Origin of the sequence: Streptomyces humidus (assembly GCF_014649655.1) — a bacterium.
Taxonomy (GTDB): Bacteria; Actinomycetota; Actinomycetes; order Streptomycetales; family Streptomycetaceae; genus Streptomyces; species Streptomyces humidus.
The window spans coordinates 1-115,343 of sequence record NZ_BMTL01000021.1 but is presented as its reverse complement, the minus strand read 5'-3'; the positions used below and the strand labels follow the sequence as shown (position 1 = coordinate 115,343).

At 72.2% G+C, this 115,343-nt stretch carries 97 protein-coding genes, 2 tRNA genes and 2 pseudogenes (1 of these 101 running past the window's edge); 66 read left to right on the top strand and 35 right to left on the bottom strand.

All coding sequences use genetic code 11. The features are described 5' to 3' along the window. From IE239_RS24290 to IE239_RS24255, 8 genes are all read left to right on the top strand, one after another. Positions 1-586, top strand: the final stretch of a protein-coding gene (locus IE239_RS24290; RefSeq protein ID WP_190151493.1) for an LCP family protein. It extends 1,241 nt beyond the left edge of the window; only the last 586 of its 1,827 coding nucleotides appear in the window; the start codon falls outside the window, past its left edge; its stop codon occupies positions 584-586. A 159-nt stretch (positions 587-745) separates the two neighbouring features. Beyond that, positions 746-1,192: a ribosome silencing factor gene (gene rsfS, locus IE239_RS24285; RefSeq protein WP_069767668.1), complete on the top strand. Its 447-nt coding sequence runs from the start codon at positions 746-748 to the stop codon at positions 1,190-1,192. Continuing rightward, positions 1,189-1,863: a histidine phosphatase family protein gene (locus IE239_RS24280; protein WP_190151492.1), complete on the top strand. Its 675-nt coding sequence runs from the start codon at positions 1,189-1,191 to the stop codon at positions 1,861-1,863. The genes rsfS and IE239_RS24280 overlap by 4 nt, the downstream gene beginning before the upstream one ends. 94 nt (positions 1,864-1,957) lie before the next feature. Next, positions 1,958-2,030: transfer RNA gene (locus IE239_RS24275), tRNA-Ala, on the top strand. Positions 2,031-2,117: 87 nt separating this feature from the next. Next, positions 2,118-2,585, top strand: a complete 468-nt coding sequence (locus IE239_RS24270) for an MFS transporter (RefSeq protein WP_373308138.1) — start codon at positions 2,118-2,120, stop codon at positions 2,583-2,585. A 69-nt stretch (positions 2,586-2,654) separates the two neighbouring features. Continuing rightward, the gene (locus IE239_RS24265) at positions 2,655-2,837 is read left to right on the top strand and encodes a hypothetical protein (protein WP_190151491.1); all 183 of its coding nucleotides are present in this window, start codon (positions 2,655-2,657) and stop codon (positions 2,835-2,837) included. 3 nt (positions 2,838-2,840) lie between these two features. Further along, a complete protein-coding gene (locus tag IE239_RS24260) occupies positions 2,841-3,074 on the top strand; it encodes a hypothetical protein (protein ID WP_003976229.1) in 234 nt (77 codons plus the stop codon). Between the two features lie 163 nt (positions 3,075-3,237). Then, positions 3,238-3,310: transfer RNA gene (locus IE239_RS24255), tRNA-Ala, on the top strand. Positions 3,311-3,453: 143 nt separating this feature from the next. Here IE239_RS24255 and IE239_RS24250 read toward each other — a convergent pair. Further along, a complete protein-coding gene (locus tag IE239_RS24250; RefSeq protein WP_190151490.1) occupies positions 3,454-5,064 on the bottom strand; it encodes an NADH-quinone oxidoreductase subunit NuoF family protein in 1,611 nt (536 codons plus the stop codon). Continuing rightward, on the bottom strand, positions 5,061-6,374 hold the full coding sequence (locus IE239_RS24245) for a ferric reductase-like transmembrane domain-containing protein (RefSeq protein ID WP_190151489.1): 1,314 nt from the start codon (positions 6,372-6,374) through the stop codon (positions 5,061-5,063). Before IE239_RS24245 ends, IE239_RS24250 begins: the two co-directional genes overlap by 4 nt. Before the next feature lie 426 nt (positions 6,375-6,800). Between IE239_RS24245 and leuS the strand changes: the two genes are divergently transcribed. The 9 genes from leuS (at position 6,801) to holA (ending at position 20,118) form a co-directional block, all read left to right on the top strand. Next, positions 6,801-9,740, top strand: coding sequence for a leucine--tRNA ligase (gene leuS, locus IE239_RS24240; RefSeq protein ID WP_190151488.1), 2,940 nt, complete (start codon positions 6,801-6,803; stop codon positions 9,738-9,740). A 340-nt stretch (positions 9,741-10,080) separates the two neighbouring features. After that, on the top strand, positions 10,081-10,815 hold the full coding sequence (locus IE239_RS24235; protein ID WP_190151487.1) for a hypothetical protein: 735 nt from the start codon (positions 10,081-10,083) through the stop codon (positions 10,813-10,815). Between the two features lie 112 nt (positions 10,816-10,927). Beyond that, the gene (locus IE239_RS24230; protein ID WP_190151486.1) at positions 10,928-11,773 is read left to right on the top strand and encodes a DegV family protein; all 846 of its coding nucleotides are present in this window, start codon (positions 10,928-10,930) and stop codon (positions 11,771-11,773) included. Positions 11,774-12,078: 305 nt separating this feature from the next. After that, positions 12,079-13,170, top strand: a complete 1,092-nt coding sequence (locus tag IE239_RS42315) for a ComEA family DNA-binding protein (protein WP_373308140.1) — start codon at positions 12,079-12,081, stop codon at positions 13,168-13,170. 146 nt (positions 13,171-13,316) lie between these two features. Then, positions 13,317-16,001, top strand: coding sequence for a ComEC/Rec2 family competence protein (locus IE239_RS24215; RefSeq protein ID WP_308435416.1), 2,685 nt, complete (start codon positions 13,317-13,319; stop codon positions 15,999-16,001). 541 nt (positions 16,002-16,542) lie between these two features. Next, positions 16,543-17,409, top strand: coding sequence for an arylamine N-acetyltransferase family protein (locus IE239_RS24210; RefSeq protein WP_190151549.1), 867 nt, complete (start codon positions 16,543-16,545; stop codon positions 17,407-17,409). Between the two features lie 147 nt (positions 17,410-17,556). Next, positions 17,557-18,447 carry a YceI family protein gene (locus tag IE239_RS24205; protein WP_190151483.1) on the top strand — a complete coding sequence of 297 codons (891 nt, stop codon included), beginning with the start codon at positions 17,557-17,559 and terminating at the stop codon, positions 18,445-18,447. A 116-nt stretch (positions 18,448-18,563) separates the two neighbouring features. Further along, positions 18,564-18,809 (top strand): hypothetical protein, encoded by a 246-nt coding sequence (locus IE239_RS24200; protein ID WP_190151482.1) that lies wholly within the window; start codon positions 18,564-18,566, stop codon positions 18,807-18,809. A gap of 319 nt (positions 18,810-19,128) precedes the next feature. Beyond that, positions 19,129-20,118 (top strand): DNA polymerase III subunit delta, encoded by a 990-nt coding sequence (gene holA / locus IE239_RS24195; protein WP_190151481.1) that lies wholly within the window; start codon positions 19,129-19,131, stop codon positions 20,116-20,118. 80 nt (positions 20,119-20,198) lie between these two features. Here holA and IE239_RS24190 read toward each other — a convergent pair whose 3' ends face one another. Together IE239_RS24190 and rpsT are read right to left on the bottom strand one after the other, a co-directional pair. After that, positions 20,199-20,723 carry a P-loop nucleotide/nucleoside kinase family protein gene (locus tag IE239_RS24190; RefSeq protein WP_190151480.1) on the bottom strand — a complete coding sequence of 175 codons (525 nt, stop codon included), beginning with the start codon at positions 20,721-20,723 and terminating at the stop codon, positions 20,199-20,201. Between the two features lie 419 nt (positions 20,724-21,142). Beyond that, entirely contained in the window at positions 21,143-21,409 is a 267-nt protein-coding gene (gene rpsT, locus IE239_RS24185; protein ID WP_020127768.1) for a 30S ribosomal protein S20, read from the bottom strand. Positions 21,410-21,630: 221 nt separating this feature from the next. Here rpsT and lepA point away from each other — a divergent pair, with 221 nt between their 5' ends. The 5 genes from lepA to hemW all read left to right on the top strand — a co-directional run bounded on the left by lepA (position 21,631) and on the right by hemW (position 30,563). After that, entirely contained in the window at positions 21,631-23,499 is a 1,869-nt protein-coding gene (gene lepA / locus IE239_RS24180) for a translation elongation factor 4 (RefSeq protein WP_190151479.1), read from the top strand. A gap of 269 nt (positions 23,500-23,768) precedes the next feature. Further along, complete coding sequence (locus IE239_RS24175) at positions 23,769-25,643, top strand: AMP-dependent synthetase/ligase (protein WP_190151478.1); 1,875 nt, start codon at positions 23,769-23,771, stop codon at positions 25,641-25,643. 199 nt (positions 25,644-25,842) lie between these two features. Then, on the top strand, positions 25,843-28,014 hold the full coding sequence (locus IE239_RS24170; protein ID WP_190151477.1) for a SpoIIE family protein phosphatase: 2,172 nt from the start codon (positions 25,843-25,845) through the stop codon (positions 28,012-28,014). Positions 28,015-28,087: 73 nt separating this feature from the next. Then, on the top strand, positions 28,088-29,239 hold the full coding sequence (locus IE239_RS24165) for a Dyp-type peroxidase (RefSeq protein ID WP_229878269.1): 1,152 nt from the start codon (positions 28,088-28,090) through the stop codon (positions 29,237-29,239). Positions 29,240-29,330: 91 nt separating this feature from the next. Continuing rightward, positions 29,331-30,563, top strand: a complete 1,233-nt coding sequence (gene hemW / locus IE239_RS24160) for a radical SAM family heme chaperone HemW (RefSeq protein ID WP_190151476.1) — start codon at positions 29,331-29,333, stop codon at positions 30,561-30,563. 78 nt (positions 30,564-30,641) lie between these two features. Here the strand turns inward: hemW and IE239_RS24155 are convergent, their stop codons facing one another. Together IE239_RS24155 and IE239_RS24150 are read right to left on the bottom strand one after the other, a co-directional pair. After that, a complete protein-coding gene (locus tag IE239_RS24155; protein ID WP_229878268.1) occupies positions 30,642-31,505 on the bottom strand; it encodes a DUF3097 domain-containing protein in 864 nt (287 codons plus the stop codon). A gap of 42 nt (positions 31,506-31,547) precedes the next feature. Then, positions 31,548-32,273: an MBL fold metallo-hydrolase gene (locus tag IE239_RS24150; RefSeq protein ID WP_190151475.1), complete on the bottom strand. Its 726-nt coding sequence runs from the start codon at positions 32,271-32,273 to the stop codon at positions 31,548-31,550. A gap of 160 nt (positions 32,274-32,433) precedes the next feature. Here IE239_RS24150 and hrcA point away from each other — a divergent pair, with 160 nt between their 5' ends. From hrcA to IE239_RS24105, 10 genes and pseudogenes are all read left to right on the top strand, one after another. Beyond that, positions 32,434-33,450, top strand: a complete 1,017-nt coding sequence (gene hrcA, locus IE239_RS24145; protein WP_190151474.1) for a heat-inducible transcriptional repressor HrcA — start codon at positions 32,434-32,436, stop codon at positions 33,448-33,450. Beyond that, the gene (gene dnaJ, locus IE239_RS24140) at positions 33,451-34,587 is read left to right on the top strand and encodes a molecular chaperone DnaJ (RefSeq protein ID WP_190151473.1); all 1,137 of its coding nucleotides are present in this window, start codon (positions 33,451-33,453) and stop codon (positions 34,585-34,587) included. A gap of 88 nt (positions 34,588-34,675) precedes the next feature. Next, positions 34,676-35,809 carry a nitronate monooxygenase gene (locus tag IE239_RS24135; RefSeq protein ID WP_190151472.1) on the top strand — a complete coding sequence of 378 codons (1,134 nt, stop codon included), beginning with the start codon at positions 34,676-34,678 and terminating at the stop codon, positions 35,807-35,809. Next, positions 35,806-36,552, top strand: a complete 747-nt coding sequence (locus IE239_RS24130; RefSeq protein WP_190151471.1) for a 16S rRNA (uracil(1498)-N(3))-methyltransferase — start codon at positions 35,806-35,808, stop codon at positions 36,550-36,552. The genes IE239_RS24135 and IE239_RS24130 overlap by 4 nt, the downstream gene beginning before the upstream one ends. 36 nt (positions 36,553-36,588) lie before the next feature. Next, positions 36,589-36,672 (top strand): annotated as a pseudogene (locus IE239_RS42310) (VOC family protein); the annotation flags it as partial. 158 nt (positions 36,673-36,830) lie between these two features. Continuing rightward, positions 36,831-37,346, top strand: coding sequence for a hypothetical protein (locus tag IE239_RS24125; protein WP_190151470.1), 516 nt, complete (start codon positions 36,831-36,833; stop codon positions 37,344-37,346). 45 nt (positions 37,347-37,391) lie between these two features. Continuing rightward, the gene (locus tag IE239_RS24120) at positions 37,392-40,601 is read left to right on the top strand and encodes a S41 family peptidase (RefSeq protein WP_190151469.1); all 3,210 of its coding nucleotides are present in this window, start codon (positions 37,392-37,394) and stop codon (positions 40,599-40,601) included. 144 nt (positions 40,602-40,745) lie between these two features. Continuing rightward, positions 40,746-41,099: a histidine triad nucleotide-binding protein gene (locus IE239_RS24115; RefSeq protein WP_190151468.1), complete on the top strand. Its 354-nt coding sequence runs from the start codon at positions 40,746-40,748 to the stop codon at positions 41,097-41,099. 6 nt (positions 41,100-41,105) lie between these two features. Then, positions 41,106-42,008: pseudogene (locus IE239_RS24110) on the top strand (ribonuclease Z); the annotation flags it as partial. A gap of 118 nt (positions 42,009-42,126) precedes the next feature. Further along, positions 42,127-43,116, top strand: coding sequence for an adenosine deaminase (locus IE239_RS24105; RefSeq protein ID WP_190151466.1), 990 nt, complete (start codon positions 42,127-42,129; stop codon positions 43,114-43,116). Between the two features lie 37 nt (positions 43,117-43,153). Here IE239_RS24105 and IE239_RS24100 read toward each other — a convergent pair whose 3' ends face one another. Next, positions 43,154-43,936 (bottom strand): IclR family transcriptional regulator, encoded by a 783-nt coding sequence (locus IE239_RS24100; protein ID WP_190151465.1) that lies wholly within the window; start codon positions 43,934-43,936, stop codon positions 43,154-43,156. A gap of 220 nt (positions 43,937-44,156) precedes the next feature. Between IE239_RS24100 and IE239_RS24095 the strand changes: the two genes are divergently transcribed. The 13 genes from IE239_RS24095 to IE239_RS24035 all read left to right on the top strand — a co-directional run bounded on the left by IE239_RS24095 (position 44,157) and on the right by IE239_RS24035 (position 56,212). Then, the gene (locus IE239_RS24095; RefSeq protein WP_229878278.1) at positions 44,157-45,098 is read left to right on the top strand and encodes a 5-dehydro-4-deoxyglucarate dehydratase; all 942 of its coding nucleotides are present in this window, start codon (positions 44,157-44,159) and stop codon (positions 45,096-45,098) included. Next, entirely contained in the window at positions 45,095-46,390 is a 1,296-nt protein-coding gene (locus IE239_RS24090; protein WP_190151464.1) for a glucarate dehydratase family protein, read from the top strand. The genes IE239_RS24095 and IE239_RS24090 overlap by 4 nt, the downstream gene beginning before the upstream one ends. Before the next feature lie 167 nt (positions 46,391-46,557). Beyond that, entirely contained in the window at positions 46,558-47,715 is a 1,158-nt protein-coding gene (locus IE239_RS24085; RefSeq protein ID WP_190151463.1) for a carbohydrate kinase family protein, read from the top strand. Between the two features lie 124 nt (positions 47,716-47,839). After that, a complete protein-coding gene (locus IE239_RS24080; RefSeq protein ID WP_190151462.1) occupies positions 47,840-48,898 on the top strand; it encodes a PhoH family protein in 1,059 nt (352 codons plus the stop codon). A 13-nt stretch (positions 48,899-48,911) separates the two neighbouring features. Next, positions 48,912-49,409: an rRNA maturation RNase YbeY gene (gene ybeY, locus IE239_RS24075; protein ID WP_190151461.1), complete on the top strand. Its 498-nt coding sequence runs from the start codon at positions 48,912-48,914 to the stop codon at positions 49,407-49,409. After that, on the top strand, positions 49,406-50,713 hold the full coding sequence (locus IE239_RS24070) for a hemolysin family protein (RefSeq protein WP_190151460.1): 1,308 nt from the start codon (positions 49,406-49,408) through the stop codon (positions 50,711-50,713). Before ybeY ends, IE239_RS24070 begins: the two co-directional genes overlap by 4 nt. Then, on the top strand, positions 50,710-51,069 hold the full coding sequence (locus IE239_RS24065; protein WP_190151459.1) for an MmcQ/YjbR family DNA-binding protein: 360 nt from the start codon (positions 50,710-50,712) through the stop codon (positions 51,067-51,069). The genes IE239_RS24070 and IE239_RS24065 overlap by 4 nt, the downstream gene beginning before the upstream one ends. Positions 51,070-51,142: 73 nt before the next feature. Beyond that, positions 51,143-51,496, top strand: coding sequence for a cytidine deaminase (locus IE239_RS24060; protein WP_190151458.1), 354 nt, complete (start codon positions 51,143-51,145; stop codon positions 51,494-51,496). Positions 51,497-51,722: 226 nt separating this feature from the next. Next, on the top strand, positions 51,723-52,196 hold the full coding sequence (locus IE239_RS24055) for a hypothetical protein (RefSeq protein WP_190151457.1): 474 nt from the start codon (positions 51,723-51,725) through the stop codon (positions 52,194-52,196). Positions 52,197-52,374: 178 nt separating this feature from the next. Continuing rightward, positions 52,375-53,715 carry a beta-xylosidase gene (locus IE239_RS24050; RefSeq protein WP_190151456.1) on the top strand — a complete coding sequence of 447 codons (1,341 nt, stop codon included), beginning with the start codon at positions 52,375-52,377 and terminating at the stop codon, positions 53,713-53,715. Positions 53,716-53,818: 103 nt separating this feature from the next. Beyond that, entirely contained in the window at positions 53,819-54,841 is a 1,023-nt protein-coding gene (locus tag IE239_RS24045; RefSeq protein ID WP_190151455.1) for a WxL protein peptidoglycan domain-containing protein, read from the top strand. Between the two features lie 62 nt (positions 54,842-54,903). Then, the gene (locus IE239_RS43305; RefSeq protein ID WP_350817818.1) at positions 54,904-55,389 is read left to right on the top strand and encodes a leucine zipper domain-containing protein; all 486 of its coding nucleotides are present in this window, start codon (positions 54,904-54,906) and stop codon (positions 55,387-55,389) included. Positions 55,390-55,411: 22 nt separating this feature from the next. Then, complete coding sequence (locus IE239_RS24035; protein ID WP_190151453.1) at positions 55,412-56,212, top strand: hypothetical protein; 801 nt, start codon at positions 55,412-55,414, stop codon at positions 56,210-56,212. 73 nt (positions 56,213-56,285) lie between these two features. On the opposite strand, the gene IE239_RS24030 is transcribed toward IE239_RS24035, so the two are convergent. After that, on the bottom strand, positions 56,286-56,624 hold the full coding sequence (locus IE239_RS24030) for a P-II family nitrogen regulator (RefSeq protein ID WP_190151452.1): 339 nt from the start codon (positions 56,622-56,624) through the stop codon (positions 56,286-56,288). Next, positions 56,621-57,931 carry an ammonium transporter gene (locus IE239_RS24025; RefSeq protein ID WP_190151451.1) on the bottom strand — a complete coding sequence of 437 codons (1,311 nt, stop codon included), beginning with the start codon at positions 57,929-57,931 and terminating at the stop codon, positions 56,621-56,623. Before IE239_RS24025 ends, IE239_RS24030 begins: the two co-directional genes overlap by 4 nt. Before the next feature lie 172 nt (positions 57,932-58,103). On the opposite strand from IE239_RS24025, the gene era reads away from it, so the two are divergent. Next, entirely contained in the window at positions 58,104-59,057 is a 954-nt protein-coding gene (gene era, locus IE239_RS24020) for a GTPase Era (protein WP_190151450.1), read from the top strand. Between the two features lie 107 nt (positions 59,058-59,164). Here the strand turns inward: era and IE239_RS24015 are convergent, their stop codons facing one another. The 5 genes from IE239_RS24015 to IE239_RS23995 form a co-directional block, all read right to left on the bottom strand. Then, positions 59,165-59,821 carry a hypothetical protein gene (locus tag IE239_RS24015; protein ID WP_190151449.1) on the bottom strand — a complete coding sequence of 219 codons (657 nt, stop codon included), beginning with the start codon at positions 59,819-59,821 and terminating at the stop codon, positions 59,165-59,167. Positions 59,822-60,219: 398 nt separating this feature from the next. Then, a complete protein-coding gene (locus IE239_RS24010) occupies positions 60,220-61,479 on the bottom strand; it encodes an MFS transporter (protein WP_190151448.1) in 1,260 nt (419 codons plus the stop codon). Next, entirely contained in the window at positions 61,476-62,813 is a 1,338-nt protein-coding gene (locus tag IE239_RS24005) for a GH1 family beta-glucosidase (protein ID WP_190151447.1), read from the bottom strand. Before IE239_RS24005 ends, IE239_RS24010 begins: the two co-directional genes overlap by 4 nt. Positions 62,814-62,895: 82 nt before the next feature. Continuing rightward, positions 62,896-63,162: a protealysin inhibitor emfourin gene (locus IE239_RS24000; RefSeq protein WP_190151446.1), complete on the bottom strand. Its 267-nt coding sequence runs from the start codon at positions 63,160-63,162 to the stop codon at positions 62,896-62,898. 21 nt (positions 63,163-63,183) lie between these two features. Continuing rightward, on the bottom strand, positions 63,184-64,254 hold the full coding sequence (locus tag IE239_RS23995; protein ID WP_190151445.1) for a M4 family metallopeptidase: 1,071 nt from the start codon (positions 64,252-64,254) through the stop codon (positions 63,184-63,186). Between the two features lie 378 nt (positions 64,255-64,632). Here IE239_RS23995 and leuA point away from each other — a divergent pair, with 378 nt between their 5' ends. The 5 genes from leuA (at position 64,633) to IE239_RS23970 (ending at position 71,485) form a co-directional block, all read left to right on the top strand. Continuing rightward, positions 64,633-66,354, top strand: coding sequence for a 2-isopropylmalate synthase (gene leuA / locus IE239_RS23990; RefSeq protein ID WP_190151444.1), 1,722 nt, complete (start codon positions 64,633-64,635; stop codon positions 66,352-66,354). A 183-nt stretch (positions 66,355-66,537) separates the two neighbouring features. Beyond that, positions 66,538-67,233 carry a tellurite resistance TerB family protein gene (locus tag IE239_RS23985; RefSeq protein ID WP_190151443.1) on the top strand — a complete coding sequence of 232 codons (696 nt, stop codon included), beginning with the start codon at positions 66,538-66,540 and terminating at the stop codon, positions 67,231-67,233. A gap of 223 nt (positions 67,234-67,456) precedes the next feature. Further along, positions 67,457-69,514, top strand: a complete 2,058-nt coding sequence (locus IE239_RS23980; protein WP_190151442.1) for an MMPL family transporter — start codon at positions 67,457-67,459, stop codon at positions 69,512-69,514. Between the two features lie 55 nt (positions 69,515-69,569). After that, on the top strand, positions 69,570-70,820 hold the full coding sequence (locus IE239_RS23975; protein ID WP_373308136.1) for a sensor histidine kinase: 1,251 nt from the start codon (positions 69,570-69,572) through the stop codon (positions 70,818-70,820). Beyond that, positions 70,817-71,485, top strand: a complete 669-nt coding sequence (locus tag IE239_RS23970) for a response regulator (protein ID WP_190151441.1) — start codon at positions 70,817-70,819, stop codon at positions 71,483-71,485. Before IE239_RS23975 ends, IE239_RS23970 begins: the two co-directional genes overlap by 4 nt. Positions 71,486-71,552: 67 nt before the next feature. Here the strand turns inward: IE239_RS23970 and IE239_RS23965 are convergent, their stop codons facing one another. Both IE239_RS23965 and IE239_RS23960 read right to left on the bottom strand, forming a co-directional pair. After that, complete coding sequence (locus IE239_RS23965; RefSeq protein ID WP_308435411.1) at positions 71,553-72,467, bottom strand: hypothetical protein; 915 nt, start codon at positions 72,465-72,467, stop codon at positions 71,553-71,555. After that, positions 72,464-73,012, bottom strand: coding sequence for a SigE family RNA polymerase sigma factor (locus IE239_RS23960; protein ID WP_190151440.1), 549 nt, complete (start codon positions 73,010-73,012; stop codon positions 72,464-72,466). The genes IE239_RS23965 and IE239_RS23960 overlap by 4 nt, the downstream gene beginning before the upstream one ends. 80 nt (positions 73,013-73,092) lie before the next feature. Between IE239_RS23960 and IE239_RS23955 the strand changes: the two genes are divergently transcribed. Next, complete coding sequence (locus tag IE239_RS23955; protein ID WP_190151439.1) at positions 73,093-73,542, top strand: protein-tyrosine phosphatase family protein; 450 nt, start codon at positions 73,093-73,095, stop codon at positions 73,540-73,542. A gap of 108 nt (positions 73,543-73,650) precedes the next feature. On the opposite strand, the gene bla is transcribed toward IE239_RS23955, so the two are convergent. Next, entirely contained in the window at positions 73,651-74,550 is a 900-nt protein-coding gene (gene bla, locus IE239_RS23950) for a class A beta-lactamase (protein ID WP_190151543.1), read from the bottom strand. A 263-nt stretch (positions 74,551-74,813) separates the two neighbouring features. On the opposite strand from bla, the gene recO reads away from it, so the two are divergent. Beyond that, entirely contained in the window at positions 74,814-75,563 is a 750-nt protein-coding gene (gene recO, locus IE239_RS23945) for a DNA repair protein RecO (RefSeq protein WP_057574747.1), read from the top strand. A 16-nt stretch (positions 75,564-75,579) separates the two neighbouring features. Further along, positions 75,580-76,437, top strand: coding sequence for an isoprenyl transferase (locus IE239_RS23940; RefSeq protein WP_190151438.1), 858 nt, complete (start codon positions 75,580-75,582; stop codon positions 76,435-76,437). A gap of 427 nt (positions 76,438-76,864) precedes the next feature. Here IE239_RS23940 and IE239_RS23935 read toward each other — a convergent pair whose 3' ends face one another. Genes IE239_RS23935 through IE239_RS23920 form a run of 4 tightly spaced genes read right to left on the bottom strand, consistent with a single transcriptional unit; the run spans position 76,865 to position 79,996 of the window. After that, positions 76,865-77,284, bottom strand: coding sequence for a Fur family transcriptional regulator (locus IE239_RS23935; protein ID WP_190151437.1), 420 nt, complete (start codon positions 77,282-77,284; stop codon positions 76,865-76,867). A gap of 59 nt (positions 77,285-77,343) precedes the next feature. Further along, positions 77,344-78,246 carry a metal ABC transporter permease gene (locus tag IE239_RS23930; RefSeq protein WP_190151436.1) on the bottom strand — a complete coding sequence of 301 codons (903 nt, stop codon included), beginning with the start codon at positions 78,244-78,246 and terminating at the stop codon, positions 77,344-77,346. Continuing rightward, complete coding sequence (locus IE239_RS23925; protein ID WP_190151542.1) at positions 78,246-79,034, bottom strand: metal ABC transporter ATP-binding protein; 789 nt, start codon at positions 79,032-79,034, stop codon at positions 78,246-78,248. Before IE239_RS23925 ends, IE239_RS23930 begins: the two co-directional genes overlap by 1 nt. A 5-nt stretch (positions 79,035-79,039) precedes the next feature. Further along, entirely contained in the window at positions 79,040-79,996 is a 957-nt protein-coding gene (locus IE239_RS23920; RefSeq protein WP_190151435.1) for a metal ABC transporter substrate-binding protein, read from the bottom strand. A gap of 218 nt (positions 79,997-80,214) precedes the next feature. Between IE239_RS23920 and IE239_RS23915 the strand changes: the two genes are divergently transcribed. The 3 genes from IE239_RS23915 (at position 80,215) to IE239_RS23905 (ending at position 83,668) form a co-directional block, all read left to right on the top strand. Next, positions 80,215-81,597, top strand: coding sequence for a glycine--tRNA ligase (locus IE239_RS23915; protein ID WP_190151434.1), 1,383 nt, complete (start codon positions 80,215-80,217; stop codon positions 81,595-81,597). A gap of 429 nt (positions 81,598-82,026) precedes the next feature. Further along, positions 82,027-83,037 carry an aldo/keto reductase gene (locus IE239_RS23910; RefSeq protein WP_190151433.1) on the top strand — a complete coding sequence of 337 codons (1,011 nt, stop codon included), beginning with the start codon at positions 82,027-82,029 and terminating at the stop codon, positions 83,035-83,037. A gap of 25 nt (positions 83,038-83,062) precedes the next feature. Then, positions 83,063-83,668 carry a TetR/AcrR family transcriptional regulator gene (locus IE239_RS23905; RefSeq protein ID WP_190151432.1) on the top strand — a complete coding sequence of 202 codons (606 nt, stop codon included), beginning with the start codon at positions 83,063-83,065 and terminating at the stop codon, positions 83,666-83,668. 34 nt (positions 83,669-83,702) lie between these two features. Here the strand turns inward: IE239_RS23905 and IE239_RS23900 are convergent, their stop codons facing one another. The 3 genes from IE239_RS23900 to IE239_RS23890 all read right to left on the bottom strand — a co-directional run bounded on the left by IE239_RS23900 (position 83,703) and on the right by IE239_RS23890 (position 86,727). After that, complete coding sequence (locus IE239_RS23900; protein ID WP_190151431.1) at positions 83,703-84,845, bottom strand: serine hydrolase domain-containing protein; 1,143 nt, start codon at positions 84,843-84,845, stop codon at positions 83,703-83,705. 67 nt (positions 84,846-84,912) lie between these two features. Beyond that, positions 84,913-85,152, bottom strand: coding sequence for a hypothetical protein (locus IE239_RS23895; protein WP_190151430.1), 240 nt, complete (start codon positions 85,150-85,152; stop codon positions 84,913-84,915). A gap of 111 nt (positions 85,153-85,263) precedes the next feature. Next, positions 85,264-86,727: an MFS transporter gene (locus IE239_RS23890; RefSeq protein ID WP_373308135.1), complete on the bottom strand. Its 1,464-nt coding sequence runs from the start codon at positions 86,725-86,727 to the stop codon at positions 85,264-85,266. Between the two features lie 101 nt (positions 86,728-86,828). Here IE239_RS23890 and IE239_RS23885 point away from each other — a divergent pair, with 101 nt between their 5' ends. Together IE239_RS23885 and IE239_RS23880 are read left to right on the top strand one after the other, a co-directional pair. After that, positions 86,829-87,743 carry a helix-turn-helix transcriptional regulator gene (locus tag IE239_RS23885; protein WP_190151429.1) on the top strand — a complete coding sequence of 305 codons (915 nt, stop codon included), beginning with the start codon at positions 86,829-86,831 and terminating at the stop codon, positions 87,741-87,743. A gap of 4 nt (positions 87,744-87,747) precedes the next feature. After that, positions 87,748-88,425, top strand: a complete 678-nt coding sequence (locus IE239_RS23880; RefSeq protein WP_190151428.1) for an alpha/beta fold hydrolase — start codon at positions 87,748-87,750, stop codon at positions 88,423-88,425. A 41-nt stretch (positions 88,426-88,466) separates the two neighbouring features. On the opposite strand, the gene IE239_RS23875 is transcribed toward IE239_RS23880, so the two are convergent. Next, positions 88,467-89,912, bottom strand: coding sequence for an MFS transporter (locus tag IE239_RS23875; RefSeq protein WP_190151427.1), 1,446 nt, complete (start codon positions 89,910-89,912; stop codon positions 88,467-88,469). 151 nt (positions 89,913-90,063) lie between these two features. On the opposite strand from IE239_RS23875, the gene dusB reads away from it, so the two are divergent. After that, positions 90,064-91,206: a tRNA dihydrouridine synthase DusB gene (gene dusB / locus IE239_RS23870; RefSeq protein WP_190151426.1), complete on the top strand. Its 1,143-nt coding sequence runs from the start codon at positions 90,064-90,066 to the stop codon at positions 91,204-91,206. Between the two features lie 10 nt (positions 91,207-91,216). Here dusB and IE239_RS23865 read toward each other — a convergent pair whose 3' ends face one another. The 3 genes from IE239_RS23865 to IE239_RS23855 all read right to left on the bottom strand — a co-directional run bounded on the left by IE239_RS23865 (position 91,217) and on the right by IE239_RS23855 (position 97,372). Further along, on the bottom strand, positions 91,217-93,178 hold the full coding sequence (locus IE239_RS23865; RefSeq protein ID WP_373308139.1) for an alkaline phosphatase family protein: 1,962 nt from the start codon (positions 93,176-93,178) through the stop codon (positions 91,217-91,219). 700 nt (positions 93,179-93,878) lie between these two features. Beyond that, positions 93,879-95,828, bottom strand: coding sequence for an amylo-alpha-1,6-glucosidase (locus tag IE239_RS23860; RefSeq protein ID WP_190151425.1), 1,950 nt, complete (start codon positions 95,826-95,828; stop codon positions 93,879-93,881). Continuing rightward, entirely contained in the window at positions 95,825-97,372 is a 1,548-nt protein-coding gene (locus IE239_RS23855; RefSeq protein WP_373308134.1) for an MGH1-like glycoside hydrolase domain-containing protein, read from the bottom strand. The genes IE239_RS23860 and IE239_RS23855 overlap by 4 nt, the downstream gene beginning before the upstream one ends. Before the next feature lie 120 nt (positions 97,373-97,492). On the opposite strand from IE239_RS23855, the gene IE239_RS23850 reads away from it, so the two are divergent. After that, positions 97,493-98,779 (top strand): ROK family protein, encoded by a 1,287-nt coding sequence (locus tag IE239_RS23850; protein WP_190151424.1) that lies wholly within the window; start codon positions 97,493-97,495, stop codon positions 98,777-98,779. A 482-nt stretch (positions 98,780-99,261) separates the two neighbouring features. Then, complete coding sequence (ppdK, locus tag IE239_RS23845) at positions 99,262-102,009, top strand: pyruvate, phosphate dikinase (protein WP_373308133.1); 2,748 nt, start codon at positions 99,262-99,264, stop codon at positions 102,007-102,009. Between the two features lie 158 nt (positions 102,010-102,167). On the opposite strand, the gene IE239_RS23840 is transcribed toward ppdK, so the two are convergent. After that, positions 102,168-103,091 carry an aminoglycoside phosphotransferase family protein gene (locus IE239_RS23840; RefSeq protein WP_190151423.1) on the bottom strand — a complete coding sequence of 308 codons (924 nt, stop codon included), beginning with the start codon at positions 103,089-103,091 and terminating at the stop codon, positions 102,168-102,170. Positions 103,092-103,606: 515 nt separating this feature from the next. On the opposite strand from IE239_RS23840, the gene IE239_RS23830 reads away from it, so the two are divergent. The 4 genes from IE239_RS23830 to IE239_RS23815 all read left to right on the top strand — a co-directional run bounded on the left by IE239_RS23830 (position 103,607) and on the right by IE239_RS23815 (position 108,225). After that, a complete protein-coding gene (locus tag IE239_RS23830; RefSeq protein ID WP_229878267.1) occupies positions 103,607-104,038 on the top strand; it encodes a hypothetical protein in 432 nt (143 codons plus the stop codon). A 104-nt stretch (positions 104,039-104,142) separates the two neighbouring features. Beyond that, positions 104,143-104,787, top strand: a complete 645-nt coding sequence (locus IE239_RS23825) for an ABC transporter ATP-binding protein (protein WP_229878274.1) — start codon at positions 104,143-104,145, stop codon at positions 104,785-104,787. Between the two features lie 512 nt (positions 104,788-105,299). Next, on the top strand, positions 105,300-107,087 hold the full coding sequence (locus IE239_RS23820) for an FtsX-like permease family protein (protein WP_308435414.1): 1,788 nt from the start codon (positions 105,300-105,302) through the stop codon (positions 107,085-107,087). Positions 107,088-107,286: 199 nt separating this feature from the next. Further along, positions 107,287-108,225, top strand: a complete 939-nt coding sequence (locus IE239_RS23815; protein WP_190151420.1) for an oxidoreductase — start codon at positions 107,287-107,289, stop codon at positions 108,223-108,225. Between the two features lie 36 nt (positions 108,226-108,261). On the opposite strand, the gene nirD is transcribed toward IE239_RS23815, so the two are convergent. The 6 genes from nirD to IE239_RS23785 form a co-directional block, all read right to left on the bottom strand. Further along, complete coding sequence (gene nirD, locus IE239_RS23810) at positions 108,262-108,621, bottom strand: nitrite reductase small subunit NirD (protein WP_190151419.1); 360 nt, start codon at positions 108,619-108,621, stop codon at positions 108,262-108,264. Then, positions 108,618-111,221: a nitrite reductase large subunit NirB gene (nirB, locus tag IE239_RS23805; protein ID WP_190151418.1), complete on the bottom strand. Its 2,604-nt coding sequence runs from the start codon at positions 111,219-111,221 to the stop codon at positions 108,618-108,620. Before nirB ends, nirD begins: the two co-directional genes overlap by 4 nt. Continuing rightward, on the bottom strand, positions 111,221-112,432 hold the full coding sequence (locus tag IE239_RS23800) for an NAD(P)/FAD-dependent oxidoreductase (RefSeq protein WP_190151417.1): 1,212 nt from the start codon (positions 112,430-112,432) through the stop codon (positions 111,221-111,223). The genes nirB and IE239_RS23800 overlap by 1 nt, the downstream gene beginning before the upstream one ends. Before the next feature lie 534 nt (positions 112,433-112,966). Beyond that, positions 112,967-113,590, bottom strand: coding sequence for a class F sortase (locus IE239_RS23795; RefSeq protein ID WP_190151416.1), 624 nt, complete (start codon positions 113,588-113,590; stop codon positions 112,967-112,969). A gap of 142 nt (positions 113,591-113,732) precedes the next feature. Beyond that, on the bottom strand, positions 113,733-114,347 hold the full coding sequence (locus tag IE239_RS23790; protein ID WP_229878266.1) for a hypothetical protein: 615 nt from the start codon (positions 114,345-114,347) through the stop codon (positions 113,733-113,735). Positions 114,348-114,558: 211 nt separating this feature from the next. Further along, positions 114,559-114,990 (bottom strand): gamma-glutamylcyclotransferase family protein, encoded by a 432-nt coding sequence (locus IE239_RS23785; protein ID WP_229878265.1) that lies wholly within the window; start codon positions 114,988-114,990, stop codon positions 114,559-114,561. Between the last annotated feature and the right edge of the window lie 353 nt (positions 114,991-115,343).

The following is a 115,343-nucleotide window of genomic DNA, read 5'->3' as shown; positions in this document are numbered from 1 at the left end:
CCAGAACGCCCAGCTGAAGCGGTTCGGCCAGGTCATGCAGGGCGTGCTGCGCAAGGTGTCGTCCGACGCGCAGGCGGCGACCGTCACCGTCCAGACGCTGGCCCAGATCCTCGATCCCTCCCTCACGGACAAGGACCTGGGGGCCTTCCTCGCCCGACTCGCCGACCTCGCCAAGGGCGGCGACTACAAGACGGCCCTGCTTCCGGTCCAGAACGACGGCACGCTCAGCGCAGCGGCCGGCGCGAGCGTCGTCAAGGACGTCCTCGGCGGCACCGCGAAGAGCCCCGACAAGGACGCCGGCGTCAGCGTGTCCGTCCAGAACGCCAGCGGCGACAAGGCCGACACCGAGGACGCGCGCGTGGTCCTTCTCAACGGAGGCTTCACCTTCCTGGAGGCCGGCAGCCCGTCGGGCACCGAGGCTGCTTCCCAGGTGTTCTACGCCGACCCCGCCGAGAAGGAGAACGCCTCCGAGGTGGCCAAGACCCTGGGCCTGGACGCCGATGCCGTGAAGAAGGGCGCCGTCTCCGGGAACGCCGACGTGGCGGTCGTCCTGGGCGAGGACTACAAGCCGTCCGCGCGCGGGTGAGCCGTCCGCGCGGTCCGGGAGGCGCCCGCTTCATGCGGGCGGGAGGAGGCGCGGGGGCCGTACGGAGGCGTTCCCCACGTGATCCGCTCATCACGTGGGGTGGCGTCGGCGGTCCGTGAGACCCTTGGGGACAAGTGTCCGCCGACGGAAAGCCACGTAGTGACCGCCACCGACCGCTCCATCGAGCTCATCCAGACCGCCGCCCAGGCGGCTGCCGACAAGCTCGCGCACGACATCATCGCCTACGACGTCAGCGACGTGCTGTCGATCACGGACGCCTTCCTGCTGGCCTCCGCCCCCAACGACCGCCAGGTCAAGTCGATCGTCGACGAGATCGAGGAGCGCCTCCAGAAGGAACTCGGCGCCAAGCCGGTACGCCGTGAGGGAGACCGCGACGCCCGCTGGATCCTGCTCGACTACGTCGACATCGTCGTACACGTCCAGCACAGCGAGGAGCGTGTCTTCTACGCCCTCGAGCGGCTGTGGAAGGACTGCCCCGAGCTGGAGCTGCCCGCCGACGCCCGGGCGACCCGCGGCAAGGCCCAGGAGCACGCCAAGCTGCAGGCCGAGGAGGACGCCGACGCCGGATTCGGGGAGCTGCGGTGACTTCCCGCGCGCAGACCGCCGCGTCCCGTGAGCCGGGGCGCGGTCGCCGCGTCATCCTCTGGCGGCACGGCCAGACCGCCTGGAACGTGGAGCGCCGCTTCCAGGGCACCACGGATGTCGAGCTGACCGAGACCGGCGTGGCCCAGGCCCGCCGCGCAGCTCGGCTGCTGGCCTCCCTCCAGCCCGACGCGATCGTCGCCTCGGACCTGTCCCGGGCCGCGAAGACGGCCGCCGAACTGGCCGCGCTCACCGGCCTGGCCGTCTCCCACGACGAAGCCCTGCGCGAGACGTACGCGGGTTCCTGGCAGGGGCTGACGCACGAGGAGATCATCGCCCGCCACGGTGCGGAGTACACGGCGTGGAAGCGCGGTGAGCCGGTCCGCCGCGGCGGCGGCGAATTGGAGACCGAGGTGGCCGACCGGGCCGCCCCGGTCGTGCTGCGGCACGCCGAGAAACTGGCCGAGGACGGGACGCTCGTCGTCGTCAGCCACGGCGGCACCATCCGCACCACCATCGGCCGTCTCCTCGGCCTGGAGGCGCACAACTGGGAGAGCCTCGGCGGTCTCTCCAACTGCTGCTGGTCGGTCCTCGGCGAGGGCGCGCGCGGCTGGCGTCTGCTGGAGCACAACGCCGGAACCCTGCCCGAGCCGGTGCTCGGCGACGACGACTGAGCGGCCGTCCGGCCCGCGGGGACCGGATTTCACTTTCCGGCAGGTCGCAGGCTAAAGTTCTTCTTGTTCGCACCGCCGAGCGGGAAGAACACGAGGGGCTATAGCTCAGTTGGTAGAGCGCCTGCATGGCATGCAGGAGGTCAGGAGTTCAATTCTCCTTAGCTCCACAGATCGAACCGGCCGAGATCGGCTCACGAAGATCCCGTCCCCCAGGGGGCGGGATCTTTTGTTTCGTCTCCTTCCGCGGCGGAGTCGTGCGCCGTGCCGTCTCCTCGTCGTCCGGCGTGCAGGTCGCCTGGCGCAGGTGCCCGCGCCGCCGGCCGCCCTCGCCGACGGCGGCCGGACTCGTGCTCACCGTGCTGTCCGCGACCGGTGTGGGACCGGCCTTCAAGGGCGGTGGCCACGGGGACGGGTGGCTGTTCGTCGCGTTCGCCGGCGTGGGCGTCGGACTCGCGCTCGCCTTCAGCCCCACGCTGACCGGGGCCCTGGCGGCGGTGCGGCCCGAGGACGCGGCGGACGCCGGCGGACTGCTCGCCACGGTCACCCGGCTCGGGCAGCTGATCGGTGTGGCGGTCTTCGGCACACTGTTATTCGACCGGCTTGAGTCACTTGGGGTCCCGGGGGCGTATACCTCTGCGGAAGCGCTTCTCACATGCATGTTCGCGCTCGCTACGACAGCAGCCATCGGTGCCGTGTCCGGACTGGTACTGAGGCGTCGCTGACCGTATTGGTCCGGCCGTGGCAGAATCAAACGGCCGGAAGGGGGCGCGGCCCGACGGGAGGGAGTAGCGATGCCTGCGAGCATCCTCGGAGAGGTCGGCCACCTCTCCGAAGTGGCGTTGACACGGGACAAGGCCACCCGGCTCAACTGCCCCTCCTGCCCCTTCTGCGGTTCCGGCCATGTGGCTCTGGTGCTCGGCGACAACGGCGGGGCTTCCTACGTGTGCACGGCCTGCGGCCACAGCTGGAGCTGATCGATGGGTGCACACAGGCGAAAGTGCGACTGGTGCGGCAGCGGCACCCCGATCGTCCGTGACATGGAGCCGGTCAACCCCGACTACCAGTACTGGTGCGAGGAATGCGCCCGGGCGCTGATCATAAAAGGCGACCCGATCGAGACGTACCGGGAGCTGGAGGGTGAACCGATCTACGGGCGGCTCCTGGAGGAGCACTGCACGCTCAAGCGGTTCTATTCGTTCGTCACCGCTTGACGTCGTTCGGCGGAGATCGACGGCGTACCGAGGGCACAAAGAGAGGGAAAACGGACAGGTGGGAAACGATTTGGTGGTCCACCCCCCGTACCGGTAATGTTGGCGTCGCCGCCGGGGAGACCGGGCGACACGGTCGATACGCGGCTCAGCCGCCAGACCATGAGGGGCTATAGCTCAGTTGGTAGAGCGCCTGCATGGCATGCAGGAGGTCAGGAGTTCAATTCTCCTTAGCTCCACGGTAGATCCCGCCGGATCGGATGCGATCCGGCGGGATCTTTTTGTGTTCAGGGGCGGTGGGTGAACGCGCGAGGGGCCGCCTGTTCTCAGGCGGCCCCTCGTCATCGCGCTGTGTCGTCGTCCGACGCCGCGTGTCTCACCCTCAGCGTCCCAGGGCGCGGCGGCCGCGGCCCTGGGAGAGGACCGGGAGGTTGCGGGCGGGCGCCTGCGCGCGCGTGTCCTCCTCGATGCGCAGAGCCAGCGCCGGACAGCGACGCACCGCGCGTAGAGCCTTGGCCTCCGCGTACTGCGGCACCTTGGCCTGGGCCACGGTCGGGAAGCCGTCGGCGCCGAGCTGGAACACCTCCGGGAGGATGTCGGCGCACAGGCCGTGCCCGCGGCACAGCGTCCAGTCCACGAAGATCTTCTGGCGGCTGGAGCCGCTCTCCTCCGCCGCGGTGCCGCTCGTGATGCCCGCCGGGGCCGTGCCGGCCTCGAAGAGAGGCAGAACGCCCTCCACGGGCCGTCCGCAGCCGTTTCCGAGGACATGCGCGGCCAGGTCGTCGGTGAACGCCTTGATGGTCGACTCGAGGAACATCGCGGAGCCGTCGGGGTGCGAGCACGCCCCGCGCCGCTTGACGTTCTTGGCGACCTGCTTGAGCGCCTCCAGAGCGGCCGGGCCGCCTCCGTTGAGGATGTCCTCCATGCCGCGCGCGGCGGCCGGCAGACCGAGATAGCAGGGCCCGCACTGGCCCGCGCTCTCGTCGGCCAGCCACTGCGCCACGCGCAGCGACTCGCCCAGCGGGCAGGTCTCCTGGCTGATCGGCAGGATCGCGCCGGCGCCGAGCGCCCCGCCCACCGCATCCAGGGAGTTGCGGGAGACGATCGCCTCGTTGACCGTCGCCGCGTCGATCCACTTGCCGTGATAACCGCCGGTCAGCACGCCCTGAGGCACCGGCGGTGCGCCGGCGAGCTGAAGGACGTAACGCAGCGGAACGCCCGTGGGGACCTCGATCACCATCGGGCGTGCGACCGCGCCGGAGACCGTCAGCATGACGGTGCCGGGCTCGTCGTACAGGCCGGTGTTGCCGTAGCGCTCCGGGCCGATGCGGGCGGCGATGGCCAGCTGCGCGAACGTCTCGGCGTTGGACAGCAGGGTGGGCGCGCCGCCGACGCCGTTCTGCGACGCGCTGACCTTGCGGCCGGGCGGGATCGGCGGGCCGCCGTCGATGGAGCGGATCAGCGACGCGGCCGCTCCGGTGACCATGCGGATGGGGTTGCGCTGGACGAACGCCTTCAGGGCCGATCTACGGCCGTTGCTGAGGCCCCGCTCGGCGAGCGCGGCCTCCATGGAGCGCTGGGTGGATTCGCGGGTGACCCCCACCACGAGCGTGCGGGCACCCAACGCCTCCGCGACCAGCAGAGCGCCGTCCAGGATGAGATGCGGGGCACGGTTGATCAGCACCGTGTCCTTGCGGCAGGCCGGCTCGTCCTCGCTGCCGTTGACGACGACGACCGGCCGGACGCCGCGCTTGATCGCGGCCTCGGCGACCGAGCGCAGCTTCTTGTGGAAGGGGAAGCCCGCGCCGCCGCGGCCCTTGAGGTTGATGTTCTCGGAGAGCTTCGCGAGGGCCTCTCCGCCCAGGGGTTCGAGCGGCCCGTGCACCTTGAGGTGCATGGGCAGATCGAGTCGTTCGACAAGGTCGAAGCCCGACGTGAGCTGCGGAAGGCCGACCACGCGGACTTCTGGGACGTCGGGCAGGGCCTCGTTCACCTATAGCCTCCGGAAGGCGTGTTCCAAGGTTCGCCCGAACCCGGTGCGTCGAACGACGCGCCGGGCGATGGTTCACTGGCGGGACCGCTGTTGTACGTGTCGTTCTGGTTGTACGCGCCGTAAGCCTGATTCGTCTCACCGGTGTCGTACACGTCACGTGCCCCGTAGCCGCCGGCGCCCGAATTGCCATAGACCGGGATGTTGAATCCCGTGTCCTGGAGGGGGTCGTAGGCGGACGGCGGGGCCTCGCCGACCGGCGGCGGGGACGGTACCGGCCAGGTGCCCGAGGTGCTGCCGCCGGTGTCGGCCCGCGGGATCGCCTCCGTGGCCTGCTGCAGGTCGAACGGCATGGCCATGCGGGCCGTCTGGTCGGCCACATAGGGCTGCTGCTGACCGCGCGGGGGCGTGTTCACGGCGCGGTAGGCGGCCGCGAAGCCGTTGGCGGGCTCCGGGGTGGCCGGCGTGTCGTACAGCGGGGACGGCGGCGGAGCCATCCGCGTGGAGGTCATGGTGTCGGTCAGCGGCGACCGTCCGGAGCGGCTCTCGTAACCGGGCAGCGCGGACGATCCGGTCTCCGTCACGCGTGCGCGTGACGCCTCGAGACCGTCCATGGCGGAGCGGTCCTGCGTGCCCAGGACCGCGGTGATCCGGTCGGCGACCTTGCGCTTGAACGGGCGCGGCGCGGCGCGCAGCGCGAGGGCGGCCATGACCCCGACCAGGCAGAGCTCGTAGGAGATCATGAAGAACGGCTTGGCCGCGCGTCCGGCGAACAGGCCGTGGATGAGCGCGGCGCACAGCGCGGGGTAGGCCAGCATGTGCATGGCGCGCCAACGGGCGGCGACCTCGGCCGGTGCGGCGAACTGGTTGCGCAGCGCGCCGGTGATGCCCACGAAGATCATGAGCAGCGCGGCCAGCGAGCCGAGGCCGATGAGCCCGGCGCTGCCCTTGACGCCCAGGCTGAAGGGGATCAGTGCGGCGATCAGGACGGTGTGTTCCAGCGCCAGTTTGACCGTGATGTGCACCACGAGGAACGCGATGGAGCCCACGGCGGTCACACGGTGGATGCCCTGCGCGAGGATCCGCTGACGCGTGTTGAGGATGAGCCGGTCCTGGGCGACGAGGCCCCAGATGACCGAGCAGGTCAGGCATACCAGCGACAGGACGCCCGCACCGAAGTTGAGGAAGGCCTGCACTTGGTCGCCGCCGACCAGCACGACCACAGGTATGAGGACCAGGACGACAGCCGTCGCCAACCCGTAGACCGACCGGCCGGGCTTGGGGAGCGAGCTGTAACTAGGACGAGGGTTCATGGGGGCAACTCCGAGCAGTTTCGGGAAAGCGGTCCCGCTGCCGAACTCTAAGTGGCTCCATACCGATGGGTACGAGGTTTGAGTTATTGCGTTGTTATGAAACGACAATGCGGCTGGCGCGATGTCCTGTAGTGGCTGTTATGCGAGGTAACCATCGATCTTGGTACAGCTCCGACCCCCGTTCTCGGCTCCTCAACGTTGTCGCGACCATGCATACGTAAGTTCGTCGCGGCCTGCTCAAGGCCTGCGGTACCCTAACGCCATGCGTGCTGTACGCCTTCTGCTTAGCGAGCCGCGCTGATCAGTCCCGACCGCCGGTGAACGGACGGTTCGGAATCGGCGCGGCGTCCCCTCCTGTGCGAGGGGATTTTTCGTTTCCTGGACGACAAGCCGCTGGCAGAGACGATCGATGGAGCTTTGAGGACCATGAGCGAGACGAATCCCGCTGCCGCTGTCCCGGCAGAGGCCGCGCCGCACCGCTACACGGCTGCCATGGCCGCCGAGATCGAGGCACGCTGGCAGGACTTCTGGGACGCGGAGGGCACCTACGCGGCGCCCAACCCCGAGGGTGACCTGGCGGGTGACCCGGAGCTGGTCGCCCGGCCCAAGAAGTTCATCATGGACATGTTCCCGTACCCCTCCGGTGCGGGCCTGCACGTCGGCCACCCGCTGGGCTACATCGCGACCGACGTCTTCGCGCGCTTCCAGCGCATGACCGGCCACAACGTGCTGCACACCCTGGGCTTCGACGCCTTCGGCCTGCCCGCCGAGCAGTACGCCGTGCAGACCGGCACGCACCCGCGTGTGTCCACCGAAGCCAACATCGAGAACATGAAGGTCCAGCTGCGCCGGCTGGGCCTGGGTCACGACAAGCGCCGGTCGTTCGCCACGATCGACCCGGAGTACTACAAGTGGACCCAGTGGATCTTCCTGCAGATCTTCAACTCCTGGTACGACGCCGACGCGGACAAGGCCCGCCCGATCGCCGAACTGGTCGCCCTGTTCGAGTCCGGTGAGCGTGCCGTTCCGGGGCACACCCGCGCGTGGGGCGAGCTGACCGCCACCGAGCGCGCCGACGTCCTGAGCGAGTTCCGCCTGGCCTACGCCTCCGACGCGCCGGTCAACTGGTGCCCCGGCCTGGGCACCGTGCTGGCCAACGAGGAGGTCACCGCCGAGGGCCGCTCCGAGCGCGGCAACTTCCCCGTCTTCAAGGCCAAGCTGCGCCAGTGGAACATGCGCATCACGGCCTACGCGGACCGTCTGCTGGACGACCTGGACGCCCTGGACTGGCCCGAGGCCATCAAGCTGCAGCAGCGCAACTGGATCGGCCGCTCCGAGGGCGCCCGCGTCGACTTCCCCGTGGACGGCGAGCGGATCACCGTCTTCACCACGCGCCCGGACACCCTGTTCGGCGCCACCTACATGGTGCTGGCCCCGGAGCACCCGCTGGCCGACAAGTTCACCCCGGACGCCTGGCCCGAGGGCACCCACGACGTGTGGACCGGCGGTCACGCCACCCCGGCCGATGCCGTCGCCGCGTACCGCGCGCAGGCCGCCTCCAAGTCCGACGTCGAGCGCCAGGCCGAGGCCAAGGACAAGACCGGCGTCTTCACCGGCGTGTACGCGACCAATCCGGTCAACGGCGAGCAGGTTCCCGTCTTCATCGCCGACTACGTCCTGATGGGCTACGGAACCGGCGCGATCATGGCCGTCCCGGCACACGACACGCGTGACTTCGCGTTCGCGCGCGCCTTCGAGCTGCCGGTCACCTGCGTGGTCGAGCCGACCGACGGCCGCGGAACCGACACCTCGACCTGGGACGACGCCTTCGCCTCGTACGACGCGAAGATCGTCAACTCCTCCCACGACGACATCTCGCTGGACGGCCTGGGCGTGGCCGAGGCCAAGGCGCGCATCACGCAGTGGCTGGAGCGCGAGGGCATCGGCGAGGGCACCGTCAACTTCCGCCTGCGTGACTGGCTGTTCAGCCGGCAGCGCTACTGGGGCGAGCCCTTCCCGATCGTCTACGACGAGGACGGCGTCGCTCACCCGCTGCCCGAGTCGATGCTGCCCCTGGAGCTGCCGGAGGTCGAGGACTACTCGCCGCGCACCTTCGACCCGGACGACGCGAACACGTCCCCGGAGACGCCGCTGTCGCGCAACGAGGACTGGGTGAACGTCACCCTGGACCTGGGCGACGGCCCCAGGAAGTACCGCCGCGAGACCAACACCATGCCCAACTGGGCCGGTTCCTGCTGGTACGAGCTGCGCTACCTGGACCCGCACAACAGCGAGCAGCTGGTCGACCCCGGGATCGAGCAGTACTGGATGGGCCCGGGCGAGGGCCGGCCGCACGGTGGCGTCGACCTGTACGTGGGCGGCGCCGAGCACGCCGTGCTGCACCTGCTGTACGCGCGTTTCTGGTCCAAGGTCCTGTTCGACCTGGGGCACGTCTCCTCCGTGGAGCCGTTCCACAAGCTGTTCAACCAGGGCATGATCCAGGCCTACGTCTACCGTGACGCCCGGGGCATCGCGGTTCCCGCCGCCGAGGTGGAGGAGCGCGACGGCGCCTACTACTACCAGGGCGAGAAGGTCTCCCGGCTGCTGGGCAAGATGGGCAAGTCCCTGAAGAACGCGGTCACTCCGGACGAGATCTGCGCCGAGTACGGCGCCGACACGCTGCGCCTGTACGAGATGGCGATGGGCCCGCTGGACGTCTCGCGTCCGTGGGACACCCGCGCGGTCGTCGGCCAGTACCGGCTGCTGCAGCGGCTGTGGCGCAACGTCGTCGACGAGGCCACCGGCCAGGTGACCGTGGCCGACGTCGAGGACGCCGACATCGACGTGGACACCCTGCGGGCCCTGCACAAGGCGATCGACGGCGTGCGCCAGGACCTGGAGGGCCTGCGCTTCAACACCGCCATCGCCAAGATCACCGAGCTGAACAACCACCTGACCAAGGCGTACGGAGGCGGCGGGACCGCCGGCCCCTCGGGTGAGGGCGGTGGCGGGCGACGGCCGGGAGCGGTGCCGCGCAAGGTCGCCGAGGACCTGGTGCTGCTGGTCGCCCCGCTGGCCCCGCACATCGCCGAGGAGCTGTGGCGCCGTCTGGGTCACACCGACTCGGTGGTCCACCAGGACCTGCCGGTCGCCGATCCCGCCTACGTCGTGGACGAGAGCGTGACCTGCGTCGTGCAGATCAAGGGCAAGGTCAAGGCGCGCCTGGAGGTCTCCCCGGCCATCTCCGACGAGGAACTGGAGAAGGCCGCGCTGGCCGACGAGGCCGTCGTGGCGGCACTGGGCGGGGCCGGCATCCGCAAGGTGATCGTGCGGGCGCCGAAGCTGGTGAACATCGTTCCGGCCTGAGCCGCGTCGGCCCGGGCCTGCCGTCGCCCGGGACGCGCGTCTCGGTTCGCGGGCCGGTGCCTCGGCCCGCGGCTGTCCGGCCGGCTCGTCTGCTGGGGGCTGCTGCGTGCCGGGGCTGACCGGGGCTTGCGAGGGCTGAGGCGACCGGGGTGACGGGGGCGCCTGAGGCTTGAGGTACCTGAGTACGGGGGGTGCGGCGTCTGCGGCCGTCCCCTAGGGGGTTCATGCGGGCAGGTTCGGGGTTCTTCTGGAACTCCGGGCCTGCCCGTCTCGTTTACCGTTTGAAGTGCGGCGCGTCATCGCGGCGTGGATGTGTCCTGGCGGGTCGGAGGAGGAGCCGGTGGAAGCAGTGATCACTATCGTCGCCGTGCTCTTCGTGCTCTTCGTGACACTCGGCGTCTACGCCACGGTGAAGGTCGTCGGCGCTGCCAAGCGAGGCGTCGACCAGACCATCAACCAGGCTCGTCGCACGGTCGAGGACCACACGCTGCGGGCCAAGTCCTTCGCCCAGCTCGGCCCGGCCGGCGAGATCGCCAAGCTGCGGCTCGCACTGCGCACGTCCGTGCGGGCCACGCAGGACGCCCTGCACGCGGGCGCCGCCGAGGACGAGTCGCTCAAGGAGTCCCTCGGCCTGTTCCAGCGGCTCAGCGCGCACGGGCACGAACTGGACGCCGAACTCAAGCGCCTGGAGTCCGAGCCGGACCGCGCCACACTCGCCCAGCGGCTTCCCGCACTGCGGGAGCGCACCGAGCGCATCGTCGCGTCGGCGGACTCGCTGCGCTGGGCGGCCCGCGACCGGGCCCGCCGCTTCGCCGAGGACGATCTCGACTCCCTCAGCACCCAGATCGACCTCGAGGCCGGAGCCCTGCGGCACTGGACCACGCCGCAGTCCCCCCAGTCCTCGCGGCCGTGGCCCGAGACGCCCGCCTCAGACACGGCGACAGAAGGACAGACCTGGCCGGAGACCCCCGGTGCGCAGCCCGCGGAGGAGCCGAACCGGCCCGCCATCAGCCCTGCGGCACCGCGCCCCACCTACCCCTGGCAGAAGAAGCCGCGCCCCGAGAGCACCACCTGACACGCGCGCGTGTTTCGGCGTCGCCAGGCGTGGTATTTGATTCGGTCAAGGGCGGTCCGGCTGCGAGGGCCCGGGCTGCCGTGCGGGGCCTGCGCCAGGTAGCCTCCAGGTCATGTCCCGCCATGTCGCTATCGTCACGGATTCAACGGCCTATCTGCCGCAGCGGACGATGGAGCGCCACGGCATCACCGCGGTGCCGTTGACCGTCGTCCTCGGCGACCAGGCCCTTGAAGAGGGCAGCGAGATCTCCACCCGTTCCCTCGCCCAGGCACTGCAGAAGCGACGCCCCGTCACCACCTCGCGCCCCAGCCCTCAGGTCTTCGCCGAGACCTACCGCAAGGTCGCCGAGTCCGGGGCCACCGGCATCGTTTCCCTTCATCTGTCCGCCGAGTTGTCCGGCACCTACGACGCGGCCGTCGTCGCGGCGCGTGAGGCGTCCGTGCCGGTGCGGGTCGTGGACACCGGCATGGTCGCGATGGCGCTCGGTTTCTGCGCGCTCGCGGCCGCCGAGATCGCCGGGACGGGCGGCACGGTCGACGAGGCGGTCACCGCGGCGGAGAAACGGGCAGCCGGCACGTCCGCCTACTTCTACGTCGATACCCTCGACTATCTGCGCCGCGGCGGCCGGATCGGCGCCGCCCAGGCCCTGCTGGGTTCCGCGCTCGCCGTGAAGCCGCTGCTCCAGCTGACGGGGGGCCGCATCGACCTCCTCGAGAAGGTGCGCACGGCGTCGAGGGCGATCGCCCGCCTGGAGGAGATCGGCGCCGACCGGGCCGGAAATGCACCGGTCGACATCGCGGTGCATCATCTTGCCGCTCCCGACCGGGCGTCCGCGCTCGCAGACCGTCTGCGCTCACGCGTGCCCGGACTCGTCGACCTGCATGTCAGCGAGGTCGGAGCGGTGATCGGGGCGCATACCGGACCAGGGCTGCTGGGCGTCGTGGTCTCACCGAAGTGAGGGCCCTCCTCACCCGTCCGGGTGGTGGAGTTATCCACAACACGCTGGTCGTCCACCGGAATTGAGCATGATCATCGCGGTTCGGTGAGGTGCCGGATCCTCGTCGTATGGCACTTCGATCACGCTCACACGACACGAACGCGACCAGCGGCCCCGGCCGGTCTCCCGGTTCCGACGGCCGCTTCCCACGACGTCGTTCATCCGGCGGCGGACGGGGCGGGCGTCGCCACGACCATGCCTCGGTGGAAGAGAACCGTCGTCGGGCGGAGGCGCTGTTCGCCGAACGGGTCCGTCCGCAGCGGGACATGGCGAGGGGACAGCAGTCCGGTGGGGGTGGCGACGGTGGGGGCGGTGGAGGAAGCGGGGGTGTGAGGGCGGGTGCCGATCAGAGTGTGGGGGAGTCGGGGGCGGGACCGGGTTTCGGGCCGGGTTCGGGGCTGGGCGTGGGCTCACGCGGGAGACGGCAGGAGGAGGCGGGCGCGGACGCCCAGGTGGGGCGCGAGTGCGCAGACGGCGCATGCGGTGCGTATGCCCGTGCCCTTGCCGGTAGCGATGCCGGCGCCGATGCCGGCGCTGATACCGACACCGATACCGACGCCGGTATTGCCGTCGGTGCCGAGGGTCGTGTCCATGACGGTCCGGCTCCTCGTGGGGTGGCGGTGTGGCAGGAGCGGGCCGGGCTTGCGCTCCGGGAGCGGATGCCGGTGTGGTTGCAGACGCGCTGCGGACTGGAACGCAGGAGCGTGCTCGCGCTCACGGTGCTGTTGGCAGCCGCCGCTGTCTTCGCTGTTCAGCACTTCTGGGTCGGGCGGACCCAGACTGTCCGGGCACCGGAGGCGGTGCGTGCCGCGGCTCCGTATGACATGGGCCGGCGGAACTCGGCGACCGTGCCGCCCGGTGCCACGGGACCGCCGGGCCCTGGCGGCACAGCCGGGGCCGAGATCGTGGTGGACGTCAGCGGCAAGGTACGAAAGCCCGGGATCCATCGTCTCCCGGCAGGCTCACGCGTGGTCGACGCGTTGGTCGCGGCAGGTGGGGTGCGACCGGGCGTCGACACCGACGGTCTCAACCGCGCGCGCTTCCTCGTCGACGGAGAGCAGGTCGTGGTCGGCGGACCCGCGCCGGTCGGAGGGGCCGTGGCAGGATCGGGCGCGGCGGTGGGAGGGACGGGCTCCGGGGGCGCCGGCCCAGGAGGGGGACCTGCGGCTCCCGTCTCCCTCAACACGGCAACGGTGGATCAACTCGACACCCTGCCCGGCGTGGGGCCCGTGTTGGCGCAGCACATCGTCGACTACCGGGCACAGCACCGCGGTTTCCGCTCGGTGGACGAGCTGCGCGAGGTCAACGGCATCGGCGCGCGACGCTTCGCCGACCTGCGGAATCTCGTGCGGCCATGAGGCACGAGGACAGCGAGCACACGACGCCCCGAACCGACGGCTCCGGAACCGGAAGGCCCGCGGCGGGTGGCCCTGCGGTCAGGGGCAGGGCGGCGACCGCGGGCGTCGGAGTGCGGGCGACGCCCGGCTCCCGCACCCGTCGGACCGTGCACGCCGCCTCCGGCAAGCGACTCGGTGACGCACACCCGCGTCAGGAAGGTCCGCTGGATCTACGCCTTGTGCCCCCCGCCCTCGCGGCCTGGGTGACCGCCGTGTCGACGCTGGGCGCCTCGCCGGAACTGGTGGGCGGCCTTGTGGTCGTGTGCCTGCTGGCCGCCGGGGCCTTGCTGCTGGTGAGCCGGCGGCGCGGAGCAGACGTTGACGGGCGGCCGGGCGCCGTCCCGGGGGGAAGCAGGTCGAGGGAGCCGGCTGTAGGCACCGGAAGGGCCTGGCCCCGGGTCACCGTCGCCGCCTCGCTGCTGTGCGTGGCCGCGGCTGCCGCGTCGGCGGGGCTGCACGGGGCCGACCTGCGGAGGGGGCCGGTGCCGACGCTGGCACGGGAGTACGCGACCGTCACCGCCGAGGTGGAGATCACTTCCGATCCGCGGTCGGCCCGGCCCAGAGTCAGAGGCGACCACCTGACCCGCGACTCCGTTCTGATCGAAGCGGAGGTGCGCCGCGTCGAGGGGCCGGCCCGGACACCGGTGGCGACGCGGGCCCTGGTGCTGGTGATCGTGGACGTGGGATCGGGCCGGGACAGGTCGGGTTCGCGTAAGGGGCTCGCCGGCAGGGCGGGGTTCGCCGGTGGGACGGGGGCCGGAGGCGGGACGGCCGGGGACGGGACGGCCGTGCGCGGAGACGCGGAGCGCGGCCGGATCGGGGCTGATGGAGCAGGGGGTGCCGCTGGGAGGCCGGAGACGGCGTGGCTCGGGCTGCTGCCCTCGACCCGGGTGCGGGTGACCGGGCGGCTGGCGCTTCCGTCGGCCGCAGGGGACCGGATCGCGGCAGTCCTGCGGGTGCGCGACCATGCCGAGCCCGTGACGGTGCGGGAGCCGACGGCCGTGCAGCGGTCGGCGGGGCGGCTGAGGGCGGGGCTGCGGTCGGCTACCGACGGACTGCCGGCGGACGCGCGGGCATTGCTGCCGGGGCTGGTCGTCGGGGACACCTCGCGCATCACGCCCGAGTTGGACGAGGCCTTCAAGGACACGGATCTGGCCCACACCCTCGCCGTCTCCGGGAGCAATCTCACGATCATCCTCGCGTTGCTCCTCGGCCCGCCGGGCCTGGCCCAGCAGGTCGAGCGACGCGGGCTGGCGCCTCGGCTGGGCGTTTCTCTGCGGACTACCGCGCTGCTGGGCGGAGCGCTCACGCTCGGATTCGTCGTCGTGTGCCGTCCCGACCCCAGCGTGCTGCGTGCCGCGGCCTGCGGAGCGATCGTGCTGTTCGCCCTGGCGACCGGCCGCCGCAGATCACTCGTCCCGGCGCTGGCGACGGCGGTTCTGCTACTGGTGCTCTACGACCCCTGGCTGGCCCGGAGTTACGGGTTCCTGCTGTCCGTCCTGGCCACCGGGGCGTTGTTGATGCTGGCGCCGAGGTGGAGCGCCTCGCTGCGACGGCGCCGGGTGCCACCGCGGCTCGCGGAGGCGCTGGCAGCGGCAGGAGCCGCTCAGGCTCTGTGCGCCCCGGTCGTCGCGGTGCTGTCGGCGCGGGTGAGTCTGGTGGCGGTGCCCTGCAATCTCCTGGTGGAGTTCGCGGTCGCGCCGGCGACGGTGCTGGGCTTCGCGGTGCTGGCGACGGCGCCCGTGGCGATGCCGGTGGCCGAGGCGCTGGCCTGGCTGGCGAGTTGGCCGGCCGGGTGGATCGCGGGTGTGGCACGGGCCGGAGCGGCGCTGCCCGGCGCGGGTGTGGACTGGCCGGGGAGCTGGGGCGGAGCCCTGTTGCTCGCACTCGCCACGGCGGTCGTGGTGATGCTCGGAAGGCGCCTGCTGAGGCACCCCTGGCTGTGCGGACTCTGCGGGGCGCTGCTGCTGCTCGTGGTGGTGCAACCGCCGCCGCTGACCAGGATGCTCACGGGCTGGCCGCCGCCCGGTTGGCGACTGGCGATGTGCGACGTGGGACAGGGGGACGCGACCGTCCTCGCGGCCGGTGCGGGCGCTGGTGTGGTGGTGGACGCCGGGCCGGATCCGAAGCTGGTCGACCGGTGCCTGCGTGCGCTGGGCGTCACCCGCGTGCCGCTCGTCGTGCTCACGCACTTCCACGCCGACCATGTGACCGGGCTGCCGGGGGTGCTGCGGGGCCGGGCGGTGGGGGCGATCGAGACGACGGGGTTCGAGGAGCCCCAGGAGCAGGTGGAGTTCGTGAGGAAGGAGGCGCAGGCGCGGAACGTGCCCGTGGTGCGGGCCGTCGCCGGGGAGCGCCGAAGAGTCGGTGCTCTCGACTGGGAGGTGCTGTGGCCGCCACCGGGCCCCGCGCCGGAACCCGAGGGGCCGAACGACGCGAGCGTGACGCTGCTCGTGCGTTCGGCGGGCCTGCGGATGCTGCTGCTCGGAGATCTGGAACCCCCGGCTCAGCAGGCACTGTCGCGATCACCGGCGGCCGCGCTGGTGCGTGGAGTGGACGTGCTCAAGGTGGCGCACCATGGTTCGGCCTACCAGGACCCCGACCTCATACGAGCGGTGGCGCCACGGCTGGCGTTGATCTCGTGCGGCGAAGGCAACCCGTACGGTCACCCTGCGCCCAGTACGTTGGCGGCGCTGCGTGCGGGAGGCTCGGTCGTCATGCGGACGGACCGAGACGGAGCGGTGGCTGTCGTCGCGGATGCGGGCGGGGACATGCGGGTGGCGCAAGACTGAGGAGATGGATCCCGCACAGGCCGACCGAGAGGCTCCCGAGCCCTCCGTCCGGCGTTCCGCCGCCGCCCCGCCGTCCGTCTCCGTCGCCTCGTCCGATGCCGATGCCGATACGGATGCCGGTCACGATGCCTATGCCTCTGCCGATGACCACGCCGGGCAGTCGGAGGCACATCGGTCCGAAGCGCGTTCTGGGCTGGATGCACGACTGATCGATGCCTACCTGAAACGCCTCGGTTTCGATGTGTCCTGCCGTGCGGCCGGCCCAGGGCCCGACTCTGGCCCAGGACCCGTCTCCGGCTCCGAACCCGGCTCCGGCTCCGGCTCCGAACCCGGCTCCGAACCCGTCTCCGGCTCCGAACCCGGCTCCGGCTCCGGCTCCGAACCCGGCTCCGAACCCGGCTCCGGCTCCGAACCCGGCTCCGGCTCCGAACCCGGCTCCGGCTCCGGACCCGACGCCGGTCCGGGCCTTGGCGTCAGCCCGAGCCCCCGACCTGCCCCCGGCTCGGGCCCCGGCCCGGGTCCGACCCCCGGCTACTCAGGCATCGGTCCCGCTCCTGATCCCGGCCTCGCCCCGGATGCCGGTTCCGGTTCCGTTCATGCGCCCACTCTCGATCTGCTGCGTGAGTTGCATCTTCGGCATCTGCGGGCCGTGCCGTTCGAAAATCTGTCGGTTCATCTGGGTGAGGAGATCGTGCTGGAGGAGAGGAGGTTGGTGGAGAAGGTCGTCGAGGAACGCAGGGGAGGGTTCTGTTACGAGCTGAACGGGGCGTTCGGGGCGTTGCTCGCGGCGCTGGGGTTCGAGGTCACGCTGCTGGCCGCGCGGGTGTACGGGAAGGAGGGGCGGCTCGGTATTCCCTACGACCATCTCGCACTGCTGGTGAGGACGGCGGACGCGGGGGAGTGGCTGGCGGACGTCGGGTTCGGGGCGCACAGCCACTACCCGCTCCAGTGGGGACGGCGTGATGACCAGCCGGATCCCGGCGGGGTTTTCAGGATCGTCGAGGCTGGTCCGCATCCCGTGGCGGCGGAGAGAGGAGCCGGTTCGGCGACGGAGCGGGATCTGGACGTGGTGCTGGACGGCGCGCAGGTGTACCGACTGGAGCCGCGGCCACGGGTGTTGCGGGACTTCGTGGCGGGGGCGTGGTGGCACAGCACTTCGCCGGAGTCGCATTTCACGAGGTCGCTGATCTGCTCGCGGCTCACCGAGGACGGGGGAAGGATCACGCTCAGCGGGCGTCGGCTGAAGACGACGTCCGCCGACGGAGCGAGCCGGGAGAACGAACTGACCGGAGACGAGGAGGTTCTGCAGGCATATCGGGACCGGTTCGGCATCGGGTTGGCGCGGGTGCCGACGGTGCGCACGGCGGATGTGCGGACGGCGGCGCGCAGCCGGGGATCGCGGGGGTAGATTCCGGTCACACGGGGCTACTCGTGCGTAGTGCCGGCACATGCGCTGGTTTACCGCGATGTGGGCTCGTCTTGCCTCGAAAGCGGCAACGGTGATCGAATGCTTCTTCGGCAACAAGTGATGTCAAGTCGCGCAGAGGTGTCGTGGATGTTCGGCCGTTGGCTGGGAAACCGTACGAACCGGGTGCAGCGGATGAGTCCCCTCGCGGCGCTTCACACCCCGGAGCACGCCGGAGTGCTGAGCTGTCGGGTGCTCGATCCGGTCAACGAGCCGGTGCCGCATGCGGAGTTCGCGGTGAGCGACGCCTCGGGGCGCAAGGTCGTCAGCGGTGGCACGGACCCCTTCGGGGCGTTCATGACCACGGTGCCGGCAGGGGAGTACCGGCTCGCGGTGTCCGCCGAGGGTTACACCCCCTACCGGGCGACCGCGACCGTCGGCGAGAACGCTCTGGCCTCACTGGGCGATGTGACGCTCCAGGTGGCGCGGCCGCCGGAACTGCCGGCGCCGGGAGACTGGGAGATAGAGCCGACGCATTCGTCGATCGGGTTCACCGCGCGGCACATCGGGCTCGCCCGTATCCGCGGACGGTTCAACTCGTTCGCCGGGGCGGTGCGGATCGCCGAGCGGATGGAACAGTCGGCGATGCACGTGGTGATCGCCGCGGAGTCCATCGACACGAACGTGCGGATGAGGGACGACCATCTGCGGTCCGCGGACTTCCTGGACGTCGAACGGTTTCCGACTCTCGAGTTCTACAGCGAGCGGTTCGTGCACAAGGGCGGCAGCCGGTGGGCCGTCACCGGGGCGCTGTCGCTGCACGGGGTGACGCGGACGGTCACGCTCGAAACGGAGTACCTCGGGCTCGGCAACGGCATGAACGGCGAGGTGCGGGCTGCCTGCCGGGCACGGGCTGAGCTGCGGCGGGACGACTTCACCGTCAGTTGGCAGACGATGCTGGCGCGGGGCATCGCCGTCGTCGGGCCCAGCATCACCGTCGAGCTGGATGTGCAGATCGTCCAGCAGACGCCGACGGGTTGACCTGCGGCCCCCGGGCGGGCGGCCGCAACCGCTCCGCTCGCGGCCGGACACGGCCGCCGCGGGGTTCCCGGTACTCGGGGCGAGGCCTCGCGTGCGCATGTCGGAAGATGGGCTCTGTGAGTGATGTGAGACATGTGCTGGTGCTGCCCGATCGCGAGGCCGCGGAGGAGGTGGCCCAGGTGCTCGGGGAGCGGTTCGGAGTGAGCGAGGAGCCGCGGATCGTCCGGGACGCCCTGGCCGGGGAGGACGACGCGGAGGACGCGCAGTGGCTCGTCCTGCTGCACGACGAGGAGCGGCGCCTCGACGTCGGGGCGCTGGACGGGTTCGCGGCGGAGTGGGAGGGGTGGCGCGAGGACCCGTAGCCCCCACCCCCACCCCCACCCCCGCCGCCGGTGCCGTCTCCGCCGGTGCCGTTCGCGCGGCCTGGCCTCGCCCGCCGCGGCCCGGCGTCCAGGCAGGCTCGCCCCTGCGGCCCGGTGCCGTCCGCCGACAGGCCTGCGTTTGCCCTCTGCGGCCTCTGCGGCCTCTGCGGCCTCTGCGGCCTCTGCGGCCTCCGGCGCAGGCCTGGCCCGAGGCCTGGGGGCCCGGGACGGTCGCTTGCGGTGTCGACGGCTGTCGGTCCCGGCCGCCGCTGCTTGCGGAGTGGGTGGGTTGTCAGTGCGGCGTGGGATGCTTTCGGGGATGGCCAGGAAGACTGCGAACGACGACCCTCTCGCCCCGGTGACGCTTGCCGTGGGCCAGGAGGACCTTCTGCTCGACCGTGCCGTGCAGGAGGTGGTGGCCGCCGCCAGAGCCGCCGACGCCGACACGGACGTGCGCGATCTGAGTTCCGACCAGCTGCAGCCCGGCACCCTGGCCGAGCTGACCAGCCCGTCGCTCTTCGCGGAGCGCAAGGTCGTGGTCGTGCGCAACGCGCAGGATCTTTCCGCCGACACGATCAAGGACGTCAAGTCGTACCTCGGGGCGCCTGCCGAGGAGATCACGCTCGTGCTGCTGCACGCGGGCGGAGCCAAGGGCAAGGGGCTGCTGGACGCCGCGCGGAAGGCGGGCGCGCGGGAGGTGGCCTGCCCGAAGATGACCAAGCCGGCGGATCGGCTGGCCTTCGTCAGACAGGAGTTCCGGGCGACCGGGCGGTCGGCCACGCCCGAGGCGTGCCAGGCACTGGTCGACGCGATCGGCAGCGATCTGCGGGAACTGGCGTCAGCGGTGTCCCAGTTGGTGGCCGACGTCGAAGGGACCATCGACGAGGCCGTGGTCGGGCGGTACTACACCGGGCGGGCCGAGGCGTCGAGCTTCACCGTCGCCGACCGGGCGGTGGAGGGGCGGGCCGCCGAGGCGCTGGAGGCGCTGCGCTGGTCGCTGGCCACCGGCGTCGCGCCCGTGCTGATCACCAGCGCGCTCGCCCAGGGCGTGCGGGCCATCGGCAAGCTGTCCTCCGCGCGTGGCGGCCGCCCTGCCGACCTCGCGCGCGAGCTGGGCATGCCGCCCTGGAAGATCGACCGGGTGCGACAGCAGATGCGTGGCTGGACACCGGACGGGGTGTCCGTCGCGCTGCGGGCGGTGGCCGAGGCGGACGCCGGAGTGAAGGGCGGCGGTGACGATCCCGAGTACGCCCTGGAGAAGGCGGTGGTGACCATCGCGCGAGCCGCCCGTTCCGGCGGACGGGGCTAGCGGGCGGGCCCGTCCGGCGTTCCGGGATCGGCGTTCCTGGCACGGCTGCATCACCGGTCGGTGCCAAGGCCGGCCGGCGGTCACGCGAGCGACGGCCACCGGTCGGCGGCCCACTCCAGCCATTCCGACCACCCAGGAGGCGGACCTCCTACGTCATGTCCATGGAGTTCCGTGGCGTCGGGCTCCTCGAACAGCGTCCTCCAGTGCGAGAGCTCCGTCTCGCTCATCACGAAGGTCTGATCAGGGGTGGTCGACCGGCGATGGGCGATCCGGGCACGTTGGGTCTCATGGTCCACCGGCACGTACACGAGTTGACAGGAGGCGCCCGCAGACGTCACCAGCCAGCGGATCGCGGACCTCTCGTCACGGGACCAGCAGCCGAAATCCAGTACCACGTTCGTTCCCAGCTTCAGCGCCTCCAGCCCCAGCCAGAGCAGCCGGCCTTCCAGCACATCGCGCTTCCCGGCAGGCTGCGGATCGCCGAACAGCGGGAGCATCCACTCGTCCGGCGTCAGCCGCAGTGCGTTGTGCTCCTTGGCCAGCTGTCGAGCTCTCGTGGTCTTTCCGGCCCCGGGCAGGCCGACCGTCAGGAACAACGTCGTCACGCCCGGATCCTGTCACGAAGGCCCTCGAAGTCGGCCCACCGCGACTGCCTCGGCCGCCCGCCACCGGCCTCCGGATCCACCCTGCCTCGGCCGCCCGCCACCGGCCTCCGGATCCACCGCGACTGCCTCGGCCGCCCGCGACCGGCCTCCGGACCGACCGAGCCACGAGGGCGCCACGGCTTTTGGGCGTGACGGCGGGAGGCCTTGCGGCTGTGGCCATGAGGGGCCGGGCATGCCGAAGGCCCCGGCGCGCGCCCTGGGGAAGGGCGGGGCGCCGGGGCCTTCGACACAAGCTGTTCAAGCTGGTAGAGCCCGTACCCGCGTGGCGAACGCAGGCCGCGTACAGGCTCGGGGTGCCGGACGGGAGCGGATGAGAGGGCCCGCTCTGGTCCCCTCCGGCGGTCAGATCAGTCGGGGGTTCAGCCCTTGAGGGTCTCGACCTTGGAAGCAAGCGCCGACTTCTTGTTGGCGGCCTGGTTCTTGTGGATGACGCCCTTCGAGACGGCCTTGTCGAGCTGACGCGCCGCAGCGCGCTGGTACTCGGTGGCCTTCTCGACGTCACCCGCGGCAGCGGCCTCGCGGGCCTTGCGGATCGCGGTCTTCAGGGAGGACTTGACGGCCTTGTTGCGCAGCCGGGCCTTCTCGTTGGTCTTGATCCGCTTGATCTGGGACTTGATGTTCGCCACGAATGAGCCTTTGCAGGTTCAGGCGCGGGGCCGTGGAGGTCCCGTGCCAGGTGATTTTCTGAGGTGTGCCTCGCGCTGAGAGGGCATGAGACACAGCTGCCCAGACTACCAGTGGTGCGGCGAGCGGCCCAAACCGGTACTCGGTCGCCGCCCATGGGACCATGGAGACTACGTATCGATCCGACCCGAGGCACAAGGCGCCTCAAGAGACAGGACCCTGCGTGCCCGCGACCCCTAACAATGTGCCCGAGCCGAGCCGTACCGACCCGGCTCTGATCCGCAATTTCTGCATCATCGCGCACATCGACCACGGCAAGTCCACGCTCGCCGACCGCATGCTGCAACTGACCGGCGTGGTCGATCAGCGGCAGATGCGTGCTCAGTACCTCGACCGCATGGACATCGAGCGCGAGCGCGGCATCACGATCAAGTCCCAGGCCGTGCGCCTGCCCTGGGCCCCGAGCCAGGATCCGGACGCCACGCACATCCTCAACATGATCGACACCCCGGGGCACGTCGACTTCACGTACGAGGTCTCGCGGTCGCTCGCGGCCTGCGAGGGGACCGTCCTCCTCGTCGACGCCGCCCAGGGCATCGAGGCGCAGACTCTCGCCAACCTCTACCTGGCGATGGAGAACGAGCTCACGATCATCCCCGTGCTGAACAAGATCGACCTGCCGGCCGCGCAGCCCGAGAAGTTCGCCGAGGAGCTCGCGAACCTGGTCGGCTGCGACCCGGACGACGTGCTGCGGGTGTCCGCCAAGACCGGGCTCGGCGTCGACGCGCTGCTCGACAAGGTCGTCAAGGAGATCCCGGCGCCGGTCGGCGTCGCCGACGCCCCCGCCCGCGCGATGATCTTCGACTCGGTCTACGACTCCTACCGCGGCGTCGTGACGTACGTCCGTGTCATCGACGGCCAGCTCAACAAGCGCGAGCGCATCCGCATGATGTCGACGAACGCCACGCACGAGCTGCTGGAGATCGGCACCAACTCGCCCGAGATGCTCTCCGCGGACGGCCTCGGCGTGGGCGAGGTGGGGTATCTGATCACCGGTGTGAAGGACGTCCGCCAGTCGAAGGTCGGCGACACCATCACCACCCTGCACGGAGGGGCGACCGAGGCCCTCGGCGGCTACAAGGACCCCAAGCCGATGGTCTTCTCGGGTCTGTATCCGCTCGACGGCTCCGACTACCCCGAGCTGCGCGAGGCCCTCGACAAGCTGCAGCTCAACGACGCCGCGCTGGTCTACGAGCCGGAGACCTCGGCCGCGCTGGGCTTCGGCTTCCGCGTCGGCTTCCTCGGCCTGCTGCACCTCGACGTGATCCGCGAGCGGCTGGAGCGCGAGTTCGGCCTCGACCTCATCGCCACCGCGCCGAACGTGGTCTACCGGGTGCTCATGGAGGACGGCGCCGAGCACGTCGTCACCAACCCGAGCGAGTTCCCCGAGGGCAAGATCTCGGAGGTGTACGAGCCGGTGGTGCGCGCGACCATCCTGGCGCCGAGCGAGTTCATCGGCTCGATCATGGAGCTGTGCCAGACCCGGCGCGGTGTGCTGCTCGGCATGGACTACCTCTCCGAGGACCGCGTCGAGATCCGTTACACGCTCCCCCTCGCGGAGATCGTCTTCGACTTCTTCGACCAGCTGAAGTCCAAGACCCGCGGCTACGCCTCGCTCGACTACGAGCCCACCGGCGAGCAGACCTCCAGCCTGGTCAAGGTCGACATCCTGCTGCACGGCGACAAGGTGGACGCCTTCTCCGCGATCACCCACAAGGACGCCGCGTACGCCTACGGTGTGCGGCTGGTCGCCAAGTTGCGCGAGCTCATCCCGCGGCAGGCCTTCGAGGTGCCCATCCAGGCGGCCATCGGCTCCCGGGTCATCGCCCGCGAGACCATCCGCGCCATCCGCAAGGACGTCCTCGCCAAGTGCTACGGCGGTGACATCTCCCGGAAGCGCAAGCTGCTGGAGAAGCAGAAGGAAGGCAAGAAGCGGATGAAGATGGTGGGTTCCGTGGAGGTTCCGCAGGAGGCCTTCATCGCCGTCCTGAGCAGCGACGACAGCGCGGGATCCGGCAAGGGCAAGAAGTAGCCCTTTCGGCGCAGCGTCGTGGGGCCCGTCGTGCGTGAGCGCGGCGGGCCCCGTCGCTGTATCCAGGAGAAAGCGACGGCCCGTCCGGGAGAAAGTGACGGTCCGGAGCCCCTTACGCGCAGGCCAGTCGCCCTCTACTCTGATCCCTGCCCGGTAGTTACTCGTGAGTTAAACAACAGCCGCGGTCAGCACCGGCCGCCGTCACCAACAGCCGCGTCGAACGACGCCGCAACGAGCCAGCCGCACCGTCGCGGGTCCCGGAGGATGTCGTGAGCGACACACAGACACTGATCGAGAACCGTCCGCCGTCCGTCGCGGGCCTCTTCCTGGAGCGCGTGGCGGCCACGCCCGACGCCGAGGCCTACCGGTACCCGGTGCCGGCGGCGTCCGGCGAGGGGCCCGACGACTGGAAGGCACTGAGCTGGGCGCAGACCGCCGAGCGGGTCCACGCGATCGCGGCCGGCCTCATCGAACTGGGGTTGCGGCCCGAGCAGCGGGTGGCGCTGGCCGCCTCCACCCGGATCGAGTGGATCCTCGCCGACCTCGGCATCATGTGCGCGGGGGCGGCCACGACCACGATCTATCCGCAGACCAACGCCGAGGAGTCGGCGTTCATCCTGTCCGACTCCGAGAGCCGGGTGCTGATCGCCGAGGACGCCTCCCAGCTCGCCAAGGCGCTGGAGAAGCGTGCGGAGCTGCCCGCTCTCACCCATGTGGTCGTGATCGACCCGGCCGGTGTGGAGACCGCCGACTGGATTCTCACCCTCGACGAGCTGGAGAAGCGCGGAGCGGCCCGGCTGGAGAAGGAGCCCGGGCTGATCAAGGACCGCGTCTCCGCGATCACCTCCGACCAGCTCGCCACCCTCATCTACACCTCCGGCACCACCGGCCGTCCCAAGGGTGTGCGTCTGCCGCACGACAACTGGTCGTACATGGCGAAGGCGATCGCCGCGACCGGCCTGGTCGGCCCGGAGGACGTCCAGTACCTGTGGCTGCCGCTCGCGCACGTCTTCGGCAAGGTCCTCACCTCCGGCCAGATCGAGGTCGGTCACGTCACCGCCGTCGACGGCCGTGTCGACAAGATCATCGAGAATCTGCCGATCGTCCGTCCCACGTACATGGCGGCCGTGCCGCGCATCTTCGAGAAGGTCTACAACGGGGTCGCCGCGAAGGCCCGTGCGGGCGGCGGGGCCAAGTACAAGATCTTCCAGTGGGCCGCCGGGGTCTCCCGCGAGTACGCCAAGGCCGCGCAGGACAACTTCCGGCGCACGGGCAGCATGTCCGTCCCGTTCGGGCTGGGCGCCAAGCACAAGGTGGCCGACGCGCTCGTCTTCGCCAAGATCCGCGAGGCCTTCGGCGGCAACCTGCGCGCCTGCGTCTCGGGCTCCGCCGCCCTCGCCCCGGAGATCGGCTACTTCTTCGCCGGCGCCGGCATCCACATCCTGGAGGGCTACGGCCTGACGGAGTCCTCCGCCGCCTCCTTCGTCAACCCCGGCGAGGCCTACCGCACCGGCACGGTCGGCAAGCCGCTGCCCGGCACGGAGGTGCGCATCGCCGACGACGGCGAGATCCTGCTGCGCGGCCCCGGCATCATGGAGGGCTACCACGGGCTCCCGGAGAAGACCGCCGAGGTCCTGGAGGCCGACGGCTGGTTCCACACCGGCGACATCGGCGAGCTCTCGCCCGACGGGTACCTGCGCATCACCGACCGCAAGAAGGACCTGATCAAAACGTCCGGCGGCAAGTACATCGCGCCCGCCGAGGTCGAGGGACAGTTCAAGGCGGTGTGCCCGTACGTCTCCAACATCCTGGTGCACGGCGCCGACCGGAACTACTGCACGGCGCTCATCGCGCTGGACGAGCCCGCGATCCTCGACTGGGCCAAGGACAACGGGCTGGCCGGGAAGCCGTACGTGGAGGTCGTCGCCGCCCCCGCGACGGTCGAGCTCGTCGACGGCTACGTCAAGCAGCTCAACGAGGGTCTCCAGCGCTGGCAGACCATCAAGAAGTACCGGCTGCTGCCCCGCGACCTCGATGTCGAGCACGGCGAGATCACCCCGAGCCTGAAGCTGAAGCGGCCGGTCGTGGAGCGGGAGTACAAGCACCTCATCGACGAGATGTACGCCGGAGCGCGCGAGGCGTAGCCAGGGAGTGCGGGGCGGGGGCGGAGTCCGAACGCTCGGATTCCGCCCCTCAACCGTGCGTCATCGAACACTCCCGTACACCGGTGTGCATCCGCGCGGCAGGCTTCGGGGCCAGGACGGCCCACTTCGGTAACCCAGCGCTCATGACCGGGACCGGTCTGTCACCCTGTGGGCATCCGAACCGTCCGGGGAGCCGCGCATGGGAGCCATTCCGACGCAACGGGAGACCGTCTCCCGGGCCGGCGGCGCGCCCGCGCACGCGCCCGGGCTCCCGTGCGTCCGTGCCGCTCTGACCGGGAGCCCCCTCGCGCCCGGCGCCGCCCGTGATCTGGTCCGCGCCGCGCTGACGGAGTGGGCGGGCCCGGACCGGCCGCTGGCCGAGGAGCTCGGGGAGCGGCTCGCCCAGGACGCGGTGCTCGTCGTCAGCGAACTCGTCACCAACGCCGTCGTGCACGCGGGTACCGATGTGGAGCTGGTGTGCCGGCTGGAGGAGGAGCCCGGCCGCCCCGACGGCTGCCCCGCGGTCGTCGTCGAGGTCGGCGACCGCCACCCCTCCCGCACCCCGCGTGACGGCGTCGGCGAGACGCCGTGCGAGCTTCCGGAGTACGGCCGCGGCCTGCGTCTGGTCGCCACGCTCGCCGACGCCTGGGGGGTGACGTTCCGCAGGGGGACGAAGACGGTCTGGGCCCGCCTGTTGCAGCCCGTCGACTTCCCGGACCCCGAACCCGCCCCCGAATCCGCTCTCGCCGCCGTCCCCGCCGCCGAACCCGCCCCCGACCCCGCATCCGCCCTCGCCGCCGCCCGCGCTTGCGACCCTGTCCCCGCCTGCGCCCCCGACCCCGCCTCGGGCCTCGCTCCGGGCACTGATCCCGGCCGTGGCGGGCACGGACCCGCCCGCGGACCCGCCGGGCGCGAACCCGGTAGCCTCCCGGGCCTCGCCGCCCTCGGGCACGCTCACCCCGCCCCCGCCGCCGACCTTGCTCCCGCTGTCGCCCCCGCTGCCGCCGTCCCTGCTGCCGTTGCGGCCGCCGCGGGTCGGCCGACGGCCCTGGCTCCCGCGCCGCGGCCGGTCGTACAGGGGGACCGGGACTGGCTCAACCGCGGCGCCCTCTCCTTCCTCGCCGAGGCGTCCGACCTGCTCGCCGGACAACTCGACGAGGACCTGGTGGCGGCACTGACCGGCCAGTTGCTCGTGCCGCGGCTCGCCGACTGGTGCGCGGTGTGGCTGGAGGACGAGGTCAGCGGGCGCGCCGATTGGGCCGGCGGGCCGGGACCGCGGCTGGCCCGCGTCTGGCACGCGGGTGAGAACTGCATCGAGGAGCTGCGCCGGGCCCTGGAGAAGGACCCGCCCTGTCCGCCCGACGGCGGTCCGCGCTCCGGGCCCGAGCCGTTCCCCTGGCCCGGTGCGGCGCTCGGCCCGCACGGCGCGTCGCTCGCCTACCGGCTGATCGCCGGCGGCCGCCCGCTGGGCACGCTGGTGATCGGGCGCGCCGGTCCGGCCGTCTTCCCCGACGAGGTCACCGGGCTCGTCGAGGACCTCGGCCGCCGGGTGGCACTGGCCATCGGGGCGGCCCGTCAGTATGCCCGCCAGGCCACCATCAGCGCCGTCCTCCAGCGCGGGCTGCTGCCCGGCGCGGTCGCCGAGATCCCCGGCGTGCGCAGCGCACTCGTCTACGAGCCGCGCGAGCAGGGCGGCCCGAGCGGCGACTTCTACGACCTGTTCCCGGCGGGGGACGGCCGCTGGTGCTTCGCGGTCGGCGATGTGCAGGGCAAGGGGCCGGAGGCCGCCGTGGTCATCGGCCTGGCCCGGCCCTGGCTGCGACTGCTGGCCCGTGAGGGCTACGGCGTCGCCGACGTGCTGGACCGTCTCAACCAGTTGCTCCTCGACGACGCGACCGAGGCCGCCGACGCCGCCGCCCGGGCCTTCGTCGGGCCCGTCGTCCCGGGCGACGGCCCGCAGACCCGCTTCCTCTCCCTCCTCTACGGCGAGCTGGCCCCCTTCGAAGGCGGCGTCCGCTGCACCTTCGCCTCCGCCGGGCACCCGCTGCCGCTGGTGCTCGGGGCGGACGGCTCGGTCGCGACGGCCGGACACCCGCAGACGCTGCTGGGGGTCATCGAGGACGTCGCGTACACCTGCGACAGCCTGCGGCTGGGGCCGGGCGACACCCTGCTGTGCGTCACGGACGGCGTCACCGAGCGGCGCTCGGGCCTGCGCCAGTTCGACGACGACGCAGGCCTCGCCGCCGCGCTGGCGGGCTGCGTCGGCCTCGACGCGGACACGATCGCGCAGCGGATCCGACGCCTGGTCCACGCATTCGGCGAGCAGCCTCCCGAGGACGACCTGGCCCTGCTGGTGCTCCAGGCGGAGTAGCGGTCGCCCGGGCGGCCCCGGGCGCGGGCGGGGGAAAGCGGACGGCCGACCCGGCGGATGTATCGTCCGGTTCGTGCTGAAGGCAACGAATGTCCCCATCGATGCGCCCCCGCGCCGACGTGTCCTGATCGCCGGCGCGGGGCTCGGGCTGACCGTGACCGCGTGCAGCCGTGCGGCCGGTCCGCCGCACCGGGGCGCGCCTGGCCCCGGCGCGGGCTCCGGCTCGGGTTCCGGTTCCGGTCGTCGTGGCCTCCGCCAGGCCGGTGTGACGACGCCTCAGCAGTCCACCGCGCTGCTCCTGGCCTACGACCTCGATCCCGCCGTGCGCGGCGCGGCCGGCGCACGGGCGCTGAAGGAGGTGCTGGGGGACTGGACCGACGCGCTCGCGGAGACCCGGGAAGCCGACGGCTCCCAGGAGACCCGCCTCACCGCCACGGTCGGCGTCGGCCCTCGCCTGCCCGCCCGCCTCGGCGTGTCCGCCCCCGCGGCTCTGCGCGAGCTGCCCTCGTTCCCCGGCGACCGCCTCGACCCCGCCCGCTGCGGCGGCGACGTGCTCGTGCAGCTGTGCGCCGACGACTCCGACGTTGCCGAGGAGACCGCCGAGTCCCTCACCCGGCTGGCCGGTGAGACCCTGCGCCCGCGCTGGCGGCAGTCCGGCTTCCTGCCGCCGTCGCCCGACGGCGGCGGTACCCCGCGCGACCTGCTCGGCTTCAAGAACGGCAGCGCCAACCCGAGCCCGCAGGAGTGCGAACGCTGGGTGTGGACGGACGACGCCACCTACCTCGTCGTACGGCGCGTCCACCTACGGGTGGAGGATTTCGCGAGGCTCGCCGTGCGGCGCCAGGAGGAGATCGTCGGCCGGCGCCGCTCGACGGGCGGCCCGCTGCCCGGCGGTCCGGAGCACGCCGAGGTCGACGTCTTCGCCAAGTCCCCGAAGGGCGGGTACCTCACCCCGGCGCACTCCCACGTCGGCGTGGTCAGCCCCCTGCACGACGACGGAGCCCGGATGCTGCGCCGGGGCTACTCCTACGCCGACGGCCCCACCGACCAGGGCCTGCTGTTCCTCGCCTTCATGCGCGACCCGGCGCTGTTCACCCGGGTGCAGCGACGGATGGCGACCCGCGACGAGCTGAGCGGGTTCACCGAGACCCGGGGCTCGGCGCTGGCCTACGTCCTGCCGGGGGCCGGTCCTGGACGGCCGCTGGGCGCGGAACTGCTGGCCTGAGAGCAGGGACCCGGCCGGGCGGCCCACGCGCGGGCGCCGCGCCCAATCCCCGAAACGGGGGCCGGCGCGGGCGTGCGGGACAATGGACGACATGCCTTCCGCACTTCCCGACGGCGAGCCGGTCCCCGACGACGGCGCGCTCCCCGCGCACGCGCTCGCCGGGGCCGCCGACCGCCCCCTCGGGTTCTATCTGCACGTCCCGTACTGCGCGACCCGCTGCGGGTACTGCGACTTCAACACCTACACCGCGACCGAGCTGCGCGGCAGCGGCGGCGTCCTCGCCTCCCGGGAGAACTACGCGGACACCCTGATCGGCGAGGTCCGGCTGGCCCGCAAGGTCCTCGGCGACGACCCGCGCGAGGTCCGCACGGTCTTCGTCGGCGGCGGCACCCCGACCCTGCTGGGCGCGTCCGACCTGGTGCGGATGCTGGGCGCGATCCGCGACGAGTTCGGGCTGGCGGCGGACGCGGAGGTGACGACGGAGGCGAACCCGGAGTCCGTGGACCCGGCGTATCTGGCGACCCTGCGCGCGGGCGGCTTCAACCGGGTCTCCTTCGGCATGCAGAGCGCCCGGCAGCACGTCCTGAAGATCCTCGACCGCACCCACACGCCGGGACGTCCCGAGGCGTGTGTCGCGGAGGCTCGGGCCGCCGGCTTCGAGCACGTCAACCTCGACCTGATCTACGGCACCCCGGGCGAGTCGGACGACGACTGGCGGGCGTCCCTCGATGCGGCGCTGGGCGCGGGCCCCGACCATGTCTCGGCCTACGCCCTGATCGTCGAGGAGGGCACGCAGCTCGCCCGCCGCATCCGCCGCGGCGAGGTGCCGATGACGGACGACGACGTCCACGCGGACCGCTATCTGATCGCGGACGAGGTGATGTCGGCGGCGGGCTACGACTGGTACGAGGTCTCCAACTGGGCGACCTCGGAGGCGGGCCGCTGCCTCCACAACGAGCTGTACTGGCGCGGCGCCGACTGGTGGGGCGCCGGGCCGGGGGCGCACTCGCACGTGGGCGGGGTGCGCTGGTGGAACGTCAGGCATCCCGGGGCGTACGCGGCGGCCCTGGCGGGCGGGCGCTCGCCGGGCGCAGGACGTGAGGTGCTCTCGGAGGAGGACCGCCGGGTCGAGCGGATTCTGCTGGAGCTGCGGCTGCGGGAGGGCGCGCCGCTCGACCTGCTGCGGCCGGAGGGGCTCGCGGCGTCCCGCCGGGCGCTCGGCGAGGGCCTGCTCCGGCAGGGCGCGTACGACGAGGGGCGGGCGGCGCTGACCCTGCGCGGGCGGCTGCTGGCCGACGCGGTGGTCCGGGACCTGGTGGACTAGAAGCGTTCCCGGTGGGCCAGGGGCGCCCGCCGGCCGCAGGGGGTCACGCCGGTGCGGCTGCCCGCCGAACGCAGGGGGTCATGCCGGGGCCGTGACGAAGTCGATCAGTTCTTCCACCCGGCCCAGCAGCTCCGGCTCCAGGTCCTTGTAGGAGCCCACCTGCTTCAGGATCGCCTGCCACACCGCGCCCGTGTTCTCCGACGGCCAGCCCAGGGCCCGGCACACCCCCGTCTTCCAGTCCTGCCCGTGTGGCACGCGAGGCCAGGCCTCGATGCCCAGGGAGGCAGGCTTGACCGCCTCCCAGACGTCGATGTACGGGTGGCCGACCACCAGGGCGTGTTCGCTGGTCACCGACCGGGCGATGCGCCACTCCTTGGTGCCGGGAACGAGGTGGTCCACCAGGATTCCCAGCCGTGCGTCCGGTCCGGGGGCGAAGTCCGCGACGATGGACGGCAGGTCGTCGACGCCCTCCAGATACTCCACGACGACGCCCTCGACCCGCAGGTCGTCGCCCCACACCTTCTCGACCAGCTCGGCGTCGTGCCGGCCCTCGACGTAGATGCGTCCGGCCCTGGCGACGCGGGCGCGGGCGCCGGGGACGGCGACGGAGCCGGAGGCGGTCCGGGAGGGGCGCGACGGTCCCGAGGCCGGCCGGACGAGGGTGACCGTGCGGCCCTCCAGGAGGAAGCCTCCGGGCTCCAGCGGGAAGACCCGGTGCTTGCCGAAGCGGTCCTCCAGGGTCACCGTGCCCGCCTCGCAGCGGATCACCGCGCCGCAGAACCCGGTGCCGGGCTCCTCCACGACCAGACCGGGGTCCGCCGGGACCTCGGGGACGGGCTTCGGCTTCTTCCAGGGAGGGGTCAGGTCGGCGGAGTACGCACGAGGGCGCGGGCCCGGAGGGCCGCCGTCGGAGGGGCGGTGGCGGGAGACGGGTGGGCGCATTCGGATGACGATAGGAGAAGCTCCGGCGCCAGGGACACACGATCAGCGCGACACGCCGAAACGGGCCGCCAGCGCGTCACGCTGGGCCCGGACGAACGCGGCGTCCACCGGCGCCCCGTGGCCGGGCACGTACACCGCGTCCTCGCCGCCGAGGTCCAGGAGGCGGTCGAGGGCGGCGGGCCAGCGGCCGGGGACGGCGTCGGGTCCGGCCTGCGGTTCGCCGGACTCCTCGACCAGGTCGCCGCAGAACACCACCTCCGGTGAGCCGGCGGCCCCGGGGACGAGGACCACCAGGTCGTGGGCGGTGTGGCCGGGGCCGACGTTGGCGAGCAGGACCTGGCGGCCGTCGCCCAGGTCGAGGGTCCACTCGCCGCAGACCAGATGGCGGGGCCGGACGAGCGTGTCCACGGCCTCGGTCGCCGCCGTCTCGTCCAGACCGTTGCGCACCGCGTCCGCCCGCAGCTCCTCGCCCGGCACGGTGTCGGCGCCCACCGCGCCGAAGACCTCCGCGCCCGCGAACGCCGCCGCACCGAACACGTGATCGAAATGGGGGTGGGTGAGCGCGAGATGAGTCACACGCGCGCCGGTGAGCTCCTCGGCCTGGGCCCGCAGCCGCGCCCCCTCCGCCAGGCTGGACCCCGCGTCCACCATCAGCACCGCGCCCGCCCCGACGACCAGCCCCGCCGTGCAGTCCCAGCCCGGCAGCCGCACCCGTCCGACCCCCGCCGCGAGCCGCTCCCATCCGAGCTCTTCCCAAGTCACCGTCATACCGCGACGCTAGCTGCACAACGCCCCGGGAAGGCCGACCTTGCCCTGGGTGTACCCCACAGCCGTACACTGGGCCGGGGAACGCTGGCACTCGGATGTGAAGAGTGCCAGACGGGACGCCCGGGGGACTGGGGGACGAGATTCTTGGAGGTGCGCGCGGATGCTGAGTGAACGCAGGCTGCAGGTCCTGCGCGCCATCGTCCAGGACTACGTCGGCACCGAGGAGCCGGTGGGATCCAAGGCGCTCACCGAGCGTCACAACCTCGGCGTGTCCCCGGCGACGGTCCGCAACGACATGGCCGCCCTGGAGGACGAGGGGTACATCGCCCAGCCGCACACCAGTGCCGGGCGCATCCCCACGGACAAGGGTTACCGGCTGTTCGTCGACAAGCTGGCCGGCGTCAAGCCGATGACCGGCCCGGAGCGGCGGGCCATCCAGAACTTCCTCGACGGCGCCGTCGACCTCGACGACGTGGTGGCCCGGACGGTACGGCTGCTCGCGCAGCTCACCCGCCAGGTCGCCGTCGTGCAGTACCCGTCCCTGACCCGTTCGACCGTGCGGCACGTGGAGCTCCTCTCGCTCGCGCCCGCGCGCCTGATGCTCGTGCTGATCACGGACACCGGGCGGGTCGAGCAGCGGATGGTGGACTGCCCGGCGCCCTTCGGGGAGTCCTCGCTGGCGGATCTGCGCGCACGGCTCAACAGCCGGGTCGCGGGCCGCCGGTTCTCCGACGTGCCGCGTCTGGTGGAGGATCTGCCGGAAGCCTTCGAGGCCGAGGACCGCGGCACGGTCACGATGGTGCTCTCCACCCTGCTGGAGACGCTCGTCGAGGAGAACGAGGAGCGGTTGATGATCGGCGGCACCGCCAATCTCACCCGCTTCGGACATGACTTTCCCCTCACCATCCGGCCCGTCCTGGAGGCCCTCGAGGAGCAGGTCGTGCTCCTCAAGCTCCTTGGCGAGGCGGGGGATTCGGGCATGACCGTACGCATCGGTCACGAGATCGCCCACGAGGGGCTCAACTCCACTTCCGTGGTGTCGGTCGGTTACGGTTCGGGCGGCGAAGCAGTCGCCAAACTGGGCGTGGTCGGACCGACCCGCATGGATTACCCGGGAACGATGGGAGCGGTACGAGCGGTGGCACGGTACGTCGGACAGATCCTGGCGGAGTCGTAAGTGGCCACGGACTACTACGCCGTTCTCGGCGTGCGCCGCGATGCGTCGCAGGAAGAGATCAAGAAGGCCTTCCGGCGGCTCGCTCGCGAGCTGCACCCGGACGTCAACCCCGATCCGAAGACCCAGGAGCGGTTCAAGGAGATCAACGCCGCTTACGAGGTGCTGTCGGACCCGCAGAAGAAGCAGGTCTACGACCTCGGCGGCGATCCGCTCTCCCAGGCGGGCGGCGGTGGAGCCGGCGGCTTCGGCGCCGGCGGCTTCGGGAACTTCTCGGACATCATGGACGCGTTCTTCGGCACGGCGTCCCAGCGCGGTCCGCGCTCGCGCACCCGGCGCGGCCAGGACGCGATGATCCGGCTGGAGATCGACCTCGAGGAGGCGGCCTTCGGCACGACCAAGGACATCCAGGTCGACACGGCGATCGTCTGCACCACCTGCAGCGGCGAGGGCGCGGCGCCGGGCACCACGGCCCAGACCTGTGACATGTGCCGCGGCCGCGGTGAGGTGTCGCAGGTGACCCGGTCCTTCCTGGGCCAGGTCATGACCTCGCGGCCGTGTCCGCAGTGCCAGGGCTTCGGCACCGTCGTGCCGACCCCGTGCCCGGAGTGCGCGGGCGACGGACGGGTGCGCTCGCGTCGCACGCTGACGGTGAAGATCCCGGCCGGCGTCGACAACGGCACCCGCATCCAGCTGGCGGGCGAGGGCGAGGTCGGCCCCGGCGGCGGCCCCGCCGGCGACCTGTACGTGGAGATCCACGAGCTGCCGCACGCGCAGTTCCAGCGGCGCGGCGACGACCTGCACTGCACGGTGACCCTCCCGATGACGGCGGCGTCCCTCGGCACGAAGGTGCCGCTGGAGACGCTGGACGGCCTGGAGGAGGTCGACATCCGGCCCGGCACCCAGTCCGGCCAGTCGATCCCGCTGCACAGCCGGGGCGTCACGCATCTGCGGGGCGGCGGCCGCGGCGACCTCATCGTGCACGTCGAGGTCCAGACGCCGACGAAGCTGGACCCGGAGCAGGAACGACTGCTGCGCGAGCTGGCCAAGCTGCGCGGCGAGGAACGGCCCACGGGCCAGTTCCAGCCCGGCCAGCAGGGCCTGTTCTCGCGGCTGAAGGACGCGTTCAACGGGCGCTGAGCGGTGCCGGGGGGCAGCCCCCGGCACCCGCGCGGGCACGGGGAAGGGCCGATTCGGACTTGTTCGGAGGACGTGACAACATGCCGTCATGTCCTCCGCACTGACCGATCTCTTCCCGCACCCGATCGTGCAGGCCCCCATGGCGGGCGGTGTCTCCGTGCCCCAGCTCGCCGCCGCCGTGGCCGAGGCCGGCGGGCTCGGTTTCCTCGCGGCCGGGTACAAGACGGCCGACGGCATGTACCAGGAGATCAAGCAGCTGCGGAGCCTGACCGGCCGCCCCTTCGGCGTGAACCTCTTCATGCCGCAGCCCGAGTGCCCCGGCACCGGTCCCGGATCCTCCGGGGCGGCAGGCGCAGCGCTTCCCGCGGCGGGCGCCGTAGAGGTCTACGCCCACCAGCTCGCCGGTGAGGCCGCCTGGTACGACACCGAACTGGGCGACCCCGACAGCGGCCGCGACGACGGGTACGACGCCAAGTTCGCGGTGCTGCTCGACAACCCGGTGCCGGTCGTGTCGTTCCACTTCGGCGTCCCCGCCGCCGACGCCCTGGAGTCCCTGCGGCGCGCGGGAACGGTCACCCTGGTCACGGCGACCACCGCCGAGGAGGCCGTCGCGGTGGAGCGGGCCGGCGCGGACGCGGTGATCGTGCAGGGCGTGGAGGCCGGCGGCCACCAGGGCGCCCACCGCGACAACCCGGAGAGCGACGGCTGCGGCAACGGGCTCCTGTCCCTGATCGCCCAGGTCCGCGAGTCGGTGCGGCTGCCGATCGTCGCCGCCGGGGGTCTCATGCGCGGCAGCCAGATCGCCGCGGTCCTCGCGGCGGGCGCGAGCGCGGCCCAGCTGGGCACCGCGTTCCTCGCCACCCCCGAGTCCGGCGCGCACGCCGTGCACAAACAGGCCCTGACCAACCCCCTCTTCGTGCGCACCGAGCTGACCCGCGCCTTCTCCGGCCGCCCCGCCCGCGCCCTGGTCAACCGCTTCCTGCGCGAGCACGGCCCGTACGCGCCCGCCGCCTACCCCGAGGTCCACCACCTGACCGCGCCGTTGCGCAAGGCGGCCGCCAAGGCGGGCGACGCGCAGGGCATGGCGCTGTGGGCCGGACAGGGACACCGCATGGCCCGTGAGCTGCCCGCCGGGCAGCTCGTGGAGGTCCTCCTGGCCGAACTCGCCGACGCGCGGACAGCATTGTCGCGGTTTCCGGCCGGCGACGGAGGCCTGTCATGACCGCCCCCGTCTTCGTCGTCGACGAACTCCCGGACTCCCGAGCCGTGTTCGTGCTGGACGGCCCCGAGGGCCGGCACGCCGTCTCCGTGAAGCGGCTGCACGCCGGCGAGGAGGTCGTCCTCACCGACGGCGCCGGACGCTGGGCGCGCGGCGAGGTCGTCTCGACCGAGGGCAGGGACCGGCTGGCGCTGGCCCTGGGCGAGGTGATCGAGGAGCCCGCCGAGACGCCCCGCATCACCGTCGTCCAGGCACTGCCCAAGGGCGACCGGGGCGAGCTGGCCGTCGAGACGATGACCGAGACCGGCGTCGACGCGATCGTGCCCTGGGCGGCCTCGCGGTGCATCACGCAGTGGAAGGGCGAGCGCGGGCTGAAGGCGCTCGCCAAGTGGCGGGCCACCGCCCGCGAGGCCGGCAAGCAGTCGCGCCGGGTCCGGTTCCCCGAGATCGCCGAGGCGTCGACGACCAAGCAGGTGGCGGCACTTGTGGCGCGGGCCGACTTCGCCGCCGTCCTGCACGAGGACCGCGACTACCCCAGTCAGCCCCTGGCCGACGCCGAACTCCCCTCCTCGGGCGAGATCGTGCTGGTGGTGGGGCCCGAAGGCGGGGTGTCGCCCGAGGAGTTGGCGCTGTTCGAGTCGGCGGGCGCGAAGGCCCACCGCCTCGGCCGTAGCGTGTTGCGCACGTCGACCGCCGGAACGGCGGCGACCGCCCTGCTGCTCGGCCGCACCGGCCGCTGGTCCTGACCTTCGGGGGACGCCGCGGAGCTCGCCCGAGTCAGGCTGCTCGTCACCGACTTCGCCGCCTGTTGCCGCTTCTGCGGCGACGCCCCGGGCCTCGAGCCGCAGTCGGGCGCGGCGGAGGGGTGACGGACCGTCCACACCTGGGCGGCCGTCGCGTCCACGACGAGTTGTTCTGCGGCGGCGGTGGTCGCCCATGCCCCCACGGCAGAACCCGCGGCCCGCGCGGAACATGACCGCATACGGGCTACCGGACCGCCCGCAGAGGTGGCACGCTGCCCTCCATGGGGGCTTTGAGGCGTATTCGGCTTCTTCCGGTGGTCGCCGTGGCCGCGGTGGGCGTCGTGGCGTGCGAACCGGGCGGGCTGAGCAGCATGTCGATCGCGTACACCGCCGACGAGGCGGCGACCGCGGAGATCCAGCGGCGGGACGTCAACGTGCGCTGGCTGACCTGCACGGCACGCTACGAGGACCAGGGCGGGCCGGGGGCCGCCGCCTCGGTCGACTGCCAGGGGAAGACCGGCGACGGACGGGACGTCACCGTCACCGGAAAGGTCACCCGGGCGGTCGAGGGGGCCTGTGTGCGCGGGGATCTGACCGCCGTCGTGGGAAAGAAGCAGCTGTTCCGGGTGAGCGGGCTCGGCGACTGCCGGTCGGCGACGCCGTCGCCGGTGGCCCCGTCGCCCGCGGCCACGTCGACGGCCGGGCCGGGCGGGCCGTCGCGGCCCGGCCCCCGGCCGACGGTCACCGTGACGGTGACCGTCACCGAGACCGTGCACGCGGGCACGGTGGGGAAGTGAGCGAAACCCCTGACCAGCCGCCCCACCGGTGCCTACAGTGATGCGGTGACCCAGCCCGCGACGCCTGCCGCGTATCTCAGATTCCCGCACCTGCACGGCGAGTCGGTGGTCTTCGCCGCCGAGGACGACGTGTGGCTCGCGCCCCTCGACGGCGGCCGCGCCTGGCGGGTCAGCGCCGACAACACGCCGGTCTCCTGGCCGCGCATCTCGCCCGACGGCGCCACCGTCGCCTGGACCTCCACCCGCGACGGCGCCCCCGAGGTGCACATCGCCCCCGTCGACGGCGGTCCCTCGACCAGGCTGACGCACTGGGGAAGTGCGCAGACCCGGGTACGCGGCTGGACCCCGGACGGCCGGGTCCTCGCCGTCAGCAGCCACGACCAGGCCACCCTGCGCCGCACCTGGGCCCGCGCCGTCCCCGTCGACGGCGGACCGGCGACCACTCTGCCCTACGGGCCGGTCGGCGCCGTCGCCCACGGTCCGCACACCGTGCTGCTGTCCGCGCCGATGAGCCGCGAGGCCGCCCACTGGAAGCGCTACCGGGGCGGCACCGCGGGCAAGCTGTGGATCGACCGGGACGGCGAGGGGGAGTTCGTCCGGCTCCACGAGGACCTCGACGGCAACATCGAGTGCCCGGTGTGGGCGGGCGACCGGCTCGCGTTCCTCTCCGACCACGAGGGCACGGGGGCCCTGTACTCCTCCCTGGCCGACGGTTCCGACCTGCGGCGGCACACCCCGGCCGGCGACGGGGAGGGTTTCTACGCCCGCCAGGCCGCCGGCGACGGCACCCGCATCGTGTACATGTCCGCGGGCGTGCTGTGGCTGCTGGACGACCTCGACGGCGCCGAACCCCGCCCGCTCGACGTCCGCCTCGGCGGCCAGCGTGCCGACCGCCGGCCCCACCCGGTCGCCGCCTCCCGCTGGCTGGGCGGGGCGGCGCCCGACCACACCGCGCGCGGCAGCGTCGTGGAGGTGCGCGGGGCGGTCCACTGGGTCACCCACCGGGCCGGACCGGCCCGCGCGCTCGCCGCCGAACCCGGCGTCCGCGCCCGGCTGCCGCGCGCCTTCCGCACCGAGGGCGAGGAGTGGGCGGTCTGGGTGACGGACGCGGAGGGCGAGGACGCGCTGGAGTTCGCCCCCGCCACCGGGCAGACCCCGGGCGCCACGCCCCGCAGGCTCGCCGCCGGACGGCTCGGCCGGGTCCTGGAGCTCGCCATGGCGCCCGACGGCAGCCGGGCCGCCGTCGCCGCGCACGACGGGCGGCTGCTGCTCGTCGAGCGGGAGACCGGCGAGGTCCGGGAGGTCGACGCCAGCCCCGACGGCGAGGTGTCCGGCCTGGTCTTCTCGCCCGACTCGGCCTGGCTGGCCTGGTCGCACCCCGGCCCGCGCCCGCTCAGCCAGCTCAAGCTCGCCAACGTCACCGACCTGTCCGTCACCGAGGCCACCCCGCTGCGGTTCCGGGACTACGCGCCCGCCTTCACCCTCGACGGCCGACACCTCGCGTTCCTCTCCACCCGCGCCTTCGACCCGGTCTACGACCAGCACGCCTTCGACCTCTCCTTCGTCGCAGGCGCCCGCCCGCACCTGATCACCCTCGCGGCGACGACCCCGTCCCCCTTCGGCCCGCAGCGGCACGGCAGACCGTTCGAGACGCCCGACAAGGAGGAGACCCCCGACAGCGAGGGCGCCCCGGCCACCCGGATCGACCTTGAAGGCCTCGCGGACCGGATAGTCCCCTTCCCGGTCGAGGCCGGCCGCTACTCGGGGCTCGCCGCGGCCAAGGACGGGGTCCTGTGGCTGCGGCACCCGGTCCGCGGTGTCCTCGGCGCCTCCCGGGCCACCCCGGACGATCCCGACCCGCACACCGAGCTGGAGCGCTACGACCTGGCCCAGCAGCGCATCGAGCACCTCGCCGCCGACGCCGACGGCTTCGAGGTCAGCGGCGACGGCAAGCGGCTGCTGCTGTGGACCGACGGCAAGCTCAAGGTCGTCCCCAGCGACCGGCGCGCCTCCGGGGACGAGGACAGCGACAGCAACGTCACCGTCGACCTCGGCCGGATCCGCCGCGTCGTCGACCCCACCGCCGAGTGGCGGCAGATGTACGACGAGAACGGCCGGATCATGCGGGACAACTTCTGGCGGCCGGACCTCGGCGGCGTCGACTGGGACGGCGTCCTGGACCGCTACCGGCCCGTGCTGGAGCGGGTCGCGACCCACGACGACCTCGTCGACCTGCTCTGGGAGGTGCACGGCGAGCTCGGCACCTCGCACGCCTACGTCATGCCGTACGGCGGCCACGGCCGCGGCGCCCGGCAGGGGCTGCTGGGCGCGGACGTCTCCCGGCACGAGGACGGCAGCTGGCGCATCGACCGCGTCCTGCCGTCGGAGACCTCCGACCCCGACGCCCGCTCCCCGCTCGCCGCGCCCGGCGTCGCGGTGCGGGCCGGCGACGCGATCCTCGCCGTCGGCGGACAGCCGGTCGACCCGGTCACCGGGCCGGGGCCGCTGCTCGTCGGCGCCGCGGGCAGGGTCGTGGAGCTGACGATCTCGCCGTCCGGCGGCGGCGAGCCCCGGCACGTCGTCGTCGTGCCCGTCGCGGACGAGGAGGCGCTGCGCTACCACGCGTGGGTCTCGGACCGGCGGGCGTATGTGCACGAGGCCTCCGGCGGGCGGCTGGGATATCTGCACGTGCCCGACATGCAGGCGCCGGGATGGGCCCAGATCCACCGGGACCTGCGGGTCGAGGTGGCCCGCGAGGGGCTGATCGTGGACGTCCGGGAGAACCGGGGCGGGCACACCTCCCAGCTCGTCGTGGAGAAGCTGGCCCGCCGGATCGTCGGCTGGGACGTGCCGCGCGGCCTGCGGCCCTCCAGCTATCCGGAGGACGCGCCCCGGGGGCCCGTCGTCGCCGTCGCCAACGAGTTCTCCGGGTCCGACGGGGACATCGTCAACGCGGCGATCAAGGCGCTCGGGATCGGGCCGGTGGTGGGCACCCGCACCTGGGGCGGGACGGTCGGCATCGACAGCCGCTACCGCCTGGTCGACGGGACGCTCGTCACGCAGCCCAAGTACGCGATCTGGCTGGAGGGCCACGGGTGGGGCGTGGAGAACCACGGCGTCGATCCGGACGTCGAGGTGGTCTGCGCTCCCCAGGACCACGCGGCCGGCCGCGACGTCCAGCTGGACGAGGCGGTGTCCCTGGCCCTGGCCGCCCTCGAGTCGACGCCGGCCAAGACGCCCCCTTCGCTGCCCTGACGCCCTGACGCCCTGACGCCCTGACGCCCTGACGCCCTGACCGCCCCGCCGCCCGGCCCGGTGGGCGCGGGAACGGGCAGGCCCGGGGCAGCGGCCCCCGGATACGATGCCCCCGTACTGATCAACTGTCTGAGGAGGACCCGCATGGCAGGGGAACCGCAGGACGACTGCCTGTTCTGCAAGATCGTATCGGGAGCGATCCCCGCGACGATCGTGCGGGAGACCGAGACGACCGTCGCCTTCCGGGACATCAACCCGCAGGCGCCCACCCACGTCCTGGTGATCCCGAAGGCGCACTACCGGGACGCCGCCGCCCTGGCCGCCGGCGCGCCGGAGCTCGCCGCCGACGTCCTGCGCGAGACGCAGGCGGTCGCGGACGAGGACAAGCTGGAGAGCTACCGCGTCGTCTTCAACACCGGCGCGGGCGCCGGCCAGACCGTCTGGCACGCCCACGCGCACGTCTTCGGCGGCCGCGGCCTGCACTGGCCCCCCGGATAGGCCGTCGTGTCCGTACGCGAACTCGTGGTGCTCGGCACCGCCAGCCAGGTCCCCACCCGGCACCGCAACCACAACGGCTACTTCCTGCGCTGGGACGGCGAGGGCGTCCTCTTCGACCCGGGCGAGGGCACCCAGCGCCAGATGGCCCGCGCCGGGGTCGCCGCGCACGACGTCCACCGGATCTGCGTCACCCACTTCCACGGGGACCACTCCCTCGGCCTCGCCGGCGTCATCCAGCGGATCAACCTCGACCAGGTCCCGCATCCGGTCACCGCGCACTACCCGCGCTCCGGACAGCGCTTCTTCGACCGGCTGCGCTACTCCACCGCCTACCGCGAGACCGTCGGCATCACCGAGGCCCCCGTCGACGCGGACGGAGTCCTCGCCACCGCGTCCTCCTACCGGCTCGAAGCCGCCCTGCTCTCGCACCCCGTCGAGTCCTACGGCTACCGGCTCGTCGAGCCCGACGGCCGCCGCATGCTGCCCGAACTGCTGGCCGCGCACGGCGTGAAGGGGCCGGACGTGGGCCGGATCCAGCGGGAGGGCTCCCTCGGCGGGGTGTCGCTCGACGACGTCAGCGAGGTGCGCCGCGGACAGCGGTTCGCGTTCGTGATGGACACCCGGCTGTGCGAGGGGGTGCACGCGCTCGCTGAGGACGCCGACCTGCTCGTCATCGAGTCGACCTTCCTCGACGAGGACGAGCGGCTCGCCGTCGACCACGGGCATCTGACCGCGGGTCAGGCGGCGCGCGTGGCACGGGACGCGGGGGTGCGGCACCTGGTGCTCACCCACTTCAGCCAGCGTTACCCGGACCCGGAGGAGTTCGAGCGGCAGGCGCGGGCCGCCGGGTTCGAGGGCGAGCTGACGGTGGCCCACGACCTCCAGCGAGTGCCGGTCCCGAGTCGCCGGCACTGCGCCGCTCCGGGGGACGGCCTCCGGATCCCCGGCGCACAAGCAGGTCGGCAGGGGTGACCGGCGCGGACGTCGCAAAGCGGAATCCGAGCGGGAACGCCCGTACGATGCTTTGATGCCCCTCCCCAAAGCTGAACTGCACCTGCACATCGAAGGCACCCTGGAGCCCGAGCTGGCTTTCGAGCTCGCCGCCCGCAACGGGGTCGAACTGCCGTACACCGACACCGAAGCGCTCCGTGAGGCGTACCGGTTCGAGGATCTCCAGTCCTTCCTGAACCTGTACTACGAGCTGATGGCGGTCCTGCGCACCGAGCGGGACTTCGCGGACCTCGCCGACGCCTACCTCGCCCGGGCGGCCGCCCAGGGCGTGCGCCACGCGGAGATCTTCTTCGACCCGCAGGCGCACCTCGCGCGGGGCGTCGGCATGGGCACGGTCGTGGACGGCCTGTGGCGGGCGCTGGGCAGGAGCGAGGAGGTCCACGGCGTCTCCACCCGGCTGATCCTCTGCTTCCTGCGCGACGAGTCCGCCGAGTCGGCCCTGGAGACGCTGGACGCGGCGAAGCCCTACCTCGACCGGATCACCGGCGTCGGGCTGGACTCCGCCGAGGTCGGGCATCCGCCGGCGAAGTTCCGCGAGGTGTACGAGGCCGCCGCCGCGCTCGGCCTGCGGCGCGTCGCGCACGCCGGTGAGGAGGGGCCGCCGGAGTACATCACCGAGGCGCTGGACGTCCTCGGCGTCGAGCGCGTCGACCACGGCCTGCGGTGCATGGAGGACCCGGCGCTGGTGGAGCGGCTGGCGCGGGAGCGGATCCCGCTGACCCTGTGCCCGCTGTCCAACGTCCGGCTGCGCACCGTCGACGTCCTCGCCGAGCACCCGCTGCCGGCCATGCTCGACGCGGGACTCCTCTGCACCGTCAACTCCGACGACCCCGCCTACTTCGGCGGTTACGCCGGCGACAACTTCGACGCCGTGCGCACGAGCCTCGGGCTGAGCGAGGAGCGGCTGCGCGAGCTGGCCCGCAACTCTTTCGTCGCCTCCTTCCTGGAGGACGACGAGGAGCGCCGGGCCCGGTGTCTCGCCGAGGTGGACGCCTACACCTTCTGACGGCTTGCGGGTCGCCGGGCCCGGTGGTCGGTGCGCGCTACCGCCAGTCGGCGCCGCCGCCGGAACCGGGCGCCGCCGCCTCGATCTCGGCCCTGATCTCCCGCATCACCGCGACGATCCGCTCCTCGTGCTCCGGCGTCAGCCGGGCCACCGGCACCGAGCAGCTGATCGCGTCCTGGGCGGGGACGTCGTAGCGCAGGGCGAAGCCGAAGCCCACGATGCCGAGGACGCTCTCCTCGCGGTCCACGGAGTAGCCGCGCGCCCGCACCTCGGCGAGGTCGGCCAGCAGCGCCTCGCGGCTGGTGCGGGAGTTCGGGGTGAGCGCCTCGTAGGGGCCGTCGGGCAGCTCGCCGTCCGGCCGCCCCGCGAGCAGCGCCTTGCCGAGTGCGCCGGCGTGCGCGGGCAGCCGCCGTCCGACCCGGCTGATCGTGCGCAGGTATTCGTGGGACTCGCGCGTCGCCAGATACGCCACGCTCAGGCCGTCCAGCCGCCCCAGGTGGATCGTCTCGCCCAGCGCGTCCGACGCCTCGTCGAGAAAGGGCCGCACCAGGCGGACGCGCGGGTCGGAGTCGAGGTAGCCGGTGCCGGTCAGCAGGGCGTGGATGCCGATGCCGTAGAGGGAGCCGGTGACGTCCGTGCGGACCCAGCCCCGGCCGATCAGCGTCTGCAGCAGCGCGTACATCGAACTGCGCGGCACCCCCAGCTCGTCGGCCAGCTCCTGGAGCCGGGCCGGCCGGTCCGCGCGCGCCGCGAGCAGTTCCAGCAGCTCGACCGTGCGTGCCGCGGACTTCACCTCTCGGACGCCCCCTGTCTCCGACATGAGCCGATCGTAAGGGCCGGGGCCGCTCCATTGACGGGCGGCGTTCGCGTATCTAACCTCCATCTTCATACATGGATGACGTCTACATAGGGAGATGGACCGGGTGGGCCTCGACAGAGACGCGACGCACGGCACGGCTCGGGACGCCACAGGGGACGCCGCCACCGGGGACTCCACCGGGGGTGCGGTGGGGGACACCGTCCGGCGGCTGCGGGACGGCATGGGGCGCGGGGTGCTGTCCTTCCCGCTCACCAGCTTCCACGACGACGGCTCCCTCGACCCCGACGGCTTCCGCGCCCATGTCGCGGCCCAGATCGCCACCGCCCCCGGCGCCCTCTTCCCCGCCTGCGGCACCGGCGAGTTCTTCTCCCTCGACGAGGACGAGTACCGGCAGACCGTGACGATCGCCGTCGAGGAGGCCGCCGGCCGCCTGCCCGTCGTCGCCGGCGTCGGCTACGGCTGGGCCCAGGCCGCCCGCTTCGCCCGCATCGCCGAGCAGGCCGGCGCCGACGCCCTCCTCGTCCTGCCGCACTACCTCGTCGCCGCCCCGCAGGACGGCCTCGTCGCCCAGCTCGAGCAGATCGCCGCCCGCACCCGGCTGCCCCTCATCGCCTACCAGCGCGGTCAAGTCGCCTTCTCCGCGGCGTCCTTGAGACACATCGTCCGCATCCCGAACGTCATCGGCCTCAAGGACGGCCACAGCGACCTCGACCGACTCCAGCGGCTCACCCTCGCCGCCCCGGAGGACTTCCTGTTCTTCAACGGCGCCGCCACCGCCGAGATCCAGGCCCGCGCCTACGCCACCGTCGGCGTCCCCGCCTACTCCTCCGCCGTCCACGCCTTCGCCCCCGAGATCGCGAACGCCTTCTTCGCCGCCCTGCACGACGGCGACGGCACGGACGGCCGGGACGGCGGGGGCCGCAGGGGCGACGAAGGCGACAAGACGGTGCAACGGCTGCTGCGCGACTTCTACGTCCCCTTCGTCGAGCTCCGCGACCGCGTGCCCGGCTACGCCGTGTCCCTGGTGAAGGCGGCGGCCCGCCTGCGCGGCCGCCCCGTCGGACCGGTCCGCGCCCCGCTCACCGAGCCCTCGCCCGCCGACCTGGCCGACCTCGCGACCCTTTTGACCACCGGCCTCGACCTCGTAGGAGCCGCCCTGTGAGCCCCGACCTCACGATCACGGACGTCCGCCTGACCCCGATCCTGGTCGCCGACCCGCCCCTGCTCAACACCCAGGGCGTCCACCAGCCGTACACGCCCCGGCTGATCGTGGAGATCCGGACCGCAGACGGGATCACGGGCGTCGGCGAGACCTACGGCGACACCAAGTACCTGGAACTGGCCCGCCCCTTCGCGGCCCGGCTGACCGGCCGTCGGGTCAGTGACCTGAACGCCCTGTTCACGATCGCCGACGAGGTGTCCGTCGACGACTCCCGCACCTCCTCCCAGGTGGACGTCGGCGGGCTGCGGGGCGTCCAGACCGCAGACAAGCTGCGCCTGTCGGTCGTCTCCGCCTTCGAGGTCGCCTGCCTCGACGCCCTCGGCAAGGCGCTCGGCCTGCCCGTGCACGCGCTGCTCGGCGGCAAGGTGCGCGACGCCGTCGAGTACAGCGCCTACCTCTTCTACCGGTGGGCCGACCACCCCGAGGGCGTCCGCGCCGAGAAGGACGACTGGGGCGCCGCCCTCGACCCGGCCTCGGTCGTCGAGCAGGCCAGGCGCTTCAAGGAGCGCCACGGCTTCACCTCCTTCAAGCTCAAGGGCGGCGTCTTCCCGCCCGACGAGGAGATCGCCGCCGTCCGGGCCCTCGCCGAGGCCTTCCCCGGACACCCCCTGCGGCTCGACCCCAACGGCGCCTGGTCCGTGGACACCTCGCTGCGGGTCGCCCAGGAGATCGGCGGGCTCCTCGAGTACCTGGAGGACCCCGCCCTCGGCACCCCGGCCATGGCCGAGGTCGCCGCGCGGACCGACGTGCCGCTCGCCACCAACATGTGCGTGACCACGTTCGCCGAGATCAAGGAGGCCTTCGCCCGCGACGCCGTCCAGGTCGTCCTCTCGGACCACCACTACTGGGGCGGACTGCGCAACACCCGCGAACTGGCCGCCGTCTGCCGCACGTTCGGCGTCGGAGTCTCCATGCACTCCAACACCCACCTGGGGATCTCCCTGGCTGCGATGACCCACGTCGCCTCCACCGTCCCCGACCTCCACCACGCCTGCGACTCCCACTACCCCTGGCAGTCCGAGGACGTCCTCACCGAACGGCTCGTCTTCCGCGACGGCAAGGTCGCCGTCTCCGACGCGCCCGGCCTGGGCGTCGAACTCGACCGGGACAGGCTGGACTTCCTGCACCGGCGCTGGCAGGACGACGACGGAGCGTTGCGCGAGCGCGACGACGCGGCCGCCATGCGCGTCGCCGAACCCGGGTGGGTCACGCCGTCCGTCCCCCGCTGGTGACCCGCCGCCGCCCTTCCCGGCCGTGACCCCCTGACGCCGGGCGCGCCGTGACGTCGTGCGCCGTGGACGCCGGGCCCGAAGCCGCGGCGCCCCCGGCGTGACGCACCGCCCGTCGTCGGCGGCGTGGTGCACACTGGCCAGATCGGCACCACGTCAGGGAGCACACCGTGACCGCGTCATACGCGTCCGTCGGAGAGGGACACCGCCGCCGCACCGGCCAGAACCGCGAGGCCGCCCGGGTCGACCCCCTGGCCGCCCGGCGCGCCACCGACGATCCGCCCTGGGACGTCTACCTCACCGGGGACGTCTTCCTCGACATCGTCTTCACCGGGCTCGACTCCGCCCCGGTGCGCGGCACCGAGTCCTGGGCGCGCGGCATGGGATCGAGCCCCGGCGGCGTCGCCAACATGGCCACCGCGCTCGCCCGCCTCGGCCTGCGCACCTCCCTCGCCGCCGCCTTCGGCGACGACCACTACGGCGAGTACTGCTGGGACGCCCTCGAACACGGTGAGGGCATCGACCTCAGCGCCTCGCGCACGGTCCCCGGCTGGCACTCCCCGGTCACCGTCTCCATGGCGTACGAGGGGGAGCGCACCATGGTCTCGCACGGCCACGAACCGCCCCCCGAGGAACCGGCCCCCGAGTGCCCGCCGCACGCCCGCGCCGCCGTCGCCTCGCTCACCCCCGGCAAGCGCGCCCCCTGGATCGCCCAGGCCGCGAGCCGGGGCACCCGCGTCTTCGCCGACGTCGGCTGGGACGACACCGGCGCCTGGGACCTGGCCGGCCTCGCCGATCTGGAGCACTGCGAGGCCTTCCTGCCGAACGCGGAGGAGGCCATGCGCTACACCGGCGCCGCCTGCCCCCGCGCCGCCGCCCGCGCCCTCACCGCGTACGTGCCGCTCGCGGTCGTCACCCTCGGCGCGGAGGGCGCGTACGCGGTCGACCAGCGCACCGGCGAGTCCGCGGAGGTCCCGGCGATCGCGGTCGAGGCCCTCGATCCCACCGGCGCCGGGGACGTCTTCGTGGCCGGCTTCGTCACCGGCACCCTGGCGGACTGGCCGCTGGCCGACCGGCTCGCCTTCGCCGGCCTGACCGCCGCCCTCTCCGTGCAGGAGTTCGGCGGCTCGCTCTCCGCCCCCGGCTGGTCCGAGATCGCCGCATGGTGGCGCTGGGTCCAGTCGGTGCAGGGCCAGGACCCCGAGGCGCTGCGGCGGTACGCGTTCCTGGAGCGCCTGCTGCCGGCACTGCTCCCGGAGGCGGAGGACGCGGCCCCGTGGCCGCTGCGCAGAGCCGTTCCGACGATCGGTTTCGGCCGTTCGGCATAGTTGTCTGCGCATGACAAAACCACTACGGCGTTGTCGGCGCCCTGGCGTACCCTTGGAACCGCCAGGCCGCCCTCGTGGCAGGCGAGACGCATCCGGGAGGACGTAGAGGCCCTCGGGCCGGTCTATGACTGAGACACCTACAGCTCAGACGCCCGCGCAGGGCAAGGCGAGAGCACGGTTCACCGTTCCCGCCCAGCACCCCATGGTGACCGTGCTGGGATCCGGCGACTCCCTTCTGCGCGTGATCGAGACGGCCTTCCCGGCGGCCGACATCCACGTCCGGGGCAATGAGATCAGCGCGACGGGCGAGGCGCGGGAAGTCGCCCTCGTCCAGCGGCTGTTCGACGAGATGATGCTGGTGCTCCGCACCGGGCAGCCGATGACGGAGGACGCAGTGGAACGCTCGATCGCCATGCTGCGGGCGAGTGAGAACGGGACGAGTGACGGCCAGGAGACCCCTGCCGAGGTTCTGACGCAGAACATCCTGTCCTCGCGCGGCCGCACCATCAGACCCAAGACCCTCAACCAGAAGCGGTACGTCGACGCGATCGACAAGCACACGATCGTCTTCGGCATCGGCCCCGCGGGCACCGGCAAGACCTACCTGGCCATGGCCAAGGCGGTCCAGGCCCTGCAGTCCAAGCAGGTCAACCGCATCATCCTGACCCGTCCGGCGGTCGAGGCCGGAGAGCGCCTCGGCTTCCTGCCCGGCACCCTCTACGAGAAGATCGACCCCTACCTGCGCCCGCTGTACGACGCCCTGCACGACATGCTGGACCCGGACTCGATCCCCAAGCTGATGGCGGCGGGGACGATCGAGGTGGCCCCGCTGGCGTACATGAGGGGCCGTAGCCTCAACGATGCCTTCATCATCCTGGACGAGGCCCAGAACACGAGCCCCGAGCAGATGAAGATGTTCCTCACCCGGCTCGGCTTCGACTCGAAGATCGTGATCACGGGTGACGTGACGCAGGTCGACCTGCCGGGCGGCACCAAGTCGGGTCTGCGGCAGGTTCAGGACATCCTCGAAGGCCTCGACGACGTGTACTTCTCCCGTCTGTCGTCCCAGGACGTCGTCCGGCACAAGCTGGTCGGCCGTATCGTCGACGCGTACGAGAAGTACGACAGCGATAACGGTACGGAGAACGGCACCCACAAGGGCGGCCGCAACAAGCGGAAGTAGACAAGCCAGCACCATGTCGATCGACGTCAACAACGAGTCCGGAACCGAGGTCGACGAGCAGGCGATCCTCGACATCGCCCGCTACGCGCTCGCACGGATGCGCATCCACCCGCTCTCCGAGCTCTCGGTGATCGTCGTGGACGCCGACGCCATGGAGCAGCTGCACGTCCAGTGGATGGACCTGCCCGGCCCGACGGACGTCATGTCCTTCCCGATGGACGAGCTGCGGCCCCCGTCCAAGGACGACGACGAGCCGCCGCAGGGCCTCCTCGGCGACATCGTGCTGTGTCCCGAGGTCGCCGAGCGGCAGGGCAAGGAAGCGCCCACGGAGCACTCCATGGACGAGGAGCTCCAGCTGCTCACCGTCCACGGGGTGCTGCACCTGCTCGGATACGACCACGAGGAGCCCGACGAGAAGGCCGAGATGTTCGGTCTGCAGGCCGCCATCGTGGACGGCTGGCGTGCGGAGAAGGGCCTGACCGGGCCCTCCCCGGCCCCGACCGTCTCATGAGTCCCGCCCTCGTCGCCGGAGCGGTCGCCCTGGTCGTCGTCGCCTGGCTCGCCGCCTGCGCGGAGGCGGGCCTCGCGCGCGTCTCCAGCTTCCGCGCCGAGGAGGCCGTGCGCTCCGGTCGGCGGGGCAGCGCCAAGCTCGCGCAGATCGCCGCCGACCCGACCCGCTACCTCAACGTGGCACTGCTGGTCCGGGTGGCGTGCGAGATGGCGGCCGCGGCGCTGGTCACCTACGCGTGCCTCCGGCAGATCCACGGCACGGCCCCGGCGCTGCTCGCGGCGATCGGCGTGATGGTCCTCGTCTCGTACGTCGCGGTCGGCGTGTCCCCGCGGACCATCGGCCGCCAGCACCCGCTGAACACCGCGACGGCGGCCGCCTACGTGCTGCTGCCGCTGGCCCGGATCATGGGCCCGATCCCGTCGCTGCTGATCCTCATCGGCAACGCGCTGACCCCCGGCAAGGGCTTCCGGCGCGGCCCCTTCGCCTCCGAGGCGGAACTGCGGGCCCTGGTCGACCTCGCCGAGAAGGAGTCGCTGATCGAGGACGACGAGCGCCGCATGGTGCACTCGGTCTTCGAGCTGGGCGACACCCTCGTACGGGAGGTCATGGTCCCGCGGACCGACCTCGTCGTCATCGAGCGCTACAAGACCATCCGCCAGGCCCTCACCCTCGCCCTGCGCTCCGGGTTCTCCCGCATACCCGTGACCGGCGAGAACGAGGACGACATCGTCGGCATCGTGTATCTGAAGGACCTGGTCCGCAAGACGCACATCAGCCGCGACGCGGAGGGCGAGCTGGTGTCGACGGCCATGCGGCCCGCCGCGTTCGTCCCCGACACGAAGAACGCCGGCGACCTGCTGCGGGAGATGCAGCAGGACCGCAACCACGTCGCGGTCGTCATCGACGAGTACGGCGGAACGGCCGGCATCGTCACCATCGAGGACATCCTGGAGGAGATCGTCGGTGAGATCACCGACGAGTACGACCGCGAGCTGCCGCCCGTGGAGGAGCTCGGCGACGACCGCTACCGGGTGACCGCCCGTCTCGACATCACCGACCTGGGCGAGCTGTACGGCCTGGAGGAGTACGACGACGAGGACGTGGAGACCGTCGGCGGGCTGCTCGCCAAGGCCCTGGGCCGGGTGCCCATCGCCGGGGCCTCCTCCGAGGTCGAGCTGCCCGACGGACGCAAGCTGCGGCTGACGGCGGAGGCCGCGGCCGGCCGCCGCAACAAGATCGTGACGGTGCTGGTGGAGCCGGTGCACCCGGCGGGTCCGGCGGGGGAGGAGACGAGTCCCGAGTGAGGCCCGAGCAGCTGCGCGCCTTCTGCCTGTCGTTCAACGCGGTGACCGAGGAGTTCCCCTTCCGGCCGGAGATCTCGGTGTTCAAGGTTCTGGGCAAGATGTTCGCGCTCAGCTGGACCGGCGAGCGGCCCCTGAAGGTCAACCTCAAGTGCGACCCCGAGGACGCGGTCCGGCTGCGCGCGGACCATCCGGGCCTGATCGACCCCGGTTACCACATGAACAAACGTCACTGGAACACCGTCACGGTCGACGGCGGCCTCCCGGACCGGCTGGTCAGGGAGCTGATCGAGGACTCCTACGACCTGGTGGTGGCGGGTCTGCCGCGCGCCGAGCGGCTGCGCCTCGACCGGCCGTGACGCCGCGCCGCCCGGCAGGGGGCGACCCACCCCTCGTCCGGGCGGGCGGGCCGGTTCTTCGTATGCTCGGGGCATGACCGACAGCAACGCGCTCGACCCCGAGGACCGCAAGATCGTCACCCTGGCCCGTTCCGCGCGGGCCCGCAACGGTGTGCCGGAGGGCGCCGCCGTGCGGGACGACACGGGACGCACCTACGTCGCCGCGACGGTGGAGCTGCCGTCGCTGCGGCTGAGCGCGTTGCGGACGGCGGTGGCGATGGCGGTGGCGTCCGGCGCGCGGTCGCTGGAGGCGGCGGCGGTGGTGACGTCGTCGGAGAGCGCCGCCGAGGACGATCTCGCCGCCGTGCGCGATCTCGGCGGGCCGGGGACGCCGGTGCTGCTGGCTTCGCCCGACGGGACGGTCCGGCTGACGCTCTCCGCGGGCTGACGCTTCCCGCGGGCTGCCGCTCTCCGGGGGCTGAGGCTCTCCTCCGGGCGAGTGCCGTAAGTAGGCCGGAATTCGGCCTTGCCGTGCGCCGGTCCGTCCCGCATCAATGAGACCGTAAGTTCCGACGGACCGTCAGATCCACCCCCCACCGGCACCGGTGTCCGCACCCACCCGTCCCGTTTTCGGCCGTCCGTCTCCCCACATCCGGGAAGGAGCCGGAAACATCATGAGAGGCAAACGAATCGGTTCAGGTGCGGCACTGCTGGCCGGGGCCCTCGCGGTCACCGGGCTGGCGTTCGCGCCCTCTGCCGCCGCCGTCACGCCGACGACGGCGACCACGACCGCGAACTGCGGTCTGTTCGGCGGTGGCGCCGCCACCCTCACGGCCACCCAGAGCGGCACCGCGGCCACCCTCACTCTCTCGTCCACCGCGATCACCGCGCCGATCCCGATCGGCGCGAACAGCATCACCTCGACGCTCACCATGGCGAACTCGACCGGCGCCGCCAGAGTCTTCAGCGGCACCGTGAACCCCGCCATGCCCACCGGCGCCCCGATCGTGGTCGGGCCGCTCAACGGCACCGTGGCCGCAGGCGACAGCCTCGACTTCTACAAGGGCTCCCTGAAGATGGTCGTCTTCGGGATCACCGTCACCTGTACGGCCTCCGGGCCCCAGTTGCCAGGACCGTTCGTGTTCTGACCGACAGCTCCCGGGAACATCACCGAAGGGCCGTCAGCTTCCTCGTATCAAAAGGAAGCTGACGGTCCATCAGTTCAATCGGCCGTCTCCATTGACTTCTCGTGCGATCGGCATCTCAATGCCCCCTGTCGGCGCAGAAGAGCCGCTGCGCCCGCACTCCCCGGAGGAGGGGGCAACCATGGCTTCACCCCTGAGGTCCCGAAGTTCCCGAGGTTCCCGAAGACGGCGCTGGGCATCGCTGCTCGGGGTCACCGTGCTCGCGCTCACCACGGGCGGCGCGCTGGCGTGCCCGGCCGGAGCCGCGACCGACGTCAGCTTCCCCACGCACTGCATCCCGCCGGCGATCGCGGGCCTCCCGCCGATCGACGGCACCACCACCGCGAAGGTCACCGCGGACAACACCAGCCCCAAGGTCGGCGACACCGTCACCGTCACCTACACGGTGGTCACGCCCGCCGCCAACAACCCCACCGACCTGGCCCTGCCGGCCGACATCATGACGCCGACGGGCAAGGTCGCCCTCGGCGGCGCGCAGACCGGCAGCGTCACCGTCACCGGACCGAAGAAGAACGACCCGGTGCCCGGCAAGGGCGTCTTCCCGTCGTTCTCCATGACCGGCACCTTCACGGTCACCGCGCCCGGCGCGATCACCCTCTCGCCCGGCGACTACAACATCCACACCAGCTACATCCTGGAGCTGGACACGCCCTGCACGGTGACCGACCCGCCGGCCCCGGTGTCGGAGACGGTCACGGCGGCCGACAACCCGCCCGCCAACACCCGTGCCATCTCACTGGGTTCGGCCTCCGGCAGTCCGGGCGCGGCCGTCGCCGTCAGCGGCAGCGGCTTCACCGCGGGCGCGCCGGTGACGCTCGCAGGGCGCTCCGCGTCCGCCCAGACCGCGGACACGGCGACCGTGACCGCGGACGCCCAGGGCAGGATCTCCGGCTCGCTCGTCGTCAACGACCTCACCACGACCGGTGTGGTGGCGTACGAGGGCGGCGCCTGGAGCCCGGACCTCGGCGCCGGGCCGGTCGCGTACGTCGTGATCGACGACCATCCCGTGCCGGCGGGCAGCCAGAGGGTGACCACCACCGTCCGGGCGGGCACGCTGTCGATGTCCCAGGCCGGGGACGCCGTCCAGCTGTCCGCGGTCCAGTTCGGCCAGGGCGGGGCCTCGACCGGCGCCCTGCAGACCGTCACCGTCAAGGACTTCCGCGGCGGGCCCGCGGGCTGGTCCCTGACCGGCAAGGTCACCGACTTCAGCGGTCCCGGCGCCAAGATCGACGCCGGCAGGCTGAGCTGGACGCCCGCGTGCACGACCAAGCCCGGCAGCCCGAGCACCTGTCAGGCCGGTTCGGCGGGCACCGTCGGCGCCTCGGGGGCGACCCTGGCGTCCACGCCCGACGGCACGGCCACCGGCGGCGAGTTCACCGCCGACGCGCAACTGTCCCTCGACGTACCGGCGTTCACGCCTGCAGGCAGCTACGCCGGCGTCCTGACCCTCACGCTCACCTGAGCGTACGCATCACGTCCACCGGTGGCCGGGCGCCCGCCCCACAGGGGTCCGCACCCGCCCGTCCACCCAGCCGTCGCAGCCCGTCCGTGGGGGGTCCGCACCCATGCGCAAGCCGTACGTCCTCCTCCTCGCCTTCCTGCCTTTCCTGTCGTTCCTGCTCGGTCCGCTGTCCGCCGCGCCCGCCCGGGCCGCCGACAACGGCAGCTGGTCCGTCTACCCCGTCTCCTCGGCCGTCGCCGCGCGGCCGTACTTCTACCTCTCCGCCGACCCCGGGCGAACGATCGAGGACAAGGTCGTCGTCGCCAACAAGACGGACCGGCCCCTGACGTTCCGGCTGTACGCCGCCGACGCCTACAACACCGCGCGTGACGGCGGGTTCGCCGTGAGGTCGCTGGGCGAGCGGATGCGGGGCGTGGGCGCGTGGGCGAAGCTACCGCGCGACCGGGTCACCGTCCCCGGCCGCGGGACCGTCACCGTGCCGTTCACCCTCGAGGTGCCCGAGGGCGCCGAACCCGGCGACCATCCGGGAGCGATCGTCGCCCTCGACGAACGGGTCGACGACGGCGGCGGCTCCCTGGCGCTCGGCGTGCAGCGGGCGGTCGGCGCCCGCGTCTACCTCCAGGTCGGCGGGCCCACCCTGCCGGCCCTCGCCGTCGAGAACGTGCACATCGGCCACCACCAGCCCCTGGTCCCCGGCCTCGGCGACAGCACGGCGACGATCTCCTACACGCTGCACAACACGGGCAACGTCACCCTGGAACCGAAGGTGCGGCTGACGGCGAGCGGCCTGTTCGGCCGCACCCTCCTCACCCGCGACCTGAAGAAGATCCCCTCCCAGCTGCTGCCGGGCCAGCGCGTCCGCCTCACCGAGCGCTGGGCCGACGCCCCCCAGCTCGACCGGGCGGACGTCACCCTGACGGCGAGCGCCATCAGGACGTCGGAGTCGGCGACGGTGTCCTTCCTGGCTGTGCCGTGGCCGGCGGTGGGGACGGTGGCGGCGGTGATCGCAGCAGGAGTGTGGCTCCTGATCAGACGCCGGCGAGGGCGCCCCGAAGGGACGCGGGGAACTGCGCGACCGGCCCCCACGGACCCGCGGCCGAAACTCAGCCGAACCGCCGGAGGCTAGGTGTATTGATCACGAGCGCTGTTGACGCAGGTCGGACTTGATCGTGACGAAGGCCCCCGTGTGTGGTGGAGGTGTCGAATCTTCACCGCACGGAGGCCTTCGTGTCCCACCGTGATGCCCGGCTGACCGTTCACGGCAGGCGGCTGCTCGTCGAGCGTGTGTCCGCTCCGGCCGTCCCGTCGCCCATGTCGCCGCCGAGAGGGGCATCTCCCGTCCCACAGCCCAGGTGGATCAGGCGCCGGCGGTCCGAGGGCGAGAGCGGACTCAACGACCGTTCCAGCCGCCCCCGCAGGACACCGCACCGGACCGAGCCGCCACCGAGGCGCGTGTCCGCAGGCTGCGGCAGGACCGCGAACTCGGCCCGGCACGCATCGGACCGAGGAAGGTGGCGCGTCGACCAACTGCCCTTCACCGCCGACGCGTTGCTGTGTCACGGCTTGGCTACGCCGGTGTTCCGAAGGGAAGACGGGCGTGACCTGAGGGCTTTGGACGAGATCATAGTGATCACAGAGCGGGAGGCGGTGAGAACGCCGCTGGCTCCCTGCTGACCCGCCCCGGAAGGAACCCCCCGTGAAGAACCGTCACCTGCGCAAGGCCGGCCTCACCGCCGCCGCGATCAGCGCCGCGCTGCTGATGACCGCATGTCAGAACGGCGCCGACGACAGTTCGTCCGGCGAGAGTCCGGCGGCCAAGGCGAGCCCGGTGGACGCCACGAAGAAGGCGTCGGACTCCAAGAACTCCAAGGGTGTCAGCGGGTCGTTCAAGAACGGTGAGGTCAGTTACCTCGCTCCGGGCAAGTACATCGTGTCCGTGCCGGGCAGGGACGACCAGCAGTTCTGGGTCGCCGAGGACACCGAGGTCTACGGGGCCGGCGCGATATGCGGCGATGCAGGCTCCAAGGTGGACGCGCCGTGCACACTCGACCAGTTGGAGTCGGCCCTCAAGAAGGGTTCCGTGAAGGCCGACGTGGAGATGAAGGACGGCGTCGCGACCCTGGTGACCGAGCGCCGCGCCGCACAGCAGGACTCCGACTCCAACTCCGACAGTGGTTCCGGCTCCCGTGAGACCGTCGTCGAGGGCATCGACAAGGGCAAGGGCGTCAACGGAACCTGGTTCGGGAACGTCTCCTACCTGGCGCCGGGCAAGTACACCGTGTCCGACATGAAGGGCACCGAGCAGCAGTTCCTCGTAGCCGACGACACCAAGATCATGGGCTACGACGACATCTGCGACGCCGTGAACACCGGGCCGGGCGGCGAGGGCGGCGTCGAGTGCACCGAGGCCCAGTTGGAGGCGGCCGCCAAGAAGGGCTTCTCCGCCGAGGTCAAGATCAGCAACGGCATCGCGACCACCATCACCGACGACCACTGAGCCGCGGGGCGGCCGGTACACGCGCCGGCCGCACCGGACCTCCGGGTGACGAGCGTTGCGGGCTGTCGCGGCGCTAGAGCGCGTCCGGTCCCCGCTCGCCCGTCCGTACCCGCACGACCGTCTCGACCGGCACCGCCCACACCTTGCCGTCGCCGATCTTGCCGGTGTGCGCGGCGCGCACGATCGCGTCGATCACGGTCTCGGATTCGGCGTCCTCGACGACGACCTCGATACGGACCTTGGGCACGAGGTCGACCTGGTACTCGGCGCCCCGGTACACCTCGGTGTGCCCGCGCTGCCGGCCGTAGCCGCTGGCCTCGGTCACGGTCAGACCGTGCACGCCGAGCTCCTGAAGGGCCGTCTTGACCTCGTCGAGGCGGTAGGGCTTGACGATCGCGGTGATGAGCTTCATGCCTGGGGCTTGACCTTCTGGTGGGAGAGGACGGAGTGCGCGGAGACCGGGGCGCCATGGCCCAGGACGCCGTGATCGTATGCCGTCTCGGCGTGCACCGTAAGGTCCAGGCCGGTGTGCTCGTGGTCCTCGTCCGCCCGCAGTCCGATCACCTTGTCGAGCAGCTTGCCGATGCAGAACGTCACACCGAAGGCGTACACCGCCACGACGGCCACCGCGGCCAGCTGCCTGCCGAGCTGCGCGAGCCCGCCGCCGGACAGCAGGCCCTGCGGGCCGCCGGTCATGGTGTTCACCGCGAAGACGCCGATCAGAAGGGTGCCGATGACCCCGCCGACCAGGTGCACGCCGACCACGTCGAGGGAGTCGTCGTAGTTCAGCTTGAACTTCCAGCCCACGGCGTACGAGCAGACGACGCCGGCGGCCAGGCCCACGGCCAGCGCGCCGAGCAGCGAGACGGAGCCGCAGGACGGGGTGATCGCCACCAGGCCCGCCACCGCTCCCGAGGCCGCGCCCAGCGTCGTCGGGTGGCCGTCGCGCTTCTGCTCGACGAAGAGCCAGCCCAGCAGACCGGTGCAGCCGGCGGCGAGGGTGTTGAGGAAGGCGGCGGCCGCCAGCCCGTTCGCACCGAGGGCGGAGCCCGCGTTGAAGCCGAACCAGCCGAACCAGAGCAGGCCCGCGCCCAGCATCACCATGGGCAGGTTGTGCGGACGCATCGCGTCCTTCTTGAAGCCCAGACGCGGGCCGAGGACCAGGCACAGCGCCAGACCGGAGGCGCCGGAGGTGATCTCGACCGGGAGGCCGCCGGCGAAGTCCAGCGCGCCGAGCCGGTCCAGGATCCAGCCGCCGGGGCCCCAGACCCAGTGGGCGACGGGGACGTATACGAGGAGCGCCCAGACCGGCACGAAGACCAGCCACGCCCCGAATTTCGCCCGGTCCGCGATCGCGCCGCTGATCAGGGCGGCCGTGATGATCGCGAAGGTGAGCTGGAAGGTGGCGAACAGCAGGGTCGGAACGGTGCCGTGGACGCTGTCGGGGCCCAGGCCCGCCATACCGGCGTGGTCCAGCCCGCCGATCAGTCCGCCCGCGACGTCGTCGCCGAAGGCGAGGGAGTAGCCGCCCGCCAGCCACACGACGGTGACCAGCGCGATCGACACGAAGCTCATCATGAGCATGTTGAGGACGCTCTTCGTGCGGACCATGCCGCCGTAGAAGAGGGCCAGACCCGGGGTCATCAGCAGGACGAGGGCGGTGGCGGCGAGCAGCCAGGCGGTGTCGCCGGTGTTCGCGTGGGCGGCGGCCAGAGTCACGGGATCTCCAACGATGCGGGGGCTCGTCAGAGGTTCACCGCCCCGCGTTTCCGGTTGCGCACGGATGTGTTTCCGTGACGTTTCATTGCGTGGAGGTTTCCGGGATCTCACCGGAGAGGGCCCTGCCGCTCGTGTGTACGGCGGGGCTTCGTGAATCAGGGAGAATGGGGCCATGAGCGTTCGCAACCTGTCATCCGAGCAGTCGGCCGAGTCCGCCCACCGTGCCGGCTTCGCCTGCTTCGTGGGCCGCCCCAACGCGGGCAAGTCCACCCTCACGAACGCTCTGGTCGGAAAGAAGGTGGCGATCACCTCGAACCGTCCGCAGACCACCCGGCACACGGTCCGGGGCATCGTGCACCGCCCCGACGCCCAGCTGATCCTGGTGGACACGCCGGGGCTGCACAAGCCGCGCACGCTGCTCGGCGAGCGGCTGAACGACGTGGTGCGCGCCACCTGGGCCGAGGTCGACGTCATCGGCTTCTGTCTGCCGGCCAACGAGAAGCTCGGTCCGGGCGACCGGTTCATCGCCAAGGAGCTGGCCGGGATCAAGCGCACGCCGAAGATCGCGGTCGTCACCAAGACGGACCTCGTGGACTCCCAGACGCTCGCCGAACAGCTCATCGCCATCGACCAGCTCGGCAAGGAGCTGGGCATCGAGTGGGCGCAGATCGTGCCGGTCTCGGCGGTCGCCGGCGAGCAGGTCGAGCTGCTCGCCGATCTGCTCATCCCGATGATGCCGGACAGCCCGCCGCTGTACCCCGAGGGCGACCTGACGGACGAGCCCGAGCAGGTGATGGTCGCCGAGCTGATCCGCGAGGCGGCGCTGGAGGGCGTCCGCGACGAGCTGCCGCACTCCATCGCCGTCGTCGTCGAGGAGATGCTGCCGCGTGAGGACCGGCCCGCCGACAAGCCGCTGCTGGACATCCACGCCAACATCTACATCGAGCGGCCCAGCCAGAAGGGCATCATCATCGGCCCCAAGGGCAAGCGCCTGAAGGACGTCGGCATCAAGTCCCGCAAACAGATCGAGGCCCTGCTCGGCACCCCGGTCTTCCTGGACCTGCACGTGAAGGTCGCCAAGGACTGGCAGCGCGACCCGAAGCAGTTGCGCAAGCTCGGGTTCTAGCCGCGCCGGCCGGCGCTCGTCACGACGAGCTCGCCGTCCGCCACGAAGCGACCGTGCTGGTCGCAGCCGTCAACGAGCGGCTGTGACCAGCACGTTCACCGCACGTCCTAGACGCGGCGCAGCCGGAGCAGGAGCTGGCAGCCACCGGAGCGGCCGTCGGCGTCGATGCCGACCGTCACCGGGGCGCCGGCGAACGCCGACTGGTACTGGCCCGCCGGGAGGGCGTTGACGCACTGGCCGCCGTCGCCGTCGGCGTAGAACTGGACGTCGAGGACGACGTCGGAGCGGCCCGAGACGGTGAAGGCGAGGTTGCACCAGCCGGCCCGGTTGTCGGTGTCGATCCGGACGCTGGGACCGAAGGTGCGGAACCTCTGGATCGGCATCTGGTAGGTGCCCGGGTTTCCGCACTGGCCGGCGTCGCCGCCGGGGCTGGCCTGGAAGCGGTAGCTGAGGGACAGGCCCGCGAGGGTGTCGTCCGGGTCGTAGATGCCGAAGGCCAGCTGGCAGCCGCCCGAGCGGTTGTCGGTGTCGATGCGGATCGGCCGGGTGAAGTCCGGGTTGGAACTCCACTGCTGACCGGTCGTTCCACCGCACTGACCGGCGTCGCCGTCGGGGTTGAACTGGATGCCGATCTCCGCCGGGGCGGTGCGCAGGGTGGACTCCGTGGCGTGTGCCGTCGTGCCGGTCAGGCCGGCGATCAGGGCACCGGCGGCCAGCAGGCCGGAGAGTGCTCTCAGGCGTCCGCTCGGGCGTAACTTCCTCATGTCGTCCCCTCCCAGGGCGTGCGTCAGGGCGCGGACCGGTTGTGGCAACCCTCCGCGCGCAGATCATGCAGTCGTGCATCTTCTGTGAAGATCCTGTGCAGCGAGGGTAGGGGCTCGAGCCGTGCGGCGCACCGGCTGGAACGGGCCATTCCATCGGACCCCGCTGTGGGACGGGCCTCCCCGCAGCCGGCGGATCCGTCGGCTGGACGACGCACCCGCAGGTCAGAGCGGCTCGGCGAAGCGGGCCCGGCACGCCGACGCCGTGACCGTGTTCGTCCGGCACGGACCGCCGGGGCCGTGGCGGCGACAGCCGTCTGCCGGACGGGCTCTGCCCGACGGCCCCCGGCCGCCACGGGCGGACCCGGGGAGAAGGAGCTGCGCACGCCTTGACGGGCCGGCTAATCCACCCCTTTGATCCGCCCCACCAGCACCGCCCCCGCCAGTCCGATCACGGCGGCCACCAGGTACAGCATCCGGTAGCCGCCCAGGTACGTCACGATCGGCGCGGCGAGGGCGGGGGCCGCGACCTGGGGGAGGGAGTTGGCCACGTTGATGACGCCGAGGTCCTTGCCGCGGTCCCCGGCCGTCGGCAGCACGTCCGTCATCAGCGCGAAGTCGACCGAGGTGAACACGCCGAAGCCGACGCCCAGGAGCGCCGCCGCGACGATCGCGCCCGGCCAGGTCTGCCAGGTCGCCAGTCCCGCCGTCGCCACCGCCATCAGCACGCCGGACCAGATCACGAACGGCTTGCGGCGCCCCGCCCGGTCCGACCAGACGCCGCCGACGACGACCGTGGCCAGCAGCGTCAGCCCGTTCACCGCCGTCAGGATCAGCACGCCCTGCTCGGGGTCGGCGTGGTGCAGGCGGTCACGCAGGTAGTACAGGAGGTACAGCAGCACCAGCGCGTTGCTCAGGTTCATCAGGAAGCGGGTCAGCCAGGCCCAGCCCAGGTCGGGGTAGCGGCGCGGGCTCAGCCAGAAGCCGGCCGCGAAGCCCCGCCAGGACCAGGCCGGCCGGTCCGCCTCCGCCAGCCGCAGGTCCTCGTACCGCACCACGTACGGCAGGACGCCGACGAGCGTGAACACCGCGCACGCCGCGTACCCGGCCCCGACGCCTCCGGCGACCGTCGCGAGCCCGGTGCCGCCGACCACGCCCAGGATCTGCGCGGCCCCCAGCCAGCCGCCCACCGAGCCCCGTTGGAGCCGGGGCACCTGGTCGGGGACGGCCGCCGTCACCGCCGCGAAGGCCGCGTTCAGGGTCAGCTGGACCAGGCACCAGCCCAGCGCCATCGTCCAGAGGCCGCCCGCGCCGGCGAGCAGCAGCAGCGACAGCGCGCCGCCCGCCGCCCCGGCCACGATCCACGGCGTGCGCCGGCCCCGGCGCGACGTCGTACGGTCCGACAGGGCGCCGAAGAGCGGGTTGGCGGCCAGCGAGACCACCGCGCCGACGCCCGTCACCCAGGCCAGCATCGTCTCCTTCGACATGCCCGAGCCGGGCGCGAAGTCCCCGGCCTGGGAGGCCAGCAGGATCTGCAGCGGGCCGTACCAGCCCACCCAGATCGCACCGTTGGCCAGCGACAGGGCCGACGTCCAGCCCCCGCCGACCCGTTCGACGGGCTCGGCCAGCGCGGCCGCCGGGACGCTGTCCGCCGTCGTCATCCCCGCGCCCGGGCTCTCTGCGCCCGCAGCTCGTTCCGCAGCCAGGCGTACGACGCCTTCGGGGTGCGGGTCTGCGTCGCGAAGTCGACGTGAACCAGGCCGAAGCGGCGCGCGTACCCCTCCGCCCACTCGAAGTTGTCCAGCAAGGACCACACGAAGTAGCCGCGCACGTCGACGCCCGCCTCCAGCGCCCGGTGCAGGGCGCGCAGATGGCCGTCCAGGTAGGCGATGCGGGCCTGGTCGTCGAGGCCCTCGTAGGAGCAGCCGTTCTCGGTGATGACGACCGGCGGAAGACGGTCGCCGTAGCGGTCCCTGAAGGTCGTCAGCAGCTCGGTCAGGCCCTCGGGGACGACCGGCCAGCCGAAGTCCGTCACCGGCACGCCCTCGATCTCCCGTACGGAGAAGGGGAGTTCCGCCGGCATGGTGATCCCGCCGAACTCGATCTCCGTACCCTGCGGCGCACCCACCCTGGTGGGGGCGTAGTAGTTGATCCCGTACCAGTCGAGGGGCTCGGAGATCACCTTCAGGTCGGCGCTCACGTCGCCCGGCATCAGCTCGCCGAGGCCCTGCGGGTACTCGCCCAGCAGCAGGGGTTCGGCGAACAGACGGTTCAGCAGGACGTCGTAGAACGCCGCCGCCTCCAGGTCGGCCGGCTCCTGGGACGCCGGCCAGGTCGGGCCGTGGGAGTTGGCGATGCCGATGTCGCCCGCGCCGGCCGCGCGCAGGGCCTGGACGGCCAGCCCGTGGGCCAGGAGCTGGTGGTGGGCGACCGGCAGCGCGTCGAAGAGCAGCTGCTTGCCCGGGGCGTGGGTGCCGAGCGCGTGGCCGAGCAGGGTGTGCTCGGCGGGCTCGTTCAGGGTGATCCACTTCTTGACGCGGTCGCCCAGCCGGCCCACGACCGCCGAGGCGTACTCCGCGAAACGGGACGCCGTGTCCCGCTTCAGCCAGTCCAGGTCCGCCGGGAGGTCCCAGTGGAAGAGGGTGGGGACGGGACGCACGCCCGCGCTCAGCAGCTCGTCCACGAGACGGTCGTAGAAGTCCAGGCCGCCGGGGGAGTTCACCCTCGGCCAGGAGACCGAGAAGCGGTACGCGTCCACGCCGAGCCCCGACAGGAGCGCCACGTCCTCCGCGTGACGGTGGTAGTGGTCACAGGCCACGGCGGCCGTCGAGCCGTCCTTGACCCTTCCCGGCTCGGCGGTGAACGCGTCCCAGACGGACGGCTCGCGCTCGTCCGCCGCGCCTTCGATCTGGTGGGCGGAGGTGGACACGCCCCAGAGGAAGTCCGCCGGGAACGGGGGGATCGGGTGGGCCGCGGCACGCGGATCGTTCGCCATGGGCGGGATCATCCTTACCGCTGGGTAAGGAAGTCAACGCCCCGGCGTGAAACGGCAGTTCGGACGGGATGTCAGAGACCGCTCACGCCCCTTCCTTCAGCACCCGAGAGATCAGCGTCCGCTGCTCCGCGGTGAGCCGGGGATCGGCCGCGTAGACCCGCTCCCCGTCCACCGTGATCTCGTAGCTGAACCCGTCCGGAACCCCCGACGGGCGCGCGCCCCGGCCGCCGGCCACCGCCCGCTCGGCCAGGGCGTGCCACTCGTCGGCGTCGGGCCGTCCCGCCGTGTCCACCTCGGCCCGCCGCTCGATGCCCGCGAACCCGCCCGTGCGCCTCACCTGAATACGCATGGGTCTCTGTGTAGTACGGAACTACAGGATCCGCACCCCGACCTGCTCCCAGGCCTTCTTCACGGCCTGCGACTCGTCGCCGCCGTCGCCGAAGCGTTCGCGCGCGGCCTTCACGGTGAGCCCCGCGAAGTCGGTGAAGAAGGCCTTCTCCTGGAGCTCGCCCCCGGTCAGCACGTCGTACCAGATCTGCCCCGCCTTCTCCCAGGCGTGGCCGCCGAGGGCGGTGGCGAACAGGTAGAACGCGTGGTTGGGGATGCCGGAGTTGATGTGGACGCCGCCGTTGTCGCGGCCGGTGCGGACGTAGTCGTCCATCGTCGAGGGCTGCGGGTCCTTGCCGAGGACGTCGTCGTCGTACGCGGTGCCCGGGGCCTTCATCGAGCGCAGGGCGGCGCCGGTGACGCCCGGGGCGAGCAGGCCCGCGCCGATCAGCCAGTCGGCCTCGGCGGCGGTCTGGCCGAGCGAGTACTGCTTGATGAGCGAGCCGAACACGTCGGACATCGACTCGTTGAGCGCGCCCGGCTGGCCGTAGTAGGTCAGGTTGGCCGTGTACTGCGTGACGCCGTGGGTGAGCTCGTGCCCGATCACGTCGACGGAGTTGGTGAAGTCGACGAAGATCTCGCCGTCGCCGTCGCCGAACACCATCTGCTCGCCGTTCCAGAAGGCGTTGTTGTAGCCCTCGTCGTAGTGGACGCTGGCGTCCAGGGGCAGGCCGTCGCCGTCGATGGAGTGGCGCTGGTAGGCCTTGAGGTAGAGGTCGAAGGTGGCGCCGAGACCGGAGTAGGCGCGGTTGACGGTCGCGTCCCGGCCGGGGTCCTGGCCCTCGGAGCGGACCTTGGCGCCGGGCAGATCGGTGCCGTGCGCGCAGTCGTAGATCGTCCGCAGCGGCTGGTCGGACGGCGCTTTCGCCGCCGGTGCGGCGGCCAGGCGGAACTCGGTGGTCACCCGGCGGCGGGCTCGCAGCTCGCTGTCGCGCAGCAGTGTGCGCCGGGCGGGACCGGAGAGTGCGGGGTCGTCGTTGCGCGCCAGCCGGTCGAGGACGTGCGGCGGTACGACGGTGCAGAAGACGGGCTCGGAGCCCCCGTGAGTCGTCATGTCCGGCACCCTTGCACTGCGTTATCTCCCTGTCACTACAGGCAACCATGATCGGTGAAAAACGGTGACAAACACGGCAGATCTCTGGCGCGGAGTGGTATGGCCGGAGTGAGACAGTGCACGTTTCACCCCTTTTTTCTCCGTTTTATCGGTTTTCTCTGTGATCGCTCCCCGTGGTCCCGCATACTGATACGGACCCGCGCGACCAGACCGGCTCGGCTAGGCTGCGGAGCACTATGCGTTTCGGGCTGCTTCTCCTTAGCTGCCGCGGCGAGGGCCTGTAATCGAGGCCGACCCCCTCCCCGCGGTGCTTGGTGTTGCGCGTCGGCCGTCCTTCCGTCCGGACATTCTCCGGTCACCCCGAGGAGCCCACGCCCCATGGCGAACCGCCAGCAGCCCAGCCAGATGCCGATCCACAAGTACGGGCAGTACGACCAGGTCGACATCCCCGACCGCACCTGGCCGAACAACCGGATCACCGCCGCCCCCCGCTGGCTCTCCACCGACCTGCGCGACGGCAACCAGGCCCTGATCGACCCCATGTCGCCCGAGCGCAAGCGCCGGATGTTCGACCAGCTGGTCAAGATGGGCTACAAGGAGATCGAGGTCGGCTTCCCCGCCTCCGGCCAGACCGACTTCGACTTCGTGCGCTCGATCATCGAGGAAGAGGGCGCGATCCCTGACGACGTCACCATCTCCGTACTGACCCAGGCCCGTGAGGACCTGATCGAGCGGACCGTGGAGTCCCTGAAGGGCGCCAGGCGGGCGACCGTCCACCTGTACAACGCCACGGCCCCCGTCTTCCGCCGCGTGGTCTTCCGCGGCTCCCGGGACGACATCAAGCAGATCGCCGTCGACGGCACCCGCCTGGTGATGGAGTACGCCGAGAAACTGCTGGGCCCGGAAACGGAGTTCGGCTACCAGTACAGCCCCGAGATCTTCACCGACACCGAGCTGGACTTCGCCCTGGAGGTCTGCGAGGCGGTGATGGACGTCTACCAGCCCGGTCCGGGCCGCGAGATCATCCTGAACCTGCCGGCGACCGTCGAGCGCTCCACGCCCTCCACCCACGCCGACCGCTTCGAGTGGATGAGCCGCAACCTCTCGCGCCGCGAGTACGTCTGCGTCTCGGTCCACCCGCACAACGACCGCGGCACCGCCGTCGCCGCCGCCGAGCTGGCGCTGATGGCCGGCGCCGACCGCGTCGAGGGCTGCCTGTTCGGGCAGGGCGAGCGCACCGGCAACGTCGACCTGGTCACCCTGGGCATGAACCTGTTCTCCCAGGGCGTCGACCCGCAGATCGACTTCTCCGACATCGACGAGATCCGTCGCACGTGGGAGTACTGCAACCAGATGGAGGTCCACCCGCGCCACCCGTACGTGGGCGACCTGGTCTACACGTCCTTCTCCGGCTCCCACCAGGACGCCATCAAGAAGGGCTTCGACGCCATGGAGGCCGACGCGGCCGCCAAGGGCGTCACCGTCGACGACATCGAGTGGGCCGTCCCGTACCTGCCGATCGACCCGAAGGACGTCGGCCGCTCCTACGAGGCCGTCATCCGCGTCAACTCGCAGTCCGGCAAGGGCGGCATCGCCTACGTCCTGAAGAACGACCACAAGCTGGACCTGCCGCGCCGGATGCAGATCGAGTTCTCGAAGATCATCCAGGCCAAGACGGACGCCGAGGGCGGCGAGGTCACCGGCGGCGCCATCTGGTCGGTCTTCCAGGACGAGTACCTGCCGAACCCCGAGAACCCCTGGGGCCGTATCCAGGTCAGGAACGGCCAGTCGACCACCGACACCGACGGCGTGGACACCCTCAAGGTCGAAGCCACCGTCGACGGCGAGGACACCGTCCTGACCGGCACCGGCAACGGTCCGATCTCGGCCTTCTTCGACGCCCTGCAGTCCGTCGGCGTCGACGTACGGCTGCTGGACTACCAGGAGCACACGATGAGCGAGGGCGCCTCGGCGCAGGCCGCCTCCTACATCGAGTGCGCGATCGGCGACAAGGTCCTGTGGGGCATCGGCATCGACGCGAACACGACGCGTGCGTCGCTGAAGGCGGTCGTCTCGGCCGTCAACCGCGCGACGCGCTGACCACCCTGACCGGCGGTTCAGGGGCCCCGCTCGTCCAGTGCGACGAGCGGGGCCCCGCTGTTTTCGGCCACTGCGCCGTGGAGGTCACGGAAAGGTCTCGTCCTAGGTGCTGACTACACCTCTCCCCTGTGGCTAACATCACGCAGACGTGGCGATGTTGCCACGGGGTTACGGAGGTGCGACGTGCTGCCAGAACGGGGACGAGACGGCCGTGTCACCAGGCGTGCCCACATCCTGGGCACCCGCACCGCGTGGACGCCCGTCGGCGACGGCGAGTTCTTCTGCCCGTGCTGCGGCGGGGACCGCAACTACCTGCGGCTGACCGGACAGCGCCGCTTCACCTTCCTCGGGGTGCCGCTCCTGCCGCGGGGCGAGACCGGCCCGGTCGTCGAGTGCGCCGCCTGCCGCCGTCACTTCGGCACCGACGTCCTCGACCACCCCACCACCGTGCGCTTCTCGGCGATGCTGCGCGACGCCGTCCACACCGTCGCCCTCGCCGTCCTGTCCGCCGGCGGCGCCTGCTCCCGCACGTCCCTGGAGACCGCGGCGGGCGCGGTGCGCGCGGCCGGCTTCACCGACTGCACCGAGGAACAGCTCGCCGCCCTCGTCGACGCCCTCGCCTCCGACACCGGCCGCAACTACGGCGAGTCCTACGGCCCCGGCCTCGCCATAGAGCTGCACGAGGCCCTCGATCCGCTCGCCGCCCACCTCGCCCCGGCCGGCCGTGAGTCGATCCTGCTGCAGGGCGCCCGCATCGCCCTCGCCGACGGCCCGTACACCCCGGCCGAGCGGGAGGCCCTCGCGACGGTGGGCGCGGCCCTGACGATCTGCGCGGACGACGTGACCCGCCTCCTGGCCGCCGCGGGAACGCCGTCCTGACCCCTCCCGCCCCTCCCGCGCGCCGGGCACCGGCCGCACCCCCGGGTGTGATCCCTGTGCCCCCGTATCCCCGTACCTCCGTACTCCCCGGGGAGTAACCCCGCCGTCCGGCCACCCCCGGCAGTACCCCCGAACTCGCCCTCACGCCCGACGAAGCGCCCCCCGTGCGCCGGGAGTCTGGAGAACGCATCCGGACGACCGCGACGAAGGGAGGGCCCGTCTCATGGGGGCCGGGAAAAGGAAGAGCATCCCCTGGGTGGTGCTCGCGCTGTGGGTGGGCGTGCTCGCGCTCGCCTCGCCGTTCGCCGCGCAGCTCGGCGACGTGCAGCACGATCGCGTCACCGACTACCTGCCGGCGAGCGCCGACTCCACCAAGGCCGCCGAGCTGCAGGAACGACTGCCCGGCGGCGAGAGCACCGAACTGGTGCTCGTGTACCACCGCGACGGCGGACTGACCGCCGCCGACCGCACGACGGCGCACGCGCAGGTCGCCCGCGTCGCCGGCGCCCACGCCCTCACCGGGACCCCACGGGGGATCCCCTCCGCCGACGGCGCCACCCTCATGTACCCGCTCGCCACCGACGAGCCCGGCGCCGACGAGGAGAAGCGGGACGCGTTCGTCGACGACGTACGCCGAGTCGCCCACGGCGAGGGCGCGTTGACGGTCCAGGTGGGCGGCACGGGAGCGCTCGCCACCGACGCGGGCGAGGTCTACCAGTCCCTCGGCGGACCGCTGCTCTACACCACCGTCGGCGTCGTCGCCCTGCTGCTGATCCTCATCTACCGCAGCCCGGTGCTGTGGCTGGTGCCGCTCGTCGTGGCCGGCGTCGCCGACTTCCTCTCCATGGCCGTCGCCTACGGCCTCCACCAGGCGTTCGGCACATCGGTGTCCGGACAGAGCTCGGGCATCATGACCGTCCTCGTCTTCGGCGCGGGCACCGACTACGCCCTGCTCCTCGTCTCCCGCTACCGCGAGGAGCTGCGGCGCTTCGAGCGGCCCCACGACGCGATGCTCGCCGCGCTGCGCGGCTGCGGACCCGCCGTGCTGGCCTCCTCCGGAACCGTCGCCGCCGGACTGCTGTGCCTGCTCGCCGCCGACCTCAACTCCAGCCGGGGCATGGGACCGCTGGGCGCCGCCGGGGTGCTGTGCGCACTCGCGGCGATGCTGACGCTGCTGCCCGCCGTCCTCGTCCTCCTGGGCAGGCGGGTGTTCTGGCCGCTGGTGCCCGCGCACGGCAGCACACCCGCGGACCGCCGGTCGCTGTTCGCCGCGATGGGCGCCTCCGCCGGACGCCGTCCGCGGACCGTCCTGGCGGCCGGCGCCGTCCTGCTCGGTGCGCTCGCCCTGGGCACGCTGAACCTGCCCGGCGCGCTCAGGCAGCAGGACGCCTTCGTCGACCGGCCCGACTCGGTCGCCGCCATGGCGACCCTCGCCGAGGCCTTCCCCCGGCAGTCCGCCCAGCCCATCGACGTCCTGACCCCGGCCGGCCGGGCCGACGCCGCACTCGCCGCGGCCCGCGACACGGACGGCGTCGCCGACGCCCGCACCGGCCGTACCGGGGGCGGCTGGACGGAGATCGCGGTGACCGCCGCCGCGCCTCCGCAGTCCGCGGCCGAGACGGCCACCGTCCGGGCGCTGCGCGAGCGGCTCCCCGGCTCCTACGTGGGCGGTCCCAGCGCCCAGCAGCTCGACCTGGCCGACACCGACGCCCGCGACCGGCTGGTCGTCGTCCCGATCGTCCTCGTCTCCGTCCTGCTGATCCTGGTCGCGCTGCTGCGCTCGCTCGTGGCGCCGCTGATGCTGGTCGCCGCCGTGGTCGCCGTGTGGGGCGCGGCGCTCGGCCTCGGCGGGCTCGTCTTCGGGCCGGTGTTCGGCTTCGGGGGCACGGACCCGGGGCTCGGACTGCTGTCCTTCGTGTTCCTGGTGGCCCTCGGCGTCGACTACGGCATCTTCCTGATGCACCGGATGCGCGAGGAGTCGCTGCGCGGCGCCGAACCCGTCGCCGCCGCCCTGACGGCGCTGCGCACGACCGGCGGGGTCATCGCCTCCGCCGGCCTCGTCCTGGCCGCGACCTTCGCCGTCCTGACGAACATGGGGCTCCTTCAGCTGGTCGAGCTGGGCTTCGTCATCGCGGTCGGCGTGCTGCTGGACACCTTCCTCGTCCGCACCTACCTGGTGACCAGCGCGAGCGTGGCGCTGGGCCGCAGGGTGTGGTGGCCGGGCCCGCTGGCGCGCGCGCCGGAGCCCGGACCCGGCGACCGTGTCCGGCAACCCGTATGAGGAGCCGGGCGCCCCTGCCTGCCGCAGGGGCGCCCGGGTGCCGCAGGATGACCCCGTGCAGCCGACCACGACACCGGTACGCCGCCGCCGGGGCGAGCGGATCATGAAGGCGGTCCACCGCGATCCCGGCGCCGCGCCCCGCCCCACGCGCACCGAAGCGCTGCCGGCCACCGCGACCGCGGGCCTGGCCACGGCCCTCGCCCTCGCCGGCGCCGACGGGACGCGCCCCGACGCCCTCGGCTGGACGCTGCTGCTCGCCGCGCACATACCCCTCGTGCGGCGCCGCCGCTCCCCGGTGGCGGTCCTGTTCGCGGTGGCGGCCTGCGTCGTCCCGTACCACGTCCTCGGCAACGCGCACGCCGCGCCCGTCCCCGCGACCATGGTGGCGCTCTACACGCTCGCGGAGACCGGCCCGGCCCGCCGCACGCTGCTCACCGGCGGCATCGTCCTCGGACTGGCCCTGCTCGTCGGCGCCCTCGCCGACCCCGGCGGGACGGGGGAGGTCCTGCGGATCTTCGGCTGGGTCATCGCCGTCCTCTTCTGCGGCATGAGCGTCCGCTACTACCGTCAGTACGTCGCGGCCATCGTCGAACGCGCGGAACGCGCCGAACGCACCCGGGAGGAGGAGGCCCGCCGCCGGGTCGCCGAGGAACGCCTGCGCATCGCCCGTGACCTGCACGACCTGCTCGCGCACAGCATCACCCTCATCGGCGTGCGGACGTCCGTCGCCGCCCATGTGCTGGCCGCCGACCCCGACCGGCTCGACCGCGCGGCCGTCGCCAGGGCCCTCGACGACATCGCCGAGACCTGCCGCAGCGCACGCGGCGAACTGCGGACGACGCTGGAGGTACTGCGCGAGAACGGTGTCCCGGACGGGCGCGGGCCCCTGCCCGGCCTGCACGGCCTGGACGATCTCGTGGAGAGCGCCCGGAGCGCCGGGGCGCGGGCCGAACTGTCGGTGAACGCGGGGGAGGTGCCGCCCGCGGTGGGCGCGGCGGCCTACCGGATCGTGCAGGAGGCGCTGACGAACGCGGTCCGCCACGGCGGGCGGACCGGCCTCGCGATAGCGGTGCGGGTGGACGAGGAGCAGGGCGCCCTGCGGGTGACGGTGACCGACGACGGCGTCGGCGCCGGCGCCGGCGTCATGGGAGGCGGGACCGAAGGCGCCGGGCCGTCCGGATTCGGGCTCACCGGGATGCGGGAAAGGGCGCGCAGCGTGGGCGGCACGCTGCGGGCCGGACCGGGCAACGGCGACGGAGAGGGGTTCGAGGTGTGTGCCGTACTGCCGACGGAGGGCGGCCGGTGAGCGGGCTCAGGATCCTGCTCGCGGACGACCAGACCCTCGTCCGGGCCGCGTTCGCGATGCTCGTGGAGTCGGCGCCGGACATGGCGGTGGTCGGCCAGGCCGGCACCGGCCGGGAAGCGGTGCGGCTGGCCCGCGACGAACGCCCCGACCTCATCGTCATGGACGTCCGCATGCCCGACCTCGACGGCATCGAGGCGACCCGGCTGATCGCCGCCGACGACGAGCTGACCGGCGTCCGCGTGCTCGTCCTGACCACGTACGACACCGACGAGAACATCGTCGAGGCGCTGCGCGCGGGCGCGTCCGGTTTCCTCGTGAAGGACACCCGGCCCGCCGAACTCCTGGACGCCATCCGCACGGTCGCCGCGGGCGAGGCCCTGCTGTCGCCCGGGCCGACGTCACGGCTGATCGCCCGGTTCCTGCGCAGCCCCGCCGGGCCGCCCCCGGTGGGCGGCCCGGAAGGACTCTCCGAGCGCGAGCGCGAGGTGCTCGCCCTGGTCGCCCGCGGTCTGACCAACACCGAGATCGCCGAGACGCTGGGCCTCAGCCCGCTCACCGCGAAGACCCATGTCAGCCGGATCATGGGCAGACTGGGCGCACGGGACCGGGCCCAACTGGTGATCGTGGCCTACGAGTCGGGCCTGGTGTCACCGGGAAGGACCTGACCGTCCGGGCGGGCGGGGCGGCACGGGCCGCGATTGCGGCGGGTGGGCCGTAGGGGCGGGGACGCCCCTACGGCAGCGTCCGCTGGTAGGTGCTGTCCGTGTCGGAGTCGTAGACGAGCTTGCCCGTCCTGTCGTAGCCCTTGATGTGCGGGGCGAGGGTGACCTGCCGGTTCAGCATGCCCGCCGCGACGAACCAGGTTCCGTCCAGGGCGGCCGTCGTGCTGCCGTCCCCGTAGGAGACGGTCACCTTGGCGACCGACGGCTCCACCGTGCCGATGACGCCCCAGCGGAACGGCAGCTTCCAGTGGCCCTTGTCGGGGAACGACTGCTGGTACAGCTTGCCGCCGTTCACGTCGGGCATCACCGGACCCGCGTCCGGCGGGCCGGCGTCGCTCGAGCTGACGCTGATGCCCGAGGCGGCGCCGTCCTGCAGGGTGCACACCACCCGGAAGCCGGCCGGCTTCTCCCTCACCGCGACGACGTTGACGCCGTCGCCGGGACGGTTGGAGTCCCCGGTGCTCTTGAGCGCCAGGACGATCCGGTAGTCCTTCGCCCTGCCCAGGTCACGGACGCTGCCGGCGGGCCCGCCCTCGGCCCGCAGACACTCCTTGAGCCCGTCCGCCGCCTGCTCGAAGGTGATGCCGTCGAGCAACTGCCCCTTCGTGGCGGGCCGCGCCGGGCCGTCCGGCGCCGAGGACGGCCTCGCGGCCGGGGCCCGCGAGGCGCTCGCCGACGGGTTCGGCGCGGCCGTGTCGGCGCCCCGGGCCCCGTCCCCGCCGTTCACGGCGTACGCCCCCACCGGCACCGCGGCGAGCGCGGCCAGCGCCGCCCCGGTCACCGTCACGCGCCGCCGCCGCTCGGCCAGTCCCCGCCGCCGGATCGCCGGGTAGGGCGCCGGCGAGGGCCGGATCGTGTAGGCGTCCTCAGCGAGCAGCTCACGCATCCGCTCCTCCAGTTCCCTCTGGTCGTCCCACTCGTTCACCTGGTGCCTCCCTGCGCCCGCGCCTGTTCCCGACTGCCGGAGGCCGTGCGACCGGCGGCCAGTCCCGGCTGCATGCGCAACTTCGCCAGCCCCTTCGACGCCTGGCTCTTGACCGTCCCCTGTGAGCAGCCCAGCACCTCGGCCACCTCCGCCTCCGACAGGTCCTCCCAGTACCGGAGCACCACCACCGCCCGCTGCTTCGGCGGGAGTTGGGCCAGCCCGGCCATCAGCGAGCCGCGCTCCTCGACCCGCCCAGCAGTCTCGTCCCGCCCCGCACGCTCGGGCGGCGCCGCGGTCAGCGCCTCGACGACCCTCCGCTTGCGGAACCGGTCGCTGTTGCAGCTGACCAGCATCCGCCGGACATAGGCCTCCGGGTTGTCGCTGCGAGATATCCGCCGCCACGACCGGTACGCCTTCGCCAGCGCGGTCTGCGTCAGGTCCTCCGCGTGATGGACGTCGCCCGTGAGCAGATACGCGGTCCGCACCAGCCGGGACCAACGGGCTCTGACGAACTCCTGGAACCGGTCCTCTTGTTCGGCCTGCATCAAGCACCCTCCTCGCCCTCCAGACCACCGGTCGGACGGAATCGGTTGCCCGGCTTCCGCCACGGGGATCGAATGGAGTGATGGAGAACGAATCACGGGCCTGGTGCGCCGCCGACCCCGGAGTGCTGGAACTGCCGTCCGGGCGGCTGGTCCGCGGCCGCGGCCTGCGTCGCCCGCTCGACCCCACGGCCCCCGCACCCGCGTACGGCGTCTACCTCCTCGGCGCGCGGCCCCCGTCGTCGCCCTGGGAGTCCCGCTGGCTTCGCTGGCCCGACTTCCGCCTCCCTGCCGACCGCCGTGACGCCCGGGAGGCCCTCACCGAGGCCTGGCGCCGCGCGGCCGGCGAACGCGTCGAGATCGCCTGCGCCGGAGGCCGCGGCCGCACGGGAACGGCCCTGGCGTGCCTGGCGGTCCTGGACGGCGTACCGGCGGGCGAGGCGGTGGCCTTCGTCCGCCGCCACTACGACCGGCGCGCGGTGGAGACGCCTTGGCAGCGCAGGTATGTGCGGGGGTTCGCGCTCTCCGGCTGAGGCGGGGGCCGCGGCTGGGCCGGGCCTTCCGCGGACGAGGTGTGCGGGGCCCGCCGGCTCCACGGAGAAGGCGACGCGCCGGCCGACCCTGTCATGGGGAGGACACCCCTAGCCCAGTGCCGCCGCCAGCACCTCCGCCGTCTCCACGATCAGGGCGTGGTCGTAGGGGGCCTCCCGGTCGGGCTTGGTGAGCTGGACCGCGAGGACGACGGGGGCGCCGTCCGGGGTCCAGGCGATGCCCGCGTCGTTGTTCGCGCCGTACCAGCCGCCGCCGGTCTTGTCGGCGACCGTCCAGTCGGCCGGGAGGCCGGCGCGGAAGCGGTTGGCGCTGGTGACGGTGCCGAGCATCCAGTCGGTCAGGCGGCGTCGGCCGGCGGGGGCCAGGGCGTCGCCGAGGACCAGCCTGGCGTAGGTGCGCGCGATCGCGTACGGGCTCGTGGTGTCCGTGGTCCGCCCCGGCTCGGCCGAGTTGAGCTCCGGCTCCCACCGGTCGAGGCGGGTGACGCGGTCGCCGACGGAGCGGGCGAAGCGGGTGATCGCGGCGGGGCCGCCCAGCTCGCGCAGCAGCAGGTTCCCGGCCGTGTTGTCGCTGTGCCGGATCGCCGCCGCGGACAGCTCGGCGATCGTCATGCCGTCGGCCACGTGGTCCTTGGTGATCTCCGAGTTCTCCACCACGTCGTCGGCCGTGTAGTGGATGCGCCGGTCCAGCGCCGACGCGTCCAGGTCCCGCAGCACGGCCGCCACCGCCAGGGTCTTGAAGAGCGAGCAGACCGGGAAGAGCTCGTCGGCGCGGTGGCGGACGCGGCGGCGGGTGCGGACGTTGTACGCGAACACGCCGAGCCGGGCGCCGTGCCGGGACTCCAGGTCGCGCAGGCGGGCGGCGACGGAGCCGGCGCCGGTGTCGGCGGCGGTGTCGGCGGCGGCCCGTGCGGGGCCGGCGGCGAGCAGGGCGGCGCCGGCGCCCGCGCCGGCGGTGAGCAGGGTGCGGCGAGTGGTCGAGGCTGAGATCGTTCTCTCCGTCCGTCGGGAACACAGAAGTCGTTTCCCTGTACACGGACGCCCCGGCCCGCGCCTCTGGTTGCGCGCGCCCGCCCCGGGGATCGCCACGGGCGGACACACCACCCTCCCGGCGTAGGCGAGAATGGAGCCATGAGCCTGTTCCGCGACCACGGCAGCGTGCTGCGCCCCCAGAAGCCGGGGGAGGCGGGGCGCGTCACGCCGCGGCCGGGCGGCGGGCGGCGGCCCCGGCGGGCCCCCGGCGGTGGTGTGCGATGAGTCTCTTCCGGGACGACGGCATCGTCCTGCGGACCCAGAAGCTGGGCGAGGCCGACCGCATCATCACGCTGCTGACGCGCGGGCACGGGCGGGTGCGGGCCGTGGCACGGGGGGTGCGGCGGACGAAGTCCAAGTTCGGGGCGCGTCTCGAACCCTTCTCCCACGTCGACGTGCAGTTCTTCGCGCGGGGCAGCAGCGAACTCGTGGGCCGCGGACTGCCGCTGTGCACACAGAGCGAGATCATCGCCCCCTACGGCGGCGGCATCGTGACCGACTACGCCCGCTACACGGCGGGGACGGCCATGCTGGAGACCGCCGAGCGGTTCACCGACCACGAGGGCGAACCGGCCGTGCAGCAGTACCTGCTGCTCGTGGGGGCGCTGCGGACCCTGGCCCGCGGCGAGCACGCCCCGCACCTCGTGCTTGACGCGTTCCTGCTGCGGTCGCTGGCCGTCAACGGGTACGCGCCCAGCTTCGGCGACTGCGCCAGGTGCGGGATGCCGGGGCCCAACCGGTTCTTCTCGGTCGCCGCCGGCGGCTCGGTCTGCGCCGACTGCCGGGTGGCCGGGAGCGTCGTGCCCTCGCCGCAGACCCTGGTCCTCCTCGGCGCGCTGCTCACGGGAGACTGGGAGACGGCAGACGCGTGCGAGCCGCGTCACGTCCGGGAGGGCAGCGGGCTGGTGTCCGCCTATCTGCACTGGCATCTGGAGCGCGGGCTGCGCTCCCTTCGGTATGTGGAAAAGTGAAGGAGACGAGAGGCACATGGTCGTACGCGGGTTCCTGGGGCGGCAGCGTCGGGAGTACAGGACGCCCGAGCCGCATCCGTCCGGCGCTCGCCCGCCCAAGCTCCCCGGTGAGCTGGTGCCCGAACACGTGGCGATCGTCATGGACGGCAACGGCCGCTGGGCCAAGGAGCGCGGGCTGCCGCGCACCGAGGGGCACAAGGTCGGCGCCGAGCAGGTTCTCGACGTGTTGCAGGGCGCGGTCGAGATGGGCGTGCGCAACATCTCGCTCTACGCCTTCTCCACCGAGAACTGGAAGCGCTCGCCCGACGAGGTCCGCTTCCTGATGAACTTCAACCGCGACTTCATCCGCAAGACCCGCGACACCCTCGACGAGCTGGGGATCCGGGTGCGCTGGGTGGGCCGGATGCCCAAGCTGTGGAAGTCGGTGGCCAAGGAGCTCCAGATCGCCCAGGAGCAGACCAAGGACAACGACCGCCTCACCCTGTACTTCTGCATGAACTACGGCGGGCGGGCGGAGATCGCGGACGCAGCGCAGGCGCTGGCCGAGGACGTGAAGGCGGGTCGGCTCGACCCGTCCAAGGTCACCGAGAAGACCCTCGCGAAGTACCTGTACTACCCGGACATGCCCGACGTCGACCTGTTCCTGCGGCCGAGCGGCGAGCAGCGCATCTCCAACTACCTGATCTGGCAGAGCGCGTATGCGGAGATGGTCTTCCAGGACGTCCTGTGGCCGGACTTCGACCGCCGCGACCTGTGGCGTGCGTGCGTGGAGTTCGCCTCCCGGGACCGCCGTTTCGGCGGCGCCACCCCGAACGAGGTGCTGCTGTCCCTGGAGGGCGCGGGTTCGGAGCGGGACGCCGGCTCCGGCTCCTAGGGCGTGTTTCGAAAGTCCCGTCTGCCCGGCGGCGTCTGGCACGCACGCTCGCCGCGTTGTCGGGATCACCCCGATACATCCAGTATCGGGGCGACCCTCCGCCTTGCGATCGCACGCACCAGACGCCGCCGGGCCCGCCCTCCGGGCGGACGACGCTACTTTCGAAACGCGCCCTAGCGGACTCCTGGCCGGGGAGCTGGGGAGCTGGGGAGCCGGGCATCCGGCCCCTGGCCCGGCCCCCGGCCGGATCCCTCGCACCCGGCCCGGCCCCTCGCATCCGCCGTCACGCCGTCACCGTAGGACCGGGGAGGGGCCGTGGGCGAAGAGCAGGGCGTCGGGGTGCGGGAGGACGCGGTGGTGCCGGCCGGCCGGCTGCGGCGCGTCTGACCGCCGGGCGCGCCCGTGCGGACCGGAGACGCACGGCGGCTCAACCCGCGGCGGCCCTCGCGCAGTCCGCGCACGTCCCGAAGATCTCCACCGTGTGGGCCACGTTCACATAGCCGTGTTCCGCGGCGATGGCCTCCGCCCACTTCTCGACCGCCGGGCCCTCCACCTCCACCGCCTTGCCACAGACGCGGCAGACGAGGTGGTGGTGGTGCTCGCCGGTGGAGCAGCGGCGGTACACGGACTCGCCGTCCGATGTGCGCAGGACGTCGACCTCGCCCGCGTCGGCGAGGGACTGCAGGGTGCGATAGACGGTGGTCAGGCCGACCGAGTCGCCCTTGTGCTTGAGCATGTCGTGCAGATCCTGTGCGCTGCGGAACTCGTCCACCTCGTCGAGCGCCGCCGCCACGGCGGCACGCTGCCGGGTGGAGCGGCCCTTCACGGGCGGTCCAGCGGTCGTCACCGTTGTCTCCTCACGTCTGCGGCTTGCCGGGCCATTGTGCCAGCCCGGTCTGCGCGCGGTCAGACGCCGACTTCGTCGCCCGGGCTCCGGGTGTCCGGAATCGCGCACTCCGCGGGGTCGCCCACGGGCTGTGCCGCGGCCAGTGCGCGGGCGCGGCGGCGGGCCAGAGGGGCGGCGAGCACGCTGAGCGCGACGAACGCGGCGATGGTGAGGAGCACGATCGTCGCGCCGGGCGGGACGTCCTGGTAGTACGAGGTCACCGTGCCGCCGATGGTCACGGTCACGCCGATGGCCACCGCGATCGCGAAGGTGGCGGCGAAGCTGCGGCTGAGCTGCTGGGCGGCCGCGACCGGGACCACCATCAGGGCCGACACCAGCAGCAGGCCCACCACGCGCATCGCCACGGTCACCGTCACCGCCGCCGTGACCGCCGTCAGCAGGTTCAGGGCGCGCACCGGCAGACCGGTCACCCGCGCGAACTCCTCGTCCTGGCTGACCGCGAACAACTGGCGGCGCAGACCGAGGGTGACCAGGACGACGAAGGCCGCGAGCAGGCAGATCGCCGTCACGTCCGACTCCGACACCGTCGACAGCGAGCCGAAGAGGTACGAGGTGAGGTTGGCGTTGGAGCCGCCCGGCGCGAGGTTGATGAACATCACGCCGCCGGCCATGCCGCCGTAGAACAGCATGGCCAGGGCGATGTCGCCGCGGGTCCTGCCGTACCAGCGGATGAGTTCCATGATCACCGCGCCCAGCACGGAGACGCCGGTCGCCATCCAGACCGGAGACCAGGAGAGCAGGAAGCCGAGGCCGACGCCGGTCATCGCGACGTGGCCGATGCCGTCGCCCATGAGGGCCTGGCGGCGCTGGACGAGGTAGATGCCGACGGCGGGGGCGGTGATGCCGACCAGGACCGCGGCGAGCAGCGCCCGCTGCATGAAGGCGTAGTTCAGGAGGTCCATCAGCTCAGCAGTCCCGTGCGGATCGGTTCGGCGCCCGCGGGTGCGTGCGGGTGCACATGGTCGTGGCCGGGCAGCGCGTGCTGGCCGACGGCCGGCGTGGGCGGCCCGTCGTGCAGGACGCAGCCGTCGCGCAGGACGACCGCCCGGTCGATGAGGGGTTCGAGGGGGCCCAGTTCGTGCAGGACCAGCAGCACGGTCGTGCCGGCCGCGACCTGCTCCTGCAGCGTCCGCGCCAGGACCTCCTGGCTGGCCAGGTCGACGCCGGCCATCGGCTCGTCCATGATCAGCAGTTCGGGTTCGGCGGCGAGCGCGCGGGCGATGAGCACGCGCTGGTGCTGGCCGCCGGAGAGGGCGTCGACGCTGTCCTTCGCCCGGTCCGCCATGCCGACGAGCTCCAGGGCGTGCCGGACGGCCGCGTGGTCGGCCTTGCGGAAGACGCCGAAGCGGGTGCGCGAGAGGCGGCCCGAGGAGACGACCTCGGTCACCGTGGCCGGAACCCCGCCGGCGGCCGTGGTGCGCTGCGGGACGTATCCGATCCGCGCCCAGTCCCGGAACCGGCGCTGCGGCGCCCCGAACAGCTCGATCTCGCCCGCGCCGACCGCCACCTGTCCGATGACGCTGCGCACGGCCGTGGACTTGCCGGAGCCGTTCGCGCCGAGCAGGGCGACGACCTCACCGCGCCGCACGGTGAGGTCGACGCCCCGCAGCACGGGGCGCGAGCCCAGTTCGGCGCGGACGCCGCGCAGTGAGATGACGGGCTCGGCCTTCGCGTCCATGACGCCCTCCATGGTGGTCACTTGGTTCCCAGGGCCGTCCGCAGCGCCTTGAGGTTGGCTCGCTGGACCGAGAAGTAGTCCTTGCCGCGGGACTTCTCCGTGATGCCCTCGATCGGGTCGAGGACGTCGGTCCTCAGGCCGGCGTCGGAGGCGATGGTCTTCGCGGTCTTGTCGCTGACGAGCGTCTCGTAGAACACGGTCGTGACGCCGTCCGCCTTCGCCATCTTCTCAAGCTCCTTCACGCGGGCGGCGCTGGGCTCCGACTCGGGGTCGAGGCCGTTGATGGCCTCCTCGGTCAGGCCGTAGCGCTCGGCGAGGTAGCCGAACGCGGCGTGGGTGGTGACGAAGACCCTGGTCCTGGTGTTCGCGAGACCCTTCTCGAACTCGGTGTTCAGGTCGCCGAGTTGCTTCACCAGGGCCGCGGTGTTGGTCTTGTAGTCGGCCGCGTGGCCGGGGTCGGCCTTCTCGAAGGCCTTGCCGACGCCCTCGGTGACCTGGGCGTACCGCACCGGGTCGAGCCAGATGTGCGGGTCGAGGCCGGACAGCTCCTCGTTCTCGTGGCCGTCGTGCTCGGCCGCGTGGCCGCCGACCTCGTTGCCGTGCTTCTCCAGGGTGGTGAGGGACGCGGCGTCGATCTTGGTCCCGATCTCGGACTGGGCCACCGCGTCGTCGACGGAGGGCTGGAGGTCCTTGAGGTAGAGCACCGCGTCGGACTCCTGGAGCGCGGCCGTCTGCTTGGCGCTGATCTCCAGGTCGTGCGGCTCCTGGCCGGGCTCGGTGAGGCTGGTGACGTGCACGTGGTCCCCGCCTATCCGCTCGGCGAGGAAGGCCATCGGGTAGAACGACGCGACGACGTCGAACTTGTCCGTGCCGGCCACGGCCGCGCTGTCGGAGGAGCAGGCGGACAGGGCGCCGAGACCGAGGGCGGTGGCCGCCGCGATCGCCGTGCCGGGTATGAGTCGCCGTACGTTCATGACACTCATTTTCAACTAATATGGAAACCGTTGTCAACAAGGTGGCGGGTGAAGACGGCGTAAGGGCCCGGTAAGCCCCGAAGGGCTGCGGTATGGCCCCCGGGATCCCTGGGGAACAGGGTCCCCGATTTGGTCGAGGGGGAGTCCCCGCCGGTACCCTGAAGTCTTCGCTGGAAGCACCTCGCTTCGTCGCCCGTCGTCGTTATGAAGAGAGCACCGTGGCCGCCGACAAGATCGACACCATCGTCAGCCTGAGCAAGCGCCGTGGCTTCGTATTCCCCTGCAGTGAGATCTACGGCGGCCAGAAGGCCGCCTGGGACTACGGACCGCTGGGTGTCGAGCTCAAGGAGAACCTGAAGCGCCAGTGGTGGCGCTACATGGTGACGTCGCGCGAGGACGTGGTCGGCATCGACTCGTCCGTCATCCTGGCCCCCGAGGTCTGGGTCGCCTCCGGTCACGTCGCCACCTTCTCCGACCCGCTGACCGAGTGCACCTCCTGCCACAAGCGGTTCCGCGCGGACCACCTGGAAGAGGCGTACGAGGCCAAGCACAACCGCCCGCCGGCGAACGGCCTGGCGGACGTGAACTGCCCCAACTGCGGCAACAAGGGCCAGTTCACCGAGCCCAAGCAGTTCTCGGGCCTGCTCTCCACCCACCTCGGCCCGACGCAGGACACCGGCTCCATCGCCTACCTGCGCCCCGAGACCGCCCAGGGCATCTTCACCAACTTCGCCCAGGTGCAGACCACTTCGCGCCGCAAGCCGCCGTTCGGCATCGCCCAGATGGGCAAGTCCTTCCGCAACGAGATCACGCCCGGCAACTTCATCTTCCGGACCCGCGAGTTCGAGCAGATGGAGATGGAGTTCTTCGTCAAGCCGGGCGAGGACGAGAAGTGGCAGGAGTACTGGATGGAGCAGCGCTGGAACTGGTACACCGGCCTGGGCATGCGCGAGGAGAACATGCGGTGGTACGACCACCCGAAGGAGAAGCTCTCCCACTACTCCAAGCGCACCGCTGACATCGAGTACCGCTTCCAGTTCGGCGGCAACGAGTGGGGCGAGCTGGAGGGCGTGGCCAACCGCACCGACTACGACCTCTCCGCCCACGCCAAGGCCTCCGGCCAGGACCTCTCCTTCTTCGACCAGGAGGCCGGCGAGCGCTGGACGCCGTACGTCATCGAGCCCGCGGCCGGCGTCGGCCGCGCGATGCTGGCGTTCCTGCTCGACGCCTACGTCGAGGACGAGGCGCCCAACGCCAAGGGCAAGCTGGAGAAGCGCACGGTGCTGCGCCTCGACCACCGTCTCGCCCCGGTGAAGGTGGCGGTCCTGCCGCTGTCCCGCAACCCCGAGCTGTCGCCGAAGGCCAAGGGCCTCGCCGCCGCGCTGCGCCAGAACTGGAACATCGAGTTCGACGACGCCGGCGCCATCGGCCGCCGCTACCGCCGCCAGGACGAGATCGGCACCCCGTTCTGCGTCACGGTCGACTTCGACACCCTCGACGACAACGCGGTCACCGTCCGCGAGCGTGACTCGATGAAGCAGGAGCGCGTCTCCCTCGACCAGATCGAGGGCTACCTGGCCGCCCGCCTGATCGGCGCGTAGCCTCCCACGGCACCCAGCGGCAGACCGAGGCCGGCCCCGACGGGATCCCGTCGGGGCCGGCCTCGCGCGTGCGCCGGGGCGCCGCTCCCGCGGACGGGCCCGGAGCGGGACGCCGGCGTCGGTCCCCGCGCTGGGGTGGCGCACGGTGCGCGCCTTCGCGCGACGCGACGCGAGCCCGGCGCGCTGCGGGCACTCCGGGAGCGGCCGGGGCGGGTGGCACGGGCCCGGCATGAACGGCCCGTCGGCGCGCGCCCGGGCGTTCGCCGCCCGCACTCCGGCGCGCAGCCGTTCGCGCTCGGTCGCCGGCCGCAGCCCGGCGGGATCGGACTGCCACTCCCGGCCGTCGCCTGGGCGGACTTCGGCGGCGAGGTGAAGGGTGACAGCTGACAGATATTGAAATCTGTCATTCGTCATGCCAAGCTGGAGGGCATGACGACCATCACGCGTACCCTCGGCCGCACCGGACCCCAGGTCTCCGCCCTCGGCCTCGGCTGCATGGGCATGAGCGCCCTCTACGGCGACGCGGACCGCGACGAGGCCGTCGCGACGATCCACGCGGCGCTGGAGGCGGGCGTCACCCTGCTCGACACCGGCGACTTCTACGGCATGGGCCACAACGAGCTGCTGATCGGCGAGGCCCTGCGCACCGCACCGCCCGCGCTGCGTGAACAGGCGCTGACCAGCGTGAAGTTCGGCGCGCTGCGCGGGCCCGACGGCTCCTGGGCGGGATACGACGGCCGGCCCGCCGCCGTGAAGAACTTCGCCTCCTACTCCCTCCAGCGTCTCGGCGTCGACCACATCGACGTCTACCGGATCGCCCGCGTCGACCCCGACGTGCCGATCGAGGAGACGGTCGGCGCGATCGCCGAGCTGGTCGAGCAGGGATACGTCCGGCACATCGGTCTCAGCGAGGCCGGCGCGCAGACGATCCGCAGGGCCGCCGCCACCGCGCCGATCTCCGACCTCCAGATCGAGTACGGCCTGATCACCCGCGGCGTCGAGCGGTCCATCCTGCCGACCACCCGTGAGCTGGGCATCTCGATCACCGCGTACGGAGTCCTCTCGCGCGGCCTGATCTCCGGGCACTTCTCCGCCGACCGCCGGCTCGGCGGAGACGACTTCCGGGCCCACTCGCCCCGCTTCCAGGGGGACAACCTGCGGCACAACCTGGCCCTGGTGGAAGCGCTGCGGAAGATCGCCGAGGCCAAGGGCGTCTCCGTGGCCCAGCTCGCCATCGCCTGGGTGCTCGCCCAGGGCGAGGACATCGTCCCGCTGGTCGGCGCCCGCACCCGCGAGCGGCTCACCGAGTCGCTGGGAGCGCTGGACGTCGTCCTCGACGCCGACGACCTCGCGGCGATCGAGGCGGCCGTGCCCGCCGACGCCGCGGCCGGCGAGCGCTACCCGGCAGCGGCCATGGAGCACCTCGACAGCGAGCGCTGAACGGCCTGCCGGGTACCGTCTGACCATGGCACCGCAGACCTCCGAGACCCTGACCGCCGAGCGCATCCTCGAGGCGACCGAGGAGGTGCTGCGCCGGCACGGCCCGGCCAAGGCGACCGTGGTCGACGTGGCCCGCGCGCTCGGCGTCAGCCACGGCAGCGTCTACCGCCACTTCCGCACCAAGGCGGCGCTGCGCGAGGCGGTCACGAAGCGCTGGCTCGATCTCACGTCGCAGACCCTCTCCGGCATCACCGCCGACGAGGGCCGCGCGCCCGAGGCCCGGCTGCGGGACTGGCTCACGGCGCTCTTCGAGGCCAAGCGGCGCAAGGCGGGCGACGACCCCGAACTGTTCGCCACCTACATGGTGCTGACCGCGGACAGCGGCACGGCGGTCGGCGAGCACCTCGCCGACCTCACCGGCCAGCTGACCTCGATCATCGAAGCGGGCGTCGCCTCCGGGGCCTTCGCGACCGCCGACCCGGCGGCGTCCGCCCGCGCCGTCTTCCACGCCACGGGCCGCTTCCACGACCCGGGCTACTCCGAGGTCTGGGAGCGGCCCGGCATCGAGGACGACTTCACGGCGGTCGTGGACCTGCTGCTGCACGGGCTGCGCCCCCAGCGCCCCTCGTGACGCTCCTCCGCCCTGCGCGTCCCGTCCGTCCCGCCTATCCCGCCGTGCACCGCCAGAAGTCCCGCATCAGCGGGGTCGACCTCGGGTCCGTCATCGCGGTCTGGGTGAGGAGGACCGTGACCGTGCCCGTCCGCGGAACGATGTGCGCCGTCGTCCCCGTGCCGCCGACCCAGCCGTAACGGCCCGGGACGTTCCACGGCTCGACGGGATCGATGTCGACGCTGCCGCCGTAGCCCCAGCCCTGACCCTCCAGGAACAGGGCGCCGATCTCGCGCTGCGCCGCCGACAGGTGGTCGGCCGTCATCCGGCTCACCGAGGCCGGCGACAGCACGCGGCGCCCGTCCGCCTCGCCCCCGCCGAGCAGCATGCGGGCGAACGCCAGCCAGTCGTCGGCCGTGGACACCAGGCCCCCGCCGCCCGACGGGAACCTCGGCACGCTGCGCCACTCGCCGTCGGGGGTGTCCGTGAGCTCCAGTCCGCCGGCGCCGCCGGGACGGTACGCGGTGGTGAAACGGTCCCGCTTCTCCTTCGGGACCTCGAACGCCGTGTCCCGCATGCCCAGCGGCTCGAAGATCCGCTCCGCCAGGAACTCGGGGAGCGTGCGGCCCGAGGCCCGCGCGATCAGCACGCCCTGCAGATCGGACGCCGTGCCGTACAGCCAGGCCTCGCCCGGCTGGTACAGCAGGGGGACGCGGGCCAGGTCGGCCAGCCAGACGTCCGGCTCGGGATACGCCTGCGGGGCGCGGCCGTCCTTCTGCACCTCGAAGAGGGCCCGGACGGCGGGAAGCGCGAAGTCCGACGGGAAGCCCCAGCCGGGCCGGGAGCTCAGCAGGTCCTCGACCGTGATCGGACGGGCCGCCGGGACCACGTCGTCGACGGGCGCGGACGGGGTGCGGACCGCCATCGGCTCCGCCAGCTCGGGCAGCCACTCGGCGACCGGCGAGTCGAGGCCGACCGTGCCCTCCTCGACCAGCGTCAGCAGCGCCGCGGCCGTGACCGGCTTGGTGATCGAGGCGATCCGGAACAGGGAGTCCCGGGTCATCGGGGCCGTGCCCTCGGCATCCCGCGAGCCGACGCTCACGGCCTCCACCTCGTCGCCGCGGGCCACCAGGCCCACCGCTCCGGGCACGGCCCCGTCGTCGACGTGTCGCTGGAGGGTCTCGCGCAGCGTGCTCATGGGCCGGCCTTTCCGGTGGGGAGTCTGCTTCCGCGTCCACCGATACGACTCTCCGGACGCCGGAAAGTCATCGCGACGCGCGGCCCCCGCCCTCGCCTGCGTCGCTTCCCGGCGGATCGACGGTCGCCCGGTGCGCCTCGGCGAGATGCCGCTCCGCCTTCAGCCAGGGCAGGAACTGCGCCCCCTGGCGCCAACCGCACGTGTCACAGCTGATCGTGCGCTGCACGCCCGCCCGCCGCACCCGGACGACGTGCTGCCGCCCGTGCCCGTCGAAGCGGGTCACCCTGCTCGCGTCGTTCTCCGGCATGACGCCTCCAGCGTCCGAGGACATCGCGGCTGCCCGCGCAGCAAGGAGTGTGCGGCATGACCGACGGCTGCCGCAGCCCCACGGGCACGACTCGACGGCCCGGCACCGCGCTCACCCCACGTTCCGGGGCAGCCGCAGGCTCAGCAGACCCGTCAGGACCACTCCGGCCAACTGCACGACCAGCGTGGTGAGAAGGGCGTCCCGCATGCCCGAACCCGGGACCAGGGAGAGGAACAGGGTGCCGAGCGTGGCCACGCCCAGCGCCAGCGAGGCCTGCTGGGTCGTCACCATCACACCGCTGCCGACGCCCGCGCGGGCCGGCGGCACCTCGGACAGCACGATCCGCATGACGACGGGCAGTTGGAGCGCCTGCCCCGCACCGGCGACCGCCGTGCCCGGCAACAGCCCGACGAAGCCGACGTCCGGCCAGTCGGCGCGCACCGCCAGCACGATGAGCACGACGCCCACGCCCTGCAGGACCGCGCCGGCGGTCACCACCCGGGACCCGAACCGGGTCACCAGACGCGGCCCGGCGAGCGAGGTGACGAAGAACATCAGGGCCATCGGCGCGAGGGCGAGACCGGCCTGCACCGGCCCGAGCCCCGCCCCGCCCTGCAGGGCCACGGCGATGACGAACATGAAGCCGCTGAAGCCGACCGCGAGCGGACCCATGATCGTCAGCCCGCGCCGCAGTGTGGTCAGAGCGAGCAGGCTCGGCGGCACCAACGGCGTACGGCCCCGTCGGTCGGCCCGTCGCTCCACCGCGTAGAACGCGCCCGTGAGCAGCGGGAACGCGGCCAGGGACAGCCACGTCCACAGCGGCCAGCCCGCCGCGCGGCCCTCGGTGAGGGGGGCGAGCAGGGCCAGCAGCGCGGCGGCGAGGAGCACGGTGCCGGGTCCGTCGACGGGCTCCGGGCGCTGCGAGCGGGTCTCCGGGACGGAACGGACGGCCAGGAGCAGTCCGACGATCACGAAGGGGACGTTGACCAGGAACACGGACCGCCAGCCGCTTCCGGCGATGTCGGCCGCGACGAGCACGCCGCCCAGGATCTGGCCCGCCACCATGGACAGTCCGGCGGTCGCGCCGTACAGGCTCATCGCCCTGGCGCGGCGCGCGCCCGCGGTGGCGGACTGGATGGTGGCCAGCACCTGCGGGACCATGGCGGCGGCCGACGCGCCCTGCGCGACCCGGGCCGCCACCAGCGACCAGGCGTCGGGCGCGAGCCCGCAGGCCAGCGAGGTCAGACCGAAGGCCGCCATCCCGCCCAGGAAGAGCCGGCGCCGGCCGAACAGGTCCCCGAGCCGGCCGCCGAGGACGAGGAGCACGGCGTACGCGAGCCCGTACCCGGCCACGACGAGTTCGAGGACGGACTCGCCCGCGGACAGGTCGCGGCCCATCGTGGGCAGGGCGACGTTGACGATGAAGAAGTCGATGAGGGGCAGCGCCGTGCCGAGCAGCACCGTGAACAGGCCCAGCGGGCCGAGGGAGTGGGACGGCTGCGCGGAGCGGGCGCCCTGCGCGACCGAGGCCGGGGCCGTGGTGGACGTAGTGGTGGTCGTGGTTGTCTGGGTCACGCCGTCGAGCCTGCGCCGCCCGTCAGACGGGTACCAGAGTCTCCTTATCCTGGTAGAAGGAGTACCTGGCAACAGGATCGGCGGGGCGGCAGGCTGGAGGCATGACGACGATGGCCCGGCAGACGCCGCCCGCCGCCCCGCCCGCGGCGACGGGCGGCTCGGAGATCAGGCGGCACGAGCTGGCCGCCTTCCTGCGCAGCCGCCGCGAGCGCATCACCCCCGAGCAGGTGGGACTCCCGCGCGGAGCGCGCCGCCGCACGCCGGGGCTGCGCCGCGAGGAGGTCGCCCATCTCTCCGCGGTCGGCGTCACCTGGTACACCTGGCTCGAGCAGTCCCGGGACATCCACGTCTCGGTGCAGGTCCTGGACGCCCTGGCCCGGACCCTGCTGCTCGACCCGAGCGAGCGGGCCCACCTCTTCCAGCTGGCCGGCGCGACCGACCCGACGCCCGCCTCGTCCTGCGCCGGCGTCACCGACGCGGTACGCGAGCTGCTCGACCAGCTCGACCCGCTCCCCGCGTGCGTCCAGAACAGCCGCTACGACATCCTGGCCTACAACCGCACCTACGCCCATCTGCTGTGCGACCTCGACGCGATCCCGCCCGAGGACCGCAACTGCATGGTGCTCATCCACACCCATCCGCAGTGGCGCGAGTCCGTCGTCCACCTCGACGAGACGATGCGCCTGATGGCCGCGAAGCTCCGCGCCTCCATGGCCGGCCACCTCACCGAGCCGGCCTGGAAGATGCTGGTCAAGCGACTGCAGACGGAGTCACCGGAGTTCCGGGAGAACTGGGAGCGCTACGAGGTCGTCGTGAGCCGCGGCAAGGTCAAGGAGTTCCGCAACCCGCACGTCGGCCCCCTCACCGTCACCCACACCGACCTGTGGCTGAGCCCGGAGCACGGGGCCCGCCTGGTGACCTACGTGCCGGAGGACGCGCAGACCCGGGAGCGGCTGGAGAAGCTGTACGCGTACGCCCGGGGCGTGGCCGGCCGGGTCGGGCCCGGCCTACGATGACGCGGTGAACTTCGTGCTGGTGCCCGGTGGTTGGCAAGGCGGATGGGTCTTCGACGCGGTGGCCGCGGAGCTGCGCCGAGACGGTCACCACGTCGAGGCGGTGACCCTGTCGGGGCTGGAGCCGGACGGACCGGCCGACGCGGACCGTCCGCCGAACCTCGACACCCACATCGACCAGGTGGCCGAGATCGTCGAGCGCGGCGACGGCGCGCCCGTCGCCCTGTGCGGGCACAGCTACGGCGGGATGGTGATCGCCGGCGTCGCGGACCGCCTCGGCGACCGCCTGGACCAGCTGGTCTTCATCGACGCCTACGTCCCGGACGACGGAGACTCGTGCTGGTCCCTGACCAGCGACGCCTTCCGGGAGCTGTTCCTGGCCGGCGCCCGCGCCGACGGCCGGTGGGTGGCGGTCCCCGAAGGGCTCGATCCGCGTGCGCGACCGCATCCGCTGGCGAGCTTCGTCCAGTCGATCACACTGAAGGGCGGCCCCCGCCCGGAGTTCGGCCGGGTGTTCATCAGCGGCGGCGCATGGGCGGGCAGCCCGTTCACGGCCCTGAGCGAGCGGTTGCGCGACGACCCGGGCTGGCGGGTCCTCGACATCCCCGTCGGCCACAACATCGCCCGCCGCGACCCGCACCGCCTCGCGGCCGCTCTGGGCGCGCTGCGGCCCGGCTCCGGCTGACGCGCGGTCGCCGCCCGCGCGATCCCGCGCGCGTGCGCCGGTCAGGCGCTGACGCCCGCCGCCTCCCGGACGTCCGGGGCCTCCAGCCGCTCGGCGGTCCGCTCCGCCGTGCGCCGGGCCCACGAGCCGGTGGTCACGGCGCCCAGCACGAGGACGACCAGGCCGCAGCCGGTGAGGATCCACCAGCCGGGCACGGCGGCGGAGACGAAGGAGTCGCGGTACGACGACGCGTGCACGCCCGCCGCCAGGACCGCGCCGATCACCGCGACGCCCAGGGTCTGGCCCAGCTGCCTGCTGGTGGAGGCCACCGCCGCCGCCACCCCCGCCTGGCTGCGCGGCATGCCCGAGACCGCCGTGTTGGTGATCGGCGCGTTCACGAACCCGAAGCCCACCCCGAACAGCACGTACCCGAGGAACAGCGTTCCGTCGGACGTCTCGGCGTCGAACGCGGCGAACAGCACTCCGCTCGTCGTCATCGCGACGCCGGCGATCAGCAGCGGCAGTCGCGGGCCCCGGCTGCCGACGAGCCTTCCGGACAGCGGCGCGCACAGGAACGTCGGCACGGCCATCGGCAGCATCCACAGACCGGCGTGCAGGGCGTCCAGGCCGCGCACGTTCTGCAGGTACAGCGTCGACAGGAAGAGGAAGCCGCCCAGTGCGGCGAACGCGCTGATCGCCACCACTGTCGCGCCGCTGAACGGCGCCGAGCGGAAGAACCGCAGGTCGATGAGGGGTTCGGCGCGCCGGGGCTCGTACCAGAGCAGGCCCAGCAGGGCGGCGAGCGCGACGGCGGCGAAGGGGCCGCTGGTCGCTGCGCCGGCCTCCGGCGCCTCGATGATGGCGTAGGTCAGGGAGCCGAACAGGGCGATGACCAGCAGCTGGCCGACCGGGTCGGGGCGCCGCGGCTTCGGCGCGCGGGACTCGGGGACGAAGCGCAGGGTCGCCAGCAGGGCCACCAGACCGACGGGCAGGTTGAGCCAGAAGATCGAGCGCCAGCCCACGGACTCCACCAGCAGTCCGCCCAGCAGCGGTCCCGCGGCCATCGATATGCCCACGACCGCGCCCCACGCGCCGATCGCCCGGGCGCGCTCGCGCGGGTCGGTGAAGGTGTTGGTGATGATCGACATGGCGACCGGGTTCATCATCGAGCCGCCCACTGCCTGCACCGTGCGGGCCGCGATCAGCAGCTCCAGGCTCGGGGCGAGCGAGCACAGCAGGGAGCCCGCCGAGAACACGACCAGGCCGGCCATGAAGACCTTCTTGCGGCCGATCCGGTCGGCGGTCGAGCCCGCGAGCATCAGCAGCGAGGCCAGGACCAGCGTGTAGGCGTCGATCGTCCACTGAAGGCCGGAGGTCGACGCGTGCAGGTCGCGCTGCATCGACGGCAGGGCGACGTTGAGGACGGTGACGTCGAGGCTCACGATCAGCAGGCTCATGCAGCAGATCGCGAGGACCAGCACACGTCGGCGAGGGCTGAGCTCGGGCATGGGTTTCATGGTACGCGGATATCAATAGTGCGTCTAACTAATGAGTGATGCGTGATCCATCGGGCGGAGCCGGGTGGAAAGCAGAGGGGAGCGCCCGGGAGTGCCCGGGGCACTCGGCCGAGTACCCCTGCGCATACGCGACAATGGGGCAATGCCCACGCCCGTGCCCCCCTTGCAGATCGGCCCGCACACCGTCCGGCCGCCCGTCGTCCTGGCCCCCATGGCCGGGATCACGAACGCGCCCTTCCGCACCCTGTGCAGGGAGTTCAGCGGCGGCAAGGGCCTGTTCGTCAGCGAGATGATCACGACCCGGGCGCTGGTCGAGCGCAACGAGAAGACCATGCAGCTGATCCGCTTCGACGCGAGCGAGAAGCCGCGCTCGATCCAGCTGTACGGCGTCGACCCCGCCACGGTCGGCAAGGCCGTCCGCATGATCGCGGAGGAGGACCTCGCCGACCACATCGACCTGAACTTCGGCTGTCCGGTCCCCAAGGTGACGCGCAAGGGCGGCGGCTCCGCCCTGCCCTACAAGCGCCACCTGCTGCGCGCCATCCTGCGCGAGGCGGTCAGCGGCGCCGGCGACCTCCCGGTGACGATGAAGATGCGCAAGGGCATCGACGACGACCACATCACCTACCTCGACGCCGGTCGCATCGCCGTCGAGGAGGGTGTGACGTCCATCGCCCTGCACGGCCGCACGGCAGCCCAGCACTACGGCGGCACGGCCGACTGGGACGCGATCGCCCGCCTCAAGGAACACGTCCCCGAGATCCCCGTCCTCGGCAACGGCGACGTCTGGTCGGCCCAGGACGCGCTGCGGATGGTGCGCGAGACCGGCTGCGACGGGGTCGTCGTCGGCCGCGGATGCCTCGGCCGGCCGTGGCTGTTCGCCGATCTCGTCGCCGCCTTCGAGGGCCGCCACGAGGACGTCGCCGCGCCGTCCCTGCGTGAGGTCGCCGACGTCATGGTCCGCCACGCCACCCTCCTCGGCGAGTGGGCGGGCGACGAGTCCAAGGGCGTCGTCGACTTCCGCAAGCACGTCGCCTGGTACCTCAAGGGCTTCGCGGTCGGCAGCGAGATGCGCAAGCGCCTCGCGGTCACCTCCTCGCTCGCCGAACTCCGCGCAGGCCTCGACGAGCTGGACCTCGGCCAGCCCTGGCCCACCGGCGCCGACGGCCCCCGCGGCCGCACCTCCGGCAACAACAGGGTCGTCCTGCCCGACGGCTGGCTGAAGGACCCCTACGACTGCGCGGGCGTCGACGAGGAAGCGGAACAGGACACCTCCGGCGGCTGAGGCGGGGGCGTCAGCCGTTCGACGGGTGCGGGGTCGAGCCGTACGCGGTGAGGAACCTGTCGCGGAACGAGCTCATCTTCCACACCGGCGCGTCGTGGGCCGGCCGCAGACCGTCCGTCCAGTTCCAGGAGGAGATCTTGTCGAGGACCTTCGGGTCCTTGGCGACGATCGAGATCGGCACGTCCCGGCTGGCGTGGTCGCCGCTGACCCGCGAGATGGGCTGGTGGTCGCCCAGGAAGACCAGAACGGTGTCGTCGGTGCCGTAGCGCTCCAGCCACTCGGTGAGCGCGGTCACCGAGTACTGGATCGACTTGCCGTACTCCGCCTTGGACTTGGCCGAGTCGGCGATGACGTCCGACGCCTTCAGCCCGGCCGCCTCGATGCCCTCGAAGACCGAGCCGTCACCGAGCTGGTCCCAGCCGACCATCTTCGGGATCGGCGCCCACGGCTGGTGGCTGGAGGTCAGGATGATCTCCGACATCAGCGGCTTGTCACGGCCGGTGCGACCGTGCTCCAGCCGCTGGAACGCCTCCAGGGCGTACTGGTCGGGCATGGTCGACCAGCTGAACTTCGGTCCCTTGTACCCCATCCCGAAAGCGTTGTAGACCTTGTCCAGCCCGTAGAACTTCGCCTCCGGCCAGCCCTTCTGCACACCCGGCATGACGCCGACCGTGTCCCAGGCGCCGGTCTTCTGGAACGCCTTGGTCAGCGACAGGTGGTCGCTGGCCATCACCGTGCGGTAACGCTGCTGCGTGTCCACCCACAGGCCGGACAGGGTCGTCGAGTGGCCGAGCCAGCTGCTGCCGCCGTACGTCGCCGAGGTCAGCCAGCCGCTCTTCGCGCTGAATCCGGCCTTCGTCAGGGCCGCGGTACGGGCGGCGAGCGTCTCGTCGACGCCCGGCGCCATGCCCGGGTCCTCGATGGCGCTGCGGCCGTAGCTCTCGATGAAGGTGAAGACGACGTCCTTGCCGCGCAGGTCCGGCACGAGCTGGTCGGCCGGGGTGGCGCCGAACGTGTCGCTGCGGGCCACCTTCCCGAACGCGGCCTCGTCCTTGAGGGTGTTCCGCACCCGCTTGGCCTCGGAGACGACCGTCTTCGCGACCTGGTCGGAGGCGACGGGGGCCCCCGCGTACTGCAGTCCGACGACGGAGCAGGCGACCCAGGCGGTGCCGGCGATCAGCGTGCCCCGGGTCGCCCGCCGGGCGTCCCGCACCAGGAGGCCGCTCAGCCTGACCGTCGCCAGCGCCATGACCGCCATGATCAGCACGACGAGCACGGCGAGCCCGATCGACGCGGCGACGGCGACGGCCCCGCCCAGCGAGTCCGCCACGTACGACTGCGCGTCGCTGAGCAGGGTCCAGTCCAGGACGAGGTTGAAGTCACGGCCCAGGTACTCGACGAACTGCATGTCGAGCACGTTGAGGATGGTCAGCGCGCCGAGCGCCGTGCCGGCCAGCGCCGCCAGGGCGACCCTGGGCCTGCGCGGCAGCGCCAGCAGCAGGGCCGAGCCGATGACCGCCTCGACCGGCAGCCGCAGGAACCGGCTCGCATGGAGGGCGAACAGACGGTTCGGCAGCAGCAGCGCTCCGAGCACGAGCACGAGGCAGGCGGCGGTCGTCATCCACCACATTACCCGGGCGGCCCGGGGATGCCGACCGCGCCAGTCCCACCAGTATCCGACCCGAGCCCGAAGCCCCCGCGGACCGGCGTCACCGGTCCCACCGCTCCCGTCACACCCGGCGTTCTCGCCGCCCGACCCGGCTGTCCCGGTTGCCTCGGTCGGCTCGGCGGTGCCGGTCGCCTCGGTCGTCTCGGTTGCTCCAGCCGATCCGCCGGTCCCGGCGGTGTCGGTCACCTCGGGTGCCTCGGTGGCTTCAGCCGTCACGTCGGTCCCGGTCGCCTCGGCGGTCCCGGCTGCGTCGGTCGTCTCGGTGGCTCCAGCCGACCCGCCGGTCCCGGCGGTGTCGGTCACCCCGGTAACTCCGGCCGTCACGTCAGACCCGGTTGCCTCGGCCGCCTCGGCGGTCCCGGCGGTGTCGGTCACCTCGGGTGCCTCGGTGGCTTCAGCCGTCACGTCGGTCCCGGTTGCCTCGGTCGGCTCGGCGGTGCCGGTCGCCTCGGTCGTCTCGGTTGCTCCAGCCGATCCGCCGGTCCCGGCGGTGTCGGTCACCTCGGTAACTCCGGCCGTCACGTCAGACCCGGTTGCCTCGGCCGCCTCGGCGGTCCCGGCGGTGTCGGTCACCTCGGGTGCCTCGGTGGCTTCAGCCGTCACGTCGGTCCCGGTCGCCTCGGCCGCCTCGGCGGTCCCGGCTATGTCGGTCGTCTCGGTGGCTCCGGCTGTTCCGGCCTCGCTGCTCTTCGCGCCTGCGGCGTCCGGGTTCCGTTCCGGCGACTCGTCGCCCGAGGGGGCTTCCGTCGTCGGAGGCTCCGTCGTCACGGTGTCGTCCTCGGGGTCCTTCGAATCAGGCTGCTGGGATGAGCGAGTGGTGACTGGCACCCGAGGGTCCTTCCGTACGAAGCCCGGCGGTTCGGCGGATCCGGTGCGGGCCGGATCCGCCACAGTTTCGTACGGCCTGCTCCCGGCCCGTGTTCACCCCCCGCGGACCAGCGCTCGGCAAACACCGCGCAAACGTCACCCCAAACCGCCCGCCGGGCAGGGCAGGGCGGGCCGGCTACGCGCCCCCCACCGCCGTGAGCAGCGCCAACGGGGCCGCCGCCGACCGGGATTCCCGTACGCACGCGTGCGGGTACGGCACCGGCCGCGCGTGGGTGTCGCGGCCGTAGCCCGCGAGGACCTCCGGGAGACGGTGACCGGTCGCGGCCGCCGCGTCGACGAGCGCGTGGGCGACCGTACGGGCCTCGTCGTGCAGTCCGTAGCGTGCGAGGCCCAGCGCGATCAGCGCGTTGTCGTGCGGCCAGACCGAGCCACGGTGATAGGAGAGCGGGTGGTACGCGGGCTGTCCGGCCGCGAGGGTGCGCACGCCCCAGCCGGAGAAGAAGTCCGCCTCCAGCAGACGACGGCCGACGATCTCCCCGTACTCCTTGTCCAGCAGCCCGGACCAGAGCAGGTGACCCGCGTCCGAGGCGAGTGCGTCGACCTGCCGGCCCTCGCCGTCCAGCGCGAGCGCCGGGAAGGCGCGGTCCGGCATCCAGAAGTCCCGCTGGAAGCGGTCGCGCAGATCCGCGGCGGCCTGTTCGAGCAGGGCCGCGTACTTCTCGTCCTCCCACACCGTGCGCGCCGTCCACGCCGTGCGGCGCAGCGCGTCGTACGCGTACCCCTGCGCGCCAGCCGCCATCACCGCCCCGGTAGGGCGGGCGCCGTCCGCCGAGCAGATGGCGCCGGGGGAGTCCTTCCAGTTCTGGTTGGCCAGACCGCCCCGGTCGGCCCGGTAGACCAGATAGCCGCGGGAGGTGAGCCCGCCGTGGTCCAGCATCCAGCCGACGGCCGCCCTCGCGTGCGGCTCCAGCCGGCGGGCCAGCGCCGTGTCGCCGGTCTGCTCGACGTACGCGCCGAGGACGACGAGGAACAGCGGGGTCGCGTCCACCGAACCGTAGTAGCGGCCGTACGGGACCTGCCCGAAGTGCGCGAGCTCGCCGTGCCGCACCTCGTGCACGATCTTGCCGGGCTGGGCCACCGTCCGCGGGTCCGCCTCGGTGGCCTGGGCCGCGGCCAGCGCGAGGAGGGTGGCGGCGGCCGGACGGGGACGGTAGGGCAGCGCGAACAGGGAGGCGAGGAGCGCGTCGCGGCCCAGCAGGGTGAGGAACCACGGCGCGCCCGCCGCCGGGACGCGCAGGTCCTCGCCGTCCGGTCCGCTCGCCTGGACCTGCAGCGCGGCGAGGTCCGAGAGGCCCCGCGCACAGGCGGCCGTCAGCTCGGGCCAGGAGGCCGGTAAGGCCACGCCCTCCATGAACTCGGCTTCCCGCTCCCGGAGTCGGCCGACGACGGAGGCCGGGGAGCGGGGCACCCGCAGGGCCCGCCGCTCGCCGTGCGGCCGGGCCGTCACCCGCAGGGTCAGCTCGGCCGAGCCGTGCGGCTCCAGTTCCAGTCTCCACACCAGGCGGCGGGCGCCGGTGCCGGTCTCCTCGACTGCGTCCGGGGCGGGCTCGGCCGTCACCGTCGTACGGGACGTCCACTCGCCGCGCCGGTAGGCGAACTCCACGCCGTCGTCGAGGATCTCGCGGCGGCGGACGACGCCGGTCTTGGCGTAGGTGCGGTGGTCGGAGCGCAGTTCGAACTGGTCGGTGAAGTCGGCGTCGGCGGTGAGCGCGAGGCGGACCGTCGTCGGCACCGGGCGGTTGCACACGATCCGCAGCGACTCCACGAACGAGCTGTCGCCGACGGCCTGTTCACGGAAGAGCGTGCAGGACGGCGGCTCGTTGCGGCCGCCGCGCGGGACGAGCACGCAGCACGTGGTGTCCCCGTCCTCGACCGGTGAGAGCGCCTCCGGAACGGCGCCGTCGACGGTCAGCTGCCAGCGGCTGAGGTGGCGGGCGTCCCGCACGAACAGTCCCTCGGGCGACCCCGAGGCCGGTCCCGGCCCCCGTACGCCGCTGATGTCCCCGTTCTCGCCCACGGCCGCGAACGTCCCGCCGAACACGAGCAGATGATGCCGGTCCGTCATCCCAGGTCCCCTCCCTCGGTACCGCTGCCTGACATGTCCTGGTGGATGAGGTCGAGCGTGAGCGCGGCCGTCCAGCTGAACCCGGTCGCGCCGCAGGCCTCACCCGTGTACGGGTCGACGTACTCCGCGAAGTCCGAGCCGCCCGCGACGTCCAGGACGGCCCGGCGCAGCGCCGCGGCCTCGGCCCGGCGGCCGTGCAGCCGCAGACCCCGTTCGAGCAGCCAGCTCGTGTTGAACCAGGCCGGCCCGCGCCAGTACCGGTGCGGGTCGAAGGCCTCGCCGAGCAGGTCGTAGCTGGGCGCGAGCCGGGTCACGCCGCCCAGGCCGAAGTGCGGGCCGCGCAGCGTCCCCACGAGCGCGTCCACCACCTCGCCCGGCAGACCGGGCAGCAGCAGCGGCACCAGACCGGACACGCCCCGCTCGGGCACCAGGCCCTCGCCGCGCACGTCCCGGCAGAAGAACATGCCCTCGGCCGGGTCCCACAGCCGCTCCACGAGGGCCGCCGTGAGCCGTTCCGCACGGGCGTGGCGGGCCGTGCCGGTCGCGCCCAGCTCGTGCGCGATGTGCGCGAGCGCGTGCTCGGAGGCGACGAGCAGCGCGTTGAACGAGGGGTCCTCGACCGCGAACTCCCCGCCGCCGTCGGCGTATCCGCCGTCCCGGTAGTGCGTCGCCAGCCGCACGTACCGTCCGTAGTCCAGGTCCGTCGGCCGGTCCTCGGCCGACCCGTGGTCGAGGTCGGCGCGGCGGAAGGAGCGGGCCGGGGCCGGGACGACCCGGGCGAGCGGGGCGTCCCAGCTCGGGGCGTTGTCCATGCCCTGCTCCCACGGATGGACGACGGACACCAGCCCGCCGCCGCCCAGGTCCCGCCGGTGCAGCAGATAGCGGTGCCAGGCGGCGAGCCGGGGGTACACACGGGCGAGGAAGCCGCGGGCGTGCGAGAGCCCGGGGTCGGCGCGGTGCACCAGCCAGACCGCGAGCGCGTGCACCGGTGGCTGCACGATGCCGGAGGTCTGTACGGTGCGCGGGGCGCCCGCAGCGCGCCCCGCGGTCGAGGAGCGCCAGAAGTCGGGGCTCGGGAAGTACGCGTCGAGCGGCACGGAGGGGTTGAACACGATGTGCGGGACGCGCCCGTCGCCCCACTGGGCGTCCAGCAGCGTCTCCAGCTCCGTCTGCGCGCGGTGCGGCGAGACGTGCCGCAGGCCGATGGCGACGAAGGCCGAGTCCCAGGACCACTGGTGCGGGTACAGGCCGCGCGAGGGGACCGTGGACGTCCCCGTCCAGTTGGACTCCAGCACGGCGGCCGCCCTGCGGCGCAGTGCTTCGGCGGCCGCGGCCCGCAGGCGCGGAGCCCGCAGACGCGGAGCCCGGACGAGCGGCGGACCGGCTGGACCGAGCGGGTCGAGAGGACGGTGCGGGCCGAGCGGACGGTGCGGGCCGAGCGGACTGGGAGGACCGGGAGGACCGGACGTTTCCGGCGGAGCCGCCGGATCGTATGCGACGTCGATCTCCGCCGCGCGGGCGCTGAGCTGGGCGGTGCGGTCCACTCGTGGCTCCCCGAAGACGACGAGGCCGCCTGGTTCGGCGGCGGCTACCGTAGAGTTACGTCTATTTAACACGCAAAACCTAATATGTAATGCAGGCTTGGGAAACACAAGGGGGTGCGCATGACGGGACGAGGTCAGGCCAGCGCCGGGGAGCTGCTCGAACTGGTGCGCAAGGGCCGTGCGACGACACGCGGCGCCCTGCAGCAGGCCACGGGCCTGTCCCGGGCGACCGTGGGCCAGCGCCTGGACCGCCTCTTCCGCGCGGGCTGGCTGCGCGAGGGCGCGGGCGGCCCGGTCGACTCACCGCTGGGCGGCCGCCCCTCGATCACCCTGGAGTTCGACGACGCCCACGCGGTCGTCCTCGCGGCGGACCTGGACACGCGGCACGCGCGCGCGGCCGTGCTGACCCTGACCGGCGAGATCCTGGCCGAGCACGGCGGCACCCTGGCCGTCGAGGACGGCCCGGACGTGGTCCTCGGCGAACTGGGCGGCTGGTTCGCCGAGCTGCTGGTGAAGGCGGGCCACCGGCCGGACGAGGTCTGCGGCATCGGACTCGCCGTCCCCGGACCGGTCGACAGCGAGACGGGCCGGGTCGTCCAGCCGCCGATCATGCCCGGCTGGGACGGCTACGACATAAGAGGACGCCTCGCGCGTGCCTTCGCGGAACGCACCGGCATCGGCGCCGGCATCGGCATGGGCGCCGGCGCGGGCGCGGCCGGCGGCAGAGCGGGAGGCGTGGGCCGCGGTGTGGCGGGGGCGGGGGTGGGGGCGTGCGTCCCCGTTCTGGTGGACAACGACGCGAACCTCATGGCGTACGGCGAACAGCGCACCGGCTACGCGGAGTGCTCCGCGTTCGTGCTGGTCAAGGTCTCCACCGGCATCGGCGCCGGGGTCGTGGTCGACGGCTCGATCTTCCGGGGGGTCGACGGCGGGGCCGGCGACATCGGGCACATCCGGGTGGGCGCGGACGCGCTGTGCCGCTGCGGTTCGCACGGCTGCCTGGCGGCCGTCGCCAGCGGCGGGGCGGTGGCACGCCGGCTGGCGGAGTCGGGGGTCCCGGCGTCCTCCGGCTCGGATGTGCGCGACCTGCTCGCCGCCGGGCACCCCGAGGCGGCCGCGCTGGCCCGGGAGGCGGGGCGCAGGGTCGGCGACGTCCTGGCGACGGTCGTCACCCTGCTCAACCCCGGGGTCCTGATGATCGCCGGAGACCTGGCCGGAACCGCGTTCCTCACGGGCGTGCGCGAGCTGCTCTACCAGCGGGCGCTGCCCCGCTCCACCGCCCGTCTCGACGTCGTGACCTCGCGCCTGGGGGAACGGGCGGGCCTGGTGGGGGCGGGCGCGCTGGTCGTGGAGCACCTGTACGCGCCCGAGCGGGCGGAGGAGCGGTTGCTGGCGCTCGGGGTGTGAGGCACGCTCAGGTGAGGACGCTCGCGCCGACCCGCGGGTGACAGGCGGGTCTCCGCTCCGCGGGCGCGTCCGCGGGATGCGTCCGCGGACGCATCCGGACGCGTCCGGATGGTGAACTCGGGCCGCGTGCGAGAGCGTGATTCTCGCCACCCCTGAGGGGGAGAGTGCTCAGATGAGCGGATCAACGACGACTGCACTTCTCCAAAGGGTGGCACTCAGTGCCACGCGATGATCGTTCATCGATCGAAATCAACCGTGCCGCGCATCGCTCATACGAGCGCACATGGGGCTTGTGGAGCGTGCTTGCGTTCAACAAGTGAAAACATCGAAGGCTCCGCGCTTGCCAAGCCTTGACTTTCGATCCACTGGCTGACGGCGGGTTACGAGCGTATGACGCGCAAGTGGACGTACCCAGGAGCCTTCGATCTGGGTATGTTCCTGGCCGTCAGGGCAGCCACCGCGTCCTCGAGGAGTCGAGACCCGTGTCGGAAAACAAAGATCTCCATGGAGCCGAGCCGGCCGCGAGCGTTGAGGGCGTGAAGTACGTCTACGACTTCACCGAGGGCAACAAGGACCTCAAGGACCTCCTCGGCGGCAAGGGCGCGAACCTCGCCGAGATGACCAACCTGGGCCTTCCGGTCCCTCCCGGCTTCACGATCACCACCGAGGCCTGCAAGGTCTACCTCGACAGCGGTGAGGAGCCGGCCGCGCTGCGCGACGAGGTGAGTGCGCACCTCGCCGCCCTGGAAGAGCAGATGGGCAAGAAGCTCGGCCAGCCGGACAACCCCCTCCTCGTGTCCGTCCGCTCGGGAGCGAAGTTCTCCATGCCGGGCATGATGGACACCGTCCTGAACATCGGTCTCTCCGACAAGTCCGTCCAGGGCCTGGCCGAGCAGGCCGGCGACGCCCGCTTCGCGTGGGACTCCTACCGCCGGCTGATCCAGATGTTCGGCAAGACCGTCCTCGGCGTCGACGGCGAGCTCTTCGAGGACGCGCTGGAGGCGGCCAAGGCCGCGAAGAAGGTCACCGTCGACACCGAGCTGGAGGCGGCGGACCTCAAGAAGCTGGTCACCCGCTTCAAGAAGATCGTCAGGACCGAGGCCGGCCGCGACTTCCCGCAGGAGCCGCGCGAGCAGATGGACCTCGCCGTCAAGGCCGTCTTCGACTCCTGGAACGGCGACCGAGCGAAGCTCTACCGCCGCCAGGAGCGCATCCCCGGCGACCTGGGCACGGCCGTCAACGTCTGCTCGATGGTCTTCGGCAACCTCGGCCCCGACTCGGGCACCGGCGTCGCCTTCACCCGCGACCCCGCCTCCGGCCACCAGGGCGTCTACGGCGACTACCTGCAGAACGCCCAGGGCGAGGACGTCGTGGCGGGCATCCGCAACACGGTCCCGCTGGCGGAGCTGGAGCAGATCGACAAGAAGTCCTACGACCAGCTGATGCAGATCATGGAGACGCTGGAGAACCACTACAAGGACCTCTGCGACATCGAGTTCACCATCGAGCGCGGCCAGCTGTGGATGCTCCAGACCCGCGTCGGCAAGCGCACGGCGGGAGCGGCCTTCCGCATCGCCACCCAGCTCGTCGACCAGGGCCTGATCGACGAGACCGAGGCGCTGCAGCGCGTCACCGGAGCGCAGCTCGCCCAGCTGATGTTCCCCCGCTTCGACGAGGCCGCGAAGGTCGAGAAGGTCGGCCGGGGCATCGCCGCCTCGCCCGGCGCGGCCGTCGGCAAGGCGGTCTTCGACTCCTACACCGCCGTCAAGTGGTCCCGCTCGGGCGAGAAGGTCATCCTCGTCCGCCGTGAGACCAACCCCGACGACCTCGACGGCATGATCGCCGCCGAGGGCATCCTGACCAGCCGCGGCGGCAAGACCTCCCACGCCGCCGTGGTGGCCCGGGGCATGGGCAAGACCTGCGTGTGCGGCGCGGAGGAGCTGGAGGTCGACACCAAGCGCCGGCGCATGACGGTCCCCGGCGGCCACGTGGTCGAGGAGGGCGACGTCATCTCCATCGACGGCTCCTCGGGCAAGGTGTACCTGGGCGAGGTACCCGTCGTGCCCTCCCCGGTCGTCGAGTACTTCGAGGGCCGCATGCACGCGGGCGCGGACGACGCGGACGAGCTGGTCGAGGCCGTCCACCGCATCATGGCCTTCGCCGACCGCAAGCGCCGCCTGCGCGTGCGCGCCAACGCCGACAACGCCGAGGACGCGCTGCGCGCCCGTCGCTTCGGCGCCCAGGGCATCGGCCTGTGCCGCACCGAGCACATGTTCCTCGGCGACCGCCGCGAGCAGGTGGAACGCCTGATCCTGGCGGACACGCAGGAAGAACGCGAGGAGTCGCTCAAGCAGCTGCTCCCGCTGCAGAAGAAGGACTTCGTCGAACTCTTCGAGGCCATGGACGGCCTCCCGGTGACGGTCCGTCTCCTGGACCCCCCGCTGCACGAGTTCCTGCCCGACATCACCGAGCTGTCGGTGCGCGTGGCGCTGGCGGAGTCCCGCCAGGAGTCCCACGAGAACGACCTGCGGCTGCTGCAGGCAGTGCATCGCCTGCACGAGCAGAACCCGATGCTGGGCCTGCGGGGCGTGCGCCTCGGGCTGGTCATCCCCGGTCTGTTCACCATGCAGGTCCGCGCCATCGCCGAGGCGGCGGCGGAGCGCCGGAACGCCAAGGGCGACCCGCGCGCCGAGATCATGATCCCGCTGGTCGGCACCGTGCAGGAGCTGGAGATCGTCCGCGAGGAGGCCGACCAGGTCATCGCGGAGGTCGAGGCGGCCACCGGCGTCGAGCTGAAGCTCGCGATCGGCACGATGATCGAACTCCCGCGGGCGGCCCTGACCGCCGGCCAGATCGCCGAGGCGGCGGAGTTCTTCTCCTTCGGCACGAACGACCTGACCCAGACGGTGTGGGGCTTCAGCCGGGACGACGTGGAGGCCTCCTTCTTCACCGCGTACCTGGAGAAGGGCATCTTCGGCGTCAGCCCCTTCGAGACGATCGACCGGGACGGCGTCGGCTCGCTGGTCAAGGCCGCGGCCGAGGCGGGCCGCCGCACCCGCCCCGACCTGAAGCTCGGCGTGTGCGGCGAGCACGGCGGCGACCCGGAGTCGGTGCACTTCTTCCACGAGGTGGGCCTGGACTACGTCTCCTGCTCCCCGTTCCGCATCCCGGTGGCCCGCCTGGAGGCGGGCCGGGCAGCGACCCAGTCGACGGGCAGCGACCACCGCTGAGCCCCGCACCCGCGGCGCGGGCCCCGGCCCCCGACCGCACCTGACCCCGAGGCCGCCGTCGGTCCCCGACCCTCACCGATCGGCGACGGCCTCGGCTCACGAGAGGACGGCACCCTGTGCGGGGGTGCCGTCCTCTGGCGCGTTCGACGGTGAGGCGTTCAGCGGCGGGCCAGCGCCTCGGCCACGGCGGTCTGGGAGGGGTCGATCGCGGTCCGTCCGTCCTGGACGTCCCACAGAGTGTTCTGCAGCAGCCGGGCCATGGTCCAGCCGGCCGCGCGCCGACGGTCCAGCCCGAGCGCCTCGGTCAGCAGGTCGAAGCGGCGCCGCACCACCTGGAGGGGGCTCCCGGCGGCGTGGAGCTTCTCCCAGCCGGTGTCCAGCGCAGGCCACAGGTCGAAGCCCGGGTCGCCGACGAGGGGTTCGGGGTCGATGGCCAGCCACGGCTCGCGCTCGGCGGCGAGCACGTTGCAGTAGTGCAGGTCCCAGTGCAGCATCCGGTCGCCGGGCTCGCCGACCAGCTCGGTGACCGCCGACGCCCAGTAGCGCAGTCGCCGCTGGTCCTCGGGGTCCGGCAAGGCGGCGACGGCCGCCGGTACGGCCGCCAGCATGTCGCGCGCTACGTCACCGAGGCCGCGCAGGCCCGCGGGCGGCGGGACGGAGTGCAGCCGGGCCATCAGTCCGGCCAGGACGCTCATCGCCACGTCGTCGTCCTCGACGGAAGCCAGGCTGCGTGAGCCGTCGAGGCGTTCCAGCAGCATGGCGCTGCTCTCCGGGTCGTGATCGAGCAGCCGTACGATGCCGTCGCCGTTCCACGCCCGCAGCCCGATCAGCGCGGCGGTCGTCTCCTCGCGGGGCATCTGGAGTCTGAGCGCGGCGCGGGTGCCGTCCGTGCGGCGCACCGGTACCACCAGTGAGGCTTCGCCGCACCCGATGCCGCCGTCGCGCTCCAGTTCCCATCGCTCGAGCATCTCCGCCGCCAGCTCGGGCAGCCGTGCGATCCAGAGGCGTTCCGCTTCACCGCCGTTCTTCGTGTACGACGCGATAAGGGCGTCAGGGACTTCGATACCCTGCGGCGAACTCATGGGTGTCGTCCTTCGGAGAAGTGGGCTTCCCACCGCGCCCACAGCCAATACCGAGGGCCGTACGGCGGCTGCTTCGGGAACAGGGGACTCGCGGACAATCCGTCGCTGAGCATGGCGTACCCCGCAGTCTCGTCTCGCTGTCGGGCAACTGCTCATCGAGGACCTTTCTTCCGGCCAGGGTGAGCCCCTGGCCGTGGTGACCCACTCTTGCCGACGTCCACGCCGAGGAACACGGCCACGTCATCGGTGTCGAGCATCGCGCCATTCCCGGGGTTGAACGTCCCGGCCTCCGCAGTGGTGTCGTACGCGCGCATCCACGTCAGACAGGCCTGCACTTCCCGGGCCGGTTAGCCGGTGTGTGACGGCCGGCTGGGGGTGGCCGGTAGGTGACTGGCCGGAAGTCGATCGCCTGATGTGATGGATAGGGACTGCTAGATCGTTTCTGTGAACTTTCGCACCGCTACAGTCCGTTACTCATGGCGACGAAGTCGTCGCCATCGGTTACGGAGGTGTGCGTGAAGAAGGCAGTGCTCGGTCTGGCGGCGCTTGGCCTGGTGTTCAGTGGGGCGGTGGCGGCGTTTGCGGCTTCGCCGGCGAAGGGAAGCATCCCTCGGCTGCAATCCCCGGGAGTCGAATTCGCCGGTGGGCATTACAAACTCAACCGGCCCGGGGTCAATCACGGCGCCTTCGAGTGGTGGGGTCGGCTTTCGGACACCATCGTTACGGACCGCCATAACGTCTATGTTGAAGTGAAGGTGCAGGGGCACGACTGGGTGCGCTACTACGGAAAGCAGCGAAGTTCGGTTCAGCTGCACCGGTCGGAATGGAACGGTGCTCAGCGCTACATCGCCCTGGCGGAACTGCGAGCCTGTCGCGACAGAGGCAGCCTTCGGCCGGACAACTGCGCGCGACTCCAGACCTTTACGCATGACTGGGACCGGGGTTAGGTCTGTCACCTTCACGAGCCCAGGTGCACATGTCTGGGCTCGTGTACTGATCGGAGATCGAGATTAAGACGTCAGAAGTCCTTCTCGCCCGGGGTGTTGACCTCCTGTATGGCGAGACGCCAGCCGTCCGCGACGTAGAATTTTCGCTGGAGCGCGGACAAGTTGCTGCGATTACCGGGCAAAGCGGATCTGGAAAGTCGTCACTTCTCTACTGTCTGGCCGGCGTGCTTCCGGTGTCGTCTGGTGGCGTACATTTCGATGGACGTCCGCTTGGCGCTCTCAGCGACGATGAACTCAGCACGCTCCGGCGTGAACAGTTCGGCTTCGTGTTCCAGTACGGTGAGCTTCTTCCCGAGTTGACGGTAGAGGAAAACACTGCGCTGCCACTCTGGCTGGCAGGAAAACACAAGTCCGAAGCCCTCGCCGCAGCGGGCGAGATCCTGGGGCGGCTCGGCCTTGCGGAGCTACGCAAGCGGCGGCCGTCGCAGGTGTCGGGAGGGCAATTCCAGCGTGTCGCGGTCGCGAGGGCCCTGGTGCACCAACCTGCTGTCGTATTCGCAGACGAGCCCACGGGGTCTCTCGACAGCGGCAATGCCACGGCAGTCCTGGACGAGTTCCTTTTCCTGGCCCGCTCTCAAGGGACAGCTGTGGTGCTTGTTACTCATGACGTGCAAGTGGCCAACCGGGCCGACGACTGCTACTCCATGTGTGATGGTGTGCTCACATCCCAAGTGCGAGAAGCGTCATGAACGAACTCCTGCTGGGTCTCAAGCTGTTGCTCGGCAGCGGTCGGGGCAATCGGACTCGCTTCTTCCTCATGGTGGTAGGAAGTGGAATCGGCGTGTGCTGCTTGGCCGTTGTGCTCGCAATCCCCGGCATCCTCGCTGCTCAGGACGCCCGAATGGCGGCTCGTGAGCCGGACTGCTCCAATGGATCGGGGAGCTGCACTTCAACAGTCGCGGGATCCGTGGGCTTGGCTCTGAATCGGATTACGCCGTACGGGTCCGAACCTCTCACCCGGATCTTTTTGGCACAGTTGAATGACTCGGTTACACCGCCACCGGGACTTCCTGTATTTCCTGGTCCCGGTGAAGTGTTCGTTTCCCCCAGGCTTCACGAGTTGCTGCGAAGCGACCGCGGCCTCGCTCGGCTCATTCCGGGCCAGGAGATCGGTCTCATCTCGGCTCACGGGCTGGCCCACCCCGACGAGCTCTATGCGTACGTCGGTGTCAGACCTGCGGAGCTGAGGGGAGGCGGTCACATGTCTGGGTTCGGTTGGAAAGAGCCGCGATTTCCCACTGTGGAACCCTCCACACTCGACATCCTCCGCTTCACGCTTGCAGGCGTCGTCCTTCTTCCGTTGGCGGTGTTTCTGTCCGTGTGCGCCCGACTGTCCGCTGCCTCTCGCATGAGACGGTTGGCCGCGTTGCGGCTGCTCGGGTTGAGCAGAAAAGGCGTGCAGCGCGTCAACGCCGCCGAGACGGTCGCGGCCGCCCTGATGGGTGCAGTCGTCGGTCTCGGCGCCTACTGGGTCGTGAATCAGTCGGTTTCACGAGTGGGACTCCCCGGGTTCAAGTGGTACCCGGAAGACGGTTCGCTCTCCTTCAGGACTCTCCTCATCTGCCTGGTCGGCTGTCCGACGCTTGCCTGGTTCGTGGGGAGGGCCAGCGCGAGGAAGGCGGCCGCCAACCCCCTGGCGGTGCGACGCAGCGCCGTGGAGAAGGCGCCTCGCCTCTGGGGCCTGCTGCCGCTCGTTCCAGGGACCGGCATCGTCATCGCGTACTGCGTCGCGGGGGCCTCGGGGCACGTCCCCACGGACACCTCGTTCTCCGCGATCTTGATGCCACTCGCTGTCGTGCTGGTGGGCGCAGGTCTCGTGCTGTCCTTGCCGATCCTCTCGCGTCTTCTGGCCCGCAGGGTGGCGCGTGCCACGAGTTCGCTGTCCCTCGGTCTGGCGATGCGTCGTAACGAGATGGAACCCGGTGGAGCTCTTCGCGTCGCGACCGGACTGGTGCTGCTGGTCTACGCTGCCTCGCTCACTCAGGGCGTGCTCATCGAACTGGACCAGGTGTCCAAGAACACCGCGCCTGTTCAGCTGTACACGATGACCCTCGACGGTATGAGCCGTGAGAAGGAAGAAGCGGTCACCAAGGTTTCCGGGGTTCGAGGGCATGCCGTTCTCGCGGAATCGTGGACCGATCCTGAAGGCCAGGAACGGCCGCAGAGCATCAGGGCAGTGATCGCGACCTGCGACCAGCTGCGCAAGATGGCATCGGTGGTCAAGAACTGCGTGGAAGGACGCCCCGCGCGATTGATGATTCGGGAATTCGCCTATGACGAATTCAGCAGACCGGGAAAGAGCTACCCCTTTCGTTTGCGGAACTCGGAAGGGAAGAGCCGGTTCGTCGCTGTTCGGGTGCCTACCAGCACCATCCAGTACCATGACGACACACCCGCGCAGATTCCCGGCAGTGGAACGGTGCTGCTTCCGCCCTCAATGTTTCCAGCCGGATTCCGCCCGGTGGGGAGGGCTGCTCTCGCCCTCGTCAGCAGTTCCGCTCCCGAGGCCGTGCGCTCCGTGCTCGAAGGCATCGCGGGCGTCGATCCCACGATCGAGGTCGAAACGGACGGCCTCGATGCCACAGCGCTCCAGCAGATCACGGTCATCAAAACCCTTCTCGCCGTGGGCATGATCCTCGGGCTGATCATCGGCTTGGCCGCCTATCTCGTCGCCGCGACCGACCGCGCGGTGGAACGACGTCCGCAGGTCACCGCTCTCTCGTTGCTCGGGGCCAGGCCGCGGACGCTGCGGACCGTTCAAGTCGCGCAAGTCGTGCTGCCGTTGGTCGTCGGTCTTGTGCTCGCTGTGGTGACAGGGAAGATGGCCGAATCCAGTTACCTGGTCACCGGTGGCGGGGCCGTGTTCTGGGACGGGGACGGGCTCCCGCTGCTGCTGGTCAGTGCGGTTGGGGTTGTCGTCGTCGCTGCTCTTGGTTCTCTGCCGTTGATCGGGCGGCGGATCGACCCCGAGTTGATCCGCCGGGACTGAGCGGGTCCGGCGGATGTGGGGCGGGGTGCCGCCCTGTTCGGTGGGTGGGGCGGCCGAGGGCCTGCAGTCCCCGAAGCTCCCGAAACCCCCGCGGCCCGCGGTCGCTTTCGTGGGCCGGTGGTCCCGGGGGCCGGACCGGAGGGGGAGAGTCGTAGGGTGCCGGCAGAGTGTGGTGGGGCAGCGGCGGAAGGAGCGGGGCGTGGCCGGTTGGAGTGTGCGTGACATCCCTGATCAGAGCGGTCGCACCGCCGTGGTCACGGGGGCGAACAGCGGGCTCGGGTACGTCGTCTCCCGGGAGCTCGCCCGCAGGGGCGCGCGGGTCGTGCTCGCCTGCCGCAGCGAGGCCCGGGGGACGGAGGCCGTGCGGCGATTGCGGGGCGAAGTCGCCGGTTCCGAGGTCGAGTTGGGGCGGCTCGATCTCGGAGACCTCGCGTCCGTGCGGGAGTTCGCGGGCTCGCTGCCGTTCGAGCGGCTCGATCTGCTCGTCAACAACGCCGGTGTGATGGCCATGCCGTACGGCACGACCGCCGACGGGTTCGAGACGCAGTTCGGGGTGAACCACCTCGGACACTTCGCCCTCACCGGGCTCTTGCTGCCCGCGCTGCTCGAGGCCGTGGAGCGCCCGGCCGAGGCGCGGGTGGTGACCGTGTCCAGCATGGCCCACCTGCTCGGCAACATCGACCCGGGTGATCTCAACTCAGAGCACGGGTACCGGCGTTGGATCGCCTATGGCCGGTCCAAGACCGCCAACCTGCTCTTCACGCACGAACTCGCGCGCCGGTTCGCCGTGGCCGGGTCCGGGGTGGTCGCGGCGGCCGCGCACCCCGGGTACGCGGCGACCAACCTGCAGACCGCGGGCCCGCTCGCGGAGGGGCGCCGGGGCGCCGAGCGGCTGATGGCGCTCGGCAACCGGGTGATCGCCCAGCCCGCCGAGGCCGGGGCCCTGCCCACCCTGTATGCCGCGACCGCGCCCGGGGTCCGCCCGGACTCGTTCACCGGGCCGTCCCTCGCGATGTGGCGCGGGGCGCCCGCACCGTCGTGGCGGGCGCCCTGGACCCTCGACGACCGGGCGGGGCGACGGCTGTGGGCCGCCTCGGAGCAGCTGACCGGTGTGTTCTACGACGACCTGAAGGGCTGAGCGGCCCGGTTCTCCGGAAAGTCCCGGCCGGCGCCGTCAGGCGGCGCGTACCTCGTAGGTGGCGATCCGCACCGTCGCGTCGTCCAGGCACTCCCCGCTCACCAGGTCGAAACGCTGCTTGAGGAGCGGGGAGGCGACGAACGGGCGGCCCCGGTCGGTGCCGGTCAGGCCTCGGGAGAGGACCGCCGCGCCGCTGAACGGGTCACGGTTGTCGACGGCGTACAGGGAGCCGGAGCGGTCGCGGAAGAGGGCGACCTGGCGGCCGTCGGGCAGCAGTGCGGCCACGCCGCGGCCGGGGACGAGCCGGCTCAGGTCGCAGACCGTGAACCAGTCCGGTCCGCCCTCCTCCAGCTGGAGTTGGACCTTCAGGTCGGTGGTCTCGGGTGCCAGGGTCATCGCTGGGCGCTCCCTTCCAGGGGACGGTGGCCGATGGTCAGCAGCGGCAGGTCGGGCTTGATCTGCTCGCGCTCGGGGACGAAGCCGACGACGGGGTCGGGGGTGTCCGGGGCGTTGACGAAGGACACGAACCGGGCCAGCTTCTCGGGGTCGTTGATGGTGGTCGCCCACTCGTCGGCGTAGTGCGCCACGTGGGCCGTCATCAGGGACTCCAGCTCCTCGCAGATGCCGAGGGAGTCCTCCACGACCACGTCGCGCACGTGGTCCAGGCCGCCGGGGATGCGCTCCAGCCAGGTCGACGTGCGTTCCAGGCGGTCGGCGGTGCGGATGTAGAACATCAGGAAGCGGTCGATCAGGCGGATCAGTTCGGCGTCGGTGAGGTCCTGGGCCAGCAGGTCCGCGTGGCGCGGGGTCGCGCCGCCGTTGCCGCCGACGTAGAGGTTCCAGCCGTTGGCGGTGGCGATGACGCCGAAGTCCTTCGACTGGGCCTCCGCGCACTCGCGGGCGCAGCCGGAGACGGCGGACTTGAGCTTGTGCGGGGAGCGCAGGCCCCGGTAGCGCAGCTCCAGGTCGATCGCCATGCGGACGGAGTCCTGGACGCCGTAGCGGCACCAGGTCTGGCCGACGCAGGACTTCACGGTGCGCAGGGACTTGCCGTAGGCGTGCCCCGACTCGAAGCCGGCGTCCACCAACCGTGTCCAGATAAGCGGCAGTTGTTCCACCCGTGCACCGAACATGTCGATGCGCTGACCGCCGGTGATCTTCGTGTAGAGACCGAAGTCGCGGGCGATCTCGCCGATCACGATCAGCCCCTCGGGGGTGATCTCACCGCCGGGGATGCGCGGGACGACCGAGTAGGACCCGTTCTTCTGGAGGTTGGCGAGGAAGTGGTCGTTGGTCTCCTGAAGCGCGGCCTGCTCGCCGTCCAGGACGTAGCCGCTCGCGCCGATGGTCGGGGCGAGGGATGCGATGATCGAGCCGATCGCGGGCTTGCAGACGTCGCAGCCGTCGCCGCCGCGGGCGCCGTCGCGGCCATAGCGGTCCAGGAGGTCCTGGTAGGTGTTGATGCGCAGGGCGAGGACGATCTCGTACAGTTCCTCGCGGGTCTGCGCGAAGCAGCCGCACAGGCCCTTGTCGACCTCGACGCCGCTCGCCTCCAGCTCGGCGGTGACCAGCTGGCCGAGGACCTTGACGCAACTGCCGCAGCCGGTGCCGGCCTTGGTGCACTTCTTCACCTCGGGCACGGTGGTGCAGGAGTGCTCCGTCACCGCGGCGCGGATCGTGCCCTTCGACACGTTGTGGCAGGAGCAGACGATCGCCTCGTCCGGCAGCGCGGACGGGCCGAGCTGCACGGACTCTCCGGCGCCGGCCGGCAGCACCAGCGACTCGGGGGCCACGGGCGGGACGGACCCGGTGAAGGCGCGCAGCGTGCCGTACGCGTCGGCGTCGCCGACCAGGATGCCGCCGAGCAGCGTGCCGTCGCGGCCGATGACCAGCTTCTTGTAGAGGCCGGCCCGGGAGTCGGAGTAGACGACGTCCAGGCAGTCCTCGGCGGCGCCGTGCGCGTCGCCGAAGGACGCGACGTCCACGCCGAGCAGCTTCAGCTTGGTGGAGAGGTCGGCGCCGGTGAAGGACAGCTGCTCCGACTCGTCGGCGGCGATGGCCGCGGCGGCCGTCTCGGCCTGCTCGTAGCCGGGGGCGACCAGGCCGTACACCCGGCCGTCGGCGGCCAGCGCGCACTCGCCGACGGCGAACACGTGCGGGTCGGTGACCGTGCGGCACTGCTCGTCGACCGCGATGCCGCCGCGCTCGCCCACGGTCAGTCCGCAGTCGCGGGCGAGCTGGTCGCGGGGGCGGACGCCGGCGCTGAACACGACCAGGTCGGTGGCGAGTTCGGAGCCGTCGGACAGCCTCATGCCGGTGACCGCGCCGGACTCGTCGACCACGATCTCCTGCGTGCCCACGCCCGTGTGGACGGTCAGGCCCATGTCCTCGATCGTGCGCAGCAGGGCCGCGCCGCCGCCCGCGTCGACCTGGACGGGCATCAGCCGGGGCGCGAACTCCACGATGTGGGAGGTCAGCCCGAGGCCCTTCAGGGCGCCCGCGGCCTCCAGGCCGAGCAGGCCGCCGCCGACGACCGCGCCGGTCGTCGCCGTCGCGGCGTACTTCTCGATGGCCAGCAGGTCGTCGATCGTGCGGTAGACGAAACAGCCCTCGGCGTCCTTGTTCGGGACCGGCGGGACGAAGGGGAACGAACCGGTGGCGAGGACGAGGGTGTCGTACGCGAAGACCCGGCCGGAGCGGGCGACGACCTCCTTCGCCTCGCGGTCGACGGTCTCCGCCGGGTCGCCGACGTACAGCTCGATGCCGTGCGTCTCGATGAACGCCATGTCGGTCATCGACAGGTCCTCGGCCGTCCTGCCCGAGAAGTACGAGGTCAGCGCCACGCGGTCGTACGCGGGCCGCGGCTCCTCGCACAGCACGACCACGCGGTGCGTGGCGGTCAGGCCGCGCTCGGCGATCGCTTCGAGGAAGCGCTGGCCGACCATGCCGTGGCCGACGAGCACGATCGTGGGGGTGGCCCCCTCAGTGGCGGTCATCAGGTGCCTCCGTTGGTGAGCAGATGGAGCAGGGGGCCGCCGTCGGAGGGGAGCGGCTCTGCTCCCTCCCAGGCGCGCGCCAGCGCGCCGACGGTGCCGAGGTCGCCGACGAGGACCCCGCCGACCAGGCGGTCGTCGCGGACCACGACCTTGCGGTAGGTGCCGCGGGTGGCGTCGGAGAGCTGCACGACGTCGTCGCCGGGGCGGGGCTCGGTCTCGCCGAACGCGGCGAGGTCGAAGGCGCTGTTCCCGGCGAGGGTGAGCCGGGTGAGGGCGCGGGTGCCGGTGTAGCGGGAGTCCGGGTTCCCGGCCAGCGACTCGGCGAGCACGTCGGCCTGTTCCAGCGCCGGGGCTGCGAGACCGTACACGGTCCCGTCGTGCTGCGCGCAGTCGCCGATCGCCCGGATGTGCGGGTCGGACGTGCGCAGTGCGTCGTCGACGAGGACGCCCTTGTGGACGGCGATCCCGGCGGCCCTGGCGAGTCCGGCGCGCGGGGAGACCCCGCAGGCCAGCACCACCAGGTCGGCGTCGAGGGCGTAGCCGTCGGCCATCTCGACCGACCGGACGGCGCCGCCGAGGCAGCGCACGTCGCGCACCCGGCACTCGGTGTGCACCTCGACGCCGAGGTCCTTCAGATGCCGGTGCACCAGCCGGGAGGCGTCCGGGTCGAGCTGACGTTCCATCAGGCGCTCGGCCTGCTGGGCGAGGACGACCTGCGCGCCGCGCACGGCGAGCGCGCGGGCCGCGGAGACCCCGAGGAGGCCGCCGCCGACGACGACCGCCCGTACGCCCGGCCGTACCGCCTTCGACAGACCGAGGCAGTCGTCCATGGTGCGGAAGGCGTGGACGCCCTCCGGCAGGACGTGGTCGGGGGTGAAGAGGCCGCGCAGGGGCGGCAGGACCGGGTTGGAGCCGGTGGCCAGGACGAGCGTGCCGTAGGCGATCTCCGAGCCGTCCGCGCAGGCGAGGACCCGCCGGGCGCGGTCGATCCCGGTGACGCGGGCCCGTACCAGCCCGGCGGGCGCGGGCAGCGCGATCACCTCGGGCGAGTAGCGGCCCGCCAGCACCTCGGCGAGCAGGACCCGGTTGTAGGGCCGGTGCTCCTCGTCGCCGACGACCAGCGCGGGCATGCCCAGTTCGCCGAGCCGGCGGGCGAGTCGTACGCCCGCGAGGCCGGCGCCGAGCACCACCACACGCGAATTCGAGGTCATGCCAGGAGCGTGCGGTGCCGAGGTTACCCGGCCGCATCACCGTTGTTTCCCGCGAGGAACGCTGCCCTCAGCGGAGCGACGGCCCAGGTGTGAGGGTTCCCGCACCGCGTGAGCACCTCGGGTGCGTGGCCTGTGCACGCATCCGGCCGTGAGGTCCGGGACGGGTCCCGGGCCTGCCGGCACCGCCCTGACCGGGCGTGTTCCGTTCCGCGTCGCCGCGGCCGCGGCCGGCCGGACCGACGCCGTGGCGGGCGGGGACGGCTGCCGCCTCCCGTGGGGGAGCGGTCTTGCGCGGATCGTGCCACCGGCCGTCGCCCCGGCGCCGGTGGTGAGTCCGGCCGGCGGGCAGTGGGTGGCGGCGAGCTCGGCGTGCGGGCAGTGACGCAGGCGAATCCGGCGTGCAGCAGCGGGCGTCGGCGAGTCCGGCGTGCAGCGGCGGGCGTCGGCGAGTCCGGCGTGCAGCAGCGGGCGTCGACAAGTCCCGCGGGCGGGCGGTGGGTGGCGCACCGTGGGCCGGGTCGCCGCGCAGGGATCTCAGCGGCTGCCGGTGAGATGGGCGAACACGACGACGTTCCCCTGGTAGCCGGTCGACTTCGTGAAGCCGCCGCCGCAGGTGATCACCCGCAACTCGGGCCGGTCCGCCGCCCCGTACACCTTCGCGTCGGGGAAGTCGCGGGCCCGGTAGACCTCGACGGCGTCCACGGTGAACACGGCGACGCGTCCGTCGCGCCGGTCCACCTCGACGGTGCTGCCCTTGCGCAGGGCGCCCAGATCGTAGAAGACGGCGGGGCCGTCGGCGTTGTCCACATGGCCGGCGACGATCGCGGTGCCCGTCTCGCCGGGGGTCGCGCCGGCCTCGTACCAGCCGGCGAGGTTCTTCTTCTCGGCGGGCGGGACGTCGAGGCTGCCGGAGGCGGTGAGGGCGAGGCCCGTCAGGGGGGCGTCCACGTGGATCGAGGGAATGCGGACGCGGTCGGGAGCGGAGGGCGGCAGCGCCGGGACCGGCCGGCCGGTGCGCCGCGGGCCGTCGGAGCGGGCCTGGGCCGCGGACGGCTGCGGCGGGGCGTGCGTCTCGGCGCCGCTGTGCAGCAGCCATGCGCCGCAGCACAGGGAGACCGCGGTGACGGCCGCTATGGCGGTGTTGCCGGCCCCGCGCATGCCGTCTCCTCTCCGAGCGTCCGGGTGGCCGCGTCGATCTGCGTGTACGGGGACCCCGTGCCCCCCTCCGGGCCGCGAGGGGCGTCGGACCCGGAGGGGGAGGGGCGTGCGGTACCGGCTGACGGACAGCGGAGGGTGTCCGTCAGATCCCGTCGCCTCTCGCCCGGCGATGCAGGAGCCAGGTACCGCCCGCGGCGGCGACGGCGAGAGCCGCCACACCGGCCGCGGTCTGAACGGGGTCGGGGCCCAGGGCGCCGCCGACCCCCGTCTTGACACTTCCGCGCGGAGCCACCGGCTGCCCGTCCGGGGCCAGCACGACCACCAGGTCCCCGGCGATCCGCCGTCCGTCCCCGGCGCACTCCGCGACGATCTCGTAGGTCCCCGGCTGTGCGCTCGGCGGCACCCGGAACCGCCCGACGGCCTCGGCCCCGTGCGGGGTGGGCGCGAGCGTGAAGCGGCCGGCGCCCACCGCTCCGGCGTCGCCCGACGCCGGCCCGCCGTCCCCGCACGCCGCCGTGTTCACCGAGACCTGCCCGCCCGGCACGGCGGTGGAGGGGTACACCTCCAGCGTCGGGCCGGGGGAGGCGGCGCCGACGCCCGCGGCGTGGGCGGGCGCGGCGACTCCGGCTGCCGCGGTGGCGGCGAGCGCGGCGCCGGTCAGCGCACGGACGGTACGTCGGACGGCGCGGCGGGCGGTACGACGGACCGGGCGACGGGTGGTACGGCGGGCGGGGTGCCGGGCGGTACGTCGTCGCATCGGTGCTCCTCCGGGCTCTTCGAGAATCCCTGCCCTTCCGAGGTAAGACGCCGGACGTCGGGCGCGCTTGTTGATGGTGTGTCAGTAATGGGATGAATGGGTGTCAGATAACGGGAGTCGGGACGTCTCGTGGTGGTGTTTCTACAGGTCAGCGGTGCATTTGCGGTTCCATGCGGAAAAGTTTCCGCAGGGCGTGTGAACGGGTGACCGGTCACCGGCGGGCGAGCCAGTCCCCGCCCTCGACCGGCTTCCCGCGGGCGCGCAGACCGGCGGCGACGGCGGGTGCGGCGACGTACACCCAGGCGCGTACGGGGGCGGAGCCGCCGATGCGGACCACCTCGCGTGCCACGCGTTCGTAGAGATTGCGCGGGTCGCCCGGCGTGTACTCCTCCAGCCGGTCGAGCTCGGCGAGCAGCCGGGCGTACGCCTCGGGACGGGCCGTCACGAGTTCCCCGGCGACGGACGCTGCCGCCTCGCCCGGCCCCTCGACCGCGTAGGGGTATCCGGGTCCGTCGTACAGCAGCGCGCCCGTCAGGCGGGCCGGCTCCTCGCGGAGAGTGCGGCCGCGCAGGAGGAGGTCGTGGTTGACCTCGCCGGGGCGGAGCGTGCCGTAGACGAAGAAGGGGAGCTCGGGGGCGGTCACGGAAGCGATTCTCTCCCCTCGGCGTGTCTCACCGGTCAGTCGCCCGGCCCTTGCAGGCCCCCGTCGGTCCCCACGCATGCGCTATGGACATGACATGTCATGCCCACTTAAATGCCAGGACGACATCAGCGCCACCTCCACAGGCCGCTCACAGGCCACCCCCACGCGCGCCCCCCACGGCGCCTTCCCGAGGAGACCGAAGACACTGATGAGTCGGATACGGCAGCACGTCCGAGGTTCCCGTCTCGCCACCGCCGGCATCGCCGCCACCACGGCCACACTGCTGGCCGCCGTACTGTCCCCGGCCGCCGGCGCGGCCGGCAGACCCACCCGGGCGACCGCGCTCGACCACG

Coding starts and splice junctions, on each gene's coding strand:
- IE239_RS24260 (WP_003976229.1), top strand. CDS start 2,841: ATGGGTGCACACAGGCGAAAGTGCGACTGGTGCGGCAGCGGCACCCCG.
- hemW (WP_190151476.1), top strand. CDS start 29,331: ATGCCTTCCGCACTTCCCGACGGCGAGCCGGTCCCCGACGACGGCGCG.
- IE239_RS24205 (WP_190151483.1), top strand. CDS start 17,557: ATGTTCGGCCGTTGGCTGGGAAACCGTACGAACCGGGTGCAGCGGATG.
- IE239_RS24105 (WP_190151466.1), top strand. CDS start 42,127: ATGCCCCTCCCCAAAGCTGAACTGCACCTGCACATCGAAGGCACCCTG.
- nirB (WP_190151418.1), bottom strand. CDS start 111,221: ATGACCGCCACTGAGGGGGCCACCCCCACGATCGTGCTCGTCGGCCAC.
- IE239_RS23820 (WP_308435414.1), top strand. CDS start 105,300: ATGTCTGGGTTCGGTTGGAAAGAGCCGCGATTTCCCACTGTGGAACCC.
- IE239_RS23790 (WP_229878266.1), bottom strand. CDS start 114,347: ATGCGACGACGTACCGCCCGGCACCCCGCCCGCCGTACCACCCGTCGC.
- IE239_RS24230 (WP_190151486.1), top strand. CDS start 10,928: ATGTCCCGCCATGTCGCTATCGTCACGGATTCAACGGCCTATCTGCCG.
- IE239_RS24170 (WP_190151477.1), top strand. CDS start 25,843: ATGGGAGCCATTCCGACGCAACGGGAGACCGTCTCCCGGGCCGGCGGC.
- ybeY (WP_190151461.1), top strand. CDS start 48,912: ATGTCGATCGACGTCAACAACGAGTCCGGAACCGAGGTCGACGAGCAG.
- IE239_RS24135 (WP_190151472.1), top strand. CDS start 34,676: ATGTCCTCCGCACTGACCGATCTCTTCCCGCACCCGATCGTGCAGGCC.
- IE239_RS23885 (WP_190151429.1), top strand. CDS start 86,829: ATGACGACGATGGCCCGGCAGACGCCGCCCGCCGCCCCGCCCGCGGCG.
- leuS (WP_190151488.1), top strand. CDS start 6,801: ATGAGCGAGACGAATCCCGCTGCCGCTGTCCCGGCAGAGGCCGCGCCG.
- IE239_RS23930 (WP_190151436.1), bottom strand. CDS start 78,246: ATGGACCTCCTGAACTACGCCTTCATGCAGCGGGCGCTGCTCGCCGCG.
- IE239_RS24000 (WP_190151446.1), bottom strand. CDS start 63,162: ATGCGTATTCAGGTGAGGCGCACGGGCGGGTTCGCGGGCATCGAGCGG.
- IE239_RS23860 (WP_190151425.1), bottom strand. CDS start 95,828: ATGACGGACCGGCATCATCTGCTCGTGTTCGGCGGGACGTTCGCGGCC.
- IE239_RS24030 (WP_190151452.1), bottom strand. CDS start 56,624: ATGAAGCTCATCACCGCGATCGTCAAGCCCTACCGCCTCGACGAGGTC.
- IE239_RS23875 (WP_190151427.1), bottom strand. CDS start 89,912: ATGCCCGAGCTCAGCCCTCGCCGACGTGTGCTGGTCCTCGCGATCTGC.
- IE239_RS24155 (WP_229878268.1), bottom strand. CDS start 31,505: ATGCGCCCACCCGTCTCCCGCCACCGCCCCTCCGACGGCGGCCCTCCG.
- IE239_RS24150 (WP_190151475.1), bottom strand. CDS start 32,273: ATGACGGTGACTTGGGAAGAGCTCGGATGGGAGCGGCTCGCGGCGGGG.
- nirD (WP_190151419.1), bottom strand. CDS start 108,621: ATGACCCTGGCACCCGAGACCACCGACCTGAAGGTCCAACTCCAGCTG.
- IE239_RS23910 (WP_190151433.1), top strand. CDS start 82,027: ATGACGACCATCACGCGTACCCTCGGCCGCACCGGACCCCAGGTCTCC.
- IE239_RS23800 (WP_190151417.1), bottom strand. CDS start 112,432: ATGACCTCGAATTCGCGTGTGGTGGTGCTCGGCGCCGGCCTCGCGGGC.
- IE239_RS24125 (WP_190151470.1), top strand. CDS start 36,831: ATGGGGGCTTTGAGGCGTATTCGGCTTCTTCCGGTGGTCGCCGTGGCC.
- IE239_RS23995 (WP_190151445.1), bottom strand. CDS start 64,254: ATGACGACTCACGGGGGCTCCGAGCCCGTCTTCTGCACCGTCGTACCG.
- IE239_RS24005 (WP_190151447.1), bottom strand. CDS start 62,813: ATGGCGAACGATCCGCGTGCCGCGGCCCACCCGATCCCCCCGTTCCCG.
- IE239_RS23920 (WP_190151435.1), bottom strand. CDS start 79,996: ATGAACGTACGGCGACTCATACCCGGCACGGCGATCGCGGCGGCCACC.
- IE239_RS24045 (WP_190151455.1), top strand. CDS start 53,819: ATGCGCAAGCCGTACGTCCTCCTCCTCGCCTTCCTGCCTTTCCTGTCG.
- IE239_RS24010 (WP_190151448.1), bottom strand. CDS start 61,479: ATGACGACGGCGGACAGCGTCCCGGCGGCCGCGCTGGCCGAGCCCGTC.
- IE239_RS24070 (WP_190151460.1), top strand. CDS start 49,406: ATGAGTCCCGCCCTCGTCGCCGGAGCGGTCGCCCTGGTCGTCGTCGCC.
- IE239_RS23980 (WP_190151442.1), top strand. CDS start 67,457: ATGGGGGCCGGGAAAAGGAAGAGCATCCCCTGGGTGGTGCTCGCGCTG.
- IE239_RS24265 (WP_190151491.1), top strand. CDS start 2,655: ATGCCTGCGAGCATCCTCGGAGAGGTCGGCCACCTCTCCGAAGTGGCG.
- IE239_RS42315 (WP_373308140.1), top strand. CDS start 12,079: ATGGCGAGGGGACAGCAGTCCGGTGGGGGTGGCGACGGTGGGGGCGGT.
- dusB (WP_190151426.1), top strand. CDS start 90,064: ATGCCCACGCCCGTGCCCCCCTTGCAGATCGGCCCGCACACCGTCCGG.
- IE239_RS24060 (WP_190151458.1), top strand. CDS start 51,143: ATGACCGACAGCAACGCGCTCGACCCCGAGGACCGCAAGATCGTCACC.
- IE239_RS23960 (WP_190151440.1), bottom strand. CDS start 73,012: ATGCAGGCCGAACAAGAGGACCGGTTCCAGGAGTTCGTCAGAGCCCGT.
- IE239_RS24055 (WP_190151457.1), top strand. CDS start 51,723: ATGAGAGGCAAACGAATCGGTTCAGGTGCGGCACTGCTGGCCGGGGCC.
- IE239_RS23955 (WP_190151439.1), top strand. CDS start 73,093: ATGGAGAACGAATCACGGGCCTGGTGCGCCGCCGACCCCGGAGTGCTG.
- IE239_RS24095 (WP_229878278.1), top strand. CDS start 44,157: ATGGGGCGCGGGGTGCTGTCCTTCCCGCTCACCAGCTTCCACGACGAC.
- era (WP_190151450.1), top strand. CDS start 58,104: ATGAGCGTTCGCAACCTGTCATCCGAGCAGTCGGCCGAGTCCGCCCAC.
- IE239_RS23940 (WP_190151438.1), top strand. CDS start 75,580: ATGGTCGTACGCGGGTTCCTGGGGCGGCAGCGTCGGGAGTACAGGACG.
- IE239_RS24050 (WP_190151456.1), top strand. CDS start 52,375: ATGGCTTCACCCCTGAGGTCCCGAAGTTCCCGAGGTTCCCGAAGACGG.
- IE239_RS24130 (WP_190151471.1), top strand. CDS start 35,806: ATGACCGCCCCCGTCTTCGTCGTCGACGAACTCCCGGACTCCCGAGCC.
- hrcA (WP_190151474.1), top strand. CDS start 32,434: ATGCTGAGTGAACGCAGGCTGCAGGTCCTGCGCGCCATCGTCCAGGAC.
- IE239_RS23795 (WP_190151416.1), bottom strand. CDS start 113,590: ATGCGCGGGGCCGGCAACACCGCCATAGCGGCCGTCACCGCGGTCTCC.
- IE239_RS23850 (WP_190151424.1), top strand. CDS start 97,493: ATGACGGGACGAGGTCAGGCCAGCGCCGGGGAGCTGCTCGAACTGGTG.
- IE239_RS24115 (WP_190151468.1), top strand. CDS start 40,746: ATGGCAGGGGAACCGCAGGACGACTGCCTGTTCTGCAAGATCGTATCG.
- IE239_RS24245 (WP_190151489.1), bottom strand. CDS start 6,374: ATGAACCCTCGTCCTAGTTACAGCTCGCTCCCCAAGCCCGGCCGGTCG.
- IE239_RS24015 (WP_190151449.1), bottom strand. CDS start 59,821: ATGAGGAAGTTACGCCCGAGCGGACGCCTGAGAGCACTCTCCGGCCTG.
- IE239_RS23840 (WP_190151423.1), bottom strand. CDS start 103,091: ATGAGTTCGCCGCAGGGTATCGAAGTCCCTGACGCCCTTATCGCGTCG.
- IE239_RS23905 (WP_190151432.1), top strand. CDS start 83,063: ATGGCACCGCAGACCTCCGAGACCCTGACCGCCGAGCGCATCCTCGAG.
- IE239_RS24100 (WP_190151465.1), bottom strand. CDS start 43,936: ATGTCGGAGACAGGGGGCGTCCGAGAGGTGAAGTCCGCGGCACGCACG.
- holA (WP_190151481.1), top strand. CDS start 19,129: ATGGCCAGGAAGACTGCGAACGACGACCCTCTCGCCCCGGTGACGCTT.
- IE239_RS23895 (WP_190151430.1), bottom strand. CDS start 85,152: ATGCCGGAGAACGACGCGAGCAGGGTGACCCGCTTCGACGGGCACGGG.
- IE239_RS23900 (WP_190151431.1), bottom strand. CDS start 84,845: ATGAGCACGCTGCGCGAGACCCTCCAGCGACACGTCGACGACGGGGCC.
- IE239_RS24080 (WP_190151462.1), top strand. CDS start 47,840: ATGACTGAGACACCTACAGCTCAGACGCCCGCGCAGGGCAAGGCGAGA.
- recO (WP_057574747.1), top strand. CDS start 74,814: ATGAGTCTCTTCCGGGACGACGGCATCGTCCTGCGGACCCAGAAGCTG.
- leuA (WP_190151444.1), top strand. CDS start 64,633: ATGGCGAACCGCCAGCAGCCCAGCCAGATGCCGATCCACAAGTACGGG.
- IE239_RS23925 (WP_190151542.1), bottom strand. CDS start 79,034: ATGGAGGGCGTCATGGACGCGAAGGCCGAGCCCGTCATCTCACTGCGC.